General features: G+C 45.3%; 102 protein-coding genes, 7 tRNA genes, 3 rRNA genes, 1 other RNA gene, 2 pseudogenes and 1 riboswitch (2 of these 116 running past the window's edge). Of the genes and pseudogenes, 103 read left to right on the forward strand and 12 right to left on the reverse strand.

Annotated features, from left to right (window positions below):
- The 5 genes and pseudogenes from HMPREF9243_RS10675 to HMPREF9243_RS01915 form a co-directional block, all read left to right on the forward strand.
- Nucleotides 1-1396, forward strand: a pseudogene (locus HMPREF9243_RS10675) (ABC transporter permease/substrate binding protein); it begins 351 nt to the left of the window's first position.
- 175 nt (nucleotides 1397-1571) lie between these two features.
- Nucleotides 1572-2015 (forward strand): hypothetical protein, encoded by a 444-nt coding sequence (locus HMPREF9243_RS01900; protein ID WP_013669230.1) that lies wholly within the window; start codon nucleotides 1572-1574, stop codon nucleotides 2013-2015.
- Between the two features lie 126 nt (nucleotides 2016-2141).
- Nucleotides 2142-2405: an ACT domain-containing protein gene (locus tag HMPREF9243_RS01905; protein WP_013668733.1), complete on the forward strand. Its 264-nt coding sequence runs from the start codon at nucleotides 2142-2144 to the stop codon at nucleotides 2403-2405.
- A 14-nt stretch (nucleotides 2406-2419) separates the two neighbouring features.
- Nucleotides 2420-3775 carry a PFL family protein gene (locus HMPREF9243_RS01910; RefSeq protein WP_196793343.1) on the forward strand — a complete coding sequence of 452 codons (1356 nt, stop codon included), beginning with the start codon at nucleotides 2420-2422 and terminating at the stop codon, nucleotides 3773-3775.
- 433 nt (nucleotides 3776-4208) lie between these two features.
- Entirely contained in the window at nucleotides 4209-4943 is a 735-nt protein-coding gene (locus tag HMPREF9243_RS01915; RefSeq protein ID WP_013668930.1) for a glycerophosphodiester phosphodiesterase, read from the forward strand.
- Between the two features lie 247 nt (nucleotides 4944-5190).
- Here HMPREF9243_RS01915 and msrA read toward each other — a convergent pair whose 3' ends face one another.
- Nucleotides 5191-5706 carry a peptide-methionine (S)-S-oxide reductase MsrA gene (msrA, locus tag HMPREF9243_RS01920; protein ID WP_315861765.1) on the reverse strand — a complete coding sequence of 172 codons (516 nt, stop codon included), beginning with the start codon at nucleotides 5704-5706 and terminating at the stop codon, nucleotides 5191-5193.
- Between the two features lie 349 nt (nucleotides 5707-6055).
- On the opposite strand from msrA, the pseudogene rpoB reads away from it, so the two are divergent.
- The 4 genes and pseudogenes from rpoB to HMPREF9243_RS01940 all read left to right on the forward strand — a co-directional run.
- Nucleotides 6056-9524, forward strand: a pseudogene (gene rpoB / locus HMPREF9243_RS01925) (DNA-directed RNA polymerase subunit beta); the annotation flags it as partial.
- 456 nt (nucleotides 9525-9980) lie between these two features.
- Complete coding sequence (gene rpoC / locus HMPREF9243_RS01930) at nucleotides 9981-13661, forward strand: DNA-directed RNA polymerase subunit beta' (protein ID WP_049776719.1); 3681 nt, start codon at nucleotides 9981-9983, stop codon at nucleotides 13659-13661.
- A 295-nt stretch (nucleotides 13662-13956) separates the two neighbouring features.
- Complete coding sequence (locus tag HMPREF9243_RS01935) at nucleotides 13957-16539, forward strand: vitamin B12-dependent ribonucleotide reductase (RefSeq protein ID WP_013669155.1); 2583 nt, start codon at nucleotides 13957-13959, stop codon at nucleotides 16537-16539.
- 119 nt (nucleotides 16540-16658) lie between these two features.
- Nucleotides 16659-17252, forward strand: coding sequence for a cob(I)yrinic acid a,c-diamide adenosyltransferase (locus HMPREF9243_RS01940; RefSeq protein ID WP_013669936.1), 594 nt, complete (start codon nucleotides 16659-16661; stop codon nucleotides 17250-17252).
- A 60-nt stretch (nucleotides 17253-17312) separates the two neighbouring features.
- Here the strand turns inward: HMPREF9243_RS01940 and HMPREF9243_RS01945 are convergent, their stop codons facing one another.
- Nucleotides 17313-18026, reverse strand: coding sequence for an A24 family peptidase (locus tag HMPREF9243_RS01945; RefSeq protein ID WP_013669382.1), 714 nt, complete (start codon nucleotides 18024-18026; stop codon nucleotides 17313-17315).
- 151 nt (nucleotides 18027-18177) lie between these two features.
- On the opposite strand from HMPREF9243_RS01945, the gene HMPREF9243_RS01950 reads away from it, so the two are divergent.
- From HMPREF9243_RS01950 to holB, 22 genes are all read left to right on the forward strand, one after another.
- Nucleotides 18178-18250 (forward strand) — tRNA-Val (locus HMPREF9243_RS01950).
- 4 nt (nucleotides 18251-18254) lie between these two features.
- Nucleotides 18255-18327, forward strand: a tRNA-Lys gene (locus tag HMPREF9243_RS01955).
- 34 nt (nucleotides 18328-18361) lie between these two features.
- A tRNA-Gly gene (locus HMPREF9243_RS01960) sits at nucleotides 18362-18433 on the forward strand.
- A 29-nt stretch (nucleotides 18434-18462) separates the two neighbouring features.
- Nucleotides 18463-18548 (forward strand) — tRNA-Leu (locus HMPREF9243_RS01965).
- An 18-nt stretch (nucleotides 18549-18566) separates the two neighbouring features.
- Nucleotides 18567-18640: transfer RNA gene (locus tag HMPREF9243_RS01970), tRNA-Arg, on the forward strand.
- A 4-nt stretch (nucleotides 18641-18644) separates the two neighbouring features.
- A tRNA-Pro gene (locus HMPREF9243_RS01975) sits at nucleotides 18645-18718 on the forward strand.
- A 56-nt stretch (nucleotides 18719-18774) separates the two neighbouring features.
- A tRNA-Pro gene (locus tag HMPREF9243_RS01980) sits at nucleotides 18775-18848 on the forward strand.
- A 510-nt stretch (nucleotides 18849-19358) separates the two neighbouring features.
- Nucleotides 19359-19598 (forward strand): DUF739 family protein, encoded by a 240-nt coding sequence (locus tag HMPREF9243_RS01985; RefSeq protein ID WP_013670077.1) that lies wholly within the window; start codon nucleotides 19359-19361, stop codon nucleotides 19596-19598.
- A 269-nt stretch (nucleotides 19599-19867) separates the two neighbouring features.
- Entirely contained in the window at nucleotides 19868-20572 is a 705-nt protein-coding gene (locus HMPREF9243_RS01990; protein WP_013668908.1) for an ATP-binding cassette domain-containing protein, read from the forward strand.
- On the forward strand, nucleotides 20565-22193 hold the full coding sequence (locus HMPREF9243_RS01995; RefSeq protein WP_013668544.1) for a hypothetical protein: 1629 nt from the start codon (nucleotides 20565-20567) through the stop codon (nucleotides 22191-22193). The genes HMPREF9243_RS01990 and HMPREF9243_RS01995 overlap by 8 nt, the downstream gene beginning before the upstream one ends.
- A 201-nt stretch (nucleotides 22194-22394) precedes the next feature.
- Nucleotides 22395-23519, forward strand: coding sequence for a cation diffusion facilitator family transporter (locus HMPREF9243_RS02000; protein ID WP_013669500.1), 1125 nt, complete (start codon nucleotides 22395-22397; stop codon nucleotides 23517-23519).
- 118 nt (nucleotides 23520-23637) lie between these two features.
- On the forward strand, nucleotides 23638-24096 hold the full coding sequence (locus HMPREF9243_RS02005; protein ID WP_013668701.1) for a CtsR family transcriptional regulator: 459 nt from the start codon (nucleotides 23638-23640) through the stop codon (nucleotides 24094-24096).
- A gap of 30 nt (nucleotides 24097-24126) precedes the next feature.
- Nucleotides 24127-26646 carry an ATP-dependent Clp protease ATP-binding subunit gene (locus HMPREF9243_RS02010; RefSeq protein WP_013669653.1) on the forward strand — a complete coding sequence of 840 codons (2520 nt, stop codon included), beginning with the start codon at nucleotides 24127-24129 and terminating at the stop codon, nucleotides 26644-26646.
- A gap of 66 nt (nucleotides 26647-26712) precedes the next feature.
- Nucleotides 26713-26925 (forward strand): hypothetical protein, encoded by a 213-nt coding sequence (locus HMPREF9243_RS02015; RefSeq protein ID WP_013669259.1) that lies wholly within the window; start codon nucleotides 26713-26715, stop codon nucleotides 26923-26925.
- Nucleotides 26926-27160: 235 nt separating this feature from the next.
- A complete protein-coding gene (locus HMPREF9243_RS02020; protein ID WP_013669994.1) occupies nucleotides 27161-28105 on the forward strand; it encodes a 2-dehydropantoate 2-reductase in 945 nt (314 codons plus the stop codon).
- A gap of 340 nt (nucleotides 28106-28445) precedes the next feature.
- Nucleotides 28446-28934 carry a tRNA adenosine(34) deaminase TadA gene (gene tadA, locus HMPREF9243_RS02025; RefSeq protein WP_013669531.1) on the forward strand — a complete coding sequence of 163 codons (489 nt, stop codon included), beginning with the start codon at nucleotides 28446-28448 and terminating at the stop codon, nucleotides 28932-28934.
- Between the two features lie 43 nt (nucleotides 28935-28977).
- An RNA gene (ffs, locus tag HMPREF9243_RS10095) (signal recognition particle sRNA small type) lies at nucleotides 28978-29074 on the forward strand.
- Nucleotides 29075-29266: 192 nt separating this feature from the next.
- Nucleotides 29267-31162 carry a DNA polymerase III subunit gamma/tau gene (gene dnaX / locus HMPREF9243_RS02030; RefSeq protein ID WP_041706460.1) on the forward strand — a complete coding sequence of 632 codons (1896 nt, stop codon included), beginning with the start codon at nucleotides 29267-29269 and terminating at the stop codon, nucleotides 31160-31162.
- Nucleotides 31163-31186: 24 nt separating this feature from the next.
- The gene (locus tag HMPREF9243_RS02035; protein ID WP_013668743.1) at nucleotides 31187-31501 is read left to right on the forward strand and encodes a YbaB/EbfC family nucleoid-associated protein; all 315 of its coding nucleotides are present in this window, start codon (nucleotides 31187-31189) and stop codon (nucleotides 31499-31501) included.
- Between the two features lie 82 nt (nucleotides 31502-31583).
- Nucleotides 31584-32180, forward strand: a complete 597-nt coding sequence (gene recR / locus HMPREF9243_RS02040) for a recombination mediator RecR (RefSeq protein WP_013669471.1) — start codon at nucleotides 31584-31586, stop codon at nucleotides 32178-32180.
- Nucleotides 32181-32193: 13 nt separating this feature from the next.
- The gene (tmk, locus tag HMPREF9243_RS02045) at nucleotides 32194-32874 is read left to right on the forward strand and encodes a dTMP kinase (protein WP_013669151.1); all 681 of its coding nucleotides are present in this window, start codon (nucleotides 32194-32196) and stop codon (nucleotides 32872-32874) included.
- Nucleotides 32852-33889: a DNA polymerase III subunit delta' gene (holB, locus tag HMPREF9243_RS02050; protein WP_013670110.1), complete on the forward strand. Its 1038-nt coding sequence runs from the start codon at nucleotides 32852-32854 to the stop codon at nucleotides 33887-33889. Before tmk ends, holB begins: the two co-directional genes overlap by 23 nt.
- 281 nt (nucleotides 33890-34170) lie before the next feature.
- On the opposite strand, the gene HMPREF9243_RS02055 is transcribed toward holB, so the two are convergent.
- The gene (locus HMPREF9243_RS02055) at nucleotides 34171-34962 is read right to left on the reverse strand and encodes a GNAT family N-acetyltransferase (protein ID WP_013669248.1); all 792 of its coding nucleotides are present in this window, start codon (nucleotides 34960-34962) and stop codon (nucleotides 34171-34173) included.
- A 193-nt stretch (nucleotides 34963-35155) separates the two neighbouring features.
- On the opposite strand from HMPREF9243_RS02055, the gene HMPREF9243_RS02060 reads away from it, so the two are divergent.
- From HMPREF9243_RS02060 to mscL, 6 genes are read left to right on the forward strand one after another with little or no spacing between them, the layout of a single operon-like run.
- A complete protein-coding gene (locus tag HMPREF9243_RS02060) occupies nucleotides 35156-35521 on the forward strand; it encodes a DNA replication initiation control protein YabA (RefSeq protein ID WP_013668628.1) in 366 nt (121 codons plus the stop codon).
- 12 nt (nucleotides 35522-35533) lie between these two features.
- Entirely contained in the window at nucleotides 35534-36277 is a 744-nt protein-coding gene (locus tag HMPREF9243_RS02065) for a tRNA1(Val) (adenine(37)-N6)-methyltransferase (protein ID WP_013669949.1), read from the forward strand.
- Nucleotides 36278-36296: 19 nt separating this feature from the next.
- On the forward strand, nucleotides 36297-36617 hold the full coding sequence (locus tag HMPREF9243_RS02070) for a GIY-YIG nuclease family protein (protein ID WP_070558194.1): 321 nt from the start codon (nucleotides 36297-36299) through the stop codon (nucleotides 36615-36617).
- Nucleotides 36618-36621: 4 nt separating this feature from the next.
- Nucleotides 36622-37524: a 16S rRNA (cytidine(1402)-2'-O)-methyltransferase gene (gene rsmI, locus HMPREF9243_RS02075; protein WP_013668898.1), complete on the forward strand. Its 903-nt coding sequence runs from the start codon at nucleotides 36622-36624 to the stop codon at nucleotides 37522-37524.
- Nucleotides 37521-38558: a YdcF family protein gene (locus HMPREF9243_RS02080; protein ID WP_013669849.1), complete on the forward strand. Its 1038-nt coding sequence runs from the start codon at nucleotides 37521-37523 to the stop codon at nucleotides 38556-38558. Before rsmI ends, HMPREF9243_RS02080 begins: the two co-directional genes overlap by 4 nt.
- Nucleotides 38559-38587: 29 nt before the next feature.
- Nucleotides 38588-38956 carry a large conductance mechanosensitive channel protein MscL gene (gene mscL / locus HMPREF9243_RS02085; RefSeq protein WP_013669484.1) on the forward strand — a complete coding sequence of 123 codons (369 nt, stop codon included), beginning with the start codon at nucleotides 38588-38590 and terminating at the stop codon, nucleotides 38954-38956.
- A gap of 165 nt (nucleotides 38957-39121) precedes the next feature.
- On the opposite strand, the gene HMPREF9243_RS02090 is transcribed toward mscL, so the two are convergent.
- Nucleotides 39122-40222, reverse strand: a complete 1101-nt coding sequence (locus HMPREF9243_RS02090; RefSeq protein WP_013668731.1) for an FAD-binding oxidoreductase — start codon at nucleotides 40220-40222, stop codon at nucleotides 39122-39124.
- A gap of 2 nt (nucleotides 40223-40224) precedes the next feature.
- A complete protein-coding gene (locus tag HMPREF9243_RS02095) occupies nucleotides 40225-41247 on the reverse strand; it encodes a hypothetical protein (RefSeq protein WP_013670048.1) in 1023 nt (340 codons plus the stop codon).
- 184 nt (nucleotides 41248-41431) lie between these two features.
- Here HMPREF9243_RS02095 and HMPREF9243_RS02100 point away from each other — a divergent pair, with 184 nt between their 5' ends.
- The gene (locus HMPREF9243_RS02100; RefSeq protein WP_013668466.1) at nucleotides 41432-42583 is read left to right on the forward strand and encodes a pyridoxal phosphate-dependent aminotransferase; all 1152 of its coding nucleotides are present in this window, start codon (nucleotides 41432-41434) and stop codon (nucleotides 42581-42583) included.
- Between the two features lie 95 nt (nucleotides 42584-42678).
- Here the strand turns inward: HMPREF9243_RS02100 and HMPREF9243_RS02105 are convergent, their stop codons facing one another.
- From HMPREF9243_RS02105 to HMPREF9243_RS02110, 3 genes are read right to left on the reverse strand one after another with little or no spacing between them, the layout of a single operon-like run.
- A complete protein-coding gene (locus tag HMPREF9243_RS02105; RefSeq protein ID WP_013670056.1) occupies nucleotides 42679-44046 on the reverse strand; it encodes an HD domain-containing protein in 1368 nt (455 codons plus the stop codon).
- A gap of 6 nt (nucleotides 44047-44052) precedes the next feature.
- Entirely contained in the window at nucleotides 44053-44322 is a 270-nt protein-coding gene (locus HMPREF9243_RS09755; RefSeq protein WP_155811971.1) for a hypothetical protein, read from the reverse strand.
- A complete protein-coding gene (locus tag HMPREF9243_RS02110) occupies nucleotides 44319-44912 on the reverse strand; it encodes a lipoyl protein ligase domain-containing protein (RefSeq protein WP_049776721.1) in 594 nt (197 codons plus the stop codon). Before HMPREF9243_RS02110 ends, HMPREF9243_RS09755 begins: the two co-directional genes overlap by 4 nt.
- 180 nt (nucleotides 44913-45092) lie before the next feature.
- Between HMPREF9243_RS02110 and HMPREF9243_RS02115 the strand changes: the two genes are divergently transcribed.
- From HMPREF9243_RS02115 to HMPREF9243_RS02140, 6 genes are all read left to right on the forward strand, one after another.
- A complete protein-coding gene (locus tag HMPREF9243_RS02115) occupies nucleotides 45093-45533 on the forward strand; it encodes a DUF1934 domain-containing protein (protein WP_013669768.1) in 441 nt (146 codons plus the stop codon).
- Nucleotides 45534-45581: 48 nt separating this feature from the next.
- Entirely contained in the window at nucleotides 45582-46223 is a 642-nt protein-coding gene (gene rpoE, locus HMPREF9243_RS02120) for a DNA-directed RNA polymerase subunit delta (protein ID WP_013669724.1), read from the forward strand.
- Nucleotides 46224-46818: 595 nt separating this feature from the next.
- Complete coding sequence (locus HMPREF9243_RS02125; protein WP_013668528.1) at nucleotides 46819-48084, forward strand: UDP-N-acetylglucosamine 1-carboxyvinyltransferase; 1266 nt, start codon at nucleotides 46819-46821, stop codon at nucleotides 48082-48084.
- 31 nt (nucleotides 48085-48115) lie between these two features.
- On the forward strand, nucleotides 48116-49480 hold the full coding sequence (rho, locus tag HMPREF9243_RS02130; RefSeq protein ID WP_013669425.1) for a transcription termination factor Rho: 1365 nt from the start codon (nucleotides 48116-48118) through the stop codon (nucleotides 49478-49480).
- A gap of 40 nt (nucleotides 49481-49520) precedes the next feature.
- Nucleotides 49521-49787 carry a type B 50S ribosomal protein L31 gene (locus tag HMPREF9243_RS02135; protein WP_013669986.1) on the forward strand — a complete coding sequence of 89 codons (267 nt, stop codon included), beginning with the start codon at nucleotides 49521-49523 and terminating at the stop codon, nucleotides 49785-49787.
- A 190-nt stretch (nucleotides 49788-49977) separates the two neighbouring features.
- A complete protein-coding gene (locus HMPREF9243_RS02140; protein WP_013670108.1) occupies nucleotides 49978-50685 on the forward strand; it encodes a class A sortase in 708 nt (235 codons plus the stop codon).
- Nucleotides 50686-51124: 439 nt separating this feature from the next.
- On the opposite strand, the gene HMPREF9243_RS02145 is transcribed toward HMPREF9243_RS02140, so the two are convergent.
- Nucleotides 51125-51835: a hypothetical protein gene (locus HMPREF9243_RS02145; RefSeq protein WP_013668953.1), complete on the reverse strand. Its 711-nt coding sequence runs from the start codon at nucleotides 51833-51835 to the stop codon at nucleotides 51125-51127.
- A gap of 70 nt (nucleotides 51836-51905) precedes the next feature.
- Here HMPREF9243_RS02145 and HMPREF9243_RS02150 point away from each other — a divergent pair, with 70 nt between their 5' ends.
- The 13 genes from HMPREF9243_RS02150 (at nucleotide 51906) to HMPREF9243_RS02210 (ending at nucleotide 64940) form a co-directional block, all read left to right on the forward strand.
- Entirely contained in the window at nucleotides 51906-52679 is a 774-nt protein-coding gene (locus tag HMPREF9243_RS02150; protein WP_041705874.1) for a hypothetical protein, read from the forward strand.
- A 2-nt stretch (nucleotides 52680-52681) separates the two neighbouring features.
- Nucleotides 52682-53752, forward strand: a complete 1071-nt coding sequence (locus HMPREF9243_RS02155) for a D-alanine--D-alanine ligase (protein ID WP_013668688.1) — start codon at nucleotides 52682-52684, stop codon at nucleotides 53750-53752.
- 4 nt (nucleotides 53753-53756) lie between these two features.
- Nucleotides 53757-55145 carry a UDP-N-acetylmuramoyl-tripeptide--D-alanyl-D-alanine ligase gene (gene murF / locus HMPREF9243_RS02160; protein ID WP_013668706.1) on the forward strand — a complete coding sequence of 463 codons (1389 nt, stop codon included), beginning with the start codon at nucleotides 53757-53759 and terminating at the stop codon, nucleotides 55143-55145.
- 132 nt (nucleotides 55146-55277) lie between these two features.
- Complete coding sequence (locus HMPREF9243_RS02165; RefSeq protein ID WP_013669871.1) at nucleotides 55278-56804, forward strand: DEAD/DEAH box helicase; 1527 nt, start codon at nucleotides 55278-55280, stop codon at nucleotides 56802-56804.
- Between the two features lie 13 nt (nucleotides 56805-56817).
- Complete coding sequence (gene acpS, locus HMPREF9243_RS02170) at nucleotides 56818-57174, forward strand: holo-ACP synthase (protein WP_013669579.1); 357 nt, start codon at nucleotides 56818-56820, stop codon at nucleotides 57172-57174.
- A gap of 122 nt (nucleotides 57175-57296) precedes the next feature.
- Complete coding sequence (locus HMPREF9243_RS02175; RefSeq protein WP_013668608.1) at nucleotides 57297-57980, forward strand: DUF2179 domain-containing protein; 684 nt, start codon at nucleotides 57297-57299, stop codon at nucleotides 57978-57980.
- Between the two features lie 453 nt (nucleotides 57981-58433).
- The gene (locus HMPREF9243_RS02180; protein WP_013670081.1) at nucleotides 58434-59633 is read left to right on the forward strand and encodes an MFS transporter; all 1200 of its coding nucleotides are present in this window, start codon (nucleotides 58434-58436) and stop codon (nucleotides 59631-59633) included.
- 37 nt (nucleotides 59634-59670) lie between these two features.
- Nucleotides 59671-59715, forward strand: a riboswitch (PreQ1 riboswitch).
- A 7-nt stretch (nucleotides 59716-59722) separates the two neighbouring features.
- Nucleotides 59723-60226 (forward strand): QueT transporter family protein, encoded by a 504-nt coding sequence (locus tag HMPREF9243_RS02185; RefSeq protein WP_013669148.1) that lies wholly within the window; start codon nucleotides 59723-59725, stop codon nucleotides 60224-60226.
- Nucleotides 60227-60456: 230 nt separating this feature from the next.
- The gene (locus tag HMPREF9243_RS02190) at nucleotides 60457-61227 is read left to right on the forward strand and encodes a MerR family transcriptional regulator (RefSeq protein ID WP_013669176.1); all 771 of its coding nucleotides are present in this window, start codon (nucleotides 60457-60459) and stop codon (nucleotides 61225-61227) included.
- On the forward strand, nucleotides 61220-61423 hold the full coding sequence (locus HMPREF9243_RS02195; RefSeq protein WP_013669901.1) for a PLDc N-terminal domain-containing protein: 204 nt from the start codon (nucleotides 61220-61222) through the stop codon (nucleotides 61421-61423). The genes HMPREF9243_RS02190 and HMPREF9243_RS02195 overlap by 8 nt, the downstream gene beginning before the upstream one ends.
- Nucleotides 61423-62319: an ABC transporter ATP-binding protein gene (locus HMPREF9243_RS02200; protein ID WP_013668964.1), complete on the forward strand. Its 897-nt coding sequence runs from the start codon at nucleotides 61423-61425 to the stop codon at nucleotides 62317-62319. Before HMPREF9243_RS02195 ends, HMPREF9243_RS02200 begins: the two co-directional genes overlap by 1 nt.
- Nucleotides 62316-63086: an ABC transporter permease subunit gene (locus tag HMPREF9243_RS02205; RefSeq protein WP_013668853.1), complete on the forward strand. Its 771-nt coding sequence runs from the start codon at nucleotides 62316-62318 to the stop codon at nucleotides 63084-63086. The genes HMPREF9243_RS02200 and HMPREF9243_RS02205 overlap by 4 nt, the downstream gene beginning before the upstream one ends.
- Before the next feature lie 528 nt (nucleotides 63087-63614).
- Complete coding sequence (locus tag HMPREF9243_RS02210; RefSeq protein ID WP_013668635.1) at nucleotides 63615-64940, forward strand: hemolysin family protein; 1326 nt, start codon at nucleotides 63615-63617, stop codon at nucleotides 64938-64940.
- 56 nt (nucleotides 64941-64996) lie between these two features.
- Here the strand turns inward: HMPREF9243_RS02210 and HMPREF9243_RS02215 are convergent, their stop codons facing one another.
- Entirely contained in the window at nucleotides 64997-65368 is a 372-nt protein-coding gene (locus HMPREF9243_RS02215; RefSeq protein ID WP_013669552.1) for a thioesterase family protein, read from the reverse strand.
- Nucleotides 65369-65806: 438 nt separating this feature from the next.
- Here HMPREF9243_RS02215 and HMPREF9243_RS02220 point away from each other — a divergent pair.
- The 4 genes from HMPREF9243_RS02220 (at nucleotide 65807) to HMPREF9243_RS02235 (ending at nucleotide 71481) form a co-directional block, all read left to right on the forward strand.
- Nucleotides 65807-67354, forward strand: a 16S ribosomal RNA gene (locus HMPREF9243_RS02220).
- A gap of 211 nt (nucleotides 67355-67565) precedes the next feature.
- Nucleotides 67566-70471, forward strand: a 23S ribosomal RNA gene (locus HMPREF9243_RS02225).
- Nucleotides 70472-70547: 76 nt separating this feature from the next.
- Nucleotides 70548-70663 (forward strand): 5S ribosomal RNA (gene rrf / locus HMPREF9243_RS02230).
- Together the 16S, 23S and 5S rRNA genes form the textbook arrangement of a ribosomal RNA operon.
- 275 nt (nucleotides 70664-70938) lie before the next feature.
- Nucleotides 70939-71481 (forward strand): 5' nucleotidase, NT5C type, encoded by a 543-nt coding sequence (locus tag HMPREF9243_RS02235; protein ID WP_013668750.1) that lies wholly within the window; start codon nucleotides 70939-70941, stop codon nucleotides 71479-71481.
- A 23-nt stretch (nucleotides 71482-71504) separates the two neighbouring features.
- Here the strand turns inward: HMPREF9243_RS02235 and HMPREF9243_RS02240 are convergent, their stop codons facing one another.
- Nucleotides 71505-72449, reverse strand: a complete 945-nt coding sequence (locus tag HMPREF9243_RS02240) for a glycosyltransferase family 2 protein (RefSeq protein WP_013669858.1) — start codon at nucleotides 72447-72449, stop codon at nucleotides 71505-71507.
- A 141-nt stretch (nucleotides 72450-72590) separates the two neighbouring features.
- On the opposite strand from HMPREF9243_RS02240, the gene HMPREF9243_RS02245 reads away from it, so the two are divergent.
- The 5 genes from HMPREF9243_RS02245 to HMPREF9243_RS02265 all read left to right on the forward strand — a co-directional run bounded on the left by HMPREF9243_RS02245 (nucleotide 72591) and on the right by HMPREF9243_RS02265 (nucleotide 76715).
- On the forward strand, nucleotides 72591-72956 hold the full coding sequence (locus HMPREF9243_RS02245) for a thiol reductase thioredoxin (RefSeq protein WP_013668558.1): 366 nt from the start codon (nucleotides 72591-72593) through the stop codon (nucleotides 72954-72956).
- A gap of 131 nt (nucleotides 72957-73087) precedes the next feature.
- Complete coding sequence (locus HMPREF9243_RS02250; protein ID WP_013669709.1) at nucleotides 73088-73534, forward strand: ribonuclease domain-containing protein; 447 nt, start codon at nucleotides 73088-73090, stop codon at nucleotides 73532-73534.
- A gap of 11 nt (nucleotides 73535-73545) precedes the next feature.
- Nucleotides 73546-73890, forward strand: coding sequence for a barstar family protein (locus HMPREF9243_RS02255; RefSeq protein WP_013670007.1), 345 nt, complete (start codon nucleotides 73546-73548; stop codon nucleotides 73888-73890).
- A 14-nt stretch (nucleotides 73891-73904) separates the two neighbouring features.
- On the forward strand, nucleotides 73905-74741 hold the full coding sequence (locus HMPREF9243_RS02260) for a hypothetical protein (protein ID WP_013669501.1): 837 nt from the start codon (nucleotides 73905-73907) through the stop codon (nucleotides 74739-74741).
- Nucleotides 74742-74762: 21 nt separating this feature from the next.
- On the forward strand, nucleotides 74763-76715 hold the full coding sequence (locus tag HMPREF9243_RS02265; RefSeq protein WP_013669785.1) for a DUF975 family protein: 1953 nt from the start codon (nucleotides 74763-74765) through the stop codon (nucleotides 76713-76715).
- A 75-nt stretch (nucleotides 76716-76790) separates the two neighbouring features.
- On the opposite strand, the gene uvrC is transcribed toward HMPREF9243_RS02265, so the two are convergent.
- Nucleotides 76791-78611 carry an excinuclease ABC subunit UvrC gene (gene uvrC / locus HMPREF9243_RS02270; RefSeq protein WP_013669279.1) on the reverse strand — a complete coding sequence of 607 codons (1821 nt, stop codon included), beginning with the start codon at nucleotides 78609-78611 and terminating at the stop codon, nucleotides 76791-76793.
- A gap of 193 nt (nucleotides 78612-78804) precedes the next feature.
- Between uvrC and HMPREF9243_RS02275 the strand changes: the two genes are divergently transcribed.
- The 37 genes from HMPREF9243_RS02275 to rplE form a co-directional block, all read left to right on the forward strand.
- On the forward strand, nucleotides 78805-79917 hold the full coding sequence (locus HMPREF9243_RS02275; RefSeq protein ID WP_013669400.1) for a metallophosphoesterase: 1113 nt from the start codon (nucleotides 78805-78807) through the stop codon (nucleotides 79915-79917).
- Between the two features lie 2 nt (nucleotides 79918-79919).
- The gene (locus HMPREF9243_RS02280) at nucleotides 79920-81233 is read left to right on the forward strand and encodes a DEAD/DEAH box helicase (RefSeq protein WP_013668839.1); all 1314 of its coding nucleotides are present in this window, start codon (nucleotides 79920-79922) and stop codon (nucleotides 81231-81233) included.
- A gap of 62 nt (nucleotides 81234-81295) precedes the next feature.
- Nucleotides 81296-82681 (forward strand): bifunctional UDP-N-acetylglucosamine diphosphorylase/glucosamine-1-phosphate N-acetyltransferase GlmU, encoded by a 1386-nt coding sequence (glmU, locus tag HMPREF9243_RS02285; RefSeq protein WP_013669569.1) that lies wholly within the window; start codon nucleotides 81296-81298, stop codon nucleotides 82679-82681.
- A gap of 85 nt (nucleotides 82682-82766) precedes the next feature.
- Nucleotides 82767-83756, forward strand: a complete 990-nt coding sequence (locus tag HMPREF9243_RS02290; protein ID WP_041705879.1) for a ribose-phosphate diphosphokinase — start codon at nucleotides 82767-82769, stop codon at nucleotides 83754-83756.
- 205 nt (nucleotides 83757-83961) lie between these two features.
- Nucleotides 83962-84525, forward strand: coding sequence for an aminoacyl-tRNA hydrolase (pth, locus tag HMPREF9243_RS02295; protein ID WP_013669596.1), 564 nt, complete (start codon nucleotides 83962-83964; stop codon nucleotides 84523-84525).
- A 21-nt stretch (nucleotides 84526-84546) separates the two neighbouring features.
- On the forward strand, nucleotides 84547-88092 hold the full coding sequence (gene mfd / locus HMPREF9243_RS02300; protein ID WP_041706489.1) for a transcription-repair coupling factor: 3546 nt from the start codon (nucleotides 84547-84549) through the stop codon (nucleotides 88090-88092).
- A complete protein-coding gene (locus HMPREF9243_RS02305) occupies nucleotides 88093-89718 on the forward strand; it encodes a polysaccharide biosynthesis protein (protein WP_013668475.1) in 1626 nt (541 codons plus the stop codon).
- A 9-nt stretch (nucleotides 89719-89727) separates the two neighbouring features.
- Entirely contained in the window at nucleotides 89728-90009 is a 282-nt protein-coding gene (locus HMPREF9243_RS02310; RefSeq protein ID WP_013669260.1) for an RNA-binding S4 domain-containing protein, read from the forward strand.
- A gap of 76 nt (nucleotides 90010-90085) precedes the next feature.
- Nucleotides 90086-90532, forward strand: a complete 447-nt coding sequence (locus HMPREF9243_RS09765) for a septum formation initiator family protein (RefSeq protein WP_013670089.1) — start codon at nucleotides 90086-90088, stop codon at nucleotides 90530-90532.
- Between the two features lie 24 nt (nucleotides 90533-90556).
- Nucleotides 90557-91015, forward strand: a complete 459-nt coding sequence (locus tag HMPREF9243_RS02320; RefSeq protein WP_013668891.1) for a S1 domain-containing RNA-binding protein — start codon at nucleotides 90557-90559, stop codon at nucleotides 91013-91015.
- 92 nt (nucleotides 91016-91107) lie between these two features.
- Nucleotides 91108-92526, forward strand: a complete 1419-nt coding sequence (tilS, locus tag HMPREF9243_RS02325; protein ID WP_013669209.1) for a tRNA lysidine(34) synthetase TilS — start codon at nucleotides 91108-91110, stop codon at nucleotides 92524-92526.
- 105 nt (nucleotides 92527-92631) lie between these two features.
- Complete coding sequence (hpt, locus tag HMPREF9243_RS02330) at nucleotides 92632-93165, forward strand: hypoxanthine phosphoribosyltransferase (RefSeq protein ID WP_013669898.1); 534 nt, start codon at nucleotides 92632-92634, stop codon at nucleotides 93163-93165.
- Between the two features lie 65 nt (nucleotides 93166-93230).
- Nucleotides 93231-95381 carry an ATP-dependent zinc metalloprotease FtsH gene (gene ftsH, locus HMPREF9243_RS02335; protein ID WP_013668567.1) on the forward strand — a complete coding sequence of 717 codons (2151 nt, stop codon included), beginning with the start codon at nucleotides 93231-93233 and terminating at the stop codon, nucleotides 95379-95381.
- Between the two features lie 133 nt (nucleotides 95382-95514).
- On the forward strand, nucleotides 95515-96396 hold the full coding sequence (gene hslO, locus HMPREF9243_RS02340) for an Hsp33 family molecular chaperone HslO (RefSeq protein WP_013669334.1): 882 nt from the start codon (nucleotides 95515-95517) through the stop codon (nucleotides 96394-96396).
- Between the two features lie 79 nt (nucleotides 96397-96475).
- Nucleotides 96476-97333 carry a pyridoxal-phosphate dependent enzyme gene (locus tag HMPREF9243_RS02345; protein WP_013670061.1) on the forward strand — a complete coding sequence of 286 codons (858 nt, stop codon included), beginning with the start codon at nucleotides 96476-96478 and terminating at the stop codon, nucleotides 97331-97333.
- A 421-nt stretch (nucleotides 97334-97754) separates the two neighbouring features.
- Complete coding sequence (dusB, locus tag HMPREF9243_RS02350; protein WP_013668923.1) at nucleotides 97755-98804, forward strand: tRNA dihydrouridine synthase DusB; 1050 nt, start codon at nucleotides 97755-97757, stop codon at nucleotides 98802-98804.
- Nucleotides 98805-98893: 89 nt separating this feature from the next.
- On the forward strand, nucleotides 98894-100396 hold the full coding sequence (gene lysS, locus HMPREF9243_RS02355; RefSeq protein ID WP_013669882.1) for a lysine--tRNA ligase: 1503 nt from the start codon (nucleotides 98894-98896) through the stop codon (nucleotides 100394-100396).
- 200 nt (nucleotides 100397-100596) lie between these two features.
- Nucleotides 100597-102288 (forward strand): hypothetical protein, encoded by a 1692-nt coding sequence (locus HMPREF9243_RS02360; RefSeq protein ID WP_013668730.1) that lies wholly within the window; start codon nucleotides 100597-100599, stop codon nucleotides 102286-102288.
- Between the two features lie 300 nt (nucleotides 102289-102588).
- A complete protein-coding gene (rpsL, locus tag HMPREF9243_RS02365; protein ID WP_013669654.1) occupies nucleotides 102589-103002 on the forward strand; it encodes a 30S ribosomal protein S12 in 414 nt (137 codons plus the stop codon).
- Nucleotides 103003-103028: 26 nt separating this feature from the next.
- The gene (rpsG, locus tag HMPREF9243_RS02370; RefSeq protein WP_013668505.1) at nucleotides 103029-103499 is read left to right on the forward strand and encodes a 30S ribosomal protein S7; all 471 of its coding nucleotides are present in this window, start codon (nucleotides 103029-103031) and stop codon (nucleotides 103497-103499) included.
- Between the two features lie 102 nt (nucleotides 103500-103601).
- Nucleotides 103602-105695, forward strand: a complete 2094-nt coding sequence (gene fusA / locus HMPREF9243_RS02375) for an elongation factor G (protein ID WP_013669335.1) — start codon at nucleotides 103602-103604, stop codon at nucleotides 105693-105695.
- Between the two features lie 136 nt (nucleotides 105696-105831).
- Nucleotides 105832-107016, forward strand: coding sequence for an elongation factor Tu (gene tuf / locus HMPREF9243_RS02380; RefSeq protein WP_013668816.1), 1185 nt, complete (start codon nucleotides 105832-105834; stop codon nucleotides 107014-107016).
- A 176-nt stretch (nucleotides 107017-107192) separates the two neighbouring features.
- Entirely contained in the window at nucleotides 107193-108608 is a 1416-nt protein-coding gene (locus HMPREF9243_RS02385) for a L,D-transpeptidase family protein (RefSeq protein WP_013669581.1), read from the forward strand.
- Between the two features lie 432 nt (nucleotides 108609-109040).
- Nucleotides 109041-109349, forward strand: a complete 309-nt coding sequence (rpsJ, locus tag HMPREF9243_RS02390; RefSeq protein ID WP_013668846.1) for a 30S ribosomal protein S10 — start codon at nucleotides 109041-109043, stop codon at nucleotides 109347-109349.
- Between the two features lie 44 nt (nucleotides 109350-109393).
- The gene (rplC, locus tag HMPREF9243_RS02395) at nucleotides 109394-110029 is read left to right on the forward strand and encodes a 50S ribosomal protein L3 (protein ID WP_013669423.1); all 636 of its coding nucleotides are present in this window, start codon (nucleotides 109394-109396) and stop codon (nucleotides 110027-110029) included.
- Between the two features lie 22 nt (nucleotides 110030-110051).
- A complete protein-coding gene (gene rplD / locus HMPREF9243_RS02400) occupies nucleotides 110052-110675 on the forward strand; it encodes a 50S ribosomal protein L4 (protein WP_013668619.1) in 624 nt (207 codons plus the stop codon).
- Nucleotides 110675-110977, forward strand: coding sequence for a 50S ribosomal protein L23 (gene rplW, locus HMPREF9243_RS02405; protein ID WP_013668926.1), 303 nt, complete (start codon nucleotides 110675-110677; stop codon nucleotides 110975-110977). The genes rplD and rplW overlap by 1 nt, the downstream gene beginning before the upstream one ends.
- 11 nt (nucleotides 110978-110988) lie before the next feature.
- Nucleotides 110989-111825, forward strand: coding sequence for a 50S ribosomal protein L2 (gene rplB / locus HMPREF9243_RS02410; RefSeq protein WP_013670129.1), 837 nt, complete (start codon nucleotides 110989-110991; stop codon nucleotides 111823-111825).
- A 34-nt stretch (nucleotides 111826-111859) separates the two neighbouring features.
- Nucleotides 111860-112138, forward strand: coding sequence for a 30S ribosomal protein S19 (gene rpsS / locus HMPREF9243_RS02415; RefSeq protein WP_013668682.1), 279 nt, complete (start codon nucleotides 111860-111862; stop codon nucleotides 112136-112138).
- A gap of 22 nt (nucleotides 112139-112160) precedes the next feature.
- On the forward strand, nucleotides 112161-112517 hold the full coding sequence (gene rplV, locus HMPREF9243_RS02420; RefSeq protein ID WP_013669907.1) for a 50S ribosomal protein L22: 357 nt from the start codon (nucleotides 112161-112163) through the stop codon (nucleotides 112515-112517).
- Nucleotides 112518-112520: 3 nt separating this feature from the next.
- Nucleotides 112521-113171, forward strand: a complete 651-nt coding sequence (gene rpsC / locus HMPREF9243_RS02425) for a 30S ribosomal protein S3 (RefSeq protein ID WP_013668835.1) — start codon at nucleotides 112521-112523, stop codon at nucleotides 113169-113171.
- Nucleotides 113172-113173: 2 nt separating this feature from the next.
- On the forward strand, nucleotides 113174-113602 hold the full coding sequence (rplP, locus tag HMPREF9243_RS02430) for a 50S ribosomal protein L16 (RefSeq protein WP_013669835.1): 429 nt from the start codon (nucleotides 113174-113176) through the stop codon (nucleotides 113600-113602).
- Complete coding sequence (gene rpmC, locus HMPREF9243_RS02435) at nucleotides 113595-113789, forward strand: 50S ribosomal protein L29 (RefSeq protein ID WP_013670083.1); 195 nt, start codon at nucleotides 113595-113597, stop codon at nucleotides 113787-113789. Before rplP ends, rpmC begins: the two co-directional genes overlap by 8 nt.
- Nucleotides 113790-113821: 32 nt before the next feature.
- Entirely contained in the window at nucleotides 113822-114088 is a 267-nt protein-coding gene (gene rpsQ, locus HMPREF9243_RS02440; protein ID WP_013668808.1) for a 30S ribosomal protein S17, read from the forward strand.
- A gap of 27 nt (nucleotides 114089-114115) precedes the next feature.
- Nucleotides 114116-114484 (forward strand): 50S ribosomal protein L14, encoded by a 369-nt coding sequence (gene rplN / locus HMPREF9243_RS02445; RefSeq protein ID WP_013669368.1) that lies wholly within the window; start codon nucleotides 114116-114118, stop codon nucleotides 114482-114484.
- 27 nt (nucleotides 114485-114511) lie between these two features.
- Nucleotides 114512-114820 (forward strand): 50S ribosomal protein L24, encoded by a 309-nt coding sequence (gene rplX / locus HMPREF9243_RS02450; RefSeq protein ID WP_013669812.1) that lies wholly within the window; start codon nucleotides 114512-114514, stop codon nucleotides 114818-114820.
- Between the two features lie 25 nt (nucleotides 114821-114845).
- A protein-coding gene (gene rplE / locus HMPREF9243_RS02455) for a 50S ribosomal protein L5 (RefSeq protein ID WP_013669078.1) crosses the window boundary here: on the forward strand, nucleotides 114846-115343 show its 5' portion. 45 nt of this gene lie beyond the right edge of the window; 498 of the gene's 543 nt are visible here — the first part of the coding sequence; the start codon lies at nucleotides 114846-114848; its stop codon lies beyond the right edge, outside the window.

The raw sequence follows: 115343 nt of genomic DNA on the forward strand, positions 1-115343 counted from the left end.
TTAGGGATTTTATCAGCCAAGAGCAAGTGGGTTCATATTATCCTCAAACCGATTCTGGACTTTATGCAAACCATGCCGGCCTTTGTTTACCTGATTCCAGCGGTTGCCTTCTTTGGAATTGGGATGGTACCGGGAGTCTTCGCTTCCGTGATCTTTGCCCTCCCACCAACGGTTCGTTTTACCGAGCTGGGAATTACCCAAATTTCTACCGAATTGATCGAGGCCGCCGATGCTTTCGGGTCTACTCCATGGCAAAAACTCTTTAAGGTTGAGCTACCCTTAGCCCAAGCTACTATTATGGCCGGGGTTAACCAAACCGTGATGCTAGCCCTTTCCATGGTCGTGACTGGGTCTATGATTGGGGCACCTGGTTTAGGGCGCGATGTCCTATCTGCCCTACAACGGGCCCAAGTCGGAAGTGGTTTCGTGGCTGGTTTAGCTATCGTTATCTTAGCTATCGTAGTTGACCGGATCACCAATGGCTTTGCCTCACGTGACCAGTAAAGGAGGATGAACAATGTTTAAAAAAATTGCCCTCGCTCTCTTAGCTGCCCTTGGCTTACTCTTAACCTTTGGCAGTGAAGATTCCTATAAAAGTAGCCTCTTTTCAGGCGGCGGAGCTGGCGGAGAAACCGTCACTTTAGCCTATGTGAACTGGGACAGTGAAGTCGCTTCGACGCAAGTGATTGCTGAAGTTTTACGTCAAGAAGGCTTTAACGTTGAGCAAGTTCCTTTGGATAACGCTATTATGTGGTCTTCAGTAGCCAGTGGCGAATCAGATGCCATGGTATCTGCCTGGTTACCGATCACCCACGCGGAGCAAATTGAACAGTATGGTGACCAAATTGTTCATGCTGGGGTCAGTCTGGAAGGCGCCCGTACGGGGCTAGTGGTGCCGACTTATATGGACCAAGTCAATTCCATTGAAGACTTGAGTTCAGAAGCCGGCCAAACCATCACCGGGATTGAACCTGGTGCCGGCATTATGGCCTCCACTGAAAAAGCACTCCAAGAGTACCCTAATTTAGGATCTTGGAACTTAGCTTCTTCTTCCTCAGGGGCCATGGCCACTTCTCTAGGCCAAGCCTACAATAACCAAGAAGAGATTGTGGTAACGGGCTGGAACCCTCACTGGAAATTTGCTAAGTATGACTTGAAATACTTGGAAGATCCGAAAGGGGTTTACGGAGAAGGAGAAACCATTAACACCTATACCCGCCAAGGCTTCCAAGAAGACAATCCTAGAGCTTATCAAATCCTAGCCAACTTCCATTGGACCCTAGAAGACATGGAATCCGTGATGTTAGATATTTCTAATGGGACGGATCCTAGTCAAGCCGCTCAAAAATGGATTGAAGCCAACCCAGACAAGGTCAGTGAATGGACAGCGGAATAGCCCGTTCGCTGACAAAAGCAAGAAAATAAAAAACATGAATTCACAAGCAAGCTTTTTTAAAAAAGAAAGCTTGCTTTTTTGTTTGTTGTCATAGTATAATGAATCTGTGAAATAAATCACTAACTTTGGGCACTAACAAAGGAAAAAGCAATTATTAAGAAAGGGAGTTATTCGAATGACAAAAGCAATGAAGTCCTTAGAGTTTCATTTTCATAATGGTGGGGTATGGGAAATCCCTATGGAACATGTAGGAGATATCTGGATTGGCCGGATTACCACTTCTTATGGTCGCATTAACGGCCAAGGGGATATCGTAGAAATCCACCCATGTAAGACCTTCAAGATTGAAATCCTTCCTGATGCGGACGTTTTCCAATCCAATAGTATCGTCCAAGGAGGCTTGATGGGTGGTATGTTTGAAAACGTGGTCAATAACAATGACCTGGAATACCTCACCATTCATTGGTCAAGTGGCCGGGAATCAGAAATCTACTTCCCATTTAAGGCCTCCACTACCGATAAGGTCGACAATGTTTACATGAGCTCAAAAGTGAAGGACAATGGTAATCTCTGTATTGTAATTAATCGTGAAGCCACTGTTGATGACATCTTTGAATAAACGAATGAAATAGCCTTCATTCGATGAGAAGTTGGGACTGAACGTTCTGACTTCTTTTTTCATATTTTAAGAAAGTTTAACTTATGCTATCATAGGTTGCATAAAAATTAAGGAGGTTTACTGCTTATGAATGCGGTAATTACTGTTGTAGGTATTGATCAAGTTGGGATTTTGGCTAAGGTAAGTACGGCCTGTGCTGACAACCAGGTGAATATTGTGGATGTCGCTCAAACGGTAATGGATAATTATTTCACCATGACCATGCTGGTGACAGTCGATGAAGACCAAGTGGCCTTCGATGACTTCCAAGAAACGGTAGAAAATTTAATACCAGGCATGCAGATTACGGTCATGCACGAAGATATCTTTAAGGCCATGCATCGTTTATAGGAGGCAGACTCGTGATAGAAATTAATGATATTCTAGAAACCGTCAATATGATTGCCAAGGACCACCTCGATGTCCGTACCATCACCATGGGGATCTCCTTACTCGATTGTTGTGACACCGATATCGAGCAGTCCTGTGAGAAAATCAAACAAAAAATCAGCCAAAGAGCCAAAGATCTGGTTCCTGTGGCTGATCAGTTGAGTCGGCAATTAGGGATACCGATTATTAATAAGCGCCTCTCGGTGACTCCGATTGCTCATCTGGTGGCTGTTTCTGGTGGGGACCCCGTGCGTTACGCTAAATGCTTAGACCAAGTGACTAAGGATATCGGTATTGACTTAGTCGGGGGCTACTCCGCTTTAGTACAGAAAGGCTTTGCGGCGGGAGACCGGGCCTTGATTGAATCCATCCCCCAAGCCTTAAGCGAAACCGATAATGTCTGTTCTTCGGTTAATATCGGTTCTACCCGGTCAGGGATTAACTTAGATGCTGTGGCTTTAATGGGGGAAACCATCCGCCAAGCTGCTGAAGTCACCCAAGACCGGCAATGTGTTGGGGCTACCAAGTTGGTTGTTTTCTGCAATGCGGTAGAGGATAATCCTTTTATGGCGGGGGCTTTCCACGGTAGTGGGGAAGCGGATTGTGAGATTAATGTGGGAGTTTCTGGGCCTGGGGTTGTCCGTCAAGCCTTGGAACGTCTGCCTAAAGATGCGCCGATTAACCAAGTGGCTGAAACCATCAAAAAGACCGCCTTCAAAGTGACCCGGATGGGGCAGTTGATCGGTAGCCAAGCCTCAAAATCTCTGGGCGTTCCGTTTGGAATTGTCGATATTTCTCTAGCCCCTACCCCTGCGGTGGGTGACTCGGTAGCTCGGATCTTAGAAAGTATGGGACTTGAAACTGTGGGTGGTCACGGAACCGTAGCGACCCTGGCCCTCTTGAATGATGCAGTCAAGAAGGGTGGCTTAATGGCAGCTGAACGGGTCGGGGGGCTCTCAGGGGCCTTTATCCCAGTTTCTGAAGACGAAGGCATGATTGCGGGCGCCCAAGCTGGGGTCTTAGACTTACAAACCTTGACGGCCATGACTGCGGTCTGCTCGGTGGGGCTGGATATGATTGCCGTGCCTGGTGAAACCACAGCTGAAGTCTTAGCGGCCATTATCGCTGATGAAGCCGCCATTGGGATGATTAATGGGAAGACCACGGCAGTGCGTTTAATCCCTGCCATTGGTTACCAAGCCGGGGACTGCTTGGAATTTGGGGGTCTCTTTGGTTCAGCGCCAATCATGCCGCTGAAGACCTCTTCACCGGAAGTCTTTATCCGTCGCGGAGGACACATCCCTGCGCCAATTCAAGGTTTGAAAAATTAAGCAGTAAAAGATCAATGAAATAAAAAGGTTAGGTTCTTGCCCTAGCCTTTTCTTTTTGAAGGTAAAAAATTTCTTCCAAGGAATCTCCCTCCCTAATCCTTCCTCACATCCTTACTCAAACCTGCTCCAGGTGTAAGGCAAGCGTCCACTTCACTAAAGCGTAAGAAATTCTTTTCAAGAATTTTTACGTTTTAGCTCCACTTGCTATAGCTGTTCGAAGCGGAGCGAGTTACAGATATAGTATGCGTAGCGGTCTTGCCTTTTTGTGCACCTGTCGCACTCTAGTCTTTTTTACCTTATCTTTACAAAGTTCATTTTAACTTTACTTCAAATTTACCCTGCTTTAATAAAGGCTGGTTAGAATAAGGATGGTATGAATAGGGTGACCAGTTTTAATGACTAAAACAGGAAGATAAGGAGATGCCAAACACAAATGAAATTATATGCCCACCGTGGCTATAGCGCCCGCTATCCGGAAAATACGATGCTGTCCTTTATTAAGGCTTATGAAGCTGGGGCGGATAGGATTGAGTGTGATGTCCAATTGACCCTGGATGGCCAGGTGGTGATTTGCCACGATGAGCGTTTAGACCGGACCGCTAATGCCAGGGGTTGGCTACGGGACTATAACTATGCGGACTTACGTGGACTCCGCTTTGACCGCCTCCACCCTCAGAACTTTAACCTTGACCTAGTTCGTATTCCTCACTTAAGTGAGCTATTAGCCTGGGCTGAACCCTTGGACTTGACCTTGAATATTGAACTCAAGACTGGCTTCTTTCCTTATCCCGGCTTAGTTGAAGCGGTGATTGACTTGGTCGAAGACTACCAGATGCAGGACCGGGTGATTATCTCTTCTTTTAACCACCAGAGTATTCTTAAGGTCAAGGCCCTAGCCCCTCATTTGGCTTGTGCCTTCTTACAGGAAGACTATCTGGAAAATCCAGGGACCTATTGCGCTGCTAGGGGGGTGGGCTACTACCACCCTGACTATAAGTTGCTTGACCCAACTACGGTGAACAACTTGCATGACCACGGAGTTAAGATTAATGCATGGACGGTCGATGATCGTAAGGTCTACCGAAAATTTAAGGACTGGGACCTGGCTGGTGTGATTACCAATGATAGTCACTACTTAGAAAGTGCTCCCGTTTTGACCAGTTATTAACAGACTTTATGGAAAAGTAAAAACCAGCAGGAGTTCACTACATCCTGCTGGTTTTATTTTGCGCTTGTCGCACTCTTTTCAAATGTGCTCCGGGTGCAGATCGATCTCCACTTCACTAAAGTGCAAGAAATTCTCTTCAAAAATTTTTGCTCTTTAGCTCCAGTTGCTATAGCTGTTCGAAGCGTCAGCGAGTTACAGATATAGTATGCGTAGCTCTATCGATCTTTGGTGCACCCGTCGCACTCTTTTATTCCCATTTGTCCTGGATGAATTGGTGGCGGGCGATGGCGCTTTCGTCGGCTTGGTATTTATCGGGACTCTTCTTATAGAAGTCTTGGTGGTAGTCTTCTGCTGGGTAGAAGGGGCCGGCGGGGGTGATTTGGGTGACGATGGGGTCATCGAACCTCCCGCTAGCGGCTAGGGCTGCTTTGGAAGCTTCAGCGGCTTGGCGTTGGTCTTCAGATAGGTAGAAGATCTCGGGACGGTATGATGAACCCCGGTCTTCAAACTGGCCCATGGCGTCGGTAGGGTCGGTTTGTTGCCAGTAAATCTCTAGTAATTCTTCGTAGGTGATGATGGCGTTATCGAAGCTGATTTCGACCGCTTCCGTGTGGCCGGTTTTGCCACTTTTGACTTCTTGGTAGCTGGGGTTAGCGATGTGTCCTCCTGTATAACCAGAAACGACCGCTTCAATGCCTGGCAATTGGTCGAAGGGTTGGACCATGCACCAGAAACAGCCTCCCGCAAAGATTGCACGTTCTATAGCCATAATAACATCCTTCCTCTTTTCTATTTTGAAACTATTATACAAAAGGTCTGGCTAAGAAGCCATTAAAGAATCATCCTTTAAGAAAAAACTTCTTGACAAAGAATTAAATAGCTAGTATCATAAATAATGATTGATTATTAAATAGAAGAAGTGTACGAAATATTGTCCGTAGGCTTTGATGGGATAAAACAAAAGAAGTAGGCGTGGCCTTGAGTCTTTTGTCTTTTTTTTGCCCAAAAACGGGTAAGAAGAAGCGGTTTTATCTAATTTTAATCATTTCTTAATAGTTTCTTAATAATTGCAGGCTAAAAGATTTACTTTTTGGAGAGGTGGCTACTCATTCATGGCAGGACATAATGTTGAATACGGCAAACACCGCGTACGGCGTTCTTACTCGCGCATCAATGAAGTGCTCGAGTTGCCAAACTTGATTGAGATTCAAACCGAATCTTATCGTTGGTTATTGGATAAGGGGATTCGGGAAATGTTTAGTGATATTTCACCGATTGAAGACCACGGAGGCAAATTAGCCTTAGAGTTCGTGGACTATTCCTTCCAAGAACCTAAATATGATATGTCTGAATCGCGTCAACAAGACACTAACTATGCGGCGCCAATGTATGTTAAATTGCGTTTAATCAATAGCGAAACCGGTGAAATTAAGGACCAAGAAGTTTTCTTTGGGGACTTCCCATTGATGACTGATAGCGGGACCTTCATTATTAACGGCTCTGAACGGGTTATTGTTTCGCAATTGGTCCGTTCCCCAGGGGTTTACTACAATGATAAAGTAGACAAAAACGGGAAACTTTCTTATGGAGCTACCGTGATTCCTAACCGGGGTGCCTGGTTAGAAATGGAAACCGATGCTAAAGACATTTCCTATGTACGGATTGACCGGACCCGTAAGCTACAAATGACTGTGTTAATGCGGGCTCTAGGTTTTGGGTCTGATGACCAAATCCGTGAACTCTTTGGTGACAGTGAAACCCTGAGTTTAACCTTAGAAAAAGATGTCCACAAAAACCCATCGGACTCCCGGACTGAAGAAGCCTTAAAAGATATTTATGAGCGCCTCCGTCCTGGTGAACCAAAAACCGCTGAATCCTCCCGTAACTTATTAAATACGCGTTTCTTCGACCCACGTCGTTATGACTTGGCTGCTGTCGGACGCTACAAGATTAATAAGAAATTAGACTTGAAATCCCGTCTCTATAAGCAAACCCTGGCAGAAAACTTGGTTGATAATGAGACTGGTGAAATTGTCCTGGAAGCAGGGACCGTCTTCACCCGTGAAGTCTTAGATGACATTAGTGACAAGTTAGATAATGGCCTCGGTTTAGTGACCGTTTATCCAAATGATGATGCAGTGATCACTGATCCTGTTGATATCCAATTAATTAAGATTGTGGCACCTAAGGACCCAGAACGTGTGGTTCATGTGATCGGTAACGCTATGCAAAATTCCGACTACAAGTCATTAACCGTTGCTGACGTCTTAACCGCCATGAACTATTTCTTGAACCTCTATGAAGGCTTAGGGACTACCGACGATATCGACCACTTAGGTAACCGTCGGATTCGTTCTGTGGGTGAATTGTTACAAAACCAACTCCGGATCGGTTTAAGCCGGATGGAACGGGTGGTAAGAGAGAGAATGTCGATCCAAGACATCGATACGGTTACCCCCCAACAATTGATCAATATCCGTCCAGTTGTGGCATCAATTCGTGAATTCTTTGGGTCCTCCCAATTGTCCCAATTCATGGACCAAAACAACCCACTTTCTGAGTTGACGCACAAACGTCGTCTCTCAGCCTTGGGGCCTGGTGGTTTGACTCGGGACCGTGCCGGTTACGAAGTGCGTGACGTTCACTACTCTCACTATGGTCGGATGTGTCCAATTGAAACCCCTGAAGGACCTAACATTGGGCTGATCAACTCCTTGGCGACTTATGCTAAGATTAATGACTTTGGTTTCATTGAAACCCCATACCGTCGGGTAGACTGGAATACCCACAAGGTTACCGATAAGATTGACTACCTAACGGCGGATGAAGAAGACCGTTTTGTTATCGCTCAAGGGAACACGCCTTTAAATGAAGATGGTTCTTTTGCCACCGATACCATTATGGCGCGTAAGATTGAAGAAAATATTGAAGTCTCTCCTGAAGAAGTCGACTACATGGACGTTTCCCCTAAACAGGTGGTTTCTGTCGCAACAGCATGTATTCCTTTCTTGGAAAACGACGACTCCAACCGGGCCTTGATGGGGGCCAACATGCAACGGCAAGCGGTGCCGCTCTTAAACCCTCATGCCCCTTTAGTAGGGACCGGGATGGAATATAAGGCTGCCCATGACTCTGGGGCTGCAGTGACCTGTAAGCGGGCCGGTGTGGTGGACTATGTCGACGCGCGTGAAATTCGCGTTCGGACTGAAGAAGGCGCCTTAGATAAGTATGAATTAGTGAAATTCTACCGGTCTAACGCCAGCTCCTGCTATAACCAAACGCCATTGGTACGTAAAGGTGACCAAGTTGATAAGGACGAAATTCTCGCCAACGGACCTTCTATGGAAGGTGGGGAATTAGCCCTCGGGCAAAACCCAATCATCGCCTTCATGACCTGGGATGGTTATAACTATGAAGATGCGGTTGTTCTTTCCGAGCGTTTGGTGAAAGAAGACGTCTATACTTCAATCCATATTGATGAATTGGAATCAGAAGCCCGTGACACCAAATTAGGGCCAGAAGAAATCACCCGGGAAATTCCTAACGTGGGTGAAGATGCCCTCCGTAACCTCGATGAAAACGGGATTATTCGTATCGGTGCTGAAGTCACTGATGGCGACATCTTAGTGGGTAAGGTAACCCCTAAAGGTGTGACTGAACTCAGTCCTGAAGAACACCTACTCCATGCCATCTTTGGTGAAAAAGCCCGCGAAGTTCGTGATACTTCCTTACGGGTACCTCATGGTGGTGGCGGAATCGTTAATGACGTCAAAGTCTTCCACCGGGAAAATGGGGACGAACTCAAACCTGGTGTTTCCATGATGGTTCGGGTTTACATTATCCAAAAACGTAAGATCCAAGTTGGGGATAAAATGGCTGGTCGTCACGGTAACAAGGGGGTTGTCTCCATTGTGTTACCAGAAGAAGACATGCCTTACTTACCAGATGGGACCCCAGTCGATATCTGCTTGAACCCATTAGGGGTGCCTTCCCGGATGAACATTGGACAGGTGTTAGAACTTCACTTAGGGATGGCTGCCCGGAACTTAGGTATCCACGTGGCAACACCTGTATTTGATGGGGCCCAAGATGAAGATATTTGGGAAACCGTTAAAGAAGCCGGCATGGCTGAAGATGCTAAGACCGTGCTTTACGACGGTCGGACCGGTGAACCTTTTGATAACCGCGTTTCTGTAGGGGTGATGTACTACTTGAAACTCTCCCACATGGTCGATGACAAGCTCCATGCCCGTTCTATTGGACCTTACTCCCTAGTTACCCAACAACCACTAGGTGGTAAAGCACAGTTTGGGGGACAACGTTTCGGGGAAATGGAAGTTTGGGCACTGGAAGCTTACGGTGCTGCTTACACCCTACAAGAAATCCTTACCTATAAATCAGACGACGTGGTTGGCCGGGTTCAAACCTACGAAGCTATCGTAAAAGGTGACCCAATTCCTAAACCAAGTGTACCGGAATCCTTCCGCGTGCTCGTCAAAGAGTTACAATCCCTAGGTTTAGACATCCAAGTCCTCGATGAAAGTGACAAGGAACTTGACTTACGTGATGAAGACCCAGTCCAAGTCACCCGTCGTGATTACAAAGAAAACCAAGAACAAGAACAAGAAGATGAAGACAAGGATAAGAACCAAGAAGAAAAACAAAGCGAAGGCAATGACGAAGAAATCATCGCCAAAAAACAAGCAAATGAATAGAGTGTGACAAGCGCAAAAAGAGGGGAGACCATTGGAAGAAGTTTGCAGTAAATCCTCAAAGAGGATTTGCAAGGACTTCTGAAATGGAGCTCACCTCGCGCTTGGAGCAGGTTTGAATAGAGTGTGACAAGCGCAAAAAGAGGGGAGACCATTGGAAGAAGTTTGCAGTAAATCCTCAAAGAGGATTTAGAAGGACTTCTGAAATGGAGCTCACCTCGCGCTTGGAACAGGTTTGAATAGAGTGTGACAGTCACAGCAAAGTATAATGTCAATTTGCTCTAGCTCTTAGCAGTTTCAGTGATTAATGAGGGAGGTTGACCTCTTGGTCGATGTAAATAAATTTGAAAGTATAAAAATTGGTTTAGCCTCACCAGATAAGATCCGTTCCTGGTCCTATGGTGAAGTCAAGAAACCGGAAACAATCAACTACCGTACCTTAAAACCAGAAAAAGATGGTCTTTTCTGTGAACGTATTTTTGGGCCAACCAAGGACTACGAATGTGCCTGTGGAAAGTATAAACGCATCCGTTATGCGGGTGTGGTATGTGACCGTTGTGGGGTTGAAGTCACCAAGGCCAAGGTCCGTCGTGAACGGATGGGCCACTTGGAATTAGCTTCACCAGTTACCCATATTTGGTACTTTAAAGGCATCCCTAGTCGGATGGGCCTGATCTTAGATATGAGTCCACGATCCCTTGAAGAAGTGATTTATTTTGCTTCTCACGTGGTCATTGATGGTGGGGACACACCTTTAGCGCCTAAGCAATTACTTTCTGAAAGAGAATACCGGGAGTATAAGGCTGAATATGGCGACCGTTTTCAAGCGGGAATTGGTGCTGAAGCCATTAAGGAACTTCTCCGCCGCGTAGACCTTGAGCGTGAATGTGCGGAATTAAAAGAAGAATTACGGACAGCTAAGGGTCAAAAACGGACCCGGGCGATCCGTCGCTTAGACATCATGGATGCCTTTAGAAAATCCGGGAATAAACCGGAATGGATGGTTCTTGATGTGATCCCTGTGATCCCACCTGAACTCCGTCCCATGGTGCAACTGGATGGGGGCCGTTTCGCAACCAGTGACTTAAACGACCTCTACCGCCGGGTGATTAACCGGAATAACCGTTTAAAACGTTTATTAGACCTCAATGCACCAAATATTATTGTTCAAAATGAAAAACGGATGCTCCAAGAAGCCGTTGACGCCCTAGTCGATAATGGTCGTCGCGGCCGTCCTGTGACTGGACCGGGTAATCGCCCATTGAAGTCCCTCTCCCATATGTTGAAAGGGAAGCAAGGTCGTTTCCGCCAAAACCTCTTAGGGAAACGGGTGGACTACTCTGGACGTTCCGTTATTGCCATTGGACCACACTTGAAGTTCTACCAATGTGGTCTGCCTAAAGAAATGGCCCTAGAACTCTTTAAACCATTCTTGATTCGGGAATTGGTGGACCGTGAAATTGCCACCAACGCTAAACATGCTAAACGGATGATTGAACGTAAGGATGATGCTGTTTGGGAACCTCTCGGAGAGATCATGCGTGAACACCCGGTATTACTTAACCGGGCACCTACTCTCCACCGTTTGGGGATTCAAGCCTTTGAACCAGTCTTGGTTGAAGGGAAGGCGATCCGTCTTCACCCCTTAGCCTGTGAAGCTTATAATGCCGACTTTGACGGGGACCAAATGGCGGTCCACTTACCTTTAGGAGAAGAAGCCCAAGCTGAAGCGCGTATCTTAATGCTGGCCGCTTCCCACATCCTAAACCCTAAAGATGGTCAATCAGTGGTTACCCCATCCCAAGACATGGTCTTAGGGAACTACTACTTAACCCAAGAAGAAGCCGGGATGACTGGGGAAGGAATGAAGATTTCTTCACTCAGCGAAGCCCATATTGCTTATACTAATGGGGCGGCTCAATTGCATACCCGGGTGGTGATCAGTCCGAAACACTTCCCTAAATATGCCTGGACCGACCAACAAAAAGAACAATTAATGATTACCTCTATTGGTAAATTGTTCTTTAATGAGATCATGCCGGCTGATTTTGCTTATATTAATGAGCCCACATCAGAAAACTTAAATGGTCAAACCGCTGATCGTTTCTTCGTCAACCCTGGGGAAGATACCGAAAAAGCCATTGCTCAATTAGAGACCACGGCGCCATTTAAGAAGGGCTACTTAGAAGAAATTATCGCCGCCATCTTCAAGCGCTTGAAGGTTACTGAAACCTCCCAATTCTTAGACCGCTTGAAGGCTCTTGGTTACTACTACTCCACCAAGTCAGGGATTACCGTTGGGATTGCTGATATTACCGTTTTAGATGCCAAGGACCAACACGTGGACAAGGGACACAAACGCGTTGACAATATCATGAAGCAATACCGTCGTGGTTTAATTACCGATGACGAACGCTATGACCAAGTCATCAGCACTTGGAATGATGTTAAAAACGACATTGAAGACGAATTGAAACACAGTCTGTCTCCAGACAACCCATTCTTTATCATGATGGACTCTGGTGCTCGTGGTAACATCTCCAACTTTACCCAATTAGCGGGGATGCGTGGTTTGATGGCGGGTCCAAGTGGTAAGATTATTGAACTGCCAGTTACTTCCAACTTCCGTGAAGGGCTATCGGTTCAAGAAATGTTTATCTCCACTCACGGGGCGCGTAAAGGGATGACCGATACCGCCTTGAAGACGGCTGACTCTGGTTACCTCACCCGTCGTCTGGTTGATGTCGCCCAAGACGTGATTATCCGTGAAAATGATTGTGGAACCGACCGCGGTTTAACCGTTTCAGCCATTAAAGAGGGTAATGAAATGATCGAAAGCCTGGCTGAACGCCTGACTGGTCGTTATATCCAAAAAACTGTCCGTGATCCAGAAACTGGTGAAGTTCTCGCCCACCATAATGAGTTGGTTTCACCAGAGACCGCTGCAAAAATTGAAGACGCTGGCATCAAGCAAGTCACCATTCGCTCTGCCTTTACCTGTCGGACCCGCCATGGGGTATGTAAGTACTGCTACGGTTCTGACTTGGCAACCAATGGTGAAGTTGAAGTCGGTGAAGCAGTTGGTATCGTGGCTGCCCAATCCATTGGGGAACCTGGTACCCAGTTGACCATGCGTACCTTCCATACCGGTGGGGTGGCCGGGGATGACATTACCCAAGGTTTACCTCGTGTTCAAGAAATCGTTGAAGCCCGTCATCCAAAAGGGCAAGCAGTGATTACTGAAGTGACCGGGGAAGTCGTGGCGATTGATATTGAAGAAGAAACTCGGACCAAAACGGTTACCGTCAAAGGGGAAACTGACGAACGCGAATACAAGGTCCCTTACACTGCTCGTATGAAGGTCAGTGAAGGCGACTTGATTGAACGTGGTGCCCAATTAACCGAAGGGCCCATTGATCCCAAAGAATTGCTCCGGATCACTAATTCCCTCACTGTAGAAAACTACATGTTAGCGGAAATTCAACGGGTTTACCGTCAACAAGGGGTGGACATTAACGACAAGCACGTGGAAGTCCTCCTACGTCAAATGATGCGTAAGGTAAGAGTCTTAGACCCAGGCGCTTCTGACTTGTTGCCAGGACATTTAATGGACATTGGTGAATTTGAAGACGCCAATGAGGAAATTATTAAGACTGGCCAACAACCAGCTACTTGTCAACCAGTCCTCCTAGGAATTACCAAGGCAGCCCTGGAAACTAAGTCCTTCCTATCTGCCGCGTCCTTCCAAGAAACTACCAAGGTCCTCACTGACGCTGCTATTAGCGGTAAACGGGATGAGTTACTTGGATTGAAAGAAAACGTCATTATTGGTAAGATAATTCCTGCTGGTACTGGTGTCGGTCGCTACCGTCACATGGAACCAGAAAAATTAGGTGTGGAACAAGTTGTTGAAGTGCCGGCCCATGAGCCATCTGACAACGAAAACCCAGCCGAAATTGCCACAATTACCAAACCAATCGATGAAAACTATAGCGGTATGCCTTAATTAAGGTAGAAGCCATTAAAAGAGGATAGGCGCATATCCGACTACAAGATATGCGCCTCTCTTTTTGCCCAAGGCCATGGGACTGGGCTTTAACCACTGCAAGTTAAGCAACAGCACTATATATAGTGTTGTTGCTTTTTAATTGATACTATATATTGATTTTTAAGCTTGCTTTCTGCTTAAGTTTTTCCTATAATAGCAATGCAGCTAATTTTTAGCCGATAGACCATTAACTTAACTCACGCTAAAGCAGCTGAAAAGTCTACAAACAAGTAAAGTATAAAGGAGATTCATTATGGAAACTGCGATGAAGAATATTGTGGAATGGAATAAAGAGGCGCTTAACCAAGCCATCAAATCCTTCCCTCAAGTTTATCCGATAACAGAAGACATGAACAAAACCTTCTCTGGCATCAGTCGGATGGTCATGTTGGACCGTTATTCCTTTAAAGACACCATGAAAGAAACCTTAGCCCCTGGTGACTTAGTGGTATTAACTGTCCGCCCTGACCCGCAATATCCAGGACGGGGGATCGGGATTGTCCAAGCCATTGAGAACAAGACCGCAACCATTTGGGTCGAAGAAGCCTATCGTGGGTCCCTAATGGGAGAAGAACAGGAAACTGGCCTGGTAAAACGCCCATTGGATGAAATCGACAAACCTTTAGAAATCTACTATGAACAAATTGCCAAACGGAATGCCCATGGCCTAGCAGCCATTGATAAAAATGAAGACCGCCGCCAAGAGATTGAAGCGGCCTTCTACCAAGAAGAATCCAAGGGTAACTTTGTTCCTGCCGGCCGGGTCTTATATGGTGCGGGTTCCGGAACCGATGTCACCTACTTTAACTGCTATGTCATGCCTTATGTGCCTGACTCCCGGGGTGGTATTGCTGACCACCGTAAGGAAGTCATGGAAATTATGTCTCGTGGTGGGGGTGTAGGGACCAATGGCTCAACCCTAAGACCACGTCACTCCCTGGTTCGTGGGGTTAACGGCAAGTCCTCCGGGGCCGTTTCCTGGTTAGATGACATTGCTAAATTAACCCACTTGGTGGAACAAGGGGGTAGCCGTCGTGGGGCCCAAATGATCATGTTGGCTGACTGGCATCCAGATATTTTGGAATTCATTATTTCTAAGATGCAAAACCCACGTATCCTCCAATTTATCAAGGAAAGCTCCAAGGACAGCTACATTAAACAATTAGTCGATGAAAAGTTAAAATTTGTTTATTCAACTCCAGCCCAAATTGACATGTTCCAAGCGGTGGTTGACCTCAAGGAAAAACAAGGCGGCGATGTGAGCGATGCAGCTTACGCTGAAGCCAAGGAAAACTTGGAACTAGGCGGCCATTATGAAGTCAATGAACCCGACTTCTTAACTGGGGCCAATATTTCGGTAGCTATTTCATCTGACTTTATGGAAGCTGTTAAGGAAGGCAAAGATTGGAGCCTACGCTTCCCAGCAGTGGAAAAATATGACCAAGAAGAAATGGCCGCTTACGACAGCCAATGGCAAGAAATTGGCGATGTGCGTGAATGGGAAGCCATGGGTCATGAAATTACCACTTACCGGACCCTACCTGCCCAAGAATTATGGCAATTAATCAACATTTGTGCTACTTACGCGGCTGAACCAGGGATTTTCTTTATTGACCGGGCTAACGAAGACACCAATGCGGTGGCTTACGGGCAAAAGGTTGTGGCAACCAACCCTTGTGGGGAACAACCCCTAGCGCCTTATTCCGTATGTAACCTGGGTGCCATTAACCTGGCTCAAATGGCTGATAAGGAAAATAAACGCCTCGACAAGAAGAAATTACAAAAAACAGTAGCTACCGCTATCCGCATGCAAGATAACGTCATCGATGCTACACCATACTTCTTGGAAGCTAACAAGAAACAAGCTCTTGGTGAACGTCGGATCGGTTTAGGGGTAATGGGTCTAGCTGATCTCTTAATCTACTGTGAAAAACGCTATGGTTCTAAGGAAGGTAACCAATTAGTCGATGAAGTCTTTGAAACCATCGCGGTAACGGCTTACCAAACCTCCATCGAACTGGCCAAGGAACGGGGCAGCTTCCCATTCTTAATTGGAGAAACGGATGAAGAAACCCAAGCCTTAAGAGAACGCTTTGTCCAATCTGGTTTCATGCAAAGAATGCCTGAAAGCATCCGCCAAGACGTCTTGAAGTATGGGATCCGTAACTCTCACTTACTGACTGTGGCGCCAACCGGAAGTACCGGGACCATGATGAATGTGTCGACTGGGCTCGAACCTTACTTTGCCTTTAAATACTACCGGACCGGTCGTTTAGGGAAGTTTATTGAAGTCAATGCCGACATCGTCCAAGAATACCTGGACCAACATCCAGAAGCCGATGTTGATAACCTGCCTGACTTCTTTGTTTCTGCTATGGACCTAAGCCCTAGAGAACACGTTGATGTTCAAACCACTATCCAACGCTGGGTAGATAGCTCCATTTCTAAGACCGTTAATGCGCCTAAGGGTTACGCGGTTAACCAAGTGGCCGAAGTCTATGAAAAACTTTATGAAGGCGGCGCTAAGGGTGGTACTGTTTATGTTGACGGTTCGCGGGATTCTCAAGTCCTCACCTTAAATAAGGATGAACATGAAGACAGTGACCAAGATTCTCAAGCAGACCAAAACCAGCAAGACGATGTGGTTGTCGTTGATGACAGTGAAGAACTCCGTCAATTAGTCGACCAAGCCCAAGCTGAAGCCAATGAAGACGAAGTGGTCTTTGGTAGCGAACTCGGCAATACCTGCCCAATTTGCCGGACCGGGATTGTGGAAGAAATTGGTGGCTGCAACACCTGCTCCAATTGCTTCGCCCAATTAAAATGCGGTTTGTAATCAAATAACTTTAATTACCCTTTAAAAAAGTCACTAAGTTTTTTACTTAGTGGCTTTTTATCACCATTTAAATCGTATTTATTGGAGAAATACTTTATAATGTAAGTGAGGTGATTAATATGCAAATTTATACCCGAACAGGGGATAAGGGGACGACCCGGATTATCGGTGGCCAGGAAGTTCCTAAAGATTCCTTACGTGTCAATGCCTATGGGAGTGTTGACGAATTAAATTCATGGATTGGTGTCACTATCAGTGAGAATGAGTCTTGGCCGGAATTAAATGAGGAATTGATTCAAATCCAGCAATATTTGTTTGACTGTGGGAATGACTTTGCTACCCCAGAGGGCAAGGGAGACTACCGCTTAAAACAAGCCGCTATTGATTGGTTAGAGGAACGGATCGATATCTATAATCCTCAAGCGCCTGCAGTAGAATCCTTTATCCTGCCCGGTGGTAGCCGTTTAGCTAGTCGTTTGCACTATGCGAGAACCGTAACCCGCCGCTGTGAACGTCACATTGTATCCTTCATGCGTGAAGAAAGCTCCAGTCCCGTCGCTTTGAAATTTATTAACCGCCTATCCGACTACTTCTTTGCAGTAGCCCGGCTCGCCAATGTTAAGGTAGGCCTATCAGACATTCTTTATGAACGTAGTGGTAAGGTTTTCCATGACGAAAGTGAGTTAAGCAAGGCTGACCTCAAGGATGATTAGTCTTTAAATGTATTTATTAACCAAGCTGGGAGAAATCCCGGCTTTTTTATTGAATGATATTTAATAAGCCAAGATTAAGGTCAGGTCAAAGGCTAGCCAGATCAAGGGAAAGAAGGCTAAGGGATCCTTAAGTGAGCGTTCTTTCAACTGAGCGGCCACTAAAAGGTAGAGCAAGGCCAATCCTGAAGCCAAGCAAATGAAAAGTGAATAGCTTAGAGGAGGGAAGAAGAGCGCCAAGCTGAGGAAGATTTTCACATCAGCGCCTCCCAAACTTCCCGGTATCAGGTAGACCAAAAGGGCTAAGACCAGTCCACAGGCCAAAAGATGAACCAAGAGACTGAGATAGTGACTTGAAGGAGTGAAGAGGCCGTGGTAAGCGATCAAGCTCAAGAAAAAGAGAACCTGAAAGCGGTCGGGCACCCACATTTCCTCTAGATCAGTCATGGCCATAATAAAGAGGAGACTATGGAGAGTGACCAGATAGGACGCTTGCCCAGTGGAAAAGCGGGCCAAGATCAAGAGACTCAAGAGAGCAAAGATAGCTTCAAATAGGGGATAGGTCCATGCGATAGGACGTTGACAGTGAAAGCACCGTCCTCCTGACAAGAAATAACCGGCCAGGGGAATAAGGGTTAAAGCTGACAAAGTGACCTGACATTGGTCGCACTGGGACCGGGCCCAGAGAAAGGGAAGTTTTTTCAGGTAACGGTGGCTAAAGGCCATCAGGCAAGAAGCTAGGGACGCAAAAAAGAAAAAGGCTAAGCTAAGTCGCACAATAAACACCTCCTAGCCTATTAGTCCGCAAAGACTAAAAAAATTAGCTGACCAGGTAAATTTTTATCAAATTCACTTGACGCTTATAAAGAATAGTGGTATTATTTAATAGTTGTCTGATAAAGACAGTGACCAAACGACAAAGGTTCAGGGAGAATTAGCTCAGCTGGGAGAGCGTCTGCCTTACAAGCAGAATGTCGGGGGTTCGAGCCCCTCATTCTCCATTATGATTCGTTAGCTCAGTTGGTAGAGCATCTGACTTTTAATCAGAGGGTCGGGAGTTCGAGCCTCCCACGGATCATTATTGTAAGCATACCTCGTATTGACTTACAAATGCGGAAGTAGTTCAGTGGTAGAACATCACCTTGCCAAGGTGAGGGTCGCGGGTTCGAATCCCGTCTTCCGCTTAGCCAAATGGCTTTGAATTAATTAATATGCCGGGGTGGCGGAACAGGCAGACGCACGGGACTTAAAATCCCGCGGTGGTTAAACACCGTACCGGTTCGATTCCGGTCCTCGGCATACCGTTTAAATGATCAAGCACCCATGGCTCAACTGGATAGAGTACCTGACTACGAATCAGGCGGTTGCAGGTTCGAATCCTGCTGGGTGCATTACCGGGAAATAGCTCAGCTTGGTAGAGCACTTGGTTTGGGACCAAGGGGTCGCAGGTTCGAATCCTGTTTTCCCGACTCGATGGAAAGCGTCAGTAAGGCGCTTTTTATTTTACTTAAAAAGTCTACGATGACGGGAAGTAGCTCAGCTTGGTAGAGCACTACGTTCGGGACGTAGGGGTCGTCGGTTCGAATCCGGTCTTCCCGATAAGTTGATAAGAACAAGCCTTCTAGCGGTCTTTGGATCGCTTTTTTATTTTCTTGAGGAAATTGCTGGCACAATCTCTGAAACTTCTGGTAAAATCAGTAAGATGTTATTTATTAAAGAAAAAATAAATTTGTTAAATTTAACTTAATTTAGAAGGGCTTTTAATAGATTTTTAGACAGAATAGTGTATAGTAAGTGAGTGGGCACTCATTTATTAAAATGACTGCGAATGAAGCCCGGTTGCCTTAGAGGTGTTGGTCCTTGGACTCATTAGTGGACCAGCTGATAAAGGCAAACAAACTTTGGCTTAAAGCCAGGCTTTTGATGCTTAGGCTTTAAGAATGCTTGAGACAGAGCACCTTATCAGACTTAAAACGCGAGGCTTAAGAAAATCTTGGGATAAGTCCACATAATAATTGGTAGAAAGTTTGGATAACTTCTGCCGATGATCCTTATCCCTTAAAGTCATTGAATGAGTTTTAACAAGTGAATGTGGATTGGAGTGTGTTTATGGAATTCGACTATCGAAAATTACGTGGCAGGATTATTGATATTTATGGTTCGGTTAAGAATTTTTCCAAGGCAATGGAATTGTCAGAGCCGACTATGTCCATGAAATTAAATGGTGGTTTGTCTTTTAGTCAATCACAAATTTATAAGTCTTGCGAATTATTGGATATCGACCATGAAGAAATCGGCCGTTATTTCTTTACTCCTAAAGAAAATAAGGCAGAAACAAATGATAATTAATTATTAAACGAAGAGAGGCTGGGACAAGGGTTCCAGCTTTTTTCTATCTACAATTTTTAAACCAAAACCTCTTACAAGCCAGGGCAAGCGTCCACTTCAGAAAATGACGACAAATTCTCTCTGAGAATTCTTGCCTTTTCTTCCAGTGGTCTTGCCTTCTGACGCGCTTGTCGCACGCTTATCTTTTTGACTTTAAGGCGCTTTCATTCTTTGTTATACTAGCAGGGCAGACAGCCTGTGGGCTGAATAGACAAATGGAGGCGACCAGAATGGAATTGCGCTTAGAAAATATCGAAAAGAGCTTTCAGGATCAAGAAGTCCTCAAGGGGGCGACTTACACTTTTGAAGCGGGTCATATCTATGGACTTCTCGGCCGGAATGGGTCAGGGAAGACCACCCTCTTTCGTATCCTCTATGGGGACTTAGAAAGTGATGGTGGGCAAGCTCAATTAGTTGAGAATGGCCAAGAAAGAGTCATTGACCCGGAAGACATCGGCATGGTCTTTGCCGAAAATTATTTACCTGATTTCCTCACGGGCTATGAATACATTAAATTCTACATGGATATCCATGCCCCCAAGGATGCTTATTCCGTCGATGATTACTTGGACCGCTTGGGTTTTAGCCAGGAGGACCGCCACCGGATTATCAAGGGTTACTCCAGTGGGATGAAGAGTAAGTTGGCCATTCTTTGTCTCTTGATTTCCAAGCCTAAAATCATCCTCCTCGATGAACCCTTGACAGCCATTGATGTGATTTCTAGTTTAGAGATTAAGCGCCTGCTCCTTGATTTAGGTAAGGATCATATTATGATCATGTCCACCCACATGATTCAACTGGCCAAGGATATTTGTGATGATATTGTGCTTTTACACCAAGGCCAGTTGCGCCACTTTGAGAGCGCTCTGGAAGATGAGGACTTTGACAAGTCCCTCATTGAAGCCTTGAGCGTGGAGGATGAGGGCCATGACTAACTATCAATTCTTACAGCGGCTCAAAGCCACCCGATCATTTAATGTCTTCCTCTACTATCTCCAACGCCTTCCCCTGATCGGTAAGCATATTCCCAATCGCTGGTTTGAAGCCAAGCATGTCAAGAGTCTGACCACTTGGTTGGGCACAGTGGGGGAAGTTTTTAAGCAAATCTTTGGCAAGAGCTTTTATTTTGGGGCGATCTTTTTACTCGGTTTTATTGGCGACCCCGGACAAGAAAATACTGTTCGTTTGCTGGCGATCTTTTGTTTCTCTTTAGTCTTAGCCACATTCTGGGTCAAGTTAATTGACCCCAACCAAACCTTTGACCGGCTCTGTGTCTATTACTTAAAGATGAATCCCAAACGCTATTACTTGAATATGACCTTTATGGAAGGTTTGAACTTTGTGATTTTTTACGGCCTAGCCGCGACCATCACCCTAAAAGCCATGGGTCTCTCCCTCTTTAGTGGGATGAATATGACCCTCTTTTTCCTCGGCTTGCGTCTCCTCGCCCAAGCCCTCTACCTGAAGCTAGTCAACCCTAAGCGCCAGGTCCCTAACCGGCCCTTTACCATCGTGATGATCACCATGATATTTGTTGCTGGGGCTCTCTTTGTTGGCCTATTTATCCTGGGAGATGCGGGGATCTGGCACTTACCTATCAACTGGCTCTTCCATCCTCTCACGGCAGTCGCTGGAGTGGTCATGGCAGGGATCGGAGCCCATTGGCTAGCCAAATCTGACAAGTACCAGGCCTTAGCCCGGTCAAGCATCAACCACAATAGTATCCGCCACATTAACCAGGCCGTGACTAATGCCCAGTCCGCCAATGTCAAGGTGGAAGCGGAAGATATCAAAGTCCCCGCTACTTCCGACCACTATGACCACTTAAAGGGGATAACTTATATCAATGCTATCTTCTTTGACCGATTGGGCCACCGCTTAAACAAGCAACGTCGGATTATCTTTCTGATCGTTCTCGGCCTTTTTGCCTTAATCAGTGGGGGAATCTTTATTTACCAATTCTTCTTCCAGGGTGACTTAGGGATCAGCCAGGCCGACTTAGAAGAGGCCTACCAGACCTACTTGGTGGTGATGGTGATTTATGCCTGCCTTTTCTTGAATATTGGGGAATCTTTTACCCGTTTTTGCTTTTTCAATATGGACCGCTACCTGATGCATAATAACTATTACCGCAATCCTGACCTCTTAGCTGAGGCTATGGTCATTCGCTTTAAACGCTGCTTTCGTTACAATTTCCCCAACTTGTTAGTTCTGATGCTAGGGTCCAGCCTGGTCTACTTCCAATTAGGCGGGCAAAACTTACTGCCCTTAGGGATTTTACTCCTGAGTCAAGTAGTCGTGCTGGTTTTCTTTACGGTCCACTACCTCTACCTGTATTATTGGCTCCAACCCTTTACCGTCAACTTGGAAAGCAAGAGCCCCCTCTATAATATTATCCGGTCCTTGAGTATCTTTATTCCTTACCTGCTCTATATGAATGCCGAATCGATTGGGCCACGGGTGATTTTAGGGATCTACCTCTTTATTATTGCCTATATTATTCTAGGCTATCTCTTGTTGAAGTTTATCGGTCCTAAGCGCTTTGTCTTGCGCTAGAGCCTTGACCTTGTTCCTTACTTGGGGCAGGGTCTTTTTTATTTGGGGGAGTTTTTCACTTTGCTGGCTTTAATTTTATAGGGGTCTACTTTATTTAACGATTAATTAAATTTACTTAAAAACTTGGGACTACACGCGTAGTTAATGTTTGTGCTGGAAGAAAATGATGATATAATAGGGTATTATAAGGAGAGTGAAAACATGGAAACACTTTACAGGATTGTCGGTATCGAAAGTCAAAGCCAATATGATTGGCTGGCCCATCAAATCCAAGACCTTAACCAGGACAAGGGCTTTGCGATTGAATTGGACAAGGATATTGTCCGTTTGCACCGCCAGGAAGAATTACTTTACCTACGTCGCTTTTTAGCCTTTGAACAGTTCTCCCTGGTCGCTCTTGACCCAGCAGAGTTGGAATTAGATAAGGCCAAACAACTTCGTTTTAAGAATACCCAGGAAACGGCCAAGAAGATGCGCATAGTTCTCATCTTAAATGCCTTCTTTACCGTCTTTGAGGCCTTCTTTGGTTGGGCCCTAAACAGTGCGGCCATCCTATCTGATGCTGTCCACGACTCGGGAGACGTTCTAGCCATTGCTATTGCCTGGTTTTTTGAAAAAATTTCTGACCGTGAAGCTGATAACCGCTATTCCTACGGTTACCGCCGCTTTTCCCTCTTAGGGGGACTGATTACAGCGGTCTTTCTATTATTCGGATCGGCCTTTATTTTAATCACTTCGATTCCTAAGCTTTTTAATCCTGAACCGGTTCATGTGACGGGAATGTTCTGGGTAGCCATTTTCGCAGTGGTGGTTAATGGTTACTGCTCTTGGATGATGCATAAGGGTCAGTCAGCCAATGAACAATTACTCAACCTCCACCTCCTAGAAGATGTCCTCGGCTGGGTAGCCATCTTGATTCTTTCAGTGGTCTTACGCTTTACCAATTGGTATTTCCTTGACCCACTCTTGTCGATTCTGACTGCGGTTTGGATTATCAGCCAAAGTTTCCCACGTTTCCTTAATATTTCTAAGATTTTCCTCCAAGCGGTTCCTGAAGGCATCGACCCCCAAGTCATTGGTCAACAAATCTTAGCCTTAGACGATGATATTGATGGTTTGTCCCACTTACATATCTGGTCAACTGATGGGGAACAACATATGGCCAGTGTCACCGTCCTGACTTGTCGCTTAACCGCTGATGAACAAGAAGACCTCAAACAAAAAATCCGCTCCTTAGTGGCAAAATATAATATAAATCATATAACCATTGACACGGTTTACGATCCTGACCACTTTATCCAAAGAGAAAGTAGCCAACATAACTAGGTCAAAGCCTGATGAGGTCGCTATTAGTGAATTAAATAGTTGACCTCATCCCTTTTTTTGCTTATTATTAAAGTATATTAGTCAAAGTTAGTCAATAATTAGTGAAGGAGGTGAGGACATGAGCAACCGGAATATGTCAGATATTATTGAGGCCTATCTCAAAGAGGTGCTTCAAGATACTGAACGGGTCGAAATCAGACGGAGTGAAATTGCTGACCGCTTTGAGTGCGTGCCTTCCCAGATTAATTATGTGATTAATACGCGTTTTACCCCCAAGCAAGGCTATCAAGTCGAAAGTAAACGGGGTGGTGGTGGCTATATCAGAATTATGAAATTGAATATTATCGACGATGCGGACTATATCGATAATATGATTAGCCTAGTAGGCAACGACATTTCCTTGCGCGATGCTGTATCAATTCTCACCAATTTGATGAAGAATGAGCTGCTCAGCGAGAGCGAGGCCGCTATTATGCACTCAGCCATTGACAAGCAAGTCATGTCTAATTTCAAATCCCCGGACCGTGTCCGCGCAGTGATACTTAGGAACATGCTAGAACATTTGAAATATCACTAATTACTCCGGTAATTAGAAAAGGAGACAACTATGAAAGACATCTATACTGAAAAAGCCAAGACCGCGATTGGATTTGCCAAAGAAGAAGCTGAATACTTCCGTCATCCAGCCATTGGTAGCGAGCATATGCTTTTGGGCTTATACCGCGAAAGTGAAGGTGTTGCTCATGCCGTTTTAAGCGATTACTTGCCAAGTTATGAGAGTCTTCGTGAAGAGATTGAATTTGTGACCGGCTACGGGACCAGCGATTCAGCCAAGAGCCAGGAAGACTATGTGCAGTTTTCCCCACGCATGCAAGACGTCTTGAACCAAGCCAAAGACTTGGCCAAGTCTATGCAGGCTTCCTTAATTGGTACCGAGCACTTATTACTCGCCCTCATCAATGAGGAAACCCTGGCCAACCGCCTGCTGAAAAATCTCGATATAGATGTTAATCGTTTGCGTAGTGATGTCTATCAGATGCTGGGACAAAAAGAACCAGTTAGGAACCGGACCAAAAAGCCGCTGGGTAAGCAAAGCAAAAGCAAGACCCCAACCTTGGACAGTATTGCTAAGGACCTGACCCAAGCCGCTAAGGACGGCAAGCTGGACCCTGTGATCGGTCGCCAGCAAGAAATGCGTCGGCTCATGCAGGTCTTAAGCCGTCGGACCAAGAATAACCCGGTCCTGGTTGGTGAACCTGGGGTCGGTAAGACCGCTATTGTCGAAGCCTTAGCCATCCAAATGAGCCAACAGCAAGTCCCAGAAAACATGCTGGATAAACGACTCATGGTCTTAGATATCGGCTCTTTAGTTGCTGGGACTAAGTACCGCGGTGAATTTGAAGACCGCATGAAGCATTTAATTGAAGAAATTGAAGACCAAGGTAATATTATTCTCTTTATCGATGAAATTCATACCATTATAGGGGCTGGGGGAGCTGAAGGAGCCATTGATGCCTCAAACCTCCTAAAACCTGCCCTCAGCCGGGGACAAGTTCAACTGATCGGGGCTACAACCCTCAACGAATATCAAAAATACATCGAAAAAGATGCTGCCTTGGAAAGACGTTTTGCTAAGATTTTAGTTGAAGAACCCACATTAGAGGAGACTGAAGAAATCCTTAAAGGGATCCGGCCTGCCTATGAAAAACATCACCAAGTCGCTATTCCTGATGAGAGCATTACCACCTGTGTGCGTTTAAGCTCCCGTTACTTATCGGACCGCTTCTTACCAGATAAGGCCATTGATGTTATGGACGAAGCGGCGGCTACTAAGCGGCTGGACAATCCAGTAGCCAATAGTGGTCGCCGGAAAAAATTCCAAATCGAACAGGAATTGAAGCGCCTCAACCAAGAAAAAGAATACCATGTCCGTAACCAGGCCTTTCAAAAGGCGGCCGCGGTCCATGCCCAACAAGCGAACCTAGTCAGAGAACTTAGTCGCTTGGAAACAGACGAAGGCGACCAGGACAATCAAGACAGCTACGACTTAAGTTTGACCAGTCAAGACGTGCAAAACTTGATTCATTCTTGGACCGGTATTCCAGTTCAAGAATTGAGTCAAAGTGATAATGAACGCTTGATCCACTTAGAAGACCGCCTCCATGACCGGGTCAAGGGACAAGATGAAGCGGTCAATGCGGTAGCCCGGGCCATTAAACGGTCGCGCAGTGGTTTGGGACAAAGAAACCGGCCCATCGGTTCCTTTATGTTCCTAGGGCCAACGGGAGTTGGGAAAACCGAATTGGCCAAGACCTTTGCCGAAACCCTTTTTGGTTCGGAAGAGGCTCTGATTCGTTTAGATATGTCTGAATACATGGAGAAATATTCTTCCAGCCGGATGATAGGGTCTGCACCCGGTTATGTTGGCTATGAAGAAGGGGGTCAACTGACCGAGAAAATTCGTCAACACCCCTATTCCATTGTCCTCTTCGATGAAATTGAAAAGGCCCATCCTGATGTCTTTGACCTCTTACTTCAAGTCCTTGATGACGGTTATATCACCGATAGTAAGGGTCGGATGGTGGACTTTAGAAATACGGTAGTCATCATGACCTCTAATATTGGGGCCACTGAATTACGGGATGAAAAACTGGTCGGCTTTGGCCAAGATAACCAACAAAAAGACTATCAAAGCATGAAGAAACGGATAATGGAAGCCTTGAAGAAGACCTTTAGACCGGAGTTTCTTAACCGGGTGGATGAAGTGATTGTCTTCCACGCCCTAAGTCAAGACAACTTGAAGGATATTGTCCGCAAATTTACCGACCAAATTAGCCAACAAGTGGAAGAACAAGGCTTGACCTTGCGCTTTACCAATGGGGCCATTAAGCAATTGGCTAAGGACGGTTATGACCCAGAAATGGGTGCCCGGCCCGTTCGCCGCCTCATCCAACGGCAAATTGAAGATGCTCTGAGTGACCTCTTGATTGAAGGAAAGGTCCAAGCTGGGGACAGCCTTCAAGTAGGCAGCCGCCAAGGCACTTTCTACATCCGTACTAAACATGGCGACGGCAGTGAAAGCCAGGCTGATCTGGAAAAAGTGGAGGAAAGCCTGTCCCTAGGATAGTCCAAAGAAGACTTTATATCGCTTTTAGTGTATGATAAAGACAAGCTAAAAAAGAGGAGGGTTACTATGGACAAGACAACAAAATTAGTGTTAATTGGTTTAGGAACAGCTGCTGCGATTACAGCCGTTGTTGCCTTAGCAATGTATGAAGAAGACCAAAATCAAACCCTAAGCAAGGCTTGGGACGATGTTTCTAACAAGGCTCAAAAGCAAGGAAAACGTCTAGCAAAACAAGTTGATCAATTGGATTTACCTGAATGGGTAGAACGTTTTGCCTAAAGGCTCACCAGTTAGAGCCTTAAAGAGCTAAAAACGAATCCTTTACTTAAAAAGCGGTGATGACGCGGTCATCCCGCTTTTTTGTTAGGGTGGTTAATTTTACTCTTAATGAGCATTTCATAAAGAATTTTTTATTATTAATAAAAGCTTTTTCTAAATGGCTCGATCCGTGCTACAATAGATAAAAGTAATTTTTAACACATTGTATTTGACAAACAGTGAAGGAGGAAAAACGATGAAAATTGTTATATTAGGTGCCGGTGGTATGGGTTCCCGTTTTGGGTTAATGTTAAAAAAAGCCGGCAAAGATGTTACCTTACTCGACGGGTGGGATAAAAATATTGAAGCCATTCGTGAACACGGTATCCGTGCCAACTATAACGGAGAAGAGGTCCAAGTGGACATTGATATTTATCCAATTGATGACTTTGATCCGGACTTGAAGGCAGACTTACTGATTGTCTTTACCAAGGCCATGCAATTGGAGGATGCTATCCAAGCAACTCGCTCCATTGTAACAGACCAAACTAAGGTGCTCTGCCTGATGAACGGGATTGGCTATGATGATATCCTCCGTAAATATTTTGATGATGAACAAATTGTCTTAGGAAACACCATGTGGACCGCTGGTTTAGAAGGCCCTGGCCGTCCGAAATTATTCGGTAATGGCTATGTTAACCTCCTTAACCTGGGTAAGAGCGAAGAGGCGGCAGCAGCTGCTAAAGACATCGTGGCTTTACTCGATGAAGTAGGCTTGAATGGGGTTTATGAAAAAGAAATTTTCTACCTGATCTACAAGAAGGTCTGCGTCAACGCTACCATGAACGGCCTCTGTACGATTTTAGAATGTAATATGGCAGACTTGGGAGATGCCCAAGCTTCCCACGACCTCATTAATCAATTAGTCAAAGAAGTGGTTGACGTGGCTAATGCAGAAGGTGTGGAAATGGACCTGGATGAAATGATTGAACACGTGGGCGAATGTTTCAACCGCGAAACCATTGGTGGCCACTTCCCATCCATGTACCAAGACTTGATCACCAATAACCGTCTGACTGAAATCGACTATATCAATGGAGCCGTGGCTCAAAAGGGTGAAAAACTCAATGTACCAACCCCTTACAACCAATTCTTAACCAGTCTAGTTCATACCAAGGAACAATTATTAGGCGCTAAATAATCTTAATTGAAGTCCTCTTTGATCTTTTGAAAGCTTGGAGGACTTTTTAGTTTATTGAAAGTTATTATATATTTAGGAAAGATAGTTTAGACCAGTAGCGGCGCTTTGAAATTAGTCGTTAGCCATGAAGCAGTAAGCGATGTGAATTACGGCTAGTTGGCGCTAGCCGTACTAGCCGTTTGAAGCTCGCTAGGTGAGGGACCTTGACCCAAACCGGTACCATGGCTTTTTAACGACTAAATTTTAAAAGCAGAACGAATGCATATTGATATTATTTGCTTGCCCTTGTCGATAAATATTGCTTATAATCAAGGGAAAGAAAGAGAAAGGGGGATGAGCCATGGATGACAAGGCAGATTATTTTATGCAGGCGGCCATTGACCAGGCCAAGAAGGCCCAGGACTTAGATGAAGTGCCGATTGGTGCAGTAGCTGTCTACCGGGGCCAGGTGATTGGACGGGGCTATAACTTACGGGAACAAAGTCAAGATGCGACTGACCATGCCGAAATGCAGGCCATCCGTCAGGCCAACCGCTACTTAAATAATTGGCGCTTGAATGATGTTGACCTCTATGTCACTTTAGAGCCTTGTAGCATGTGCAGTGGGGCCATTGTCTTGAGTCGGATTCGTTGCCTTTACTTTGGGGCCAGTGATCCCAAGGCGGGAACGTGTGGATCTTTGATGAACTTGGTCCAAGATCCTAGGCTCAACCACCAAGTCGATTTAGTTAGTGGTCTAAGGGGAGAGGAATGCAGTCAACTCCTAAAAAGTTTTTTTAAGGACCTGCGTAAGCGCCGCAAAGCCGCTTCCCGTAAACCCAGATCTTAGGGTTTGACAACTTAGTCGAAAACATGCTAGTATATACTTTGTCGAAAGACCGTACGACAAAGGCAAGGATGTGAACCGAGTCAGATCCGGAAGGAAGCAGCTATAAGCATTGCTTGTCTTGTGTTGTACGTTATGCACTTATTCAAGGTTGGGACAGAAGTTCCAACTTTTTATTTTCAAAAAATGACTAAGCATTTGCCCCTAATCCCTAAGAGCTTGTCTAAAAAAACTGGCTTTGACTACTTAGCTGGCCGGGAACTATTTTATCTCATCCGTGGATATCTAGGGGGGATTTGGTTATAATGGTTGAGAATGAAGGAAGGGAGGCCATGATGAGTTATCAAGCTTTATATCGGAAGTGGCGGCCGCAGATCTTTGCTGATATTGTCGGCCAAGAAGCGGTTTCAAGGACCTTGAAGAACGCCATCAATCAAGATAAGACCAGCCATGCCTATTTGTTTAATGGACCGCGGGGAACTGGAAAGACCTCTGCTGCCAAAATTTTTGCTAAGGCGATTAACTGCCCTAATCAGAATGATGGTGAGCCTTGTAATGAATGTCACCTCTGTCAGGCCATTACTGAAGGCCGCTTGGCAGATGTGATTGAAATCGACGCGGCCTCTAACAATGGGGTGGAGGAAATCCGTGATATCCGTGACAAGGTCCGCTATGCGCCTACCGAAGCGAACTACAAGGTCTACATTATTGATGAAGTCCACATGCTCTCAACCGGGGCCTTTAATGCCCTGTTAAAAACCTTGGAAGAGCCACCCAGCCGGGTCATCTTTATCTTGGCGACAACTGAAGCCCATAAAATTCCGGCGACAGTGATTTCCCGGACCCAACGTTTTGACTTTAAGCGGCTGTCTAACCAAGCCATTAAGGACCGGATGGCCTATATCTTAGGTCAAGAAGGGGTTACTTATGAAGCTGAGGCCTTGGAATTAATTGCCCAAGATGCCAATGGGGGCATGCGGGATGCTTTGAGTTTGTTGGACCAGGTGATTTCTTTCTCCCAAGGCGAGATTACCACGGCCATGACCCGGCAAGTGACGGGGATTTTAAGCGATGAGCAAAAAATTGCCTACGTTGAAGCCCTAGGCCAAGGCGATACTGACCAAGCGTTGGCCGTTCTAAGGCAGATCCTTCAAGCTGGCCGGGAAGCTAGCCGTTTTGTCGAAGAGATGCTGCTTTTTACCCGCGACCTCTTATTAGCTAAGCAAAGTCAAGGGGCTAAAGACACAGACCTGATGAAAAACTATGACCAGTCTTTCTATGACTTGGCCAAGAACTTAGACCGTGATTTGATTTACCAAATGATGAAGGAATTTCGCTCGGTCCAAGAAGATATCCGTTTTGCTATCCAAGGCGATATTTATTTAGAAGTGGCTACCATTAAATTGGCCGACTTGTCTGCAGGGAATAGCGATTCCTCTAGAGCGACTATGCAGGCTCTAAGTGATGGGGAATCTCAGCAATTGGCCCAATTAAAGCAAGAAGTCCAAGCCTTAAAGCAAGCAATTGCCCAAGTAAAAGGGGGGCAAGCCCCTTCTCCGGCAAGCCCATCCCCTGCTAAAGAGGAAGCTAAGCCGGCAAGTGACAAGCGACCGAAAAAGGTCCAAGGGCAATTTAAGCCGGCTTATTCAGCTATCTATAAGACTCTGAGCCAGGCCACAAAGACCGATCTCAACCAGGTCACCAGTGTTTGGCCTCAGCTGGTTGAATCTCTTCCTACCGTTCAACAGGCCCTCCTCCATCAAACGGAGCCGGTCGCTGCCAGTCCGGAGGCTTTTGTCTTGAGTTTTGACTATGAGATTTTCTGCCAAAGGGTTTTTGAGGATAAAGAATTACAAGAGACCGTGGCCAACCACTTACAAAATCAAATCAACCATCCCGGCCGGATGCTGGTGATGACAAGTGAGCAATGGCAGGAGGCTCGGGGGCGTTATGTCAAGGCCTACCATGAAGGCCGTAAGGATGAACTGATCCAGTCCCAAGCCGAGAAAGAAAATAGTGATGCCAGCCAAGCAGACAAACCGGCAAGCCCAGTCGCTTCCCAAGAAACTGAGGCTCCTGTGACCCAGGAAGCTGATCAGCCACTTCCACAAAAGGAGTCCTCTTCGGCTTGGCTATCACAGGAAGACCAGCAAGCTCAAGATCCGCTTACCCAAACCATGGCTGATCTTTTTGGGGCGGATAATGATAATGTTACCCTCAGCAATGATTAAGCAAAAAAGGAAAGAGGAAATGAAATGGCAAACAACATGATGAATATGCAAAAAATGCTTAAAGAAGCTAAAAAAATGCAAGCAAAATTAGAAGAATCTCAAAAGGACTTGGAAAAACAGGTTTTTGAAGGCAAGGAACCCTCAGGGATGATTACCGCTAAGGTAGGGGGCGACCGCCGGGTTAAAGCTATTACAATGGATCCAGCTGTGATTGATCCAGAAGATCCTGATATGCTTAGTGACCTCCTCATTGCTGCAGTGAATGATGGTTTAAGCAAGGTAGACAGTGCCCAAGAATCCAATATGGGAAGTCTCTCTAAAGGTTTCCCTGGCTTCTAGGAACTTGCTTTAAGGAGTGGGGAAGCTCAGGCCCAAGCAGTCTGAAGATTTTCCCACTTTTTATTTAGAAGGAGTTGAAACCATGCAATATCCCGAACCGATCGCGCGCTTGATCGATAGCTTCAAGAAATTACCCGGAATTGGGGCCAAGACAGCGGCCCGTTTAGCTTTTTTTGTCTTGGATATGGACCAGGCCGATGTGAATGACTTTGCTGAGGCCTTGAACCGGGTCAAGCAGGAAATGACTACCTGTTCGGTCTGCGGTAACGTTACCCAGGAAGACCCCTGCTTAATCTGTCGTGATAATGACCGGGAGGGGTCGGTGCTGATGGTGGTTGAAGAGGCCCGTGACGTGATGGCCATGGAAAGAATGCAAAACTACCACGGCAAGTATCATGTCCTTCATGGCGTCCTCTCACCTATGGATGGGACCGGACCGGATGACTTAAATATCCGCTCGCTTTTGCAACGTTTGCAGGATACCCAGATTCAAGAAGTCATTATTGCTACTAATGCGACCGCTGAAGGAGAGGCGACGGCTACCTATCTGGCCCGGTTAATCAAGCCCGCCCAAATCAAGGTCAGTCGGATTGCTTATGGCCTATCGGTAGGTAGTGACATTGAATATGCAGATGAGATGACCCTCATGCGGGCCCTCGATGGCCGTCAGGAACTCTAAGAGGAGGATTAGGATGCCAGGTGTATTTATCAGCTTTGAAGGACCGGATGGGTCAGGAAAGACTACCCTAATTAAGGGGCTCAAGGCACGTTTGGACCAGGACTTAAAACAGGCTCCGATTTTTTCTAGGGAGCCGGGTGGTGACCGGATTGCTGAAGAAATTCGTGATATTATCCTCTCTCCAGTTAATACCGAGCTCGATGCCCGGTCAGAGGCCTTACTTTATGCGGCGAGTCGTGCTCAGCACCTGGCCCAAAAGATCCGTCCTGCCTTAGCCGCTGGGAATATGGTCCTCTGTGACCGCTATGTGGATAGTTCCATTGCCTACCAAGGTTATGGACGCAAACTTGGGGGCCAAGCTGTTCAGTTGATCAATGCATTTGCGATCGACGGCTTACTGCCTGATTTAACCCTCTATTGTGATATTTCCGCTGAGGAGGGCATTGCCCGGATTGAAGCCGGTCGGACTAATGAAATTAACCGCTTGGACCAAGAATCCATCGCTTTTCACCGCCGGGTCGTCCAAGGCTACCAAGACCTCTTGAAAGAAAACCCGGACCGAATTGTCCCTATTGATGCTAGCCAACCGGCTGAAGCCATGCAAGCGGCTGCTTATGAGTTGATCCGCCAACGTTTTCCCCAATTTTTTCTTAGTAGAAAGGACAGCCCTAATGACGCAAGCCTTTGCCATTGAAGAAAAACAAAGCCAACTGGCCCAGTTGATGCGCCAAGTGGTCCAGAATGGCCGTCTAGCCCATGCCTATTTATTTGAGGGGAATGCGGGTTCTGGTCAAGCCGACATGGCCATTTTTTTGGCAGCGGCTTTATTTTGCAGTCAAGAAGACAAGCCCTGTGGCCAATGTGACCATTGTCAACGGGTGATCCGGGGTGACCATAGTGATGTGGAATGGCTGACCAAGGATGCGAACAGTATTAAAATTGACCAAATACGTGAGCTCAAGCACAACCTATCCCTGACCGGTTTAGAAGGTCGGGTCAAGGTCTTTGTAATTGAGGCAGCCGAAACCATGACGGTGCAAGCGGCCAATTCCTTGTTGAAATTTCTGGAAGAACCCCACCAAGATGTCTACATCTTCCTCTTGACCAATAATCGGGAGGCGATCTTACCAACTGTCCAATCCCGCTGTCAGGTGATCCACTTTCCCTCCCTAGCGGTTGACCAAGCCGTCCGTCTCTTTGTTGATCATGGCATTGGCAAAGCCCAGGCCCAAATCATTGCCTGGTTGACGACAGACTTGGATAGCGCCTTGGCTCTAAATGACAACCAGGTCTTCCATGACCAGTGCCAGCGCCTCGACCAGTGGCTCCAGCTCATTGTGGCTAGAGACGGGCGCGCCTTTACTATGGTAGCCACCGATTGGATGAAGCTCTCCCGCAGCCGCCAGGACAACCAGCTCCTCTTGCAGCTCTTGACCCTTTTACTCAGGGATTGTCTCTTAATTAAGAGTCAAAGTGACCAGGAGATTTTAGACCAGGTTCTCGTCCGTCCCGATTTGAAGACTAATCGCCAGGCCAAATACCAGGCCTACCCAGAGGGCTTATTTCTGGACCTGATAAAATTAGTGACCAAGGCGCAAAAAATGATCAAGCAAAATGTCAGTCCCCAGGCCAGCTTGGAATACTTTGTCCTAGAAGCCTGGAACTTAGAAAAAAATACCTATAAAGCAGAGAAAAAGTGCTCCTGGTAAGTTCAAAAATTTGCCAGAAGCACTTTTTGTATAGGATCTTTTTTTGAGGACTGGATATTGAATAAAATTATTGTGATAGAAAATGTTGAGCAGTAGTGGCGCTTTGAAAGTTGGACCTTAGCCATGACCAAGCAAGTGGAGCGAATTATGGATCGTCGTCGTCAGTCATACGAGCCGTTTGAGTCTCCCTAGGCGAGAGACCTCATGCTCGAGCCGGTGCCATGGCACTTAAAGGCCCAAATTTCAAAAGCAGAACGAATGCTCATAAATAACAAAATAACCTAGTCTTGGTAGTAAAATTGCTCTTTAAAGTCCTGGTCAATCTTTCGGGAGAAGGCTAATTCAAATCCTAAACCCATAAAACCTAAGTGGTCATAGAATTGCCGGGCGGGGCTATCCGCGTCACAGACTAAGATCAGTTTCTTGTCAGCCTGCTGACCCTGGTCATAGGCCCATTCGACCAGCCAGCGCCCAATTTCTTGTTTCTGCCAGTCCTCACTTACAGTCAGGTGGTCGATCTCTAGGTAGTAGCGGGAAAGGATCACTTGCATAGCGGCGATGACTTGCCCCTGGTCAAAGACGGCGACCTGGTGAACATTATCCTTATGGAAGGCTTCTTGGTAGTAGCCTTGCATTTCCTCTTGGTAGGGCAAGCCATAGTCCTTGTCATAGTAGACTTGGAAGGCTAGAAAGGCGGGGAGGCTGTCGGACTTGATTTCTTCGAGCTCAAGTTGAGCGGACTGTCTTTTATTTTGGGGGCATTGGTAGTTTTCGAGACTGACCAGCTCAGTGATGGCCAACTGGTAGCCAGCTTCAGAGAGATAGGCATAGAGTTCATCATCAACCCCTTGGTTCATAGGCAAGTGGATATTGATTTCTGGCAGGTCAAATTCGCTGGCATAATCCATATATTGTTCCTCGAGGATCAACCACTCGTCCAGCCCCGGGTTAAAATCCAGGGCCATGAAGTTACTGAGCGGGACATGGCGGGCCGCTCGATTGACAAAAACTTGGTAGAGGTCATTATCCTCATAGTGACTGATCCAATGGTAGGTGGCATTAAAGTCTAACATACTTGCTCCTTCTTGCTGATTTTATCCTTAGTCTACGGGAAAAAAGCCCAAATGAGAATAGGAGTGGCTCAATTTTTTCCTGCCTTTAAAAAGCCATAAAAAACTTCAGTCTCTGCCATCGAAAAAATAGAATTATGATAAAATAGGTTTTGAGTTTAATGGTCTATCAGAATATGGAATAAGGAATGATAGTATGGAGACAAGAGATATTGTCACTCGCCTCAATACCCTCAGCGAGCAACTGGGCCAAATGCAGACCGAACTAGAGACAATTATCGACGAGTGGGGTAAAGAATTAATCAAAAATCAAGACCTACAGATGGAAAACCATTATTTAAGAGAACGGGTCAACCAATTATTAGCCAATGACCAGCCGGAAGAGAAGGAGGTTGCTCCCCAAGAAAAGGATGGGCAACGCTCACCAGCCTTACAGAACCTCTTAAATATTTATGAAGATGGCTTTCATATATGTAATATTTCCTATGGCCAAAGACGAGAAAATGCTGAGCAATGTATGTTTTGCTTAGATATTCTTTATGGCATGGAAGGTAAGCGTTAGGAAGGGGATTGGATGACGCTATTAGCCAATGAGCGCATTGATCAATTAAGCCAATTTGACCGGGAGATCATCCAAAGTGATGATACTTTTTCCTTGTCGACAGACGCCTTGTTTTTAGCCTATTTTGCCCGGGTGAGAAAGACCAAAAAGCAAAAAATTGTCGACTTCTGCTCTGGTAATGGGGCCATCCCTTTGATCTTATCAGCCATGACCGATGCACCCATCGAAGCCATTGAAATCCAACCCGAACTAGCTGATATGGCTAGACGGTCGGTGGCCTTAAATCATTTAGAAGAGCAAATCACTATCCATACCGGCAATATCAAATCCGCCACTAGCCTGGTCAAGCCGGAATCGGTGAATATGATTACCTGTAACCCGCCTTATTTTAAGGTCTACCCGGACTCTTGGATTAATCCCAACGATAAAAAGGCTCTAGCCCGTCATGAAATCGCCATGACCTTGGAAGATATTTTCAAGCAGAGCCAAGCCTTACTCAAGGAGCGAGGGCGCTTAGTCTTGGTCCACCGGCCGGAACGTTTGACTGAAATGATCCAAGCGGGACTCAAGTATCGGCTCATTCCCAAGCGCTTGCGTTTTGTCCACCCCAAGCCCGATAAGCCGGCCAATACCCTCTTAATTGACTTTATGAAGCAGGGTCAAGAAAAGGGTCTGCAAGTTCTTCCGCCCCTCTATGTGTATACCAAGGACAATGTTTATACGGAAGAAGTGAAGGCTTATCTCCACCAAGGATAATAACCACCCTCGCCACTACATGTATGTGCTTCTCTGTCACGATGATAGTCTTTATACCGGCTATACTACCGATGTTGACCGTCGGCAGGAAGAACATAATAGTGGCAAGGGAGCCAAGTATACCCGCCCAGCCAGCCGGCGACCCTGTGCCATGGTCTTTGCCAAGGCTTTTTCTAGTCGCCAAGCCGCGACCCAGGCGGAGTATCGTTTTAAGCAATTTTCCCGTGCCGAAAAGATTAAGCGTCTAAAGGCTTACGGTGTTAGTGACTTTCATTACCGACCAGGCATTTCCTGCCAGCGCGTCGGTTTAGATGATGACTACAATAGAGAAAGAAGGTGAGTCCATGCAACAACAAAAAAGTTTTGCCAGTGAAGCGAGTCAAGGCAATCTTTATCTGGTGCCTACCCCAATTGGTAACCTGGAGGATATGACCTTTCGGGCCCTCAAAGTCTTGCAATCGGTGGACTTGATTCTGGCTGAAGATACCCGCCATACCCAAAAGTTATTGAACCACTTTGAAATTGATAAACCGCAAAAAAGCTTTCATAAGTACAATACCCAGGAGCGTATCCCTGAAATTCTTTCCCTCTTGGAAAAGGGCAAGAACTTGGCCCAGGTTAGTGATGCTGGTATGCCTGTGATCTCGGACCCAGGTAGCGAACTAGTCCAGGCCTGTCTCAAAGCGGGTATTCGGGTGATCCCCCTGCCAGGCGCCAATGCGGCTTTGACCGGATTGATTGCCAGTGGCTTAAATAGTGAAGCTTTCACCTTTATCGGTTTCTTAGCCAAGAAGGCAAAGGACCGCCGTCAGCAATTAAGGGCCTACCAAAATGCTGGGGAAACCCTAATGATCTATGAGTCTCCTTACCGGATCAGCCAGACCATTGAGACGGCTATTGAGGTTTTTGGCCCCGACCGACCAGCTTGCGTAGTCCGGGAATTGACCAAGTCCTATGAAGAATTTAACCGGGGATCTTTGGCGGAACTGCGTGCTTATTACCAGGAAAACCCCGTCGTCAAGGGGGAAATTTGTTTCTATATTGAGGGTAACCCCCATCCCAAGTCAGCGGCAGAACAGTTACAGGCAGGGATTGACCACCTGCCCCTCAAGGGCCAAGTCGAGTGGTGGATGGAAGAAGAAAAACTTTCCTCTAAGGAAGCCATTAAGAAAGTGGCCAAGAATAAGGGGTTAAAGAAGCAAGAAGTTTACCAAGCCTACCATGAAATCGGTGGGGAGGCCCCATGATTTTCTACCTAGGAGGTGGCTTACTTCTTGCCATCGCTTTATTACTCTTTATCCTGGCCCCGCGTAATTTGTGGGACTCCTGGATTGCTAGTCTGGGACTTATTATCCTTTTTTACGCCATGGGTAAGGACCCCAACTTTGCGGAATCCCAGTGGCTGTCCTTCATCTTTCATGGGATAGAGGTCTTTGTGAATTACATTGCCCCTTCCTTACTGCTGATTTTTGGACTAGCCATGTTTACCTATGCCTTATCCCTCTTTCAAGAAGAACATAACTACCTCCAGCTGGTGATTGGACTGAGTCTGGCGGTTTTCTTAATTCTGGTGGGCCTTGTACATTATTACGTTCGCTTCAACCCAGAATTGATGGCGGATAAGCATTGGCTGCATATTTTAGACTTTGTGGTCGCTTACTATGTCTTACTCTTGATTAATTTCCTGGTCAATTCTTTAAGACTTTGGTTGATTGAGGATGACCGCAAGCAGGATTATATTATTATCTTGGGCTGTTTATTTAATAGTGATAACACGGTGTCTCAGATGCTAAAGCTGCGCTTGGATGCCTGCTTAGCCTATGTGGGGCGTCAGAAGTTCCTCTACCACCATATTCCTATCCTCATTGTTTCTGGAGCAGCCACAGTAGAAAATAGTGAATGTTCAGAAGCTGATGTTATGGCCCAGTATTTGAAATCCCAGGGCATCCCCGAGGAAAAGATTTGGCGAGAAGACCAAGCCACCAATACCCATGGTAACTTTGCCTATAGTAAGCAACTGATCGAGAGGATCCAACCCGTCAAGAGTGCCCACATTGCTTTTATTACTAGTGCTTTCCACCTTTACCGGAGTCAACTCTATGCCAACCTGGAAGGACTCTACCAAGTCACCGGATTTGGGGCCAAAACCACCCTAAGGGAAAGTGTTAAACATGGGATTCGAGAATTCGTTGCCATCCTATTTATGCACCGCAAGCTGCATTTATTAATGACGGTGGTTATGTTTGGGATTGGTTGGCTCAACTATATTCATTTTGATTAGCAGGTTTTACTCAGAGAGGAGCTATTGATATGCTACAAGAATTTAAAGATTTTATCGCTAAGGGTAATGTGATTGAATTAGCTGTCGGGGTTGTTATGGGGACTGCCTTCACTGCCATTGTGAACTCCCTGGTTAAAGATATTTTAACCCCATTATTAGGGATTATTTTAGGCAATATCGACTTGTCAGCTTATAGTATTGAAGTTGCCGGAGCCACATTTGGTGTGGGGAACTTTGTTAACGCTATTATTTCTTTCTTATTAATTGCCCTGGTTCTATTCTTTATTGTTAAGGCTTTTAACCACTTCAAACATGAAGAAAAGAAAGTTGAAGAAACTAAGCCAAGTAATGAAGAAGTCCTATTAACAGAAATCCGTGATTTATTAAAGAACAAATAGAAGCTAAGGACTCCAGACGGGAAGCGACCCATCCATTCTATTCTATTGTAGGCAAATAAAAAGCGAAGCTAGTCCAATGGCTAGTTTCGCTTTTTGTTTTATATTCTTCTTTTATTTGTATAGTGGGTGACTTGCTCAATGATATTATTGGATAAGTGTCTTCTTTTAAAAAGTTATATAATCACCGACCGGGTAGTCCTGAGGGTCGAGCTGTAAGTCGCTGCCTGTGACCATGGCGGCGAGTTCGTGGCCGATAATCGGACCGGTGGTTAAGCCGCTTGAGCCCAGGCCAGAAGCCACATAAATATGGTCATACTTGGGCAGGGCCCCGTAAAAGGGGGCAAAGTCGCTGGTATAGGCTCGGGTGCCGACCTTAATCGCTTGGTAGTTAGAGAAATCGATGGCAGGTAATAATTCCTGAGCTGTTGTCATAATTTCTTCTAAGGCTTGGAGCTTGGGACTCAGGTCAAAGCCTTGGTCATTTTCATGGGTAGCTCCTAAGAAGAGGCGTTGACCTTGGTGGGGGATGATATCAGCCTGACCCTCAGGCATAATCAGGGGCCATTGTTCAGCTTGACTGATGTGGTCGTAGACCAAGAGTTGCCCCTTTTGGGGTCGGATATCCACATTTTTTGTGTAAGGGGCCAGAATTTCTCCTAGCCAAGCGCCTGCTGCGATAATGACCTTGTCATAGCTTTGCTGTTGGATCTTGACCTCCGTAGAGCTGATGGCATCAATGGTGGCCGCTTCTGGGATGACACTAAGCCCCTTATCTTGGGCCGCGCTAAGGAGTTCCTGGCAGAGTAATTCGCCGTCAATGACGGCCGCCCCAGAATCAATTTGAATCAGGTCCTGGTCATAGGACCAAGGTGCTAAGGCAGCTTGGGCCTGGCTAGGACTTAGGCGCTGTATTTGACCGATCAGGGGGGCGTTTTCCTTACGGCGGTTGGCAATGGCCATGAGTTCGCCAATCATTTTTTCTCGTTTTTTCAAAAGCCAGGTCGTCCGTTTTTGGTAGGCTCGGGAAGTGATGCCGGCTTGGGCTAAATCAGCGATCAGTTGGGGGTAAAAATGGGCCCCGGCGTTGGCCATCCGGTACCAAGGCTTATTGCGCCGCTTGGAGAACCAGGGACAGATAATACCGGCTGCTGCCTTAGTGGCCTGGCCGATCCCGCTATCGTAGAGGGTGACTTGGTGGTCAGTCTGGCTGAGGTAGAAAGCGGTTACCGAACCGACAATTCCTCCACCGATGATGGCTATTTTCATTCTTAATCTTCCCCTTTCTTATCTTCGTCATTGTCTTGGTCATGTTTTGCTTGGCGGGCGGCCTTGAGCTTGGCTTCTTTCTCAGCCTTGGCCCGTTTTTTCTTTTGCGACCGGTAGGAAGCCCGGCTGATGAGTGGGGTATTGAAGAGTAAGGTTTCCCAAATTCCTGTTCGATTAGTGCTGTCTTCTTCATTTTCAAGGTCATCAGCCTCTAAGTCATGGACGTGTCCCTTAGACAGACGGACATCATCATCGCTTTCTTCTTCCTGGTCATCATCCAGCTCTTGCTTGTTCTTGCCTGGGCTCGTCAAGGCCTGGTCATAGACGAGGTAGCCACTGACAGTCAGGATAAGGAGGAAGACCAACCAAATGGGGAGCTTGATGACTAAGACTTGGTAAAGTAAGGAAAAATAAGGAACCAAGCCAATGAGGAGGAGAATGACGGTAATAATGATTAAGTAGACCCAATTATAGCCTTCATTCCAAGCGTCTCCGTAGTCACTGGACCGAGTAAATTGAAACACAAAAAAGATAAACATGATGGAGAGTAAAAGTTCCAATAAAAGGCCCAGGATACTTAGGGGCAGGGGCATATTGAAGGCCTGTCCCCAAGAATGATAGGTATTGAACCCTTGGAAAAAGATTAAGAGGGCGTAAAAGCCATAGGAAATGACTAGAAAGAGTAACAGGTACTTAGTCAGGGTGTGGGGTTGGTCATGGATAGTGACTAAGTGGTGCCTTCTGATAATCTGGCGGGCATAAGCCTCGGCGTCATTAGGAAAGAGGTATTTGGGTAAGAGATGGCGGGTTTGGGCCCCTTCCAAGCGGTCAAGGAGTTGAGTCAGGTCTTCATCAATTGTCAGTTGGGGCTCAACATGAGTGTAGAGATATGCCTGGCATTGGAAGAAGTACTGCCGCCAAGGTTGGTCGAGGTCTTTAGCTCGGTTTTGATTGCTATGGTAGACCTTTCTAGCTTGGTCTTTTTCTTTTTTTCGCGCTGCTTTTTCTTCACTGGTTTCAAACACGTGTATTACTCCTTTATTTAAAAGCATCATTATTAGCTATATTTTAAAGGAAGTCAGTCAAAATAGCTACTCCTCAACTATAGCGACGAATTTTTATATTTTCCGCCACTTCATATTTTCTATGCTATAATAATCAATAAAAATTTATAATTATTGTGTTTTCTGAAGGAAAGGAAGGATTTTTGTGAAAATTAATCATCGTTACTTAAATACAGCCCCCTCCATTATTCGCGAGTTTGCTGAAACTTTTGCCCAAATTGATGGTCTACTCCCCTTCACAATCGGGGAACCTGATCTTAACGCCCCTGAAACGGTTAAGGATGCCATCAAAAAGGCTCTAGATGAAAATAAGACTCACTATGCATCAGCTAAGGGTCTGGGAGAATTGGTCGAGGCCATCGTTGCTTATTTTAAACGAACACAAGATCTTGATTTAAAAGCTGATAATGTGATTATTACCAATGGAGTCACCGAAGCTGTAAAGATCGCTATGGATGTTTTCATTAATGAAGGCGATAAAATTATTGTTCCTTCTCCTTTCTTTGGCCTTTATGAAATGACAGCAGCGATTGCGGGGGCAGAATTGGTAACCTTAGATACCAGCCAAACCGACTTCAAGTTAACCCCTAAGGCTTTGGAACGGAGCTTGGATGCTAACCCAGAGACGCGTTTAGTCCTCCTAAACTACCCCAATAATCCGATTGGGAATACCTATACCAAGGATGAAATTCGTGAATTAGCCGAAGTGATTAAGCGCTATGATGTCTTTGTCATTAGTGATGAAATTTATTCAGACATGATCTATGACCAAGACCATTATTCCATCTACAATGAAATCCCCAACCAAACTATTTACCTCAATGGTCCTTCCAAGAGTTACGCCATGACCGGACTTCGGATTGGTTTCATCCACATGCCTGATGGCTATGTGACCCAAGGCTTGGTTTCCCACCAAACCATGGTTACCAGCGTGTCTACCCCTGATCAACATGGGGCCATAGCTGCCTATAATGACTGTGATGACTTTGTCGTGGAAGCCCGTGATAAATTTAAGAGTCGCTGCGACCTGCTCTTAGAAGAATTACCTAAGATCGGTTTAGAATTTGTTCACCCAGCTGGAGCCTTCTATATCTTTATCAAGGCACCAGAATCATATAATGGTGATGACAAACAATTTGCCCTTGACCTCGCCCATAAGGCCAAGGTAGGGGTGATTCCAGGTTTTGCCTTCGGTAATGCCGGTAAAGGCTACGTTCGTTTCTCCTACGCCTCTTCTTACGAATCCATTCAAGAAGGCCTAAAACGCCTAAAAATCTTTGTGGATCAATTGGCCTAGAACTTTTTTAGAATCTACGAAGCCATTAAAAGGCATGAAAGCATAAGCTAAAAAAGCCTTCCCGCATCAAGCGGGGAAGGCTTTTTTTACTAGAGTTAATCTAAGGCTTTTAATTTACCGGTCTTGGTCATGTCGTGGATGGCTTTTAAATCAGGTTCAAAGAGGCTGATCTTGTCATGGTTCTTCCCGTAGTAGAGTTCATTAGGGAAGTAAAGGCGCTCGTCACCCAGTTCTTGGCCGGTAAAGGCCCGGATCAGTTGGCTAGCTTCCGACAGTTCAATGATAGTTCCGTCTTTTTCCAATAATTCAATCTGGGTCCGGGGGTTCTTTTGGCTGGGATCATAGAGATCATAGGGCAGGTCATAGTTACTGTTATAGGCAGTATAGTAGTTAATGTCGTAGCCCATTTGACTGATCTTTTCTTGGAGATCTTGGGCGGTTTTTGCTTGAGTGTTGGAGTCAAAGGTAACCGACTTAAATGGCTTGCGGTTGATGAAACGCTTGGACAAGTCAACTAGGATCGGGTCATCACTCGTTAAGATCCAATGTTGGAAGTAGGTTTCCATCACGCCATCATCGACATGGAGGTAGTCAGTGAGGTCCCACTCATTTTTCAAAAAGGGTACCAAGAGTGGGGAGTGCTTGATAAAGTACTTGGGATTGTCTTGGTAGAGGTCCTTAGCCCGTTTCAAGAGGCGGTTGAGGATCATTTCCATGGCCCGAGAAACCGGGTGGAAGTAGACCTGCATATACATTTGATAACGGCTGACAATATAGTCCTCCACCGCATGCATGCCGGCATAGTCAAACATAATCCCACCCTGGTAAGGCCGCATGACCCGCAAGATCCGGTTGAGGTCAAAGGCCCCATATTCAGCCCCGGTAAAGTAGGAGTCTCTTAAGAGATAGTCCATCCGATCGGCATCGCATTGGCTCGAAATCAGTTGGACCACTTGGGGGTTGGGGTAGCTATGGTTGATGACGGCAGCCACTTTATTGGGAAAATCAGGAGAAACGGTAGTCAAGATTCGATTGACCTCCGTCTCAGGGGAGGTAATGATGGCCCGGGTGACGGCTTCATGGTCAGTACCGAAAAGTTTTTCAAAGGTGTGGGAGAAGGCGCCGTGGCCGATATCATGGAGGATAGCGGCACAAAGAACCACTAAACGTTCTTGGTCATCCCACAAGCCATCGCCTGGCTCTTGACTAGGATAGTTGCGTTGGAACTGGTTGACAATCCGGCGGGCAATTTCATACACCCCCAGGCAGTGGGCAAAGCGGGTGTGGTCAGCTCCGTGGAAGGTAAAGCTGGTCGTGCCTAATTGTTTAACCCGGCGCAGGCGTTGGAATTCCTTGGTGTTAATAAGGTCTAAAAAGATTTGGTGTTGGATATGGATATAACCATGCACCGGGTCACGGAAGACTTTTTCCCGGATCCGGCGGTTAGCTTGTTCAAAAGACATAAATAACTACCTTCCTTCTCTTAAACGTTGGTTACGTTTGATCATGCGTTGGACCTGGTCATGTAAGATCTTTTGGTCTAAAGTCGCCAAGTCAATCTCTTCAAATGAAGTCCCTAAGTCTTGGCTAATGACTCCTTCCAGGGCCTCGGTCACTTGGTCAGTGCTTTGGATTCTGGGCAGGCTGGCCTTGAGGTTGGCCATGCTGTCGGGGTTAATAATAGGGTACTTGGTTTTTGTCGCTTGGTTTTGTTTACCTAATTGGTAGAAGTTTTTCACCACTTGACCACGATAATCTTGCTGGCCATAAAGGGAAAGGTAAGTAAAGATTCCAATGGCCCCGCCAATCCGTCTTTGAGCAATGCCTGCAATTTTTTACCTGCCAAGCTGACATCAAATTTACCCGGGCAGTAGGAATCACTGACTTCCCCGGTGGTTAGTTGCAGTTGGTAGGGGGCCAGTAAGTCCTGGAGGAGTTGGACCTTGATTTGGTAAGCTTGGTCAATGCTTAGTTTATCGGGATAACTATGGGGCCCCAGGTGGAGGGTATAATTTACTACCCCAGGTTCACTAATGACCGCCAGTCCTCCGGCCGGACGTACCACCGCCTGGTAGGGGGTTTTTTCTTCGACGGCTGCTAGAGCTTGGTCCAGATAGGGCAAGCGTGTGTCTTGCATACCAAGAATCAAAGTGGGGTCGGTGGTCCAGGTGTGTAAAATCAAATCGTAGGGGAGGGCTTCCTTGTTGAGACCATTTAATAGGTAGTCGTCAACGGCAAAAGGGAGTAAGGGCGTCTCCTTGGCGTAGTGCACATTGAGACGGGCGATTCTGAGCCCAGGCCCTTGATGAAGATAATTCTTGATTAACATGCAATCCCTCCTCAATAATTTGCCTATATTATAGCATAAAGTGAATAAACAAAGCCCCTGTCAGCGACCAGTCAACCAGGAAAAAAGTTTGACTTTATTAAAAAAATTCACCTATGCTATACTCATTGAAGAGAAACAGACTGCTTTGTAACAAACAGTGAAAGAGTAAGAGGTGGACTAATGAGTAGAATGAAGGAGACCATTCATATCCGTGGCGTCAACCACATTCAGCAAGCGGGGGAAAAGCAGGAATTGGTCATCGACCAAAAAGGCACTTACTTTGCCCACCCCCATGCTTTCTTTATTGAATATGAAGAAGATTTTCAAGGAGCTAAGAGCCGGGTGCGGTTGAAGTTTGACCACAAGCAGGGCCTAACCATTAAGCGCTCAGGTCAATCTGTCCAGGCCACTATCCCCTTAGCATTGGGAAAGCGGCAGAGCTTTCTCTACCGGATCAAGGGTTTGCCTAACTTAAGCCTGGCTAGTGAACTGGACCAGATCGAGATGGAAGAATTTGAAGGAGGTGGCAGGATTAACTGTCACTACCGAATTTTCGAAGACTTGCACCAAGAATTGGGTCAATATCAATTGCAATTGAAATATACTTATGATGTAGTGTAAAATAGATAGAGTATGACAAATTTTTTAGCCTGAAAGGATGACGCTTGAGTGAACTTACAACGCCTAGACCACCAAAATAAGGAGGAGCTGTCTTTATTAGAAGTGGCTTATGAAATTTTGGCTGAGAGTAATGAAGTTTATGATTTCAATCATTTATTAGCAGCTGTGCAAGAATATCTTGACTTGACCGATGACCAAGTGGCTCAACGCATGGTCACCTTCTATACTGAATTAAATACTGATGGAAGTTTCATTTCCTTGGGAGAAAACCGCTGGGGCTTACGGGCTTGGTATCCGATTGATTCCATTAACGAAGCCATTGTTTCTTCCATGGATGATGAAGATATCAAAGAAAAACATAAGACCTCCCGTCGTAAGAAAGTCAATGTCTTTGATGAAGGCAATGAGGACATGATCGATTACAATGCCGATGACCCAGAAGATGTTGATGCGTATGAAGCAGACTTTGATGATGAGGATTACGATGAAGCAGACTATGACGATGTCGACGTGGATGACGACGATGAAGATAGTGACGAAAATGATGAATTGAAAGATTATCAATCTGACTTGGATGAGTTAGGTGATGATGAAACCGAAGATGACTTAGAAGATGGTCTGGAAGGCGACTTAACCATTCTCGATGATGAGGACTTGGAAGACGAAGAGGAAGACGACCACGATTTCTAATCATTCATCGAAAAAGCATGTGACTAAAGTTAAGAAGAGCCTGAGACAAAAGTCCCAGGCTCTTTTTAAAACACGAACTATCTATTCAAAACGTGCTCCAAAAGTCAGCCCTGACGTCCACTTCATACAGGGTGTAAGATTTGGCAATTCTTTTCAAGGATTACCGCATATTTCTTCCAGCCTTTCACATTTTGTCGTCAGCTCACACCTTATTTTCTTCACAAAGTTTTTTAGGAAGTGGATTGGGAGTTTCCCAACTGAGCTTTTAAAAAGGCTAAATTTTTTATTAAGAATTTTTTGAGGGGGTTTGTCAGGGCTTTAACTGCTTGATGATCTTGTGATCGATTTCATTAGTTGGAGCTTATTTTGATTGAGAGGGTATTAGGCTTGATATCAAGGGCTTTTAGGGAGAGAAAGGGATTGGATTTGCTTTTATTTTTACTTTTACTAAGAAAAAGATTTAAGCCAGAATAACTTAAAAGCGACAATACATCGATATAGACTGACTTGGTATTTTAGTATACAATAAATCAGTATAATTATTTTACCCCCCAATCCTCAAATCCTCACTTGTGAAAGGAATTTTATCAACGAAATGAAAAAATTTATTATCGAAGGCGGACGACCACTTAGCGGAGAAGTGTTAGTTTCTGGGGCTAAGAATAGTACAGTAGCGCTGATTCCTGCTGCTATTCTGGCAGATAGTCCTGTTGTCTTAGAGGCTGTTCCAACGATTGATGATGTTGATTCGCTGATTAGTATTTTAAGAGACTTTAATGTGAGTGCTGATTTCCAAGAGCACGTCCTACGTATTGACCCTAGCCAAATGGAAAATATTCCTATGCCTGAAGGGAAGATTCAAAGTTTACGGGCTTCCTATTACTTTATGGGGGCCTTACTGGCTAAATATGGTGAAGGCACCGTGGGCTTGCCGGGTGGTTGTTCCCTCGGTCCCCGTCCTATTGACCTCCATATTAAAGGCTTTGAAGCCCTAGGTGCTAAAATTGAAAGCGAAAATGGCGCCATCCACTTTTCCACCCCTAATGGCTTAACGGGAGCTGATATCTATTTAGATGTTGTTAGTGTCGGAGCGACTATTAATATTATGTTAGCAGCTGTCAAGGCTAAGGGGCAAACGGTGATTGATAACGCCGCCCGGGAGCCTGAAATTATTGACGTAGCCACCCTTTTAAATAAAATGGGGGCTAACATTAAAGGGGTAGGGACCTCAACCATCCGGATAGAAGGGGTTGACCACTTACACGGGGTCAGCCATGCCATTATCCCCGACCGGATTGAAGCGGGAACCTATCTCACTGCCGCTGCCCTGGTTGGCCAAGGCGTTTATGTGAAGAACGTGATCTTTGAACATATTGAAGGCCTAGTGGCTAAGATGGGCGAAATGGGCGTTAAGATGGATGTCTACGAAGATAAGATCTATGTCCATCCCCAAGCGGATGACCTGGAGATGGTCAATATTAAAACGGCTGCTTATCCCGGCTTTGCCACTGACCTCCAGCAACCGATAACCCCGCTCTTAATTACTGCCCATGGGAGTGGCGTGATCGAGGATACCATCTATCCTAAACGGGTCAACCATGTCCCTGAATTACAACGGATGGGAGCCGATATCCATGTGGTAGACGACACCATCCATATCAAGGGTCCTAAGTCCTTAACCGGTACCAAGGTCACTGCCTCTGATCTGAGGGCAGGGGCTTGTTTGATCAATGCCGGCTTGGCTGCTTCTGGACGGACCGACCTCTATGGGGCTGAACATATCTTACGGGGTTACGATAACATTTGTGAAAAATTACAGAAATTAGGAGCCAAGATCGACCTGGTTGATATTGACGACTAAGGGCCTTTACTCCTTATAAGAAAGGGTGCCTATGACTAAGAAGAAAGCAAAATTTGAAAAAGATGAGCTCTTAACCTGGGAAGATCTGGAAGGCCTCACCCTCAAGCAAATCTATGACTACGCTAAGGAATATAAGATTCCTTACTACAGTCAAATGAATAAAAAGGAACTGATTCTAGCCGTTATCCGGGCCCAAGAAAAAAGCCAGGGCTATTTTTCAGTGGAGGGCATCCTGGATATTACCGGTAATGAATTTGGCTTTTTGCGCCCGATTAACTATTCCCCCAGTCAGGAAGACATTTATATTTCTAATTCCCAAATGCGCCGCTTTGGCTTACGGAATGGGGACTTAGTCTCTGGTACCGCCCGGCCGCCCAAGAACAATGAACGCTATCTGGGCTTGATGCATGTCTATGGGGTCAACGGCAAGGATCCTGAAGAAGCTAAACAGCGCTCGCACTTCCCCGCCCTAACGCCTATCTATCCTGACCAGGCCCTGCGCTTAGAATCGGCGCCTAACCGCCTATCGACCCGGATGATTGACCTCATTGCTCCGGTCGGCTTTGGCCAACGGGGCTTGATTGCGGCCCCTCCCAAGGCAGGGAAGACCGTCTTACTTAAAGAAATAGCCAATGGTATCAGCGAAAACTACCCGGAGGCAGAATTGATTATTCTCTTAATCGATGAGCGTCCTGAAGAAGTGACTGACCTCGAGCGCAGTGTCCAAGGGGAAGTGGTCAGCTCGACCTTCGACCAAAAACCTGATAACCATGTCCGGGTGGCTGAATTGGTCTTGGAACGGGCCCGACGTTTGGTCGAAGATAAGCGGGATGTCATCGTCTTGATGGATTCCATCACCCGTCTGGCCCGGGCCTATAACTTGATTGAGCCACCTTCCGGTCGGACCCTATCCGGAGGTTTGGACCCGGCTGCCTTATACGGTCCCAAGCGCTTCTTCGGGTCTGCCAGAAATATTGAAGATGGCGGATCTTTGACCATCCTAGCGACGGCTTTAACTGATACCGGTTCACGGATGGATGACATGATTTATGAAGAGTTCAAGGGCACTGGCAATATGGAATTACACCTGTCCCGGCAACTGGCCGAGCGGCGGATTTTCCCAGCTATTGATATTAAGAAGTCAGGCACCCGCAAGGAAGAACTGCTCTTAAGTACCCAAGCCCTAGAAGCCCTCTGGCAACTCCGCCAAGGCATGCAGGGGAATAGCCAAGAGTATACTGAGTCCTTCATCCATGAGTTATCGCAAACCAAGACTAACCAACAATTTATCGAACGCTTGGCTTCTTTTGGTCAAGCTTTGAAAGAAAATAAAAAAGTCTTGAAATCAAAAAAACTCTGTGATAGTATATTGCTGTTATGTAAAAATAATCTCTAAATTGAAAAAGATTTAGGGCGCAAAGGAGAGTAGACGACTAATGAAACAAAATATCCATCCAGATTACCATCCAGTCGTTTTTATGGACACAAGTACAGGTTTTAAATTCCTATCTGGTTCCACAAAAACTTCTGATGAAACCGTTGAATGGGAAGACGGCAACACTTATCCATTGATTCGTGTGGAAATTTCTTCCGACTCCCACCCATTCTATACCGGACGTCAAAAATTCACCCAAGCCGATGGACGTGTGGACCGTTTCAACAAGAAATACGGTTTTGCCGACGCCAACGCCAAGAAAGACTAATAAGATTACAAGAAGGAGCTTGCCATTCATGCCAAGCTCTTTTTTTATGTCTGGTGACTTCCACTTATGAATTCTTAAGGATTTACTTAAACTTTTCTATAAAAGTCTTTACTTCACCTTCCTGACTTGTTTTTTATAATAAGTGGGTAATAATTAGAACGATTTCGTTATGAAGAATAAAGGAGTTATTATGAAGAAGATTAACTGGAGTCGCATATTGGGAATTCTCCTGATTCTTGTAGGAATCGGCTTTATTATTTACCAATATGTTCCCGCTGTGCAAGTGTATATTAACCAAAAAACTTATGCCCTAAGCAATGTCGACCGTGACCAAGTCCTCAAGAACCAGGAAGATAACTCAGGGAACTACGATCCTAACCAAGTGACTATGGTAACCCCTGAAATGGTCCGTGCCGCCCGGAAACGAATCCGTGAAGGCAGTGATGAACTCAATGTGATCGGAGCCTTGGCTATGCCCAAACAAAATATTTCGATTTCGGTGATGAATGGTTTAAGCGAGAGTGTCCTTTTAAGTGGAGCAGGGACCTTTTACCCCAACCAAGAGATGGGGGTCAATAATTATCCCTTGGCCAGCCATAATATGGATGCCATTGCGCCAGGCTTGTTGCTCTCCCCTATGGTGGAAAATACTTCTTTAGGGGATAAAATTTACTTGACTGATATGAAGAACATTTATGAGTATGAAACCTTCTATGCCCAAAAAACTGATCCTAGCCGGGTAGACATGGTGACGCTTGAATCCAAGGAGCCAATAGTGACCCTGGTGACTTGTGAAGAATCCACTTCTGCCGCCATGCGTTATATCGTCCAAGGAAAGCTGGTTAAACAATGGCCTTTTGAGAAGGCACCTAAAGAAGTTATCGAATACTTCAGCTAAGCAGCGATTTTTTAGGAATTTACCCCCCAACATAAAAAACTGCCTCCTGTCTATTTGACAGGGGCAGTTTTTTGATTGTCGCGATTACATAAATAAACTTCTAATTAATAATCCGATAATTAAACCCACCACAAAGATTAAAACATAGCGCAGGGTATTGTTATTGTTCTCTTTCATAAGTTTTCCTCCTATTAATGAATGGCTTTTTATTACATAATTGTTACATCCTTACCCTAACAAAAAAACAGCGCTTTCAAAGAATTTTACTCATTGAGTATTCACTTCTTCCGGCGAGTCAATAAATGAGCCTAAGCCTGACTAATCTGGACTAGCGGATGAAACTTGGCATTAAACACAAGCAAAAAACACCTTAAGAGGGCTTGATTGAAGCAGTCTTCTTAAGGTGTTTTGCCGTCTGACTCGAGCGATTGTTGGTGATTTATTTCTTTTTCAAGTCTTTGAGGTAGGCCTGGGCTAGGTCACGGTAGGTGCCTTCTGGATGCTGGCTAAAGTAAGTAACCCATTTTAAAAACCAGGTCTGGTTGGGATGGCCCTGGTAGCGTTGGAGGAGTCGGTCTAAGTCAGCCGCACTATCGACGTGGAGAAAGGCGGCGTTAGCCCGGTGGTAGCTATCGATCGGGGGAGCGGGTAGGGGAAAGTGCCGTCTTTGTCCTAGACCAAGAAAAGTCTCAAAGTCCTGGGCCAGTAAGAGTTTTTGCCCTGTGGCAAAATGTTGATAGTAAACTTTTGCTTCACACCGGCTTCCCCTTAAGTCATCGGGAAAGGCCAAGTAAGCCACGGCGGCCTGGTCTTCATAGAAGATAATGTCATGGGCGCCTAATTCCTGGGAAAATTGGAAACTCTCTTGGTCCAAGAGATTGGGAACCAGGTAGGGGCGGTTGACGGGCCTGGGGTAGAGACCGGCCATATAGGGAATGTAGACGGCATCCAGGGCATCGGGGCTGGGTTTAGGGCTTTTGAAATAGCCCTTAGAGCTGTAGCCACCATTAACTTGGTTGACTAAATTGTGGTAGGCGATAGGGAGGTCATGGACCATGATCGCTCCTTTGATGGGTGTTTGAGAGAGATAAGTATAGTAATGTTTTTGGAAGGGGAGGGCGAGCAAGTGAATATTATGAGCGCCTTTCATAAAAAGATGTGTCACTCCTGTCTAAAGTTTGGTATCATTATATGGTACTGTGAGGAGGGAGCTGGTGGTTATGAATTATATTTATATTTTGCTTGATCCAACAAGTAATCATGTAACCAGTCGTGGTCTGGGGGTTTTGCACCTGAAAAAGGCCATGAAGAAGTTGCCCCGTAATTTAGTGCTCCTGTCTAGCCCTAAAGATATGGGCTCCTTTGATGATTATACACGTTTTGAACTGATTCGCGGAGAAAAAAGCGTTTCTGATTTCTTGATTGAACAGGAAAGCGTGGCTCATCCCCATGTCAAATGGATTGATTATGATTCTCAGGAGTTATTGCATCAGTTAGATCCCGGTGAAATTGCCGAAATGCTCTATTTGAGCCATGCCAACCGGCACTGGCATTCACCCTTCTTCTACAAATTGCAGAATAATTATGTCTGCCTACCCATGGAAAATTATCTGGTAAAGGTTTATTATCGCTATATCAATGAATTTTTCTATCAATTGGCACTTAGAATTAAAGGCTGTGTGGAAGATAGCGGGGTAGGTAAGCGGCCACTGTTTTTCTTATCCAGCTCTTTAAGCACTAAGGAAATCCCCCTCCCCTCACTGGAAATAATAGAAGAATTACGACCCTTGCTTTATGAAGGGGCGATTTTTGATTTTTCTAAGGTGGATTGGGCCCGGCAAAGTGACCTAGTTATTCCGATTTATTTGGCAGAGGACCAAGTGGATGAAACCATCAATCGACTATCAGAGGCCAAGTTATTAGCCAAGCTGACCTATGATTCAGCTAAGGGTTGGTCGATTAAAGAACTTTCGAACGAAATATTTGGAGGCTAATTATGAAGATTGTCTTACTATACGGAGGACAAAGTGCTGAGCATGATATTTCTATTATGACGGCGCAATCAATTATTAAGCATATTAATTATCAAAAGCATACTTTGTTGCCTGTCTATATTAGTCAGGCCAACCAATGGATTAAGGGGCCAGCGATTGACCGAGCTCCAGAAGCGGACCTTCCGCTCCGTTTTAATCCTGAATTGGACGCTAATGATCCTGAACACGGCGACTTAGTCAGTCCTTGTCAGGTCTTTAATGGGGAAGAAGTTATTGCCTTCCCAGCCTTACACGGTCCCCACGGGGAAGATGGCAAGATTCAAGGTCTATTTGAAAGCTTGAATGTGCCTTATGTGGGCGCGGGCGTTCTATCTAGTGCAGCGGGTATGGATAAAATTATCTCTAAGCAACTCTTCCAACAAGCCCAAATTCCCCAAGTGCCTTTCACAGCCCTAACCCATTATGAATGGGACCAAGAACGGGCCAAAAGCCTCACTCGAATTGAAGGGGAATTGGTTTATCCGATCTTTGTTAAACCCGCTAACCTAGGGTCTAGTGTGGGGATTTCCTGTGCCAATGACCGGGAGGAATTAATCCAAGCCATTGAGTTGGCCTTTAATTATGACCGCCGGGTAATTGTAGAACAAGGGGTAGAAGCCCGTGAGGTAGAAGTGGCCGTGCTCGGTAATGATGCCATTGAAACCTCAGTGGCCGGTGAAGTGGTCAAGTCTAAGAGTTTCTATAACTACGAGGAAAAATACATCAATAATACCGTAGAATTAGCCATTCCTGCCGACCTGCCTGGTGAGATTATGGATAAGATCCGCGCTTATGCCGCTAAGGCCTATGCTGCTATCGATTCTAGTGGCTTAACCCGGGTGGACTTCTTTGTCACTCATAATATGGATATCTACATCAATGAAGTCAACACCATGCCTGGCTTTACCCAATGGTCCATGTATCCATCCTTATGGGAAGCCACTGGTATTCCTTATGACCAATTGCTGGAAAGATTAATCCAATTAGGCTTAGAACGTTTTGAAACTTATAAAGGATTGAAAAATGAGCAGTGATCAGATGAAAGCATTAGCCATCAATGAGATTGTCAAAGCCGTGGGGGCAGTAGACTATGATTCCACAGCTGCCCATAACTTGATTACGTCGGTAGCCTTTAATTCTAAGGAAATTAAGCCAGGGGGCTTGTTTATCCCCCTCAAAGCTGCCCGGGATGGTCACGATTTTATCCAAGATGCCATCGACCATGGGGCCCAAGCCACCTTGTGGGCTAATGACCCCGCCGATGCGCCTAGTGAGATCCCGGTTATCCAGGTGGAAGACACCTTCACCGCCTTTGTTGACCTGGCCAAATATTATTTAGGTCTCATTGGACCTAAGGTGATTGCTGTTACCGGTTCCGCTGGCAAGACCACGACCAAGGATATGACCGCGGCCACCCTATCAACCACCTTCAATGTCTATAAGACCCAGGGCAATTATAATAACCAACTCGGCGTTCCCTTTACTATCCTCTCCATGCCGGAAGATACTGAAGTCCTGGTAGTCGAAATGGGAATGTCAGGACCTGGGGAAATTCGCTTCCTGGCCCAACTCTGTCCCATGGACGTTGCGGTGATTACTATGATCGGGGAGAGCCATATTGAATTCCTCGGCTCGCGAGAAAATATTGCCAAGGCCAAGCTAGAAATCCTAGAAGGCTTAAAGGAAGACGGCACCTTCATTTACCCAGGCGACGAGCCCTTGGTTGACCAAGCGGTGGTCGACATGCCGGAAATCAAAAAGATCCGGGTAGGACTGGATGACTCTGAGGATGTCTATGCCGAAAATATTGTCAATGAGCGCGAGCATACCCATTTTTATACCAACTTGTCGCCTAATGTGGAATTATCCATTCCTGTGAGTGGCGACTATAATGTGAAGAATGCTCTGATGGCCTGTGCGGTCGCCTATAGCCAAGGCTTAGCGGTGGAACAAATTAAAACGCCCCTGAGTCAATTTAAGCTAACGGCCAACCGTAGTGAGTGGTTGATGGGTAAGGATGACATCCAAATTCTCAACGATACCTATAACGCCAACCCCAGTGCTATGCGGGCAGTTATCCGTAATTTCTCACAATTAGAACGTCCCGCTGTCACCAGCCATAAGGTATTGGTCTTAGGGGATATGTTAGAATTAGGCAAGTACAGCGCCAGCATGCATGCCAGCATTGCTGAGGAGATTGATAGCCCGCATATTGACGGAGTCTATCTCTATGGTAAAGAAATGCAAGCTTTGGCGAGAGCCCTCCAGGAAAAGGGCTATCCCGAAGATAAAATTCATTACTATCCTGAAGATAAGGCCGCTTTAATTAAGGATTTATTAGACCAAGTCCAATCACAAGACCAAATCCTGGTCAAAGCCAGTCACGGTATGGGACTGGCTGAAGTCGTTGCTGCGCTCAAGTCTTAAGGCTGAAAAACACTTTAGCCAGCAATTTTATGCAATTCGTGCTATACTAGAACAAGTGAATACACCAAGAACATAAGAGCTCGCCTTATGCAGGCGACTCTTTTTTAATAATAAGGAGGAATCTCTTCGTTAATGAAATTTGAAGAATTGAATTTAGATCCTAGACTGCTCCAAGCGGTCAAGAATATGGGCTTTGAAGAAACCACCCCCATCCAAGCACAAACCATTCCCTACGCCTTAGAAGGACGGGATGTTTTAGGTCAGGCTCAAACCGGTACCGGAAAAACCGCTGCTTTTGGCCTACCCCTCTTAGAAAAAATCGACCACCATACCGAACATATCCAAGCCTTAGTGATCGCGCCAACCCGGGAATTAGCCATCCAAAATGGCCAAGAACTTTACCGCCTGGGTAAGGAAAAGGGCGTCCGCACGGTCAATGTTTACGGTGGGGCTAATATCCGCCGGCAAATTCATCAAATTAAAAAAGGCGCTCCCGTCGTTGTGGGAACACCCGGCCGGTTAATCGATTTAATGAAACGCAAGGTCTTAAACTTAAACTTTATCGAAACCTTGGTCCTAGATGAAGCCGATGAAATGCTTAACATGGGCTTTATCGAAGACATTGAAACCATTATTCGTGCCACTCCGTCTAACCGGCAAACCTTGCTCTTTTCGGCCACCATGCCCAAGGAAATCCAACGCATTGGTGAACACTTCATGCAAGACCCGGTAACGGTCAAAATCGAAGCTAAGGAAATGACCGCAGATACCATCGATCAATACTTTACCAAGTGCCATGACCGGGAAAAATTTGATCTTTTAACCCGCTTTATTGATGTCAGCCATGCCAAACTGGCTATTGTTTTTGCCCGGACCAAACGCCGGGTGGATGAAGTTAGCCGGGGACTGATTGAACGGGGCTACCAGGCTGAAGGCATCCATGGGGACTTATCCCAGGAAAAACGGTCTAGCATTATGAAGGACTTTAAAGACGGTCGTTTGGAAATTTTAGTGGCTACTGATGTGGCGGCTCGTGGTTTAGACATCAGTAATGTGACCCATGTCTATAACTATGATATCCCCCAAGACCCTGAAAGCTATGTCCACCGGATCGGCCGGACCGGACGGGCAGGTAAGGGCGGCATGTCCATTACTTTCGTCTCAAATCATGAAATGGGTTACCTGCGTACGATTGAAAACCTAACCCATAAAAAAATGTCTCCCCTCCGTCCACCAACGGAAGAAGAAGCTTTCACGGGTCAAATCAAGCAATCTTTAGCTGCGGTTGAGGAACTCTTAGAAGAAGACCGTGATGACCAATACGAAGAAGTGGTGAACTACCTCAGCGAAAACTATACCGCTGAACAATTAGCCTTGGCCGTGGTTCGCTCACAAATGAAGGATAAAAATGATGTCAAGGTGTCCATCACTCCTGAACGGCCTTTAGGGCGGAAACGTTCCGACAAAAGCCGGGGCAAGTCCCACTCTAAGAACCGAGGCCAGCATAAGGGGAGAAATCACCACTCTAAGCCAAGACCTAAAAATAATAAGGGCCAAGGCAAGTCTAAGCACACCGGCAACAAAAAACGCAGCCAGGCTAAGAAACACAATAAGCCGGCTAAAAACCAATCCAATAAGCAATCATTTACCATTCATTAAAGGATAGCGGACCATGATTAAAGGAATTGGTACCGACTTAGTTGACATCAAACGAATTGAAAAAGCGCAAAAACAGCGCCCCGATTTTGCCAATCGGGTATTAACAGCAAGTGAACGAGAGGCCATGGAAGCTAACAGCAGCTGGAAGCGCCAAATGGAATTTCTTTCGGGACGCTGGGCGGCTAAAGAGGCCTTTGCCAAGGCCTTGGGGACCGGCATTGGCCTATCCCTATCCTTCCAGGACCTGGAAATATTAAATGACCAAAAGGGCCGCCCCCACCTGAACACCGCCGCCTATTCGGGCAAGATTTTTCTTTCGATCACCCATACCGATGACTATGCCCAAGCCTTTGTGGTCTTAGAAGAATAAAGAAACTGCAGTCTCTGGCAGGATTTTGCCAGTGGGCTGCAGTTTTTTGTTAGTAAATTTATTTTTTTATTTCTTTAATTATAAGCCAATCTGTGCTAATTTTACTAGGGAGGAGGAAGGTCATGAATATTTTTATTTTACTCTTTATCTTTGGCATTAATTTAATTTATATTATGCTTAACACCATCCGCACCTTACTGGCTATGCGGGGCTACCGGTCCATTGCGCCTTTTATCGCCATGATTGAGGTGACTATCTATACCATCGGGCTTTCTGTGGTGATGAAATACCTGGATAGCCCGATCTACCTGGTGGTTTATGCCCTAGGTTACGGGATTGGGATCTACCTGGGCATCCTCTTAGAAGATAAGATTGCCCTGGGACATGCAGTGATTCAGATTTTTACCCAGTCGACCGATAATCATTTGGCCCAAAGCTTGCGCCAACAAGGTTATGGGGTGACGGTGCAGACTGGGTACGGCCGGGATGGCGACCGCTTAATCATGACGGTCTTAACTCCGTGGTCCAGAGAACAGCAAGTCTGCCGGACCATTGAAACCATTGATCCCAAGGTCTTCTATATCTCTTATGATGCCAAATATATCCACGGTGGTTTTTGGACCAAGCGTTTGCGGCCCAGTCTTCCCCATCCTAGAAAACCCATGAGGAAAAAAGTAAAAGGCAGGGGGAGGATGAAAGCAAGGACAAGGAAGACTAAGCAATCAAAACCACTTGCTAAGAATTTTCCTCGGACGAGGCCCGTGCTTGTGTGGGATTGGAAGAATAAAATAGTGAGCCTGGGATAACAGTCCCAGGTTCTTTTTAAAACACGAACCATTCGCTTGTTTCTGACTTGTGAAATCACTCCAAGTCTGCCAAATTGAACCCAACTACGAACGATGTGCGATAGTTTTGCAACTATCTACCATAGGTCGCTCCACTTGCTATAGCTGTTCGAAGCGAAGAGCGAGTTACAGATATAGTATGCGAAGCGGTTCAGGCCTCTTTTGACTTTTGTCACACTCTCCTTATATCTTAGTGACCCCTAGAGTCAAACTTGAAAAAAGTTAAACGACTCTAGGGGTTTTCCTGTTTTCTTATCGCAATTGACAAGAAGGAAGACTCTGTATATAATCATTAAATTAATTTAAAAGTAATCAAAAATTCAGGCTCAGTGATGATTAGAAATCGATGATTAGTGGTCCAGGAAAGTGGTCTCTGGTCACTTTATTGAAACAAGCGAAAAGAGGGAATTGCTTATGGGAGGGAATAAAAAGTTACCTTTAAGACAGGGTCTGCCTTTACTGGCAAATTACGGGGTCTCCTTAATTGGTGATACCCTTTACTTATTTGCTATCAATTGGTTCCTCGTTTCTCAAACTCAAAATACGGCATTATTAGGAAAAATAAATAGTATCAGCACTTCAATTTTATTGTTTTCCAATCTTCTAGTCGGCCCGCTTGTTGATCAACTGAATCGAAAAAAATTATTAATCTTTTCAGACTTAATGAGCTTTATAGCTTGCTTAGTCTGCTCTGTATTATATAAAGATTATCTTGCTGATCAATTGATATTAATTCTTACCAGTGTGATCTTGAGCCTTGCTTTGGCCATCAATTCCCCAGCCGCCAAGGCGATTGTCCCTCATGTGGTCTTAGGGGAGGATATTGAACGTTTTAATTCTATCCAAAATACCCTATCAAGTATTATTAAGATAGGAGCTCCGATTATCGGTTCGCTAATTCTCTCTATTAATAACAATTTTAATTTCTTCATCCTGATAAACTCCTTATCCTTTTTATTATCAGTACTAATCATTGCTTCTGTGCCTTACCATGAAAACAATCACTTACCTGCTAGTCAGTCCTTTCAATTTCATGCGCATTTTGTCTCTGGTTTGAAGTATGTATGCAGGATGAGAGCGATTTTAGGAGTCATGGTCTTCATTTCCTTATTAAATTTTATAATGACTTCTTATGACTTAGTTATTCCCTATGCCATCAATGTCTTATTAAAGGGGTCTGACAAGATATATAGCCTAGTCCTTAGTACAGAAGCTCTGGGCGGTATTCTTGGAGGGGTGATATTAACCTGTTATGGGAGTGGTCAATCGGAAGAAAGTTTTATCCAAGATCTTAAGTATCTAGCAGTCGTCTTGTTAATGGCGGGATTTTTTCATCATATTTTCTTTATTTCCCTATGTGCCTTTGTTAATGGCTTTTACCTGGTTCAAATTAACGCCAAGGTGTTCACGATTATACAAAAGCATAGCGACCAGGATTTTTTAGGTCGGGTATTTTCATTGCTCTTTGTTTTCAGCTCCTTGTTTTCACCTTTAGCTAATGTTGTATTTGGCAAGATCATTCCCCTAATCCAATGGCAGAGCTTTACTTTAGCTGGGCTAGGGGTAGTTGCTGTTTCCTATAGCATCAAGAAGTTCTTTTTTGAGGGAGAGTAAAGCCTTCTTTAAGGGAAAATAATTGTGGTACAATGGGGTGTGCGTTGTTCGAAACCATCCAACGTAAAAAAACTAGGAGGAAAAATACTATGCAAGAGAACAAAACCCGGCCCTTAGTGATTAATGCCCTAGTGGCGGCGATTTATGTGGTGATCTATTTTATCGCCCCTCAAATCGCCTATGGACCGATTCAATTTCGCCTATCTGAAGGGCTGAACCATTTGAACGCCTTTGACCGCCGCTATAAATGGGGTGTGGTGGCAGGGGTCTTCATTGCCAATTTCTATGGTTTTGCCAATGGTTTAGGTTGGTATGACCTGGTCTTTGGGACCTTCCATACGGTGATTAGTTTCTTGATCTGTGATTGGATCTACCCTAAGCTTCCTTCCATCAAGGCCCGCTTAGGTGCAACGACAGTGATTTTCTCATTGATGATTTTCATTGTGGCTTTTGAACTGAATCTAGCCTTCCAATTACCTTTCTGGTACACCTACTTCACCTTAGTGGTTAGTGAGCTGATTGTCTTAGCTCTCACGGCACCACTTATGTACTGGATCGACCGTCAAGTGCATTTTAAGGAAAAAATGGCTTAATAAGATTTCATATAGAATTTGTATTCGAAGCTAGGCTTTGTCCTAGCTTTTTTTAATCCAAGGCTTTAAATAGTATGTATTCGTAAAATAGATAAAAGCAGAATAGAGAGAAAAAGACTGCCTGTCGAAGTCTTTGCCTAAAAAAGGAAATATTTAAAAAAATATTGGGAAAAGACTTGCTCATTACCCAGCGTCATAAGCTAATCTACAGGCAGAAAGGAGGAAAAGCAATGCTTAATGATGAGAAGAAAGGAAGTGAACCTGTGGCAACTTATACAAGTGGTGAATTGGCTAAATTAGCGGGGGTGACTGTGAGAACGGTTCAGTACTACCACAAACGCGGTCTGGTTTTTCCAACCAGTATTTCTGAAGGGGGTCGGCGTTTATATTCCGAAGGCGACCTCAATCAAATGAAGACGATCTGTTTTTTGAAGGACCTGGGCTTCTCCCTAGACGATATCAAACAGGTCTTAGATGAGGACAATGCCCGGGACTTGATTGATTTATTAATCGACCAACAGATCCAAGCCTTGGAGCTTAAGCGCCAGCAAGAAGAAGTTCAGCTCGACCGACTTAGAGCCCTGCAAAAAAGCCTCAATTCATTTACTGACCTTTCCGCCACCGGTTTATCGAGCATTGCCAAAATGATGAATAAACGCAAACATGTTCAACAATTACATCTCTTTATCCTTTTAACGGCTCTGCCGATTAGTCTCTTAGCAGGTTTGGCGATTGTCTTACTCCTGACCCAGGGGAACTTTGTCTGGTTGGCCCTCTATATCATCCTGGCTATCCCTTATGGGCTTGGCATTAGTCGTTATTATTTCAAACAAGTGGCCTATATTTGTCCGGAATGCCATGATGACTTTCAACCGGACTTGAAGGCAGCCATCTTTGCTAAACATACCCCCTATACTCGGAAACTAACCTGTCCGCATTGCCACTACCATGGCTACTGCGTGGAAACTCTCGCTCAGAAAGAAGGAGACCATCATGAATAATGTGAGTGAATATTTACCCTTTTTAATTCCCGTTATCATCTTACAAGTTGCTTTGTTAGTTTACACCCTCCACCATATCCTCACCCATAAGACCTATAAAAGAGGGGGGCGGACTTTCTGGTTGGTCGTGGTAGTCGTCTTTATGCAATTTGTTGGTCCGATCCTCTATCTACTCTTTGGTAAGGAGGAGGACTGATGGCAATTTTGACCTTGGATCATGTCTCGAAAAAATTCGGTAGTCATACAATTCTCAATGATTTAAGCTTGTCGATACCCCAAGGCAGTGTCTTTGGCTTCATTGGAAGAAACGGGGCGGGTAAGACCACCACTATGAAACTTATCCTGGGGCTTATCTCTGCCGACCAGGGGCAAATTTTTGTTAAAGGCGAGCGGGTCAGCTATGGCCAGACCCAAACCAACCGCTATATTGGCTACCTGCCTGATGTGCCGGCCTTCTATCCTTTTATGACCGGAGAAGAATACCTGCGCTTTTTAGGGCAAATTGCTGGTATGTCGGTGAGGGATGCCAAGAAACGAAGCCAAGAACTCCTAGACCTGGTGGGTTTAAGTCAGGACAAGCAACGGATCAAAGGCTATTCGCGGGGAATGAAGCAGCGCTTAGGGATCGCCCAAGCCCTCATGGGACGGCCACAATTGTTAATTTGTGACGAACCTACTTCGGCCTTAGATCCCTTGGGACGGCGGGATATTCTAGCGATTTTGTCTAATATTCGCCAGGAAACCACGGTGCTTTTTTCCACCCATATCTTGTCAGACGTTGAAAAGGTCTGTAGCCATGTGGCCCTCTTAAACCAAGGGCAGATTGCCCTAGCCGGCCCCTTGGAAACCTTGACCCATCAGGTGGGTGGACCCAGCTACCAAGTCGAGCTGGAGCAGGTAGAAGACCGATTAAGCTTTCAGGCAGCCTTTCCCAAGAGCCAACTCGACCAGGCAGGTAAGTTACGCTTTTCTAGCCAAGATTATCCTTTGAAAGTAGTCTTAGCCTGGTTGGCTGACCAAGACTTAGCCCTCCGGCAAGTTGAGCGGGTAGAGACGTCTTTAGATGATTTATTTCAAGAGGTGGTTCGATGAAGACATTAATGACTTTACTGAAGAAGGAGTTTTTAGCCCAGTGGCGGGGTGGGCAGCTCTTTATTTTAGTCCTGGTATTCTTTGTGATTGGCTTAATGAATACCGCCTTGGCCTTGGCCACCCCTTGGATGCTTGAGCAAATTGCTAGCCAAGATAACGGCCTAGCCATCCAGGTTCAAGTGGTGGAAGTGACGGCGACCATGGCTTGGGAGCAGTTCTTTAAAAACCTCCCCCTATCCATGCTCTGCTTTGTCTTTTTGGAGAGTCAACTCTTAACTAAGGAATACCAGACCGGGACCTTGATTCTGGTCTTGACCAAGGGTTTGAAACGGAGCCAATTCCTTCTCGCCAAATTTATTTTCCTGGTCACGCTTTGGACCGGGGCCTACAGTGTTTGCTGGCTAACCACCTTAACTTATACCCAGTATTATTTGGGCAGTGTTAACCAGGACGATTTAACCCTTGCCCTCTTAGCCTGGTATGGTTTTGGACTCTTAGTTGTCAGTCTCCTCCTCGTATCTTCCACCCTGGCGACTTCCTCTAGTGGGGTCCTAGTAACCTTGTTTGCCAGTCTCTTAGTCTTCTATGTGCTGAGTGTCTTCCCACAAAGTAAGGATTATTCTCCGATCCTCTTAACGGAAGGGAAGGCCTTATTGGGAGTAGGTTTGGATTTTGAAGACTGCCGTCAAGCGATCTATATTACGGGAGGGCTGATCCTGGGCAGTCTCTGTCTCAGTTTCCCCCTCTTTAATCGCCGGCAATTGTAGCCAATCCTGTCTAGTGGTCCATTTAATTAGAAAGTGCTTTGAGAGTGTGACAAAAGTCAAAAGAGCCCTGAACCGCTTCGCATACTATATCTGTAACTCGCTTGCGCTTCGAACAGCTATAGCAACTGGAACAAACTATGGTAGATAGTTGCAGAACTATCGCACATAGTTCGTAGTTGGGTTCGACTTGGCAGACTTGGACTGATTTCACAAGTCAGAAACAAGCGAATGCTTCGCTTTTATTCTGACTTGCTCCAATCATCCAAGTCTAGTTGCCAAGTCTCACACCCTGTGTGAAGTGGACGTCAGGGCTGACTTTTGGAGCACGTTTTGAATAGATAGTTCGTGTTTTAAAAAGAGCCTGGGAATTTTGTCCCAGGCTCTTTTTTATAGAAAGGTAAAATGAATCAAGGAAGGCTAGGTTTTCCCTTAAAGAATGCTTGGAGCAAAGTATAGACGGGCGAAAAAAATTATAATATACTAGACTAATATAAAGACATTTTTGAAGCAATGAAGGAGAAATGATATATGGAAGATCCGGGGGCCTCTTCGATCCTAGGACAAATAATTTTAATACTGGTATTAACCTTAATTAATGCTTTCTTAGCTGGGGCAGAAATGGCCTTTGTTTCTGTTAACCAAGGGAAGATCAACCAATTGGCTGAGGAAGGTGACCGCCGCGCTGTAAAAGTGGTCCAATTACTGGATAAGTCGGATGACTTTCTGTCTACCATTCAGGTAGGAATCACCTTTGCTGGATTCTTATCCTCGGCATCGGCTGCCAATACCTTTGTAGGCTACATCTTGCCTTATTTGGCTAATATACCCGCTGCCGAAATTCTAGCTACAGCGATTGTTACGGTGATTTTGTCTTATATCTCCCTTGTCTTTGGGGAGCTCTTTCCTAAGCAAGTCGCCATCCAAATACCAGAGAAGTACTGCCTATTTTCGGCAGGAACGATATCATTCTTAAATAAAGTGTTTACACCTTTCGTCTGGTTATTAACCGCCTCGACTGACGTCTTAAAGGCTATCGCACCGATCGACTTTACCCAAAGAGAAGAACGCTTGACTCGTTCTGAAATGCGTAAGTTAATTGAGAGTGGCCGCAATGACGGGATTATTGATATGGATGAATTTCGGATGATGCAAGGGGTGCTCTCCTTGGATTCCAAGCTAGCTAAGGGCGTTATGGTGCCACGGACAGATACCTTTATGCTGGATATTGAAGATGACCGCGAGGAGAACTTGCAGCTCATTCTTCAGTCCCAATATTCCAGGATTCCGGTTTACCGGGATGACAAGGACGATATTCTCGGTATTGTCCATGCCAAGGACGTTTTACGGGAAGCTAACCGGGTAGGCTTTGAAAATATTCAAATGGAAAACATCATGCGCGAGCCTTACTTTGCACCGGAAACGGTCTTTATCGATGATTTGCTTTTAGAGTTTAAGCGTAACCACCTCCACATGGCCATCTTAAAAGATGAATACGGGGGAGTGGTCGGTTTAGTGACCTTGGAAGACTTGATTGAAGTGATTGTCGGGGACATAGAAGATGAGTACGATGAAATGTCCTTTAAATATAAGAAGGTTAGTGATGATACCTATATCATTGACGGAAGTATGCCGATTGATAAGTTTAATCAGCTGTTCAATGCCCATATCTATTCGGGCGACTCCGATACCATGGCCGGTATTATTATTGAACACTTGGGCCGCTTTCCCCAAGATACCATTAATGAAAGCATCCAAGTCGATGATTATCTCTTCACCACGACTGATGTAGATGATGGACGGATTCGTAAAATCAGAGTCCACTACCAACCTCGTGAAGATGACGACAACGAATAAGAAAAAGCCTAAGTTGACCTTGAGCGCTTAAATACGCAGGCCACTTAGGCTTTTTTCTATTGAAGGGATGAATTGTCTTGGGCTTTCTTCATAAAGCTTTCCTTATTAACTTTCACGCGGCGGTGGTCTAAACGACCAATTAATTGGTCTTGGCAATAGGCTTGCATTTGGAAATGATAATGACGATCATCGTGGTCAACCAATTCACAATGAATACGAATTTCTTCATTCAAGAGACTAGGAGCCAAATGTTCTAACTGAGCATAGGTTCCCACGGTCGTTTCTTCTTCCTCTAAGTGGTCTTTCAAAAATCGCACTGCTGCATTTTCGAAATAACCTAAGAGCCAGGGACTGGAAAGCACTTCTAAACTTCCTGAGCCAACTTGGTTAGCCAATTGGTGGGGTAAAACAGTAAAATAGGTATCCATAGTAATCCTCCTTGGGCGCATTATAAAAATTTAAATTAATTATACCATAGCTGTTGACAATGTCTAAATAAGCTGGTAATCTATTAGAGTTGCTTGAGAGCGAATAGCTCCCCAGCAAAAAAATATTTCAGAAAGTTATTGACAAAATCTTCTGAATGATTATATAATATAGTTCCTGGCTGAGAGCGTAGCCAACAAAAGTTTCGAAATAAAAAAACTTTTCGAAAAGTTGTTGACAAGCGTTTGGAAGCTATGGTATACTAATTAAGTCGCTGTCACAAAGACGGCAAGATTTAGACCTTTGAAAACTGAACAAAGAAGACGAACCAAATGTGTAGGGCATCAACACTTTGTTGATGAACCAACAATTCAAACAATAAGTCTAGACCAGACTATAACTAGTCAGCAAACAAATGAGCTATTCAACGCTCATGATTCTTTCATGAGAGTTTGATCCTGGCTCAGGACGAACGCTGGCGGCGTGCCTAATACATGCAAGTCGAGCGAACCGACGAAGTGCTTGCACTTCTGACGTTAGCGGCGGACGGGTGAGTAACACGTAAGGAACCTACCGATAAGCGGGGGACAACATCCGGAAACGGGTGCTAATACCGCATAGGAAACACCACCTCATGGTGGTGTTTGGAAAGACGGCTTTGCTGTCACTTATCGATGGCCTTGCGGTGCATTAGCTCGTTGGTGGGGTAACGGCCTACCAAGGCAATGATGCATAGCCGACCTGAGAGGGTAATCGGCCACATTGGGACTGAGACACGGCCCAAACTCCTACGGGAGGCAGCAGTAGGGAATCTTCCGCAATGGGCGCAAGCCTGACGGAGCAACGCCGCGTGAGTGAAGAAGGTTTTCGGATCGTAAAGCTCTGTTGTAAGAGAAGAACAAATTGGAGAGTAACTGCTCCAGTCTTGACGGTATCTTACCAGAAAGCCACGGCTAACTACGTGCCAGCAGCCGCGGTAATACGTAGGTGGCAAGCGTTGTCCGGATTTATTGGGCGTAAAGGGGGCGCAGGCGGTTTCTTAAGTCTGATGTGAAAGCCCACGGCTTAACCGTGGAAGGGCATTGGAAACTGGGGAACTTGAGTACAGAAGAGGAAAGTGGAACTCCATGTGTAGCGGTGGAATGCGTAGATATATGGAAGAACACCAGTGGCGAAGGCGACTTTCTGGTCTGTCACTGACGCTGAGGCCCGAAAGCGTGGGTAGCAAACAGGATTAGATACCCTGGTAGTCCACGCCGTAAACGATGAGTGCTAGGTGTTGGAGGGTTTCCACCCTTCAGTGCCGGAGTTAACGCATTAAGCACTCCGCCTGGGGAGTACGGCCGCAAGGCTGAAACTCAAAGGAATTGACGGGGACCCGCACAAGCGGTGGAGCATGTGGTTTAATTCGAAGCAACGCGAAGAACCTTACCAAGTCTTGACATCCTTTGACCACTCTAGAGATAGAGCTTTCCTTTCGGGGACAAAGTGACAGGTGGTGCATGGTTGTCGTCAGCTCGTGTCGTGAGATGTTGGGTTAAGTCCCGCAACGAGCGCAACCCTTATTGTTAGTTGCCAGCATTGAGTTGGGCACTCTAGCGAGACTGCCGGTGACAAACCGGAGGAAGGCGGGGATGACGTCAAATCATCATGCCCCTTATGACTTGGGCTACACACGTGCTACAATGGATGGTACAACGAGCAGCGACCTTGTGAAAGCAAGCGAATCTCTTAAAGCCATTCTCAGTTCGGATTGTAGTCTGCAACTCGACTACATGAAGCCGGAATCGCTAGTAATCGCGGATCAGCACGCCGCGGTGAATACGTTCCCGGGTCTTGTACACACCGCCCGTCACACCACGAGAGTTTGTAACACCTGAAGTCGGTGAGGTAACCTTTGGAGCCAGCCGCCGAAGGTGGGACAGATGATTGGGGTGAAGTCGTAACAAGGTAGCCGTAGGTGAACCTGCGGCTGGATCACCTCCTTTCTAAGGATATATTCGGAATACATATTTGAGTCTTCTTTGTTTAGTTTTGAGAGGTCTAACTCTCTATTGTTCTTTGAAAACTGAATACTATCATAACATTCCGCATTTCTATTTTTTGCGAGATAGAAATGTCAATAAACCAATTTTACCAAGCGTAAAAACCGAAAAAGAAAGAGTTTTAAAACTTTTCGCATCATACAACTTAACCGGTGGTTAAGTGAATAAGGGCGTACGGTGAATGCCTTGGCACTAGGAGCCGATGAAGGACGGGACGAACACCGATATGCTTCGGGGAGCTGTAAGTAAGCTTTGATCCGGAGATTTCCGAATGGGGGAACCTCATTGTTTTTATCGACAATGGTCCACGCAGTGAACACATAGCTGAGTGGAAGGTAGACGTGGTGAACTGAAACATCTCAGTAGCCACAGGAAGAGAAAGAAAAATCGATTTCCCGAGTAGCGGCGAGCGAAACGGAAAGAGGCCAAACCAGCGTGCTTGCATGCTGGGGTTGTAGGACTGATGGACGGGAGTGAATGAGCTAGTCGAACGCCATGGAAAGGGCGATCAGAGAGGGTGACAATCCCGTAGGCGAAAGCTCAGCCACCTCATTCAGTATCCTGAGTACGGCGGTACACGTGAAATTCCGTCGGAATCCGCCAGGACCATCTGGCAAGCCTAAATACTCCCTAGTGACCGATAGTGAACCAGTACCGTGAGGGAAAGGTGAAAAGCACCCCGGAAGGGGAGTGAAAGAGTACCTGAAACCGTATGCCTACAAGCAGTCAGAGCCCGTTAAGGGGTGATGGCGTACTTTTTGTAGAACGGACCGGCGAGTGACGATAGCAAGCAAGGTTAAGCTGAAGAAGCGGAGCCACAGCGAAAGCGAGTCTGAAGAGGGCGTTGAGTTTGTTGTCGTCGACCCGAAACCAAGTGATCTACTCATGTCCAGGCTGAAGGTGTGGTAAAACACACTGGAGGGCCGAACCCACGTCTGTTGAAAAAGGCGGGGATGAGGTGTGGGTAGCGGTGAAATTCCAATCGAACTTGGAGATAGCTGGTTCTCTCCGAAATAGCTTTAGGGCTAGCCTCGGATGATGACTATTGGAGGTAGAGCACTGTTTGATCGAGGGGTCCATCCTGGATTACCGACATCTGATAAACTCCGAATGCCAAATAGTTTAGTCCGGGAGTCAGACTGCGAGTGATAAGATCCGTAGTCGAAAGGGAAAGAGCCCAGACCACCAGCTAAGGTCCCAAAGTTTCAGTTAAGTGGAAAAGGATGTGGGGTTGCTTAGACAACTAGGATGTTGGCTTAGAAGCAGCCATCATTGAAAGAGTGCGTAATAGCTCACTAGTCGAGTGACCCTGCGCCGAAAATGTACCGGGGCTAAACTGAACACCGAAGCTGTGGATCCGTAGGATGGTAGGAGAGCGTTCTATAGGCAGAGAAGCATGATCGTGAGGACATGTGGAGCGTATAGAAGTGAGAATGCCGGTATGAGTAGCGAAAGACGGGTGAGAATCCCGTCCACCGAATGACTAAGGTTTCCTGGGGAAGGCTCGTCCTCCCAGGGTTAGTCGGGACCTAAGCCGAGACCGAAAGGGATAGGCGATGGACAACAGGTTGAGATTCCTGTACTTGTTTGATTTGTTTGAGCGATGGAAGGACACAGAAGGCTAAGCGGAGCGCGGAGATGGAAAAACGCGTCCAAGCAATGAGTGAGAAGGTGAGTGAAAGGCTTGCCTCAGACTTCATGAGTTGTGACGGGGAGGGAAATTTAGTACCGAAGCCGCCGACGTCACGCTGTCAAGAAAAGTTTCTAGTGAGAATCAAACAACCCGTACCGCAAACCGACACAGGTAGTCGAGTGGAGAACACTAAGGTGAGCGAGCGAACTCTCGTTAAGGAACTCGGCAAAATGACCCCGTAACTTCGGGAGAAGGGGTGCTGACCGCAAGGTCAGCCGCAGTGAATAGGCCCAAGCGACTGTTTATCAAAAACATAGGTCTCTGCCAAATCGAAAGATGATGTATAGAGGCTGACGCCTGCCCGGTGCTGGAAGGTTAAGAGGAAGGGTTAGCCCTCGGGCGAAGCTCTGAATTGAAGCCCCAGTAAACGGCGGCCGTAACTATAACGGTCCTAAGGTAGCGAAATTCCTTGTCAGGTAAGTTCTGACCCGCACGAAAGGCGTAACGATTTGGGCACTGTCTCAACGAGAGGCTCGGTGAAATTGTAGTACCAGTGAAGATGCTGGTTACCCGCGACAGGACGGAAAGACCCCATGGAGCTTTACTGTAGGTTGATATTGAATGTTTGTGCCACATGTACAGGATAGGTAGGAGCCATCGAAGTCGGGACGCTAGTCTCGATGGAGGCACTGGTGGGATACTACCCTTGTGGGATGACCATTCTAACCCGCGACCATTAGCTGGTCGGGAGACAGTGTCAGTCAGGCAGTTTGACTGGGGCGGTCGCCTCCTAAAGTGTAACGGAGGCGCCCAAAGGTTCCCTCAGAATGGTTGGAAATCATTCGCAGAGTGTAAAGGCAGAAGGGAGCTTGACTGCGAGACCTACAAGTCGAGCAGGGACGAAAGTCGGGCTTAGTGATCCGGTGGTTCCGCATGGAAGGGCCATCGCTCAACGGATAAAAGCTACCCTGGGGATAACAGGCTTATCTCCCCCAAGAGTTCACATCGACGGGGAGGTTTGGCACCTCGATGTCGGCTCATCGCATCCTGGGGCTGAAGTCGGTCCCAAGGGTTGGGCTGTTCGCCCATTAAAGCGGTACGCGAGCTGGGTTCAGAACGTCGTGAGACAGTTCGGTCCCTATCCGTCGCGGGCGTTGGAAATTTGAGAGGAGCTGTCCTTAGTACGAGAGGACCGGGATGGACACACCGCTGGTGTACCAGTTGTTCCACCAGGAGCATGGCTGGGTAGCTATGTGTGGACGGGATAAGCGCTGAAAGCATCTAAGCGTGAAGCCCCCCTCAAGATGAGATTTCCCATACTTTTAAAGTAGTAAGACCCCTGAAAGACGATCAGGTTGATAGGTTTGGAGTGGAAGCTTAGCAATAAGTGGAGCGGACAAATACTAATCGGTCGAGGACTTATCCAAAGGATAAGGTTGTATGAGGTTTAAGGAAGGCATGATAGATTCAGTTTTGAGCGAACAAGCTCAAAAAAATAAATTGTACGGTGACGATGGCAAGAAGGACCCACCTGTATCCATCCCGAACACAGCAGTTAAGCTTCTTAGCGCCGAATGTAGTTGGGGGTTGCCCCCTGTGAGACTAGGACGTTGCCGTGCTAACAAGGAGTCATTCCAATAGGAATGGCTTTTTTTTGTAGCTTATTTTGGAATTAGCTACTGGTCTGTGTTTTAATAGGGCATAGGATAAGTAGGAAGATATAAATTAATAGTGAAGAAGAAAAAAGAGCTTGCTGACAAGCTAGTGTAAACAGCATAAAAACCAGCTCTGATCTAGCTAGTATAGACTGCTTGCCGGTACTAATGATGCTAACTTAGCTCTAAGTAGAAAGAAAATTTGCTTTCCGTGCACACTTAAGAAAGGGAGGACGCCTATGCAAAAAATTGCTGTTGATATGGACGAAGTGATTGCGGATTTTTTAGCCAAGCAAATTCGTTTGTTTAATGAAAACTATGATTTTCAAATTAAAAAAGAAGACCTCCTTGGGAAGAACTTGGATCAATTATTTCCCCAGTACCAAAAAGCACTCCATGATATGGTGGCTGATCCTAATTATTTTGCTGATCTTGGGATCATTGAGGGGGCACAAAAGGCCCTTTGGCACCTCAGTCAGGATTATGAAGTCTTTATTACTACGGCTGCAATGGAATTTCCGAGTTCTTTTACGGCTAAGTATGAGTGGTTAACCCAACACTTTGACTTTATTCCCGATAGTCACTATGTTTTCTGTGGGCAAAAGTCGATTTTGGGGGCTGATTATTTGATTGATGATAATAGTCGTCATTTTCAAGGCTTTAATGGTAAGGGGCTGCTCTTTTCAGCACCCCATAACCTGACGGAAAATTATCCCGACCGGCTGGATAATTGGGAGGCAGCCCTGGACTACTTTTATGGATCTGCTCGATTGACTGAATAAATATCTAAGTAAAAAGCATTTTATTAGTCGTCTTCTTCAAGGTTACTTTCTTTTACCAGGTAAAGGGGGCGTCTCTTGCTTTCCAGAAAAGTCTTGCCAATGTATTTACCCACAATGCCCAGAGAAAGCATTTGTAAACCGCCCATGAGTAAAATAATAACAATGGTTGACGTCCAGCCCGAGGTGGGATTACCAAAGAGCAGGGTACGGACCATAAAGAAGGCCGCTAATCCAATAGCTAGGATAAAGACGATCAGGCCTAGGATAGCGATGATGTTGAGGGGAATTTGTGAAAAAGAAATAATCCCTTCTAAGGAATATACCAAGAGATTCCAAAAGCTAAAATGGCTGTGGCCAAACTGACGTTGGTGGTTGGGAAAATCGATATAGGCCTTTTGGTAGCCGACCCAATTAAAGATTCCCTTAGAGAAACGATTGACTTCACTCACCTTGAGGACACTATCAACCATTTGCCGAGTCATCATGCGGTAGTCTCTTTCCCCGCTGCGAATAGGTGTGTGGGATAATTGGTTAATCAGCCAGTAAAAGAGACGGGCACATTGGGAGCGAAACCAAGATTCTCCTTGCCGGTCTTGACGGCGGGTCACCACACAGTCATAGTCTTCTTCTTTGAGTTTTTGGTACATGGGGACCAACAGTTCAGGCGGGTCTTGGAGGTCGACGTCCATAATCACCACATAGTCTCCGTGGCTGTGTTGTAAGCCAGCATAAATGCCCGCTTCCTTGCCGAAGTTCCGGGAAAAAGCCAGGTAAGTTAGCCGCGGATCTGCTTGGCTCAGGGTCTTGATTTCTTGGAGGGTCTGGTCTGTTGATCCGTCATCAATAAATAGGAGCTGCCAGTTCAATGGGTCAGGGAAGTGAGCCATGGTCGCTAACATGGCCTGGTAGTAGGGGCGGATATTATCGGCTTCATTGTAGCAAGGGATAATAATAGAAATTGACTTCAATGGGGTCACCTCATGTTTACTTTACAAGTCTGGTTCTCGTGCTTACACCCTTGAGTATAGCAAAAGTCAGGACTTTTATAATTCATTTATTTTAATTTTTATGAAATTTAAGTTATTATAGGGGAGAAAGGTTGTGGAAATATGGCTTATAGTGAAAGTGAATTTAATGAAGCAGTTGAAAAATTAAACCGTGTGAACGCTAAGGACCTGCTCTCTAATCTAGATAGTAAGGAAGAATCCTTAGTTTTCGTGGGCCGGCCAACTTGTCCTTATTGCCGCAAGTTCCTACCTAAATTAATTGAAATCATTGAAAGCGATGACTTAGAACTTGCCTACCTGGATTCGACGGCTACCGCAGAAAGCGTTGCTATCCAGGAATTTAGAGAACAAGCTCAAGTGGCAACAGTGCCTGCCCTAGTGCGTATCGGTGGTGAAAAACGCTTAGAAAATTTAGGGGTTGATTCTTCCGATTCGATCGAAAGCATTAGAGAGAAAATCGCCCAATAATTTCTCATTGGCGACAAAATAAAAATAAGAGCAAGTCTCTGGAAAAGGGTGTCAATGTTGGATTGGACACCTTTTTTCTTTTAGCTAGGCTTTTGCTATAATAGAGAAAAATGAAGTAGGTGATTATTGCAATGAAGCGGTTTTTAACTTTTCTCTTAACGGGAATTTTAGCCTTTTGTCTAGCGAGTTGCCAAGACTTGGACCAGGTTCTGGATCAAGTCTCCCAGCAAGCAGGAGACCAGGTGGAATATGGTCAGGTTTACCGTTCTGATGAAGAGGTCAGTGCCTATCTCAATGCCTACCAGGAACTTCCGCCAAATTATATCACCAAAAAAGAAGCCCAGGCGGCTGGGTGGGAAAGTGATAAGGGCAATTTATGGGAAGTGACCGATAAGAAAACCATTGGTGGCGACCATTTTGGTAACTTCGAAAAGAAGCTACCGGCTGATAAGACTTACCGAGAGGCCGATGTTAACTACTATGGGGGCTATCGGGGCGATGACCGCCTAGTGTATTCCTCATCTGGCGACATCTACTATACGGATGACCACTACCAAAGCTTTAAACAGTTGTATTGAGGTGAAGGACAATGAACGGGAAAAATAATACTAGAAAGATGCAAACATCTCCTAAACGCTACCAGGGACAGGTGAAGCGTCAATCGCGGGCCTATCAGGTGGTTCTCGATGGCCAGGTGATCAAGGATAGCCAGGACCTCTACCGGGCCTTTGCCCAGGGGATGGATAAGAGCGTGACTTTTGCCGGCAACTTGGACGCTCTATATGATGTGTTGACCGCCAACGCTAAACCTCTCAAGCTTATCCTGAAGCACCCCGTTGACTTAAGAAGCAATCTGGCAAGCAAGGCCGAGCCTTTTTTTACTATGATTAAGGCGGCAAGAGCGGCAAATCCCCAGCTTGAAATTATTGACTAGAAAGGAAGAGTCACGTGACAGCCAGGAAGACTTTACTTTATATTGCTGGTCATTACCCTGACTTAGACAAGGCCGATTTACAGTTATTATTAGAGCGGGGAATTGAAATTGTGACCCAAATTTTTACCCCAGATCGTTGGGAGTCGCCGTATGCCCTAAGTGAGGACCAATGGCTCTTATCCTTTAACCATACTGCGTCAGCCTTCTTGGCCTACCGCTTGCTCGAGCAGCTCCTGTATCCGATTCAAGTCAATGCCAGCCTCGCTTATGGCAGTCTTGATTCACAAGCCGGACTAGTCGCCAGCCCGGCCTATCACTATGCGAGCCAAGCTCTCCTGGAGGCCCAGTCCTTGGGAGAAGGGGTCTTACTCTATAACGCTAATTATTTAGAGGACCAGCTGACCAATATGCTACTTTTGGCCTGGCAAGAGATTATCAAAGGACAGTCTGAGATCCAAAGAGCCCTGCGACTGTCCTATGAACTCCAATTTCCTCTCTATACCGCCTATGCCATGACCAGTGAATGGCCTTTTCAAGAGATCGAAGCCTTGGAAATCTTAAAAATGCCGGTCTACGCTTTAGAGGAAAAATTACAGGATTACCAGACCATTGACTTTCAAGCGCGAAAGCCCTTAAAAATTGTTGATTTACATGCTAAAATACAGAGTGACCATTTTTATGTGACTGGTCTTTATGAAAAGGGCTATGCGAGTGCCATAGCCAAGATGAACCAAACTAGCCGACAAAACGTGGATTATCATCTCAAATCAGGACGCTTTGCCGCTGAACGTAATTATGCAGCGGCTATTGTTTTACAATTGGAACGTGAGGAAAATGCTCTTAGTGTTTAAGGAGTCATAAGGAGGATATACATGCAGCTGAAACTTAATCAAAGCAATCGCGAGCTAAAAGATAAGGCCAAGTCAGCCATTTCTGGCAATCGCTTGTCTTTAACCGGGATGTTTTTACTTAATCTATTCGTTACTTTTGTTTTTACCAGCCTCTTGGGCTTTTTAGCCAATTGGTTACAACCCGTCAGTGTCCAAGGCTTTTCGGTGAATCGGGTATTCTTAGATACACCAGCTTTGATCACTGAGATTATCAACCAAATGAGTCAAAATACCGACCCCATCGCTTTAGGAATCACTCTATTGGTGACTTTCTTAATCAGCTTTTTCATGGTTCAGGTCTGGGTCTATGGTACCCCTTGGTCCTTATTAGAAATGGTTGATGGGGGAGCCCACCACATTGGCCGGGTGTGGTCAGCCTTTACTCATCGGCCTGTCCGCCACTATATTACCAATTTCTTGGCTGCTATTGTACGCTGGTTCTCTGCCTTTGTTTTTTATTTAGTTTTAGCCACGATTTTATTCTTCTATTATGTGGTCGTTCTTTCCACCGCCCGGGCAGCCATTGGCCAGGTGACCGGAATCGTGGTCCATGTGCTCTATCTGTTGATTGCGCTATTATTACTATTTTTACTTGCTCTCTTGACCAGCTGGCTCTACTATGGTTTTAACTTCATTATGTTTCCAACTTACGATAACGAAGAAACCGGGGTTTTCCGGTCTTTGAGAATGAGCTGGCAACTGATGCGGGGCAATAAGTGGCGCTTATTCAAGATGGGCTTGGGCTATCTTTTCCTTCCCCTCATCATTGGTGGGCTAGTTAGCCTTTTGATGGCTTACTTTAGGACAGCCTTTCCTCAAGCAGACTATTATTTCTGGGCCCAATTGGGTCTAGGCCTGGTGGTAACTTTATTCTTATTTGGTAATTGGATTAAGTTCATGGTGGTTCAAGCGGTCTTTTACCGGGAACAAACTAAGCAATATGCCCTCTACCTCAATGATCATTTTCCTGGTTTTGGCGCTGAAGCTAGCGATAATATTGCTGACTTATACCACACAGAAGATCGTCCTCAATTTACCGCCGATACCATGGCTATCGATGCCTCTGAATTAAACGCTCTGGATGATTCTGCTAGTTCCAGTGACGACTATCTTTCTGAAGCGGCCTTTAGAGAAACCTATGGCCCAGACCAAGATGATTTTAAGGCAGGTGGAGAAGACAGCTATAGTCAAACCCCATCCACTTATCCAGAAAGTGAGAGTTCAGATTCTGACCTCGCTTCATTAGACGCTGAAGACAACGATGATGAGATTATGGTGATGGCACCAGCTGGCAGTCAAGATGAGCCTGCTCGCTCTGATTCGCAAAGGGATAATGAGTCTGATCAGCCGGATGAGACGGCCTATGAATATGCTGATCCAGGCTATGTCCTCGATGATCGTCAACAGGAAGAAGTCCTACCTGCTTCGGATATCTTCGACCTGGCTGAAGATTATAGTCAGCCTGAAGCAAGCCCTATTAATGAGGAAACTCTTCCAGATCAAGCGGAGAGAGTCCCAGAGCAAGTGGAAGAGACTCAAGATAAAGCAACTGAAGCGGCAGAAACAGACCATTTTGAGACCCGTCCAGAGGAGGAAGAAACAAGCGATTTTGACTTCCCCGTTCTGGAAGAATCAACCCCATCAGAAGACAGTCATTCATCAGTAGATAAAGCTGACCCAGAAGAAACTGTCGAAGAGGAGACTGAGGCTGACCTAGCCAGTGAAGCTGTCGAGAAGAAACCTTATGACCCTTATGGCTATAACACCCCTAAGAAGACCAACTTTAAACAAGCCAAGCATAAGGACGATATCCTCCTCGCCGCTGACCGCAGCGCGGAAAGCAGTTATGACAAGTCTATTGTGAATCAATCGGATTTCCTCGATGGCGATCCTTTGACTTCAGATCAAGAAGACCAAGATTCAAGTGATAAATAGTAAAAAGTGTAAAGAAAAACGGAGTAAGCCTCAAGCTACTCCGTTTTTTGCTATTTAATTAACTATCAAAGAGGCCTAAGAACTTTTATCTTGCTCTGAGTAGGGTGACCCCTTGTGGCCTTCCCAAGCCAGCCGGTGGATGGATTCGGCGACCTGTTCAGAAATACCCAGGCCTTGGATTTCACTAAGATCAGCCTGGCGGATGGCCTTAATGGTTTTAAAGTGGCTGAGCACCTTACGCCGGGTTTTCGGTCCCACCCCTTTGACACTATCCAGACGGGATTGGAAAGAATTCTTGTGATGGACTTGCCGGTGGAAGGTCTTGGCATAGCGGTCGACTTCGATTTGAATTCTCTGAACCAGGTGGAAGGCTTGGGACTTGGGATCTAGGGGCACAATAGCATGGTCATCGCCATAGATTAAGTGGGAGGTCCGGTGCTTGTCATCTTTGACCATGCCAGCAACCGGTAAGTCGTCGAGGCCCAGTTCATTGACCAAGACATCCCGAGCGGCATTAACCTCAATACTGCCCCCATCCATGAGAACGATATCGGGTAGGTCCTTGCCTTCTTTTAAGAGCCGGCTATAGCGGCGACGGATCACTTCTTGGGTAGCTTGGTATTCATTGGCCCCTTGGAAGGACTTGATTTTAAACTTGCGGTAGGCCTTCTTATTGGGGCGGCCATCTTCATAGACCACCATCCCACAGACATTATCCACTCCAGAAATATTGGAAAAGTCAAAGCTTTCCATCCGTCTGAGATAGGGCAGATTTAAGGCGTCACTAAGCTCTTCAACGGCTCCCCGGGTTTTCTTCTCATTCATTTCTAACAAGCGGAATTTTTGTTCGTGGGCCAATTGGGCATTTTCGGTAGCCAGGTCCAGCATATGGCGTTTATCCCCGCGTTTAGGGTTGACCACGGAGATCTCGAGAGCATCGCTCAAGAGATGGGTATCGATATTTTCTGGTACCAGGACTTCCTTAGGTAGGGTGTGGTTTTGCTCTTGGTAGAACTGAACAATATAGGAGGTCAATTCTTCCGCAGGATCGTTATAGCAGGCGAAGAGGGCCGAATCCCGCTTGATAATGGAAAACTGGCGCAGGAGAAAGACTTGGATGCTGATCCAGCCATGGTTGTAGTAATAGGCAAAAACATCGCGGTTATTGTATTGCTTACTCATCACATTTTGCGGTTCAACGGTTTGCTCAATATAGTTAATTTGGTCGCGGTATTCAGCGGCCCGCTCATAGTGCATATTTTCTGAAGCAGTAGCCATCTTATTTTGCAGGTCATTTTTAATGGTTTGGACGTCCCCATTCAAAAAACGGGTAATTCGCTTAATTTGTTGGGCGTATTCTTGGGCCGAAACCTCATGGTCACAGCAGCCAATACATTGGCCCAGATGGTAGTAGAAGCAAGCTCGTTTTTCATTCTTGCCACATTTTCTTAGGGGGTAGGTTTTTTGGAGAAGGTCCCGGGTACTGGTGGCGGCATTGACATTGGGATAAGGGCCAAAGTATTTGCCGCCATCTTTTTTGACGTCAGAAGTGATGATCAGTTGGGGGTCTTCTTCATTGGTGATTTTCAGGTAGGGATACATGGTCCCATATTTGAGCATAATGTTATAATGCGGTTTGTATTTTTTGATAAGATTAATTTCCAACAAGAGACTTTCCTTGTTGGTGTTGGTCATAATGACTTCAAAGTCAGCAATTTCTGCGACCAGTTGAGCCGTTTTACCGGTATGCTGGCTGCGGAAGTAGGAATGCACCCGGTTAAAGAGATTCTTGGCTTTTCCAATGTAGATAATGTGTTGGTTGCGGTCTTTCATGATGTAACAACCTGGTTTCTTAGGGACTAATTTCAATTTGTTCTCGATCAGTTGGTTGGCCACCAAGAATCATCTCCTTTCTAATCATTAATGTTTTTTTGCTTTAAACTCATCTATCTATTATAGCAATCCCGGCTAAAAAATCCATCCAAGCCGCCTGAAGGTGAGCTTAAGCGGGATAAAGCGGGTGGCTTATGCTAAAATATAAGGAGTACTTAGCTCACTGTGATCATTTAGTCAAAGGGAGGCAATTCATATGAGTCAAAAGAATCAACTCTTGAAGAAAGGCTTGCAATCCGCCGCTATTATCGGGGGCAGCCTGGCTTATCTTTATTTTCAAAATTATCAACTGGGAAAAACCCATTATTTAGTCGAAAGTCCTCGCTACGGAGGCGGTTTAGAAGGGGTAAAAATTGCCCACTTGTCCGACCTTAATTTTCCCGACCAAAGGGTTAAGGTGGTCGATATCTTGAAGGCCGTTAAAGAGGAGGAGGTCGACCTCATTGCTATTACCGGTAATCTCATCCATCCGGAAAAGGCCTTTGACCGCCAAGAACTGGCTGTCTTTATCAAGCAATTAGCCAACCTGGCTCCAGTCTTCTATGTCAGCGGCTCCAATGAAGTGAAGAGCCCTTATAGCCATTTAATGGAAGAGCTCTTAAGACAGGCAGGGGTGGGAGTCTTACATGACCAAGCCCAAACCATTAGCCTAAATGGGCAAGACCTGGTCGTCATGGGCCTAGCGGAAAAACCAGGCCGCCACTTCTTAAAAGGGGACGCCTTACGCTTTCTCCCCCTTGAAGCAGATCAATTAGCCCTACCTAAGATCTTACTAGCCCACCATCCTGAAGCCTTCTTACGTTACCATGAATCGATCGAAAAATCGCCCGACCTAGTGCTTTCAGGCCATGCCCAAGGCGGACAGATTCGGATTCCGGGCTTAGGAGGCCTTTACGCTTCTGACCAAGGCCACTTGCCCCAATATACCGAAGGAGTTTTCCGCCTCCCTGGTGACCAATACAAGTGTCTAGTGATTTCACGGGGGATTGGGGCGCCTAAGTGGCATGTCCGTTTCAATAACCAAGCAGAACTGGTTGTGGTGCAATTAACTGCTTCTAAAGAAGCTTTCTTGGAACGGGAATTGGCGGAAACCGACCGCGAAATTGCCGCTTATGGAGGCTTGTCCTGGAAACAAGCTAAGGCCATTCTTAATAATGAAGTCGATGAACAATTAGCTGCCCAAACCGCACAGGCTGACCTAGTCCCAGCCAAGTCAGCAAGAGAAGCTGAAACTTTAGCCATTACTGGCCCTTACCAAGATCAATCCACCAAGTATTTAAGTATTAAAGAAGAGAGCGATGAGGTTTAATTTTGAAAGCAGAGCAAGACAGTTTAGTTGCTAGTTTCTTAGCCCAGCCCCTTAAGGCAGAGTGGGAAGCACAAGGCTTTGACCAGCCCACCCCCATCCAAGCTGCAGCCTGGCCCCGTATTTTACAGGGGGACAATCTTTTAGCCTTATCGGCAACGGGGACTGGGAAGACCCTGGCTTATCTTTTAGCTAGCTTCAATCAAGTCCAAGCCCAGGCAGGTTTGCAGTTAATTATTCTGGCCCCTTCCCAGGAATTAGCCAGTCAAATTGCTAGTGTGGCTCGCCCTTGGGCCCAGTCGCTTGACCTAAAACTTCAGCTAGTCATTGGTGGAGCTAACATCAAGCGCCAGATTGACCAATTGAAGGCCAAGCCGGAAATCGTAGTGGCTAGTCTAGGGCGGATTAATGAACTGATTGAACAACGGAAATTAAAAGTCCACCAAGTGAACTATTTGATCTGTGATGAAGTCGATGACTTGCTAAAGGCCGACAGTCTTCCCTTATTCACTGACTTAATCAAACGCCTGCCTAAACAACGGCAAAATATTGCCTTTGGAGCCACCATCACCCAAGACAGCTTGACCAAGGTTAAAGAATTACTAGCCATTGACCAGGTCATTGACCTTAGACAGGACCTATCCAGCCAGGCCAATCTCCACCATGGCTACCTGCTAACTCCGGTCCGCAAACGGGTGGACCGCCTGCGCAGCCTGGCCCAATTGGCCGACTTTAGGGCCTTGGTTTTTGTCCGTACTAAGGCTGATGTGGATTTACTGGAAGAAAAGTTAAGCTACCATGGCTTGCCCGTGGCGGCCTTGCATGCGGAAATGAGTGGCCAAGACCGGCAAAGGGTCATCCAAGCCTTTAACCGGGGGCAGTTGGTTTATTTATTCACGACCGACTTGGCTAGCCGGGGCTTGGATATTCCTGGTTTAGCCTGTGTGATCCAATATGACCTGGCCAAAGACCAGGCCACCTATGTCCACCGCAGTGGCCGGACTGGGCGGATGGGGCAAGAAGGCTTGGTCTTGACTTTCTGCAATAACGACCGCACCCTGAGAGAATTAAAACAAGTCTTATCAGAAGGAACTGAGCTGGAAGAGTACGCTCTCTACAAAGGTCAGCTGGTCAAAGCTAGCAGCCAGCCCCAGCCAGCAGGCCATGACCAGGCAAATAGAAGGGCGAAAAAGCTCCAGTCTTCCAAGCGGGCGGCGCCTTCAGCTGATCAATCGGCAGGCAAAGGAAAGAAAAAGAAAAATCGAAAACGCCAGCAAAAGAACAAGGGCGCCCGGCGTAAAAAAGCAAAAAAGAATTGAAGCCCAAGAAAAACTTCATTAGAATAATAGAGGACTAAAAATGAAGGAGTGCATATAAAATAATGGATCGTTATGCGATTATCCTTGCTGCTGGTAAGGGAACCCGGATGAAATCAACTAAGTATAAGGTATTACATGAGGTCGCTAATAAACCCATGGTGGCTCACGTCTTAGATAATGTTAAGGCAGCCGGCTTTAATGAGGTCATTACCATTGTCGGTTTTGGGGCCGAAGAGGTCGAAAAAGTCTTAGCAGGGCAAAGTCAATTCTGCCTCCAAGAAGAACAATTAGGGACGGGCCATGCGGTTTTACAAGCAGAAGATTTACTGGCTGATAAGGCAGGCTCTACCCTGGTGATTTGTGGAGACACGCCCCTAATTACCCAGGCTACCCTGGAAGACTTACTCGATGTCCATGAAGCTGAGGGGGCTAAGGCCAGTATCTTAACCGCTAAGGCTGAAGACCCAAGTGGCTACGGCCGGATTATCCGTAAGCAAGACGGGTCGGTGGCTAAAATTGTTGAAGAAAAGGATGCCAAGCCAGAAGAAAAGGCAGTGAAGGAAATCAACACCGGAACCTATGTCTTTGATAACCAGGCCCTTTTTGAAGCCCTCCACCAAGTGGGCAATGATAATGCCCAAGGAGAATATTACCTCCCAGATGTGATTGAAATCTTACGCAGTCAGGGGGAACGGATTTCAGCTTACCAAATGGCTGACTTTGGAGAGTCTTTGGGGGTTAATGACCGGCAAGCCCTGGCCCAAGCTAACCAGCTCTACTATCAACGAAACAACCGCTACTGGATGGATAATGGGGTGACAATCTTAGATCCCCAAACAACCAAAATCGATGCGGAAGTCTCCATCGGCCAAGATACCATTATTGAAGGACAGGTCAATCTCTTAGGACAGACCCGTATCGGCAAGAACTGCCATATTCTAGCTAACAGCCAGATCGTGGATAGTCAAATTGGCGACGAAGTGACGGTGGATTCTTCTAAAATTGAAAGTAGCCAAGTAGGCTCTCATAGCTCGATTGGTCCCATGGCCCATCTCAGACCCCAATCAGTCTTGGGAGAATATGTTCATATTGGTAACTTCGTTGAAATTAAAAACGCTAGCCTCGGGGACCACACCAAGGCCGGCCACTTAACCTATGTCGGCGATGCTGACTTGGGCAGCTATATTAACCTCAGTTGCGGGGTGATCTTCTGTAACTATGATGGTTATAGTAAGCACCGTAGTCAGGTGGGCGACTATAGCTTTATCGGTTCTAATGCCAATATTGTTGCCCCGGTTAGCTTGGCTGATCATAGTTTTGTTGCTGCGGGATCCACCATTACTGAAGACGTTCCTAAGGAGGCCCTGGCCATTGCCCGGTCACGGCAAAGTAATAAAGAAAATTATTGGCATAAATTACCTATTTCTAAAAATAAGCCGGAAAGTTAACCCTAAAGAGCTTACTTCTATGGTAAGATAATATGGTAGGGACTTAGTTTTTTTAACATTTAGGTTTTAGGAGGAACTTATGACAATGTCAGAACATGAAGATAAAAACTTTAAGCTTTTCTCATTAAATTCTAACAAGCCCTTGGCACAGAAGGTTGCTGATTGTTTGGGAATTGAATTGGGAAAAATAAATGTTAACCACTTTAGTGATGGGGAAATTCACATTAACATTGAAGAATCCATTCGTGGGGATAATATTTATATTTTGCAATCGACTTCTGCACCCGTCAATGAGAACTTAATGGAACTAATGATTATGATCGATGCCTGCCGCCGGGCCAGCGCTGATCAAATCAATGTGGTGATTCCTTACTTTGGTTATGCCCGCCAAGACCGTAAGGCTAAGCCACGTGAACCGATTACATCCAAATTGGTTGCTAATATGATTGAAGACGCTGGCGCTACCCGAGTGCTCGCTCTCGACCTACACGCCAGCCAAATTCAAGGTTTCTTTGATATTCCGGTGGACCACCTCATGGGAGCTCCGCTACTGGCTAATTACTTCCTTGATAAGGATCTTTATCAAGGCAAAGACATTGTCGTTGTCTCTCCTGACCATGGCGGGGTGACCCGGGCTAGAAAATTGGCGGAATTCTTGGATGCGCCAATTGCTATTATCGACAAGCGTCGCCCACGTGCCAACGTTGCCGAAGTCATGAATATTGTTGGTGAGGTCAAAGGCAAAGACTGTATCATTATCGATGACATGATCGACACCGCCGGCACCATCACCGCTGCTTCTAATGCCTTAGAAGAAGCAGGCGCTGTTTCGGTGACTGTCTGCTGTACCCACCCTGTCTTATCTGGACCAGCCATTGAACGTCTAGAAAGCGCTAATATTGATGAAATTGTGGTGACCGACTCAATCAACCTCCCTGAGGAAAAGAAAATTGATAAGATCACGACAGTTTCTGTTTCTGAACTGATTGCTGAAGCCATCTATCGGATTCAAAATAACAAATCAGTGAGTCCGCTCTTCCGCGAACAATTCAAGGGAATGGAAGCCAAAGATTAGTAAAATACTTAAAAAAGAATAATCTTAGTGTAAAGGAAGCTTTGACTGATGTCTGAGCTTCTTTTGCATTTAGGCGAAAAAACTTGTGAGGGTAGCTTTTTTTCGCTAAAATGAAGAAAATTACTAGTAGCAAGTCATCTGTACATCTCCCTCGCTGTGGGCGGTGTACAGATTTTGTTGCGTTAAAAAGAAAAGGATGATCGATATGAAGTTAGTGGTTGGATTAGGAAATCCAGGAAAAGAATACGAAGGGACCCGCCATAATATTGGTTTTATTGTCCTTAATGAATGGGCCTACCGCCACCATGAAAGCTTTGATCGTTCCGCTTTCAATGGGGTCTATTTTAAACGTCGGGTGGCTAATGACCAGGTGATCTTTGTCAAACCCACTACTTTTATGAATCTATCCGGTCAATGTGTATCTGGCTTTATGAATTATTACCACATCGACTTAGAAGACCTCTTAGTGGTCTATGATGATATGGACATGGAACCTGGGCGGCTCCGCCTTCGAAAAAAGGGTAGTGCTGGCGGTCATAACGGAATGAAAGATATCATTAAAATGCTTAATTCCAAAGACATTCAACGGATCAAATTAGGTGTTGGTCATCCCAAAGGTAAGGGTTCGGTAGTCAACCATGTCCTAGGAAAATTCTCAAAGGAAGACCAAGGCAAGATGTTAGAAAGCAGCCAAGCGGCAGCCGATGCCATTTCTTACTGGTTAGAGGGCAATAGCTTTGAAAACACTATGAATCGTTTCAATAACTAATAAAGAGAGAAAGACGTGGAAATGAACTTAGAAAATTATCTCAATGAGAAAATTATTGACAGCAAGCTAGAAAACACCTTGAGGACGGGGCAGAGTGTTCTCTACCTGGGTTTACAGGCGGCTAGTAAGGCCTATATGATTGCTGAAATTCAATCCAGCAATCCCGATAAAAAGACCGTGGTCTTGACCAATAACCTCTTGCAGGCGGAGCGTTTTTATGAAGACCTGCAAACTTTCAATCCAGAAGCTGACCTCCACCTCTATTCCAGTCCAGAAAGTGTGGCTGAAGACTTAGCCATTCAAAGCCCGGAAGCTCTGGGGGACCGCTTGGCGACCTTAGACTGGTTACTTGATGAAGACAGTAGTGGGATCTTAATTAGCCCTATCTTTGGCTTAAAGCGCGCCCTGACTCCTGTGGCTGAGTGGAAACACCTAGTTAAAAGCATCCAACGGGGCCAAGAACTCGCAGTTGGCCAGCTGAAAGCAGATCTATTGCTTTTAGGTTATGAACGGGTAGAGGCCGTTTTACGACCTGGTGAAATGAGTGTCCGTGGGGATATTGTTGACCTTTTTCCCTTAACCAGTTCCCAGCCCTTGCGACTGTCTTTAGCCTTCGATGAAGTGGAGCGTATCACAACTTTTGACGTTAACAGCCAAAAGAGCCAAGAGGACTTAGAAGCAGTTACCATCTTACCGGCAAAAGACCTCTTGTTTAGCCCTGACCGCCTAAAAGCTGGTGTGGCTAATCTAGAAAAAGTGGCCCAGGAAAAAGCTGAGAAAGTCCAAGATGAAGCCATCAAAAAACAAGTCCAGGCCATCTTCCAGGATGAAATCCAAGCCTGGTCAGCTGGAGAAACCACCGAACGGACCCATTATTTTAGTCAGATCCTCTATCCAGATTCCTGCAGCCTCCTCGACTATGTGGGAGAGGGACAGACTCTAGTTTTGGATGATATGACTCGGTTGATTGAATTATCCCAGGAAATTGATCAGCGAGCAGCCCTTTATCTTCAAGGTAAGGTGGAGGCTGGCCACCTGCCCCCAATTGACCAGATCTATTTAGATAGTCACGACCAAGTGATGGCTTATTCGGGGCGGAAGTTTTACCTGGCCCAGTGGCAGAAGGGTTACGGCAATATGCGCTTTGACGGCCTCTACCAATTCCAAACTCGGACGGTAACGCCTTTTTACCATAATAAAGAAGCCATTAAGCTGGAATTTGAAGCCTGGTTGAGAATGGGCCGGTCTTTACTGATCTTTATCGAAGAAGAAGACAAGGCCCGCGACTTAGAAAAAGACCTCAAGGCCATGGACTTTCAGGCAGTTTTGACCCAGGCAGATCAGATTATCCCTGAAGCAATTAATATAATTGCTGGCCAGCTGTCAGGTGGGATTGAATTTGTGGACAGTCAAGTGGTCCTCTTAGCCCAAAGTGACCTCTTTGACCAGGCTAAGCGCCGCCGTCGTAAAAATACCAATAACCTTTCTAACGCTGAACGTTTGAAGAGCTACCAAGAGTTAAAACCTGGCGACTATGTAGTCCATGTGAACCACGGGATTGGTCAGTTCGTTGGGGTAGAGACCATCGAGGTAGCAGGAAACCACAAGGACTATCTCAGTATCGTCTATGCTGATAATGCCTCTATCCACGTCCCCATTGACCAAATTGACTTGGTACAAAAATATGTCTCAGCGGAAGGGAAGAGCCCTAAACTCAACAAAATGGGTGGGACCGAATGGCAAAAGACCAAGCAAAGGGTCAGCAAAAAAATCGAAGATATTGCTGATGACTTGGTGGACCTGTATGCAGAAAGGGAGACCAGAAAGGGCTATGCCTTTAGTCCTGACAACGAAGACCAGGCTGCCTTTGAAGACGAATTTCCTTATCCTGAAACCGATGACCAGCTCCGCTCAATCAAAGAAATTAAAGCCGATATGGAAAAAGAAAAGCCTATGGATCGTCTCCTTGTTGGGGACGTGGGCTTTGGAAAGACTGAAGTTGCTATGCGGGCTGCCTTTAAGGCTATGCTAGACGGCAAGCAAGTCGCCTTCCTGGTGCCAACGACTGTCTTAGCCCAGCAACACTATGAAACCATGCTGGAACGCTTTAAGGACTATCCCTTTACTATTGACTTATTGAGCCGTTTTCGGAGTCCGGCCGAACAAAAGCATGTCATTAAGGGTTTAAAAGAGGGTAGTGTCCAACTAGTGATTGGTACCCACCGACTCCTATCCAAGGATATTAAGTTCTTAGATCTGGGTTTACTGGTTGTTGATGAGGAACAACGCTTTGGCGTCAAGGCCAAGGAGAGATTAAAGGCCTTGCGAAAAAATGTCGATGTCCTTACCCTAACGGCAACGCCGATCCCTCGCACCTTGAATATGTCCATGATGGGGGTTAGGGACTTGAGTGTGATTGAAACGCCACCAGCTAACCGTTTTCCTGTGCAAACCTATGTCATGGAACAAAACTATGGGGCGATCCGGGATGCCATTGAACGTGAATTAGCCCGCAATGGTCAAGTCTTTTACCTCTTTAATAATGTGCAAAATATCCAAGAAAAGGCCAACTTTATTGAGGAATTAGTCCCCAAAGCCCGGGTAGCCATTGCCCATGGCCAGATGCATGCGAATCAATTAGAGGAAGTCTTAATGGATTTCCTGGCCGGAGATGACGACGTCTTAGTCACTACCACCATTATTGAAACCGGGATTGATATGCCTAATGTCAATACCCTTTTAGTGGAGGATGCTGACCGAATGGGCTTATCGACCCTCTATCAATTACGGGGCCGGGTAGGCCGGTCCAACCGGGTGGCTTATGCTTACTTTATGTACCGGCCTGACAAGGCCCTCAATGAGGCCAGCGAAAAACGGCTGACCGCCCTCAAAGACTTTACCGAATTAGGGGCAGGGTTCAAAATCGCTATGCGCGACCTCTCCATTCGTGGAGCCGGCAACCTCCTGGGGCAAGAACAGCACGGTTTTGTCAATTCGGTAGGTTATGACCTCTTTCAACAGATGCTGGATGAAGCTATCCGTAAGAAGCAGGGTAAGGCAGCCAAGCGGCCACAGTCACCGACAGAAATTGAATTGCACATTGATGCCTATATTCCTTCAGAATATATCCAGGATGAAAATCAAAAGGTGGAAATCTACAAACGCATCAACCTGCTGGAGGATGTCGATGCCATGTGGGACTTGGATGACGAATTATTGGACCGCTTTGGTGAGCCTCCGGTAGAAGTTCAATGGCTCTTAGCAGTCGGGGCGATGAAGTCCTATGCTACTGCAATAGGGGTAGAAAAAATCACGCGTAAGGGGAAAGCGATTGAGCTGGTCTTTACCAAGCAACAAAATCCTAGCCAATTGACTCCGCTCATTTTCCAAGCCTTAGAAGATATCCCCATGAAACTACAAATCAAAATGGCTAATGATCAATTAGTCATGCAGTTAAACACTAAAGACCTGTCAACTTATCAGTGGTTAGACTATCTCCTGCAATTTCTGACCCAGCTCAGTAAAGACATAGCGGCCACTTCTGATCAAGTGGAGGGGGAGGACTAGATGATGTCCAGTAAGAACCGTCGTAGCCAACAAGCCTTAAAGGGAGCCAGCTTGTTGACCCTGGCCGGCATTATCGCTAAGATTCTCAGTGCGGTTTACCGGGTTCCCTTTCAAAACCTAGTGGGCGACACGGGCTTCTATGTCTACCAGCAAGTCTACCCCATTTATGGGATTGGAATGACCTTCGCCCTGAGCGGCTTACCTAATTACGTGGGTAAACAAATTAGCTGGCAGGTTGACCTGGCCCACCGCCGCCTGTTTTTGCGGCGTTATAGTCTCCTAGTAGTCATTTTTTCTTTATTGTGTTTTAGCCTGAGTTTTTTTCTAGCCCCGCTTTTAGCCCAGGGAATGGCTGACCCCAACTTGGCAGTGGTGATTCGGAGCGTTTCCTATATGTTCTTAGCCATGCCTTTTCTCCTCCTCATTCGGGGAGCCTTTCAGGGTCGCAATGATATGAAGCATACCGCCGTCTCCCAGGTTATCGAGCAAGTGGTCCGGGTTGGGGTAATCTTAGGGGTGGCTTATCTCTATAGCCAGGTCTTTAGTCAGGACTGGTCCCTCTATGAGATGGGGGCCTGGGCCATGGCCTCGGCTGGGATTGCTGGTTTTACGGCAGCTAGCTACCTAATCCTGGCCCTGCTTCAATCCAGGGGCACCCAGCGCTTATTCCAAGAATCGAAAAGAAGTCGAGCCCTGGCTGAAGATCCGCCTTATCACTTGACCTGGCCCCAGATTTTAAGAACCTTTGTAACCGATGGCCTGGTGATTTGTAGTTTCTCAGCCTTATTGGTCTTCTTTCAATTGATTGATTCTTTTACCCTTTATGATGGTTTACTGGATTTTGGTTTGGATAGCGAACTGGCTAAGGTTTATAAGGGAGTCTATGATCGCGGCCAGCCCTTTGTCCAATTGGGCATGGTCTTTTCCCTGGCCTTCCAGACCTCTTACTTGCCCCTGCTTTCCCAGGCCTTTGTCAAAAAGCAAAAGGCTCTATTTAGGGAAGCGGCAGCTCGTTTTAGCCGCTTAACTTTCTTTATTAGTCTATTGGTCACGGCGGGGATAATGGCTATCTTACCGGAACTCAATGTGATGCTCTTTAGTGATGCTAAGGGCAGCGGGGTCTTAGAACAGTATCTACTGATGATTGTCTTGGCCAGCTGGGTATTGATCTACCATAATATTTTCCTGGGCCAGAACCAGTGGTTTTATTCGGCCATGGCCCTGGGCTTGGGATTATTAGTTAAAGGGGTCTTTGCCCACATGCTGGTTAGCCGCTTTGGCCTAGTGGGGGGCGTCTGGTCCAGTTTACTCGCTCTAGTGATGATACTGATGTTGATGCACCATTTTATTCCCCATTCGATTAAAAGCGAGAGTCAAATGGGGATTTTACTGAGAGATACTAGCCTAGTGGTTCTTCCTATGTGGCTGGCCATTATGGCTTTGCGCTGGCTCTTTTGGCTAAATTTCCCTAAAGGTCGGGCCTTTGCTACTTTATTTGTGGGCTTGGCTGTCCTTTTGGGAGCAGGTGTCGTATTATTAGTAGTAAGAAGATACCCGATACTTAATCCGGCTGAGTGGCAAGAAATTCCCTTAGCTAAATATTGGATCAAAAATAAGGAGAGTTAGGAAGAGTCTATGCGAATTGATAAATTTTTAAAAGTTGCTCGAATTATTAAGCGACGTACCGTGGCCAAAGAGGCCTGTGACCAAGGTCGGGTGGCTGTTAATGGGCGGCCCGCCAAGTCCGGGACCAACTTGGAAGTTGGTGATACGGTTAAGATTGAGTTTGGCAATAAGTGGCTGACTTTGAGGGTTGATGCCCTAGAAAATTCGACTAAAAAAGAAGACGCCAGCAAAATGTATACCATTCTCGATGAGGAGTGGAAGGAAAAAGCGAGCGAACCTGAATTTTTTTAATTAAAATAGGAGCTATACTTTTTAAAAGAAGCAAGGTACAATAGGAAGGGTACTATTTTGTGAAAGGGTGCTAAAGATGGGCGACCAAGGCAAGGAAAATAAGAATAAAATTACTTCCATCGCACGCTACGCTGGCAAGAAGGAGCAAGAAGATACTAAGAAACAGAAGTGGCATGACTTAATCATGCGCTCGCTCTTAGGCTTTTGCCTACTAGGCTCCCTATTATGTCTGTTTGGCGTCTTCCATGCCCAAATCAAGACACGGTCCTTAAGCGAACAAACGGAGCAGGCCAAGCAACAAAGGCAGAGTGAGCAAGAAATTGTTGACTCCCTAAAAAATCAAGTGACCTTATTGCATAATGAGTCTTACCTGGCAAGTTTGGCTCGAGCCCAATATTATCTCAGCAAAGAGGGCGAAATTATTTTTTCCACTCCTGAAGATAATGATTCCATGAAGGCAAAAAGTCTTAACAAGGCATACCTAGAAGCACAAAATAATCAAAACAAAACAAATAACGAATAAAAATTAGGAGGATCATAAGCTTTCATGACCGTAGAAGTTGGGGAAAAAGTAACTGGCAAGGTTACAGGAATTGTTAAATTTGGTGTATTTGTCGATCTCGGTGATGGAAACAGTGGTTTAGTCCACATTTCTGAAATTTCCGATAGCTATATTAAAGATATCAATGATTATCTACAAAAAGGCGATGAAGTGACTGCGATTGTCACTAAAATTCAACCGGATGGAAAGATTGCCTTATCCATGAAGGACGCCAAAGGCCAAAACCAGGCTGAGCCTAAAGCACAAGCGAAGCATGGCAATAGTAGTCCTAAGCCAGCTAAGGCCAACAATAGCCATAAGAAATTTGACCGTAAGCCACAAACAAAAACCAGTGACTTTGACGCCATGATGAATAATTTCTTAAAGGAAAGTGATGATCGCTTAACTTCCTTGAAGCGTAATACCGAAGGCAAACGTGGTGGCCGCGGTGGCCGTCGCGGCTAATGACAAGAGATGAAGAATAGAAAAAAGATTTTACCAAGAGGTTATGACGCTGGTCACAGCCTCTTTCTTTATTTTTATAAGGAAGGTGGAAGATGTTAGAGCTCAGTCAACTTGCCCAAATGATTTACCAAAAGTTAGTGGCAGAAGATAGCGACTATTTAGCTAGTCACAAGCCCTATGCCCTGGCGGTTTCTGGTGGCGTGGATTCCATGGTCCTTTTAAGGTGTTTTGAGACACTGCAAGCGATTCATGGGCTAAATTTCTTTGTCATCCATATTAATCACCGCTTGCGCTTGGAGTCAGAAGCCGAGCAGGAAATGATGGTGGCCTATTGCCAAGAACGCGACTTGGACCTCAAGGTGAGTATTTGGCAGCATGGAGCCGATTTAGCTGGCAATGTAGAAGCCAAAGCCCGGGCCTTCCGCTACCATGCCTTTGGAAAAATTCTCAAAGACAAGGCCTCCTTGCGTTTGGTGACGGCCCACCATAGTGATGACCAGGTAGAAACCGGCTTAATGCGCCTAGTCCATGGCGGACACCTAGCTAGTTTTAAGGGTATGGAGTCCCTTAGCCCGCTTTACACCTATCCCAAGGCCCAAATTCTCCGACCTCTTTTAGAGGTAGAGAAAGCCAGCTTATATGACATAGCAAGAGTAGAAGGGATTCCCTACCAGGAAGACATGACCAATTGGGATAAGCACTTCCAACGCAATCGTTTCCGTCAAGAGATTATTCCCTATCTAGAGCGGGAATCTGGTAACTTCAAGGCACATTTCCGTCATTTTCAAACCGACCTCAAAGCCTTATTGGACCTGGCCTATCCCCAGCTCAACCAGCTGCTGGCTAACTTATTTGACCAGGAAGCGGGCTGTTTTCGCATCGACCTGGAAGCCCTGGGTCAGTATTCTCAGGCGGAACAAGTCTTACTAATGGAAATGCTTTTTCAGCGTTGTGAGATTCCAGAACTCTTGGTTTTCACTCGGACGGGAATGGAGGAATTGGTCGACTTTCTTAACCAGGGGGCTGCCCAGGGCCAATGGGCCTTGCCGGGGCATTATGTCTTGGATAAGGTCTATCAGGCCGCCTTTATCCGCTTGAAAACCAGCCCAGCCCACTACTATCAGACCGGGCCAGAGCTATCAGAGAGACCGCTTGAATTAGAAAAAGCAGTGATTCAGCTAGAAGACTTCTCCTTAAGCTGGACTTTGGCTGGTCAGGAAAAGCATCAGGACACTAGCCAAAGCTTTTACTTGCCTCACTCTCTAAGTGACCAATCCCTGACTATCCGCCACCGGCAAGCCGGTGACTATCTCAAACTCCCTTCAGGAAGCCAGCAAAAAATCCGTCGCTTCTTCATTAATGAGAAGATTGCTCAAGCAGACCGTCAGACGTCATGGCTGATCGTCCGAGGCCAGTCTTGGGTCCTTGGAATCTTAAGTCAAAAGGGGCAATGGCTCTACCGCTATCCTCTGAACGGGGAGGGGCCTTTTAGCCAAATTCAGCGACTCTAAGCATTCCTTAAAAATTGTCTAAAAGGGCTGAAAATGTTGCAGACAGGTAGCTGCTTTTGCTACAATTAAGGACATAATTGAACTTATATAACACGGAGGCTATACATGAACCAAGAGATTAGCGATATCTTAATCAGTACGGAGGAAATCCAAGCCATTAATAAGCGCTTAGGCGAGGAAATTTCCAAAGATTATCAAGACCAAGACCTACTTGTGGTCGGAATCCTTAAAGGGTCATTTTTATTTATGGCTGATTTAATCCGAGAAATTAATGTGCCCCTAGAAGTGGACTTTATGGCGGTTTCTAGTTACGGCAATGGCACTGAATCAGGCGGTGACGTCAAGATCCTCAAAGATTTGGAGGCTTCAGTGGCAGGCCGGCATGTCTTATTGGTAGAAGATATTGTCGATACAGGTTATACCTTGCAACGACTAGCCGAACTTTTCAAAGAGCGCCAGGCCGCATCGGTCAAAATATGTGCATTTTTGAACAAGGCTGACCGGCGACAGGTAAAAGTAGAGGCTGATTACCTCGGCAAAGAAATTCCTGACGCTTTCGTTGTGGGATACGGCATGGACTATGCCCAAAAGTACCGTAATCTACCTTATGTAGGGGGTTTAAAGAGCGATCAGGCTTAATCTGTGTTATACTTACCTATCTGGATAAGACCGATTTAGTTTAAAATTAGAAATGGAGCTAATGTATGCAAAGAAAAGGATCAAAGAGACCCAATAACTTTTTTTCCAGTGGTCTAATTATCATTGTCATTTTCTTGGCGCTACTAGGAATAGTGAATTTCTTCTCGTCAGGAGGAAATTCGGCTGCTTCAGAGGAAATTAACCAATCCGAATTTATTCAAAAACTAAAGGATAAAGAAATTGAAACGGTTCAAATTAAACCTCGCGCAGGCGCCTATGAAATCACCGGGAAGTACCGGGAAGACAAGGAAGGAAGCGAGTCATCAACTTCCAATAATATTCCGATATTAAATAATACTGAACTCGACCAAGCTAAGGGATTCATTGTTCATGTATTACCTAATGACTCAACCCTCTCAGCCATTAACCAAGCGGCAGAAGATTCAGGGACCGAAGTCGTGGCCCAAGAGGAAGATCAAACCAATATGTGGATTAGTTTGATCATGAGCGCCATTCCCTTAATCTTCTTCGTGTTTATCATGTATATGATGTTCTCACAAACCCAAGGTGGGGGACGGAACAACCCCATGCAAATGGGTAAAAGCCGGGTAGAAGATGTTTCTAAGAAATCACGGGTGAAATTCTCTGACGTTGCTGGTTGTGAGGAAGAGAAGGAAGAACTAGTGGAACTGGTTGACTTCCTCCGTGCTCCCAAGAAATACCACGATATTGGTGCTCGGATTCCTAAAGGGGTCCTCTTAGAAGGCCCTCCCGGAACCGGTAAAACCTTACTAGCTAAAGCTGTAGCCGGGGAAGCTAATGTACCTTTCTACTCCATCTCGGGGTCAGAATTTGTGGAAATGTTTGTCGGTGTCGGGGCTAGTCGGGTGCGTGACTTGTTTGATACGGCCAAGAAAAATTCGCCTGCTATCATCTTCATTGATGAAATTGATGCGGTTGGTCGGCAACGGGGCGCAGCTTCAGGGAGCGGTGGCCATGATGAACGTGAACAAACCTTGAACCAACTCTTAGTTGAAATGGACGGTTTTGAAGAAAAGGACAATGTGATCGTGATTTCAGCAACCAACCGTTCTGATGTCTTAGACCCAGCCTTATTACGTCCGGGACGTTTTGACCGCCAAATCTTAGTGGGTCGTCCAGATGTGAAAGGTCGGGAAGCCATTCTGAAAGTTCACGCCCGCAACAAGCCACTAGCTCAAAATGTCGACCTCAAAGTGGTTGCCCAACAAACACCGGGCTTTACTGGGGCGGAATTAGAAAACGTCCTCAACGAAGCCGCCTTATTGGCCGCTCGTTTAGATAAGAAGAGAATCGAAATGGTGGATGTGGATGAAGCCCAAGACCGCGTTATCGCTGGTCCGGCTAAACCAAACAGCCAACCAAGCTTAGAAGAACGCCGGGTAACCGCCTTCCACGAGGCTGGACATACCGTCTGTGGTATGGTCTTAAGCGATGCTCGGGTCGTTCATAAGGTGACCATTGTTCCTCGTGGTAAAGCAGGGGGGTATGCAGTGATGCTACCTAAAGAAGATCAAACCATGCACTCCAAGAAAAACCTTCACGAACAAATTGTGGGGCTGCTTGGAGGACGTGCTTCAGAAGAAATCTTCTTTGACACCCAGACCACTGGGGCATCCAATGACTTTGAACAGGCAACTTCTTTAGCCCGTAGCATGATTACTGAATATGGGATGAGTGAGGAATTAGGTCCGATTTCTTATGAAGGAAACCACTCCATGAGAGGCACCAACCCTTACCAACAAAAATCCTATTCAGGTGAAACAGCAGCTAAAATTGACCAAGAACTCCGCAAGGTTATGGACCAAGCCTTAGAAGAAGCCAAAGATATCTTAAGTCAGCATAAGGAGCAAGTCCGTGTGATTGCTGAACATCTCTTAAAACTTGAGACCTTAAATGCTAAACAAATTAAGAGTTTATTTGAGAACGGTCATTTACCAGATGATGATGAAAGTCAGCAAAGTGGTCATGAAAATGAACCGATTTCTTATGAAGAAGCCAAAGAGAACTTGAAGAAATCTCAAATTGAACGTCAAAAGAAGGTTCAAGAAGAGGTCGATGATTCCAAGGAAGAGACCATTAGCTCTCCAGAGGAAGACCGTCATGAGGATCATGCAAACGAAACTCAAAATGACAATGTCCCTTCCCAAGGATCAAATGATGATGACCAAGAATAAGCTTAACATAATCGGTTAAGTAATCGGGACTGCGCCAAAAGACGCAGTCCTTTTTTCATGAGCTAAATCAAACATTTGCTATTGATAGGTGATTTAGGCATAATAAAAAGGCATTAAGGAAAGGAATTTAAAAATGACAGATAAGTTAATTAAAGCAATTAGTAAAGATGGTTTTGTACGTTGTAGTGTGATCGATGCCGGTGACTTAGTGGAGGACGCCCACCAACGCCATGATACCTGGAGCGCAGCCACAGCCGCTTTGGGACGGACTCTAATCGGGACTTTGCTCTTAGCTGGCGATATTAAAGACGATGCCAGAATGTCGGTTCAAATTAAGGGTAATGGCTTGGGTGGAAAAATTGTCACGACCGCTAATGGAGCGGGCGAGGTCAAGGGTTATATTGACAATCCCCATGTCTCGCTTGATTTGAATGACCAAGGCAAGTTGGATGTCCGTAAAGTGGTTGGTACTGAAGGAACCTTTTCAGTCACTAAGGATCTGGGTTTGAAGGAACCTTTTAGTGGACAAACCCCGATTGTTTCGGGTGAGATTGCCGAGGACTTTACCTATTACCTAGCGGCTTCGGAACAAATCCATTCTGCCATTGGCCTTGGGGTTTTGGTCAATCCGGATGAATCAGTCAACAAGGCGGGCGGTTGGATGTTACAAGTCTTACCGGGAGCGAGTGAAGAAACCATTAGCCGCTTGGAGCGTACGGTACAAGACCTCCCTCACATCACTAAATTACTCAGCCAGCATGCCAGCCTGGAGGAAATTATTGAACGTCTCTTAGGTGAAGGCCAAGCCAATATCTTGTCTACCCATCCGATAAGCTTTACCTGTGACTGCACCAAGGAACGCTTTGCTAAGGGCTTAGTCAGCCTAGGCAGTCAGGAACTCAAAGCCATTATTGAAGAAGATGGTCAAGCAGAAACCGTTTGCCATTTCTGTAATAGTCATTACCACTACAGTAAGGACGACTTGGAAAAACTTCTAGAGGAGGCCGAAGCCTAGTCCTTTACCTTTAGTTGCTTAGTTGATTATGCTAAAATAGTAATAATAAATGCCAGAAGCTGATGAAGAGGTGTGTAAAATGGTAGAAAAACTGGACAATTTGCTCTTGACCATTGGAGAGACTCCACTGATTAAATTACAGCGGTCGGTTCCTTATCAAGCAGCGGATGTTTATGTCAAATTAGAAAGACAAAATCCCACTGGTCATATCAAAGACCGTTCCCTATTAAATATGTTGGAAGTCTATGAGGAAAAAGGCGACCTAGCCAGTGGGACTAGGCTAGTGGTCTGCGCTGACTTTGTTACTATTCGTTCATTGGCTTGCCTAGCGGCTATTAAGGGTTATGATGGCGATTTCTTCCTCAACGAAGTGGTCAGTGAGGCTGACTTGAAAGCACTGCGTGAATACGGTATGACCATTCATCCTCTCAGCGATCCTGACAAAGTCACTGAGCAAAGACAAGCAGCCATTGAAAGCGGACAAAAAGAAGCAGCATTCTTGCTTCATCCTGATAGTGACTATGCCTGCTCGGTGGTCCACCAGCTGACTACGGGGCCAGAAATTATTGAGGCCTTAGGGGGGAAAGCTCCGAATGCCTTTGTATCAGCGGTATCAACAGGAGCTAGTCTCTCTGGTATTGGCCGGGCCCTCAAAGACGCGTCGGAAAAGACCGCTATTTATGCTGTGGAAGCAAGTAGTCAATCAAGCTTAAATGATCTCGACACGGCTAGCGACCTTCCCCTCCTAGATACCAGTCTCTTTGCTGAGATTATCCGGGTCCAAGACAGCCGCGCTTACCAAGAACAAGAGTGGCTAAAGGTCAATGAAGGCCTTGAAGTCGACTTTCAATCAGCCCTAGCAATTACCGGAGCGATTGCCGTTGCCGAACGCCTAGGCCGGGGGCATAAGGTAGTTACCATAGCTAATGGACGATAATTTGAAGGATGTGAGGAAGGATCAGTGAGAGAGATTCCTTGGAAGAAAAGATGATAAGATCAGCTATAAGGATGTGAGAACGCCGCTAAAGCCCTGAATTGCTGGAGGAAAATATCATAAGCACAGCAGGACTGTGCGTTGGTATTTTCTGAAGCAACTTCAAGGCTGGCGTTCGAACTCAGCTTGCTGATCGTTCAACTTTTCTGAAAGGACATCCCCTCACCCTTCCGAACTCAACTGTAAGGATGTGAGAAAGGCGTCGATGAGCAAGACCGCTAGTCATTCTTTAGTTGTAACTCGCTGATGCTTGGAACAGGTTTTGCATTTAGAAAAAGGGCTGGGGCTTTTGTCTCTGCTCTTTTCTTCTGCCGTTTTTTCTGATAGAATCATTTGGTGTGTCTATAATTAGAAAGGGAGTACTATGATCAAAATCGGCAATATTGAAATCACTAACCCCATTGCGGTCGCTCCGATGGCTGGTGTCTCTAACGCCGCCTTTCGAACCATTGTCAAGGCCCAGGGAGCGGGACTGGTTGTTTGTGAAATGATTTCTGACCAAGGAATTCATTTTAGAAATAAAAAGACCCTATCCATGCTACATATTGAGGATGAAGAGTGGCCGCTTTCCGTGCAGATCTTTGGCGGTCAAGCCGACTCCTTAGCGGAAGCAGCCCAATTTATTGAAGCCAATACCAAGGCTGCCATCATTGATATCAACATGGGCTGCCCGGTCAATAAAGTGGTGAAGACCGATGCTGGATCTAAGGCGCTCTTAGATCCTAATGAAGTCTATAATCGGGTAAAGATGGTTGCCGATGCAGTCTCCATCCCAGTCACAGTGAAAATGCGGACAGGTTGGGACGATGACCATATCCTAGCCGTGGAAAATGCTCTGGCTGCTCAAGAAGCTGGCGCGAAGATGATTGCTATGCACGGCAGAACCCGGGAGCAAATGTATACCGGTAAGGCTAACTGGAATATTATCAAGCAAGTCAGTCAAAAGCTCTCTGTGCCTTTTTACGGTAATGGGGACATCCGAACTCCCGAAGAAGCCAAGTACGCCCTCGACAATTATGGGGTTGATGGTGTCATGGTGGGACGGGGTTGCCTAGGTAACCCCTGGGTAATCCACCGTATGGTTCATTACGTGGAGACCGGCGAACTCTTACCTGAAAAAACAGGTCTAGAACGGATTGAAGCCTGCAAGGACCACTTGACCCGACTGGTTGACTTAAAAGGGGAAAGTGTTGGGGTCCGGGAATTTCGTTCCATGGTGGCTTATTATCTCAAAGGAATCCCTCGTTCGGCTAAGGTCAAGGTGGCCTGCACCCAGGCTGATTCCTACCAAGAAGTCGTCGATCTATTAAACGATTTCGCTAAGGCGACTAAAGAGCGTGAAAAAGCGCCTAAACGCCAACGCTTATCACGGGAAGAACGTTTAGCACAAAGAGAAGCTGCTAAAAACCATTAAATAGTATAGAATAAGAGGGAAGACCAAAAAGCATGCCTGAAGGGCTGTTTTTAAATAGAATGAATTAAAATAGTATGGGAGTGTCGATAATGGCAAAGGAAAACCAACAGCATGAAGCGATGAATGACCAAATGCAAGTCCGTCGCGAAAAAGTAGATGAATTAATAGAAAATGGCTACCAACCATTTGCGAAAGGCTTTAAGCGCGATGCCCTCGCTCAAGAAATCCATGACCAGTATGAAGCTTTTGACAAGGATGAACTGGCTGATAAGGCAGTCTTTGTTAATATTGCTGGCCGCCTCATGACAAAAAGAGGGAAGGGCCGGGCCGGTTTTGGTCATATCCAGGATGGCTCTGGTCAAATTCAAATTTATGTTCGTAAAGACGAAATTGGCGACAAGGATTATGTGGATATCTGGAAGAAGGCTGACCTCGGTGATATTATCGCTGTTTCAGGTTATGTGATGCGGACCAATACCGGTGAATTATCGGTTAAGGCAGAAGAATTAAAACATCTAACCAAGGCGCTGCGCCCACTTCCTGACAAGTACCATGGCTTACAAGATAAGGAACAAATCTACCGTCAACGCCATTTGGACTTGATTACTAACCGGGAGAGCTATGACCGCTTTGTTACCCGGTCAAAGATCATCAGTGAAATCCGTCGTTTCCTCGATCAACGTGGCTACTTAGAAGTGGAAACCCCAGTTTTACATAACATTCCTGGGGGAGCCAATGCCCGTCCTTTCGTTACTCACCATAATGCTTTAGACATTGATTTATACCTACGTATTGCTTTGGAACTCCACCTCAAACGCTTAATCGTCGGAGGAATGGAAAAAGTTTATGAAATTGGTCGGGTCTTCAGAAATGAAGGGATTGACCACACCCACAATCCTGAGTTCACCTTGTTAGAACTCTATACTGCTTATAGCGATATGTGGGACGTGATGGACTTAGTCGAAGAATTATACCACCATATTGCGAGCCAAGTGGTGGGATCAACCACCATTCCTTATGGAGACCACCAATTAGACTTTTCTGGTCAATGGCGCCGGGTCCACATGGTTGACGCTATTAAAGAGGCTACCGGTGTCGACTTCTGGCAAGAAATGACCGATGAAGAAGCGCGTCAACTAGCCAAAGACCACCATGTTGAAGTCAAAGGTACGGATGACTTTGGTAAGGTGGTTAACGAATTCTTTGAAACTTTTGTGGAAGAAACCCTTATTCAACCAACCTTTGTGTATGGTCATCCGAAGTCAATCTCACCATTGGCACGGGCTAATGAAGAAGATAGCCGCTTCACCGACCGCTTTGAGGCCTTTATTGCCGGAGCGGAAGCAGGGAACGCCTTTACTGAATTGACTGACCCTATCGACCAACGGCAACGCTTTGAAGCCCAAGTCAAGGAAAGAGAATTGGGTGACGATGAAGCCCAACATATGGACGAAGACTTCGTGGAAGCTCTGGAAACTGGGATGCCACCAACGGGCGGTTTAGGTATCGGGATTGACCGTTTGGTAATGATCTTCACCAACTCCGACTCTATCCGCGACATCCTACTCTTCCCAACCATGCGTAATAAATAATGGAAGGACGGTCTAGTTATCGACTAGGTCCGTCGTAGCTAACGGCTGCTTGATTTTCACCTATGGGAAGATGAAGCAGCTTTTTTTATTGATATCATTAAGGCAAGTGATTAGTGAAAAACAAAAGCTATGCTCAACAAATCTAATTGAAATAACGATGAACTGACGCCTGCAGACAAGTCACTTGAGGAGGAAAGCTTATGAAAGACGTCACCCATTCAGAAAAAGAAGACCAAAAGAAAAACAGTCAGCTGAAAAGATTGCGCTTGGGCTTACATGCTGGGGCCTTATTAATCTTATTAGGCTACTATTATTTTTATTTACCGCCTTTGAACTATGCCTCCATGGCTTTTTGGGCCTTTCTTGGCCTGGGGGCCTTACTCTTCTTTATTGCTGAAGCGATCTATGATAGTGAGCTAAAACGAACTCACCGCCAGAAGGCTCGGCAAGCTAATCTTGGCCAGCGGTTGCGGTCCGCCTTTAGTCAAAAAGACCGGCCTAAGCGTAAATATCGGATTCTTTTTGCTGGAGTAGGAATGGTACTCCTTGCCTATCTGGCTATCCAGATGATTTATAGTCCCTTATTCATGGCTGACCGCTATGCTCATATGATCGAACTGGATAAGAAAGATTTCAAAAAAGATTTCCCAGAAACCGATGTGAGTCAGATTCCCTTGATTGACCGCGATACGGCGGCCTTATTAGGGAACCGACGCCTTGGCGAACTTTCTGAATTGGTTTCTCAGTTTGAGGCGGCCCCTGACTATACGCAGATTAATATTCAAGGCCATCCCTACCGGGTCTCCCCCTTGGAATATGCTGGGTTTTTCAAGTGGTTGAATAATTTTAGACAGGGGATTCCTAACTATATCCAAGTCGATATGGTCTCAGGAGACACTAAACTAGTGGACTTAGAAAACACCATGAAGTACACCAATGATGATCTCTTCTTCCGCAATGCTAAACGGGTTTTGCGCCTACGCTATCCCTTTGCCATTTTTAACCAGCCATCCTTTGAAGTCGATGACCAGGGCCACCCCTACTATGTGGCGACCACTTATGGTAAGCATTTTATAGTCAAGGAGCCTGAACCTACAGGAGTGGTCTTATTGGATGCGGTAAGTGGGGAGACCCAGCACTATCAATTGGACCAAGTGCCTGGCTGGATCGACCGGGTCTATTCTTCCGACATTATCCTCCACCAACTGCAGATGAACGGGAAATACCGGGGCGGCTTTTGGAATGCCTTATTTGCCAAGACGGGAGTGACCAAGCCCACAGCAGGCTATAATTACCTGCCCATGAACGATGACATCTTCCTTTATACTGGGGTCACTTCGGTAGCCCAAGATGCCTCAAATATCGGCTTTGTCTTGGTTAATATGCGGACCAAGGAAACCAGTTTCTATCCCTTGACCGCGGCGGAAGAAATATCAGCCATGAAATCCTCGGAAGGCTCTGTCCAAGAAAAAGGCTACCAAGCGACTTTCCCACTCTTAATCAATTTAAAGGGCAATCCCATGTATATCTTGTCTCTAAAGGACCAGGCTGGGTTGATTAAGCAGTATGCCTTAATTGACGTCAATAACTATCAAAATGTGATCATCGCTCAGTCAGTGCCTGCTTTGATTGAAGAGTATGCCAAGGCTAGTGGGGCCCATTTTGAAGAAGTTAGTCAAATGGAAGACCTTAAAACCGTTGAAGGGCAATTAGACCAGATCGCTGCCGTAGTCAAAGAGGGCAATTCGGTCTATTACTTGAAGATCGATGGCAGTATCTACCAAGTCCCCATCCAACTTAATGAAGAGCTTCCCTTCCTGGTGCCCGATACGGCGGTTAAACTTCAAGTTAGAAAAGATGGCCAGGTGGAAAAACTGGAAGCCCTTGATTAACTATAATGAAAGGAAAGTCCCTAAGTTGACTTTCCTTTTTACTTTTTGACGCAAAAGAGGGAATTTCAAATTAATTTGTTGACATTGAAATCAAAGGGTGGTAGAGTATTAAAGGTGCTTTTTGTATACAGATTCCTGTAAACAAAATACAGTCGTGCTGACTGATACATCATGGCACAACATAAATCACCAATAATCGATTCACTAGGTGTCGATTATTTCTTTTTTGTAGTAGATGACACACCAGGATGTGTGGCTTTAAAATGAAAACAGAAGAATTGGAAGGAGGAATAATAGTAAATGCCTACTATTAACCAATTATTACGTAAACCTCGTAAATCTAGCAAGGCAAAATCAAACTCACCTGCTTTGAACAGAGGTTATAACTCAATGAAAAAACAACCTACCCGTACCAACTCTCCTCAGAAGCGTGGAGTATGTACCCGTGTAGGGACGATGACACCTAAGAAACCTAACTCAGCCTTACGTAAATACGCTCGTGTACGTTTATCCAACATGGTTGAAGTGACTGCTTATATTCCAGGAATTGGGCACAACCTTCAAGAACACAGTGTCGTACTTATTCGTGGTGGTCGTGTTAAGGACTTACCAGGGGTTCGTTACCACATCGTTCGTGGCGCTTTAGATACCGCTGGTGTTGAAAACCGCCGTCAAAGTCGTTCTAAATACGGAACCAAAAAACCTAGAGACTAAGATTAAATCAGAAAGGAGGGCATTGGATGCCTCGTAAAGGACATGTTGCAAAACGTGATGTATTGCCAGACCCAATTTACAATTCAAAAATGGTTACTCGCCTAATCAGCCAAATCATGGTTGACGGTAAACGTGGTAAAGCAGCAACCATCTTATACAATGCTTTTGATATTATTAAAGAAGAAACTGGAAATGACGCTATGGAAGTTTACCAAGAAGCGCTTGAAAACATTTCTCCAGTTTTAGAAGTTAAAGCGCGTCGTGTTGGGGGTGCTAACTACCAAGTGCCTATGGAAGTTCGCCCAGAACGCCGTCAAACTTTAGCTCTTCGTTGGCTTGTTCAAGCAGCTCGTAACCGTGGTGAAGGAACCATGAATGTTCGTTTAGCGCGTGAAATCATGGACGCTGCTAACAACACCGGTGCTGCCGTTAGAAAACGTGAAGAAACCCACCGTATGGCTGAAGCCAACAAAGCTTTCGCTCACTTCCGCTGGTAATAAATTTTCCTGCTTTATTAGTGGAAAATTCCTAGTACGGCAGGTATTATAAGTGAGGACAAGTTTTTATTCTATTTTAAAGTAAAGGAGAGTTATTCAAAGATGGCTAAAAGAGAATTCCCTCTTGAAAAAACAAGAAACATCGGAATTATGGCCCACATCGATGCCGGTAAGACAACCACGACTGAACGTATCTTGTACTATACCGGTAAAATCCACAAAATTGGTGAAACCCACGAAGGGGCTTCCCAAATGGACTGGATGGAACAAGAACAAGAACGTGGGATTACGATTACTTCTGCAGCAACAACTGCACAATGGAAGGGTTATCGAGTAAACATTATCGACACCCCAGGGCACGTGGACTTCACAGTTGAAGTTGAACGTTCCTTACGTGTTCTTGATGGTGCCGTAACCGTTCTTGACGCTCAATCCGGGGTAGAACCTCAAACAGAAACTGTTTGGCGTCAAGCTGATACCTACCATGTTCCACGTATCGTATTTGCTAACAAGATGGACAAGATCGGTGCTGACTTCTTATATGCTGTTGACACCATTAAAGACCGCTTAGGAGCAAATGCTCACGCAATCCAATTACCTATTGGTGCTGAAGATAATTTCACTGGAATCATTGACTTAGTTAAGATGAAAGCTGAAATTTATGAAGACGAAATGGGTCAAGTGATTGATGAAGAAGATATTCCAGAAGAATATCAAGAACTTGCTGAAAAATGGCGTACTGACCTTGTTGAAGCCGTTGCAGATACTGACGAAGACTTAATGATTGCTTACCTAGAAGGTGAAGAAATCACTGAAGAACAATTAAAAGCTGCTATCCGTAAAGCAACCTTGAACTTGGAATTCTTCCCAGTACTATGTGGCTCCGCCTTCAAAAACAAAGGGGTTCAATTAATGTTGGATGCAGTTATTGACTACTTACCTGCACCTACCGATGTTCCTCCAATTGAAGCAGAACGCGCAAACAACCCAGATGAAACCTTTGAAGTTCGTGCAAACGATGACTCACCATTCTCAGCTTTAGCCTTCAAGGTGATGACAGACCCTTATGTTGGTCGTTTAACCTTCTTCCGCGTTTACTCAGGGACTCTTGAAGCTGGTTCATACGTGCTTAACGCTACTTCTGACACTCGTGAACGTGTTGGACGTATCTTATTGATGCACGCTAACTCTCGTTCAGAAGTTGAAGAAGTCTTCTCTGGTGACATCGCTGCTGCGGTTGGTTTGAAGAACACCACTACTGGTGACACCCTCTGTGATACCAAGAACCCAATTATTTTGGAAAGAATGGAATTCCCAGAACCTGTTATCGAAGTGGCTATCGAACCAAACACCAAGGCTGACCAAGACAAGATGCAAATTGCTTTGGGTAAATTAGCTGAAGAAGACCCAACCTTCCGTGCAAGTACCGACCATGAAACTGGTCAAACCATTATTGCCGGTATGGGTGAGTTGCACTTAGACATTATCGTTGACCGTTTGAAACGTGAATTCAACGTTGAAGCAACTGTTGGTGCTCCTCAAGTGTCTTACCGTGAAACCTTCACCAAACAAACACAAGCCCAAGGTAAGTTTGTTCGTCAATCTGGTGGTAAAGGGCAATACGGGGACGTATGGATCGAATTTACCCCTAACGAAGAAGGTGCCGGTTTCGAATTTGAAGACGCTATCGTTGGTGGGGTTGTTCCTCGTGAATACATCCCTTCAGTTGAAGCTGGTTTGAAAGACGCTATGGAAAATGGTGTTCTCGCAGGCTTCCCATTAGTTGACGTGAAGGCTAAACTTTATGATGGTTCTTACCACGATGTCGACTCCAGTGAAGCAGCCTTCAAGGTTGCCGCTTCTCTTGCATTACGTAATGCAGCTAAAGATGCTGGCGCAGTAATCCTTGAGCCTGTGATGAAGGTTGATATTGTTGTTCCTGAAGACTACTTAGGCGATGTTATGGGACATGTTTCCGCACGTCGTGGCCGTATCGAAGGACAAGAACCACGCGGTAACGCTTTAACCTTACACTCATTTGTGCCACTATCTGAAATGTTTGGGTATGCAACAACCTTACGTTCAGCAACCCAAGGACGTGGGACATTTACCATGACCTTTGACCACTATGAACCTGTTCCAAAATCTGTCAGTGAAGAAATCATTGCCAAATATGGTAAAGGTTCTGAAGATTAGTCTAAAGGCTTAAAAATCAAGGAAAGATGAGGTAGAGTCCTTGACTTTATCAAGGCCTATCTCATATAATTAAACTACTGAATCTATATACATAAGATAGAAATTTAGTGTTAACTTTTAGGAGGAAAATTATACAATGGCAAAAGAACATTTTGATCGTAGTAAACCACACGTAAATATCGGTACTTTAGGTCACGTTGACCACGGTAAAACCACTTTATCAGCAGCTATCGCTACTGTTTTAGCAAAAAATGGTTTCGGTGAAGCTAAAGACTACGCTGCGATCGATAACGCACCTGAAGAACAAGAACGTGGGATTACTATTAACACTTCTCACATCGAATACGAAACAGCTAACCGTCACTACGCTCACGTTGACTGCCCAGGCCACGCGGACTACGTTAAGAACATGATCACCGGTGCTGCTCAAATGGACGGTGCGATCTTAGTTGTTGCCGCAACTGACGGTCCTATGGCTCAAACTCGTGAACACATCTTACTTGCTCGTCAAGTTGGGGTTCCTTACTTCGTTGTATTCTTAAACAAATGTGATATGGTTGACGACGAAGAATTACTTGAATTAGTTGAACTTGAAGTTCGTGACTTATTAAGTGAATATGGTTTCCCAGGAGATGACGTTCCTGTAATTAAAGGTTCTGCATTAAAAGCTCTTGAAGGCGACCCAGATGCTGAACAAGCGATCTTAGACTTAATGGAAGCTGTTGACGAATACATCCCAACTCCAGAACGTGACACTGACAAACCATTCATGATGCCAGTTGAAGACGTATTCTCAATTACCGGTCGTGGTACCGTTGCTACTGGTCGTGTTGAACGTGGTAAGATCGAAGTTGGTAAAGAAGTTGAAATCGTTGGTTTAGCTGACAAACCTGAAAAAACAACTGTTACCGGTCTTGAAATGTTCCGTAAAACACTTGACTACGCTGAAGCAGGTGACAACGTTGGTGCCTTATTACGTGGTATTACCCGTGAAAACATCGAACGTGGTCAAGTTTTAGCTGAACCAGGTACCATTACTCCACATACCGAATTCAAAGCAGAAGTTTATGTTTTAACTAAAGAAGAAGGTGGACGTCACACCCCATTCATGAACAACTACCGTCCACAATTCTACTTCCGTACAACTGACATTACCGGTGAAGTTATCTTACCAGAAGACACACCAATGGTAATGCCTGGTGACAACGTTACTATGGAAGTTAAATTAATTCACCCAATCGCTATTGAAGAAGGTACTAACTTCTCAATCCGTGAAGGTGGCCACACTGTTGGTGCCGGTGTTGTTTCTGAAATTCTTTAATTTTTAGAACATGCCAAGAAAAAGAGCTCATCCGAGCTCTTTTTTTATTTTAAAAATAATTTTAGAACTAAATGGTTTACAAAACAGGTAATTGTCGGTATTTTATTAATAGTTATTTACTAAATTAAGACAAATTGTTAGAAAAAACAAAAGCAACTTGTCGGGGAGGAAAAGATATGGCTAGTAAGCATAATGGAAAAAAGGGCTTTTTAATTGCTCTGGTAACGGTGATCAGTGTCTTAGCACTGGTCTATTTAGGAGGGAGCTACTATTATCAAGGACACTTCTTGCCAGAAACGGTGATGGCTGCAACAGATATTAGCCACCAAAGCTCGGAAGAGGCAGAAAGTCGCCTCAAGGACAAGTTATCCAACTTAGGGGTTAAGGTCACGGAAAACGATCAAGTAATTAAGGAAGTCAAACCCCAAGATCTTGGGATTCAATTTAATATCAATTCTTCCTTAGAACAGGTCTTAGCCCAACAAAATGCTTGGACTTGGCCTTTAGCTTGGTTTAACCAAGACCATGGTGTCTTAGCAGTTGAAGAAAGTAAGAATAATGAAGCTGCTCTTAAGAGTTTGGTTAATGACTTAGCGATTAATAATGCTGAGCGCCAAGCTCCCACTAATGCCCAAGTGGTAGTGGACCAGGCCAATAACCGATTAAGCATCAAAAAAGAAGGCAATGGAAACCAAGTTTCAAAGGAAAAATTAGGCCAATTGATTCAATCAGCCATCGACCAAGGGCAAGATCAGGTGAAGTTGGAGGATGCTTACTTAGAGCCTCAAGTGAAGTCCGATGACCCCGAAATACAAAAGCAGATGGAGCAATTCAATAAGATTTCTTCTATGAAGCTAGCCCTTAATATCGAAGATAAAGACTATCCGATTGATCCCGCCACCATTCAAAGTTGGCTGATTGTTCAAGCGGACTCTTCGATTGATGTGGACCGGTCTAAGATTTCAGCTTACTTACAAGAGCTCAACCAAAAAGTGTCTGGCTTATTAAACCCACACGAATTTAAGTCCACCATGTCAGGGACAGTGACTATTTTCCCTGGAATTTATGGCTGGTATATTGACCGTGACCGGGCTGTAGAAGAAGTGGCCCAAGCGGTCTTAGCCGGTGAGGATAAGAGTTTTGAACCAAGTATTGCCGGTCAAGGCTATAAGGTAGATAATTTCTTTGGGGATACTTATATTGAAGTAGATATCCCTAACCAAAAACTATTCCTCTATGAAAATGGACAATTGAGTCTGGAAACCGATGTGATTACTGGCCAAGACAAGTCACCAACGATTCCGGGTGCCAATGAAATTTGGAATATGGAGTCACCAAGTATCTTAAGAGCTAATTCACCAATCACTGGGATTCCTTACGAGCAACCAGTGGATTATTGGATGGCCTTTGACTATCATGCGGAAGGTATCCATGACGCTAAGTGGCAACCAGCCTTTGGGGGGCAACTCTACCGCAACATGGCAGGGTCCTACGGTTGTGTCAATACCTCAATTAATGTCATGCCAACCATCTTTGCTAAATCCTATGTGGGCATGCCAGTTGTTATCTTTAATGAAGAATCCCTCCATTAAAGAAGCAAGGCATTTAATAGCATCGAAAATGAACATATATATAATAGAAGAGAAACCGAGTCTTAGCAGATAGAAAGTCTCGGTTTCTTTTTGTCTATCTAAGTGGAAGCCGTTGAACAAATACAGTGTCACTTAGACAATTTAGCTCATGCCTAGTATAGCGACTTGGAGAGGGCTTGGAGACAAGGGGAGAATAAGATAGTTTTTGGCGATTTTTTTAAAAAAGTAAGCGAAAACCCTTGATATCACATCGACATGTCTGTATAATTGTAAGAGTGCTGTAAATTTCAGGGGTTACTATGCCCTGGAGTCAAAACAGCCCAAGCTTTGAAGTATGAGGTTGCGACACACCCGGGAGCTTTGCCAAGAGGGTGGAGCCGGTCTTTCATATGGAGCTAGTCAATCGTAGAATTATGACGAGGAGGAAATATAATGGCAAAACAAAAAATTCGTATCCGCTTAAAGGCTTATGAACATCGTGCGTTAGATCAATCCGCACAAAAAATTGTAGATACCGCTAAACGTACAGGAGCACAAGTAGCAGGGCCAATCCCACTACCAACTGAACGCTCAATCTTCACCGTGATCCGTGCAACTCACAAGTACAAAGACTCACGGGAACAATTCGAAATGCGTACACACAAACGCCTAGTGGATATTGTTAACCCAACACCAAAAACTGTCGACGCTTTAATGAAACTCGACTTACCAAGTGGTGTGGACATCGAAATCAAACTTTAATTTAGTTAACCAATTTTAAAAAATAATTTTATGGAGGTGTAATCATGACTAAAGGAATCTTAGGTAAAAAAGTAGGTATGACTCAGTTCTTCACTGAATCTGGCGAATTAGTACCAGTTACTGTTATCGAAGCTCAAGCTAATGTTGTTTTACAAGTGAAAACTTTGGAAAACGATGGTTACGAAGCTGTTCAATTAGGTTTCGACGACAAACGTGAAGTTCTTGCCAATAAACCTGAACAAGGTCATGTAGCAAAAGCAGAAACTACTCCTAAGCGCTTCATTCGCGAATTCAAAGATGTTGAGCTAGGAGAATACGAAGTAGGTAGCGAAGTAAAGGTGGATATTTTCCAAGAAGGCGACATCGTTGATGTCACTGGAACCTCTAAAGGTAAAGGTTTCCAAGGCGCGATCAAACGTCATGGTCAACAACGTGGTCCTATGTCTCACGGTTCTCACTACCACCGTGCTGCTGGATCAATGGGTATGGCTTCAGATGCTTCCAAAGTCTTCAAGGGTAAAAACTTACCAGGACAAATGGGTGGCAACACTGTAACCATTCAAAACTTAGAAATCGTTAAAGTGATGGCAGATAAGAATGTTATCTTAGTGAAAGGTAATGTTCCAGGTGCCAAGAAATCACTCGTTGAAATCAAGACAGCTGCTAAATCAGCTGAATAATTGAGGAAGGAGGAAGAAAATAATGGCTAAAATCAACTTATATAAACAAGATGGTTCACAAAACGGCGAAATCGAAGTAAAAGACGACATCTTCGCTATCGAACCAAACGAAACCGCAATCTTTGATGTTATTTTGATGCAACGCGCTTCCCGTCGCCAAGGAACCCACGCAGTGAAAAACCGTTCCGCTGTTAGTGGTGGTGGACGTAAACCATGGCGTCAAAAAGGAACCGGTCGTGCTCGTCAAGGTTCTATCCGAGCTCCTCAATGGGTTGGTGGTGGACGCGCATTCGGTCCTACCCCACGTTCATACAGCTACAAGTTACCTCGTAAGGTACGTCGCTTAGCTTTACGTTCTGCATTATCACGTAAGGTGAGCCAAGACAACTTAGTGGTTGTTGACGCACTTAGCTTAGATGCACCAAAGACCAAAGAATTCAAAAATATTCTCGAAAACTTAAATGTTAACGAAAAAGTCTTAGTGGTTGTAGATAAAGACAACACTAACGCTCACTTATCTGCACGTAACTTAAGCAACGTTACCGTAGTTGATGAAGATAACGTGAACGTTTATGACTTAGAAAACCATGCGAAAGTGCTTATAACTCAATCGGCTCTTTCTAACGTAGAGGAGGTACTTGCATAATGAGTGCTCAAGATATTATTCTACGCCCAATCATTACTGAAGCTTCAATGGTAGCTATGGATGACAACAAGTACACTTTTGAAGTAGCTACTGACGCTAACAAAACTCAAGTGAGACAAGCTGTTGAAGAACTTTTCCAAGTAAAAGTTGTTAAAGTAAACATCCTTAATGTACGTGGCAAGTTAAAACGTATGGGACGTTATGCAGGTTATACCCGCAAACGTCGCAAAGCCATTGTCGAAGTTGCCGAAGGTCAATCAATTGAAATCTTCCCAACGACTGATGAAGATTCTGAAGAATAGGAGGAATTAACGTGGCGATTAAAGTTTATAAAGCGACAACTAACGGACGTCGTAATATGTCAGGTTCCGATTTTTCCGAAATCACCAAGAAAACACCTGAAAAAAGCTTATTAGCTAAACAATCCAGAAGAGCTGGACGTAATAACCAAGGTCGTATCACTGTTCGTCACCATGGTGGTGGCCACAAACAAGCTTATCGTTTAATCGACTTCAAACGTAACAAAGACAACGTTGAAGGCGTGGTTAAGGCTATCGAATACGATCCAAACCGTTCCGCTAACATCGCATTAATCCATTATACTGACGGGGTTAAAACCTACATCATCGCGCCTAAGGGCTTACAAGTAGGTACCCGGATCCAATCTGGTGCTGACGCTGATATCAAAGTAGGTAACGCTTTACCTCTTAAGAATATCCCAGTTGGTACTGTGATCCACAACATCGAAACCAAACCTGGTAAGGGTGGCCAATTAGTTCGTGCCGCTGGTACCAGTGCTCAAGTTTTAGGTAAAGAAGACAAATATGTCCTCGTAAAATTAAACTCTGGTGAAGTACGTTTTATCTTAGGGACATGCCGGGCTACTGTTGGTTCTGTTGGTAATGAACAACATGAATTGATTAACAGCGGTAAAGCTGGACGTAGTCGCTGGTTAGGTAAACGCCCAACTGTTCGTGGTTCCGTAATGAACCCTAACGATCACCCACACGGTGGTGGTGAAGGTCGTGCACCAATCGGACGTAAGGTTCAAATGACCCCATGGGGCAAACCAGCTCGTGGTATTAAGACTCGTGATAAGAACGCACGTAGCAATAAATTAATTGTACGTCACCGTAGCAAGAAACGTTAAACTAACTAGATCTTGACGAAAGGAGCCAGAGTAAATGAGCCGTAGTATTAAAAAAGGACCTTTTTGTGACGAACACTTAATGAAAAAGGTTCAAGAACAACAAGACAACGATAAAAAACAAGTAATCAAAACATGGTCCCGTCGTTCAACAATCTTTCCTAACTTCATTGGTTTAACGATTGCTGTTCACGATGGACGTAAACATGTTCCAGTTTATATTCAAGAAGACATGGTTGGACACAAATTAGGTGAATTTGTTCCTACCCGTACTTACCATGGTCATGCTGCAGACGACAAGAAAACACGTCGTTAATGCGAGAGGAGGAAAATAAATAATGGCAGAACAAGTTTTATCTGCAAAAGCTACTGCGAAAACAGTTAGAATTCCAGCCCGTAAAGCGCGCTTAGTAATTGACTTAATTCGCAACAAGAGCGTTGGCGAAGCAATCGCTATTCTAAAAAACACCCCTCGTGCAGCTAGTCCTGTGATTGAAAAGGTGTTAATGTCAGCTGTTGCTAACGCAGAACACAATTCAGACTTAGATGTAACTAAATTATATGTCAGTGAAGCCTATGTCAATGAAGGACCAACCATGAAACGGTTCCGTCCACGTGCTAAAGGCGCAGCTTCACGTATCAATAAACGCACCAGCCACATTACCGTTGTGGTAAAAGAAGCAGAGGAGGAGTAATTAGTGGGTCAAAAAATTAATCCAACCGGTTTACGTATCGGGGTCATTAAAGACTGGGATGCACGCTGGTTTGAAGAAAAAGATTATGCCAACACGTTACATGAAGACTTAGCTGTCCGTGATTATATTGAAGACGCGCTAAAAGATGCTTCAATCTCACAAGTTGAAATTGAACGTGCAGCTAACAAGGTAAACATCAATGTGCATACTGCTAAACCAGGTATGGTTATCGGTAAAGGCGGTAGTGAAGTAGAAAAACTCCGTAAAGACCTTAACCAATTAACCGGTAAACGCGTACATATCAACGTTATCGAAGTTAAACAACCTGACTTAAGTGCAGAATTAGTCGGCGAAAATATCGCTCAACAATTAGAAAACCGTATCGCTTTCCGTCGTGCAATGAAACAAGCCATTCAACGCACCATGAAAGCAGGCGCTCAAGGTATCAAGGTCCAAGTATCTGGCCGTTTAAACGGTGCTGATATGGCTCGTACCGAAGCATTAGATGAAGGAACTGTTCCACTACATACCCTACGTGCTGACATTGATTATGCCTGGGTAGAAGCAGACACCACCTATGGTAAAATTGGTGTTAAAGTTTGGATTTGCCGTGGAGAAGTTCTTCCAACAACTAATAATCAAGAGGAGGAATAATCGTGTTAGTACCTAAACGTGTTAAACATAGACGTGAGTTCCGCGGAAAAATGCGTGGAGAAGCTAAAGGCGGTAAAGAAATCGCCTATGGTGAATATGGCTTACAAGCATTAGATTCTAAATGGATCACCAACCGCCAAATCGAAGCAGCCCGTATCGCGATGACACGTTATATGAAACGTGGAGGGAAAGTATGGATTAAAATCTTCCCTCACAAACCATACTCCGCCAAAGCCATTGGTGTTCGTATGGGTTCCGGTAAAGGTGCTCCAGAAGGCTGGGTAGCTCCTGTTAAACGCGGAAAAATTTTATTTGAAATTGCAGGGGTGCCTGAAGAAGTTGCTCGTGAAGCGCTACGTCTTGCCGCCCACAAATTACCAATTCGTTGTAAGATTGTCAAACGTGATGTAGGTGGTGAATCGAATGAATAAATTTTCTGAATTAAAAGATCTTTCCGTGGCTGAATTAAACGCAAAGGAACAAGAATACAAACAAGAGTTATTCAATTTACGATTCCAATTGGCAACCGGTCAATTAGAAAATACTGCGCGTATTAAACAAGTTCGTAAACAAATTGCTCGTATTAAAACAGCATTGCGTCAACAAGAACTCGCGTAAAACGTTAATCAGTAAAGGAGGATATTAAAGAAATGGCAGAAAAACGTAATCACCGTAAAGTTCTACAAGGACGCGTTGTTTCCGACAAAATGGATAAGACGATCGTTGTCCAAGTAGACACATTTAAATTCCATCCAACATACAAAAAACGTATTTCGTATTCCAAGAAATATAAAGTACATGATGAAAAGAATTCAGCAAAAGTAGGCGACACCGTTAAAATTATGGAAACCCGTCCACTATCTAAGGATAAATATTTCCGTCTAGTTGAAATTGTTGAAAAATCAGTTATTATTTAACGCTAACTGGAAGGAGGATACTAGAAGATGATTCAAACAGAAAGTCGCTTGAAAGTTGCTGATAACTCAGGAGCACGTGAAGTCCTATGTGTCAGCGTTTTAGGTGGTTCAGGTCGTAAAACAGCTAACATCGGTGACGTTATTGTATGTACAGTAAAACAAGCTACACCCGGTGGCGTTGTTAAAAAAGGTGATGTGGTAAAAGCTGTTATTGTTCGCTCCAAGAGTGGAACACGTCGTGCTGATGGTTCATACATCAAATTCGATGAAAATGCCTGTGTAATTATTCGTGATGACAAAACACCACGTGGAACTCGTATCTTTGGACCAGTAGCTCGTGAATTACGTGAAAACAACTATATGCGTATTATTTCACTCGCTCCAGAAGTACTTTAATCATATTGAAAGAGAGGTGTCCAAAAGATGCGTATTAAAACAGGTGATAAAGTAGAAATTATTGCTGGTAAAGACAAAGGCGTTCAAGGAACAGTTTTAAAAACTTTCCCTAAGAAAGACCGCGTACTCGTTGAAGGCGCAAACTTAGTGAAGAAACACCAACGTCCATCCCAAGCAAATCCACAAGGCGGCATCATCGAAGAAGAAGCTGCAATTCATGTATCAAATGTCCAATTAATTGATCCAGAAACCAAAGAAAAGACCCGCGTTGCCATTGAAGAACGTGACGGCAAGCGTGTTCGTGTGGCTAAAAAATCTGGCAAAGCCTTAGATTAATCAAGGAAGGAGGAACTAACAGATTATGGCTAATCATTTAAAAGAAAAATACAATAACGAAGTAAAGAACGCTTTAATTGAAAAGTTTAACTATACTTCTCCAATGCAAGTGCCAAAAGTTGACAAGATTGTTTTAAATATGGGTGTCGGCGACGCAGTCTCCAACTCAAAAAATCTTGAAAATGCAGTTGAAGAATTAACCAAGATCTCTGGTCAAAAACCAATTATCACCAAAGCGAAGAAATCAATCGCTGGTTTCCGCTTACGTGAAGGTATGCCTATTGGTACCAAAGTTACCTTACGTGGTGAACGTATGTATGACTTCTTAGACAAGTTAATTAATGTTTCACTTCCTCGTGTTCGTGACTTCCGCGGAATTAGCAAACGTTCCTTTGATGGACGTGGTAACTACACCTTAGGTATTCGTGAACAATTAATCTTCCCAGAAATCGACTTTGATGAAGTTGATAAAGTTCGTGGTTTAGACGTTGTTATCGTAACTACTGCAGAATCTGATGAAGAA

Source organism: Aerococcus sp. Group 1, assembly GCF_000193205.1.
GTDB lineage: Bacteria > Bacillota > Bacilli > Lactobacillales > Aerococcaceae > Aerococcus > Aerococcus urinae_A.

Coding starts and splice junctions, on each gene's coding strand:
- HMPREF9243_RS01900 (WP_013669230.1), top strand. CDS start 1,572: ATGACAAAAGCAATGAAGTCCTTAGAGTTTCATTTTCATAATGGTGGG.
- HMPREF9243_RS01905 (WP_013668733.1), top strand. CDS start 2,142: ATGAATGCGGTAATTACTGTTGTAGGTATTGATCAAGTTGGGATTTTG.
- HMPREF9243_RS01915 (WP_013668930.1), top strand. CDS start 4,209: ATGAAATTATATGCCCACCGTGGCTATAGCGCCCGCTATCCGGAAAAT.
- HMPREF9243_RS01935 (WP_013669155.1), top strand. CDS start 13,957: ATGGAAACTGCGATGAAGAATATTGTGGAATGGAATAAAGAGGCGCTT.
- HMPREF9243_RS01940 (WP_013669936.1), top strand. CDS start 16,659: ATGCAAATTTATACCCGAACAGGGGATAAGGGGACGACCCGGATTATC.
- HMPREF9243_RS01985 (WP_013670077.1), top strand. CDS start 19,359: ATGGAATTCGACTATCGAAAATTACGTGGCAGGATTATTGATATTTAT.
- HMPREF9243_RS01990 (WP_013668908.1), top strand. CDS start 19,868: ATGGAATTGCGCTTAGAAAATATCGAAAAGAGCTTTCAGGATCAAGAA.
- HMPREF9243_RS01995 (WP_013668544.1), top strand. CDS start 20,565: ATGACTAACTATCAATTCTTACAGCGGCTCAAAGCCACCCGATCATTT.
- HMPREF9243_RS02000 (WP_013669500.1), top strand. CDS start 22,395: ATGGAAACACTTTACAGGATTGTCGGTATCGAAAGTCAAAGCCAATAT.
- HMPREF9243_RS02005 (WP_013668701.1), top strand. CDS start 23,638: ATGAGCAACCGGAATATGTCAGATATTATTGAGGCCTATCTCAAAGAG.
- HMPREF9243_RS02010 (WP_013669653.1), top strand. CDS start 24,127: ATGAAAGACATCTATACTGAAAAAGCCAAGACCGCGATTGGATTTGCC.
- HMPREF9243_RS02015 (WP_013669259.1), top strand. CDS start 26,713: ATGGACAAGACAACAAAATTAGTGTTAATTGGTTTAGGAACAGCTGCT.
- HMPREF9243_RS02020 (WP_013669994.1), top strand. CDS start 27,161: ATGAAAATTGTTATATTAGGTGCCGGTGGTATGGGTTCCCGTTTTGGG.
- tadA (WP_013669531.1), top strand. CDS start 28,446: ATGGATGACAAGGCAGATTATTTTATGCAGGCGGCCATTGACCAGGCC.
- dnaX (WP_041706460.1), top strand. CDS start 29,267: ATGAGTTATCAAGCTTTATATCGGAAGTGGCGGCCGCAGATCTTTGCT.
- HMPREF9243_RS02035 (WP_013668743.1), top strand. CDS start 31,187: ATGGCAAACAACATGATGAATATGCAAAAAATGCTTAAAGAAGCTAAA.
- recR (WP_013669471.1), top strand. CDS start 31,584: ATGCAATATCCCGAACCGATCGCGCGCTTGATCGATAGCTTCAAGAAA.
- tmk (WP_013669151.1), top strand. CDS start 32,194: ATGCCAGGTGTATTTATCAGCTTTGAAGGACCGGATGGGTCAGGAAAG.
- holB (WP_013670110.1), top strand. CDS start 32,852: ATGACGCAAGCCTTTGCCATTGAAGAAAAACAAAGCCAACTGGCCCAG.
- HMPREF9243_RS02055 (WP_013669248.1), bottom strand. CDS start 34,962: ATGTTAGACTTTAATGCCACCTACCATTGGATCAGTCACTATGAGGAT.
- HMPREF9243_RS02060 (WP_013668628.1), top strand. CDS start 35,156: ATGGAGACAAGAGATATTGTCACTCGCCTCAATACCCTCAGCGAGCAA.
- HMPREF9243_RS02065 (WP_013669949.1), top strand. CDS start 35,534: ATGACGCTATTAGCCAATGAGCGCATTGATCAATTAAGCCAATTTGAC.
- HMPREF9243_RS02070 (WP_070558194.1), top strand. CDS start 36,297: ATGTATGTGCTTCTCTGTCACGATGATAGTCTTTATACCGGCTATACT.
- rsmI (WP_013668898.1), top strand. CDS start 36,622: ATGCAACAACAAAAAAGTTTTGCCAGTGAAGCGAGTCAAGGCAATCTT.
- HMPREF9243_RS02080 (WP_013669849.1), top strand. CDS start 37,521: ATGATTTTCTACCTAGGAGGTGGCTTACTTCTTGCCATCGCTTTATTA.
- mscL (WP_013669484.1), top strand. CDS start 38,588: ATGCTACAAGAATTTAAAGATTTTATCGCTAAGGGTAATGTGATTGAA.
- HMPREF9243_RS02090 (WP_013668731.1), bottom strand. CDS start 40,222: ATGAAAATAGCCATCATCGGTGGAGGAATTGTCGGTTCGGTAACCGCT.
- HMPREF9243_RS02105 (WP_013670056.1), bottom strand. CDS start 44,046: ATGTCTTTTGAACAAGCTAACCGCCGGATCCGGGAAAAAGTCTTCCGT.
- HMPREF9243_RS02110 (WP_049776721.1), bottom strand. CDS start 44,912: ATGTTAATCAAGAATTATCTTCATCAAGGGCCTGGGCTCAGAATCGCC.
- HMPREF9243_RS02115 (WP_013669768.1), top strand. CDS start 45,093: ATGAGTAGAATGAAGGAGACCATTCATATCCGTGGCGTCAACCACATT.
- HMPREF9243_RS02125 (WP_013668528.1), top strand. CDS start 46,819: ATGAAAAAATTTATTATCGAAGGCGGACGACCACTTAGCGGAGAAGTG.
- rho (WP_013669425.1), top strand. CDS start 48,116: ATGACTAAGAAGAAAGCAAAATTTGAAAAAGATGAGCTCTTAACCTGG.
- HMPREF9243_RS02135 (WP_013669986.1), top strand. CDS start 49,521: ATGAAACAAAATATCCATCCAGATTACCATCCAGTCGTTTTTATGGAC.
- HMPREF9243_RS02140 (WP_013670108.1), top strand. CDS start 49,978: ATGAAGAAGATTAACTGGAGTCGCATATTGGGAATTCTCCTGATTCTT.
- HMPREF9243_RS02145 (WP_013668953.1), bottom strand. CDS start 51,835: ATGAAAGGCGCTCATAATATTCACTTGCTCGCCCTCCCCTTCCAAAAA.
- HMPREF9243_RS02150 (WP_041705874.1), top strand. CDS start 51,906: ATGAATTATATTTATATTTTGCTTGATCCAACAAGTAATCATGTAACC.
- HMPREF9243_RS02155 (WP_013668688.1), top strand. CDS start 52,682: ATGAAGATTGTCTTACTATACGGAGGACAAAGTGCTGAGCATGATATT.
- murF (WP_013668706.1), top strand. CDS start 53,757: ATGAAAGCATTAGCCATCAATGAGATTGTCAAAGCCGTGGGGGCAGTA.
- HMPREF9243_RS02165 (WP_013669871.1), top strand. CDS start 55,278: ATGAAATTTGAAGAATTGAATTTAGATCCTAGACTGCTCCAAGCGGTC.
- acpS (WP_013669579.1), top strand. CDS start 56,818: ATGATTAAAGGAATTGGTACCGACTTAGTTGACATCAAACGAATTGAA.
- HMPREF9243_RS02175 (WP_013668608.1), top strand. CDS start 57,297: ATGAATATTTTTATTTTACTCTTTATCTTTGGCATTAATTTAATTTAT.
- HMPREF9243_RS02180 (WP_013670081.1), top strand. CDS start 58,434: ATGGGAGGGAATAAAAAGTTACCTTTAAGACAGGGTCTGCCTTTACTG.
- HMPREF9243_RS02185 (WP_013669148.1), top strand. CDS start 59,723: ATGCAAGAGAACAAAACCCGGCCCTTAGTGATTAATGCCCTAGTGGCG.
- HMPREF9243_RS02190 (WP_013669176.1), top strand. CDS start 60,457: ATGCTTAATGATGAGAAGAAAGGAAGTGAACCTGTGGCAACTTATACA.
- HMPREF9243_RS02195 (WP_013669901.1), top strand. CDS start 61,220: ATGAATAATGTGAGTGAATATTTACCCTTTTTAATTCCCGTTATCATC.
- HMPREF9243_RS02200 (WP_013668964.1), top strand. CDS start 61,423: ATGGCAATTTTGACCTTGGATCATGTCTCGAAAAAATTCGGTAGTCAT.
- HMPREF9243_RS02205 (WP_013668853.1), top strand. CDS start 62,316: ATGAAGACATTAATGACTTTACTGAAGAAGGAGTTTTTAGCCCAGTGG.
- HMPREF9243_RS02210 (WP_013668635.1), top strand. CDS start 63,615: ATGGAAGATCCGGGGGCCTCTTCGATCCTAGGACAAATAATTTTAATA.
- HMPREF9243_RS02215 (WP_013669552.1), bottom strand. CDS start 65,368: ATGGATACCTATTTTACTGTTTTACCCCACCAATTGGCTAACCAAGTT.
- HMPREF9243_RS02235 (WP_013668750.1), top strand. CDS start 70,939: ATGCAAAAAATTGCTGTTGATATGGACGAAGTGATTGCGGATTTTTTA.
- HMPREF9243_RS02245 (WP_013668558.1), top strand. CDS start 72,591: ATGGCTTATAGTGAAAGTGAATTTAATGAAGCAGTTGAAAAATTAAAC.
- HMPREF9243_RS02250 (WP_013669709.1), top strand. CDS start 73,088: ATGAAGCGGTTTTTAACTTTTCTCTTAACGGGAATTTTAGCCTTTTGT.
- HMPREF9243_RS02255 (WP_013670007.1), top strand. CDS start 73,546: ATGAACGGGAAAAATAATACTAGAAAGATGCAAACATCTCCTAAACGC.
- HMPREF9243_RS02265 (WP_013669785.1), top strand. CDS start 74,763: ATGCAGCTGAAACTTAATCAAAGCAATCGCGAGCTAAAAGATAAGGCC.
- HMPREF9243_RS02275 (WP_013669400.1), top strand. CDS start 78,805: ATGAGTCAAAAGAATCAACTCTTGAAGAAAGGCTTGCAATCCGCCGCT.
- glmU (WP_013669569.1), top strand. CDS start 81,296: ATGGATCGTTATGCGATTATCCTTGCTGCTGGTAAGGGAACCCGGATG.
- HMPREF9243_RS02290 (WP_041705879.1), top strand. CDS start 82,767: ATGTCAGAACATGAAGATAAAAACTTTAAGCTTTTCTCATTAAATTCT.
- pth (WP_013669596.1), top strand. CDS start 83,962: ATGAAGTTAGTGGTTGGATTAGGAAATCCAGGAAAAGAATACGAAGGG.
- mfd (WP_041706489.1), top strand. CDS start 84,547: ATGAACTTAGAAAATTATCTCAATGAGAAAATTATTGACAGCAAGCTA.
- HMPREF9243_RS02305 (WP_013668475.1), top strand. CDS start 88,093: ATGATGTCCAGTAAGAACCGTCGTAGCCAACAAGCCTTAAAGGGAGCC.
- HMPREF9243_RS02310 (WP_013669260.1), top strand. CDS start 89,728: ATGCGAATTGATAAATTTTTAAAAGTTGCTCGAATTATTAAGCGACGT.
- HMPREF9243_RS09765 (WP_013670089.1), top strand. CDS start 90,086: ATGGGCGACCAAGGCAAGGAAAATAAGAATAAAATTACTTCCATCGCA.
- HMPREF9243_RS02320 (WP_013668891.1), top strand. CDS start 90,557: ATGACCGTAGAAGTTGGGGAAAAAGTAACTGGCAAGGTTACAGGAATT.
- tilS (WP_013669209.1), top strand. CDS start 91,108: ATGTTAGAGCTCAGTCAACTTGCCCAAATGATTTACCAAAAGTTAGTG.
- hpt (WP_013669898.1), top strand. CDS start 92,632: ATGAACCAAGAGATTAGCGATATCTTAATCAGTACGGAGGAAATCCAA.
- ftsH (WP_013668567.1), top strand. CDS start 93,231: ATGCAAAGAAAAGGATCAAAGAGACCCAATAACTTTTTTTCCAGTGGT.
- hslO (WP_013669334.1), top strand. CDS start 95,515: ATGACAGATAAGTTAATTAAAGCAATTAGTAAAGATGGTTTTGTACGT.
- HMPREF9243_RS02345 (WP_013670061.1), top strand. CDS start 96,476: ATGGTAGAAAAACTGGACAATTTGCTCTTGACCATTGGAGAGACTCCA.
- dusB (WP_013668923.1), top strand. CDS start 97,755: ATGATCAAAATCGGCAATATTGAAATCACTAACCCCATTGCGGTCGCT.
- lysS (WP_013669882.1), top strand. CDS start 98,894: ATGGCAAAGGAAAACCAACAGCATGAAGCGATGAATGACCAAATGCAA.
- HMPREF9243_RS02360 (WP_013668730.1), top strand. CDS start 100,597: ATGAAAGACGTCACCCATTCAGAAAAAGAAGACCAAAAGAAAAACAGT.
- rpsL (WP_013669654.1), top strand. CDS start 102,589: ATGCCTACTATTAACCAATTATTACGTAAACCTCGTAAATCTAGCAAG.
- rpsG (WP_013668505.1), top strand. CDS start 103,029: ATGCCTCGTAAAGGACATGTTGCAAAACGTGATGTATTGCCAGACCCA.
- fusA (WP_013669335.1), top strand. CDS start 103,602: ATGGCTAAAAGAGAATTCCCTCTTGAAAAAACAAGAAACATCGGAATT.
- tuf (WP_013668816.1), top strand. CDS start 105,832: ATGGCAAAAGAACATTTTGATCGTAGTAAACCACACGTAAATATCGGT.
- HMPREF9243_RS02385 (WP_013669581.1), top strand. CDS start 107,193: ATGGCTAGTAAGCATAATGGAAAAAAGGGCTTTTTAATTGCTCTGGTA.
- rpsJ (WP_013668846.1), top strand. CDS start 109,041: ATGGCAAAACAAAAAATTCGTATCCGCTTAAAGGCTTATGAACATCGT.
- rplC (WP_013669423.1), top strand. CDS start 109,394: ATGACTAAAGGAATCTTAGGTAAAAAAGTAGGTATGACTCAGTTCTTC.
- rplD (WP_013668619.1), top strand. CDS start 110,052: ATGGCTAAAATCAACTTATATAAACAAGATGGTTCACAAAACGGCGAA.
- rplW (WP_013668926.1), top strand. CDS start 110,675: ATGAGTGCTCAAGATATTATTCTACGCCCAATCATTACTGAAGCTTCA.
- rpsS (WP_013668682.1), top strand. CDS start 111,860: ATGAGCCGTAGTATTAAAAAAGGACCTTTTTGTGACGAACACTTAATG.
- rplV (WP_013669907.1), top strand. CDS start 112,161: ATGGCAGAACAAGTTTTATCTGCAAAAGCTACTGCGAAAACAGTTAGA.
- rpmC (WP_013670083.1), top strand. CDS start 113,595: ATGAATAAATTTTCTGAATTAAAAGATCTTTCCGTGGCTGAATTAAAC.
- rpsQ (WP_013668808.1), top strand. CDS start 113,822: ATGGCAGAAAAACGTAATCACCGTAAAGTTCTACAAGGACGCGTTGTT.
- rplN (WP_013669368.1), top strand. CDS start 114,116: ATGATTCAAACAGAAAGTCGCTTGAAAGTTGCTGATAACTCAGGAGCA.
- rplX (WP_013669812.1), top strand. CDS start 114,512: ATGCGTATTAAAACAGGTGATAAAGTAGAAATTATTGCTGGTAAAGAC.